The 115,343-nt window shown below is 35.5% G+C and carries 107 protein-coding genes, 4 tRNA genes, 1 pseudogene and 1 riboswitch (1 of these 113 running past the window's edge); of the genes and pseudogenes, 77 read left to right on the top strand and 35 right to left on the bottom strand.

Annotated features, from left to right (window positions below; all coding sequences use genetic code 11):
* The 16 genes from rplI to DM800_RS10850 all read left to right on the top strand — a co-directional run.
* Positions 1-227, top strand: the 3' portion of a protein-coding gene (rplI, locus tag DM800_RS10925; protein ID WP_000864225.1) for a 50S ribosomal protein L9. 220 nt of this gene lie to the left of the window's left edge; only the last 227 of its 447 coding nucleotides appear in the window; its start codon lies off the left edge, out of view; its stop codon occupies positions 225-227.
* 27 nt (positions 228-254) lie between these two features.
* Positions 255-1,616 (top strand): replicative DNA helicase, encoded by a 1,362-nt coding sequence (dnaB, locus tag DM800_RS10920; protein ID WP_001286242.1) that lies wholly within the window; start codon positions 255-257, stop codon positions 1,614-1,616.
* Positions 1,617-1,831: 215 nt separating this feature from the next.
* Positions 1,832-3,121, top strand: coding sequence for an adenylosuccinate synthase (locus DM800_RS10915; RefSeq protein ID WP_044740892.1), 1,290 nt, complete (start codon positions 1,832-1,834; stop codon positions 3,119-3,121).
* 140 nt (positions 3,122-3,261) lie between these two features.
* Positions 3,262-3,337: transfer RNA gene (locus DM800_RS10910), tRNA-Lys, on the top strand.
* Positions 3,338-3,350: 13 nt separating this feature from the next.
* Positions 3,351-3,422, top strand: a tRNA-Glu gene (locus tag DM800_RS10905).
* 22 nt (positions 3,423-3,444) lie between these two features.
* Positions 3,445-3,520, top strand: a tRNA-Asp gene (locus DM800_RS10900).
* Positions 3,521-3,561: 41 nt separating this feature from the next.
* Positions 3,562-3,634 (top strand) — tRNA-Phe (locus DM800_RS10895).
* 386 nt (positions 3,635-4,020) lie between these two features.
* Positions 4,021-4,728, top strand: a complete 708-nt coding sequence (gene walR / locus DM800_RS10890; protein WP_000971866.1) for a cell wall metabolism DNA-binding response regulator WalR — start codon at positions 4,021-4,023, stop codon at positions 4,726-4,728.
* 3 nt (positions 4,729-4,731) lie between these two features.
* Positions 4,732-6,573 (top strand): cell wall metabolism sensor histidine kinase WalK, encoded by a 1,842-nt coding sequence (walK, locus tag DM800_RS10885; protein WP_048542845.1) that lies wholly within the window; start codon positions 4,732-4,734, stop codon positions 6,571-6,573.
* Positions 6,570-7,886, top strand: a complete 1,317-nt coding sequence (locus DM800_RS10880) for a YycH family regulatory protein (protein WP_147786854.1) — start codon at positions 6,570-6,572, stop codon at positions 7,884-7,886. Before walK ends, DM800_RS10880 begins: the two co-directional genes overlap by 4 nt.
* Complete coding sequence (locus DM800_RS10875) at positions 7,867-8,709, top strand: two-component system regulatory protein YycI (RefSeq protein ID WP_088065084.1); 843 nt, start codon at positions 7,867-7,869, stop codon at positions 8,707-8,709. The genes DM800_RS10880 and DM800_RS10875 overlap by 20 nt, the downstream gene beginning before the upstream one ends.
* On the top strand, positions 8,693-9,487 hold the full coding sequence (locus tag DM800_RS10870) for an MBL fold metallo-hydrolase (RefSeq protein WP_000522836.1): 795 nt from the start codon (positions 8,693-8,695) through the stop codon (positions 9,485-9,487). The genes DM800_RS10875 and DM800_RS10870 overlap by 17 nt, the downstream gene beginning before the upstream one ends.
* 63 nt (positions 9,488-9,550) lie before the next feature.
* Entirely contained in the window at positions 9,551-10,726 is a 1,176-nt protein-coding gene (locus DM800_RS10865; protein ID WP_048542840.1) for a S1C family serine protease, read from the top strand.
* Between the two features lie 53 nt (positions 10,727-10,779).
* Positions 10,780-10,965 (top strand): CxxH/CxxC protein, encoded by a 186-nt coding sequence (locus DM800_RS10860; protein WP_001052827.1) that lies wholly within the window; start codon positions 10,780-10,782, stop codon positions 10,963-10,965.
* 59 nt (positions 10,966-11,024) lie between these two features.
* Positions 11,025-11,504, top strand: a complete 480-nt coding sequence (gene rlmH, locus DM800_RS10855; RefSeq protein WP_001027003.1) for a 23S rRNA (pseudouridine(1915)-N(3))-methyltransferase RlmH — start codon at positions 11,025-11,027, stop codon at positions 11,502-11,504.
* A gap of 181 nt (positions 11,505-11,685) precedes the next feature.
* On the top strand, positions 11,686-12,564 hold the full coding sequence (locus DM800_RS10850; protein ID WP_000713629.1) for a radical SAM/SPASM domain-containing protein: 879 nt from the start codon (positions 11,686-11,688) through the stop codon (positions 12,562-12,564).
* Between the two features lie 35 nt (positions 12,565-12,599).
* Here DM800_RS10850 and pepF read toward each other — a convergent pair whose 3' ends face one another.
* Positions 12,600-14,417 (bottom strand): oligoendopeptidase F, encoded by a 1,818-nt coding sequence (pepF, locus tag DM800_RS10845; protein WP_147786853.1) that lies wholly within the window; start codon positions 14,415-14,417, stop codon positions 12,600-12,602.
* Positions 14,418-14,553: 136 nt separating this feature from the next.
* Positions 14,554-15,537 (bottom strand): GMP reductase, encoded by a 984-nt coding sequence (guaC, locus tag DM800_RS10840; RefSeq protein WP_000432444.1) that lies wholly within the window; start codon positions 15,535-15,537, stop codon positions 14,554-14,556.
* Between the two features lie 240 nt (positions 15,538-15,777).
* Here guaC and DM800_RS10835 point away from each other — a divergent pair, with 240 nt between their 5' ends.
* A complete protein-coding gene (locus DM800_RS10835; protein ID WP_087981859.1) occupies positions 15,778-16,809 on the top strand; it encodes an acyltransferase in 1,032 nt (343 codons plus the stop codon).
* A 187-nt stretch (positions 16,810-16,996) separates the two neighbouring features.
* Positions 16,997-18,442, top strand: a complete 1,446-nt coding sequence (dbpA, locus tag DM800_RS10830) for an ATP-dependent RNA helicase DbpA (RefSeq protein ID WP_147786852.1) — start codon at positions 16,997-16,999, stop codon at positions 18,440-18,442.
* Between the two features lie 42 nt (positions 18,443-18,484).
* On the opposite strand, the gene DM800_RS10825 is transcribed toward dbpA, so the two are convergent.
* Entirely contained in the window at positions 18,485-19,045 is a 561-nt protein-coding gene (locus DM800_RS10825) for a DUF1836 domain-containing protein (RefSeq protein WP_147786851.1), read from the bottom strand.
* A 164-nt stretch (positions 19,046-19,209) separates the two neighbouring features.
* Between DM800_RS10825 and trhA the strand changes: the two genes are divergently transcribed.
* The 4 genes from trhA (at position 19,210) to DM800_RS10805 (ending at position 23,144) form a co-directional block, all read left to right on the top strand.
* The gene (gene trhA, locus DM800_RS10820; protein ID WP_001099732.1) at positions 19,210-19,857 is read left to right on the top strand and encodes a PAQR family membrane homeostasis protein TrhA; all 648 of its coding nucleotides are present in this window, start codon (positions 19,210-19,212) and stop codon (positions 19,855-19,857) included.
* A gap of 223 nt (positions 19,858-20,080) precedes the next feature.
* Entirely contained in the window at positions 20,081-21,097 is a 1,017-nt protein-coding gene (galE, locus tag DM800_RS10815) for a UDP-glucose 4-epimerase GalE (RefSeq protein ID WP_098089664.1), read from the top strand.
* A gap of 469 nt (positions 21,098-21,566) precedes the next feature.
* Complete coding sequence (locus DM800_RS10810) at positions 21,567-22,157, top strand: AmiS/UreI family transporter (RefSeq protein WP_000542569.1); 591 nt, start codon at positions 21,567-21,569, stop codon at positions 22,155-22,157.
* A gap of 99 nt (positions 22,158-22,256) precedes the next feature.
* Entirely contained in the window at positions 22,257-23,144 is an 888-nt protein-coding gene (locus DM800_RS10805) for an NAD-dependent epimerase/dehydratase family protein (RefSeq protein ID WP_147786850.1), read from the top strand.
* An 88-nt stretch (positions 23,145-23,232) separates the two neighbouring features.
* Here the strand turns inward: DM800_RS10805 and sodA are convergent, their stop codons facing one another.
* The gene (gene sodA, locus DM800_RS10800; protein ID WP_147786849.1) at positions 23,233-23,859 is read right to left on the bottom strand and encodes a superoxide dismutase [Mn]; all 627 of its coding nucleotides are present in this window, start codon (positions 23,857-23,859) and stop codon (positions 23,233-23,235) included.
* A 217-nt stretch (positions 23,860-24,076) separates the two neighbouring features.
* Between sodA and DM800_RS10790 the strand changes: the two genes are divergently transcribed.
* Positions 24,077-25,147, top strand: a complete 1,071-nt coding sequence (locus tag DM800_RS10790) for a nitric oxide synthase oxygenase (protein ID WP_147786848.1) — start codon at positions 24,077-24,079, stop codon at positions 25,145-25,147.
* Between the two features lie 362 nt (positions 25,148-25,509).
* Positions 25,510-27,078, top strand: a complete 1,569-nt coding sequence (locus tag DM800_RS10785) for a BCCT family transporter (RefSeq protein WP_147786847.1) — start codon at positions 25,510-25,512, stop codon at positions 27,076-27,078.
* Positions 27,079-27,174: 96 nt separating this feature from the next.
* Here DM800_RS10785 and DM800_RS10780 read toward each other — a convergent pair whose 3' ends face one another.
* Positions 27,175-28,473: an MFS transporter gene (locus DM800_RS10780; RefSeq protein ID WP_147786846.1), complete on the bottom strand. Its 1,299-nt coding sequence runs from the start codon at positions 28,471-28,473 to the stop codon at positions 27,175-27,177.
* 328 nt (positions 28,474-28,801) lie between these two features.
* On the opposite strand from DM800_RS10780, the gene lytS reads away from it, so the two are divergent.
* From lytS to msrB, 6 genes are all read left to right on the top strand, one after another.
* The gene (gene lytS, locus DM800_RS10775) at positions 28,802-30,571 is read left to right on the top strand and encodes a two-component system sensor histidine kinase LytS (protein ID WP_147786845.1); all 1,770 of its coding nucleotides are present in this window, start codon (positions 28,802-28,804) and stop codon (positions 30,569-30,571) included.
* Positions 30,549-31,289 carry a LytR/AlgR family response regulator transcription factor gene (locus tag DM800_RS10770; RefSeq protein WP_048542820.1) on the top strand — a complete coding sequence of 247 codons (741 nt, stop codon included), beginning with the start codon at positions 30,549-30,551 and terminating at the stop codon, positions 31,287-31,289. Before lytS ends, DM800_RS10770 begins: the two co-directional genes overlap by 23 nt.
* A 133-nt stretch (positions 31,290-31,422) precedes the next feature.
* On the top strand, positions 31,423-31,854 hold the full coding sequence (gene lrgA, locus DM800_RS10765) for an antiholin-like murein hydrolase modulator LrgA (RefSeq protein WP_000104908.1): 432 nt from the start codon (positions 31,423-31,425) through the stop codon (positions 31,852-31,854).
* 34 nt (positions 31,855-31,888) lie between these two features.
* On the top strand, positions 31,889-32,581 hold the full coding sequence (lrgB, locus tag DM800_RS10760; protein WP_000168869.1) for an antiholin-like protein LrgB: 693 nt from the start codon (positions 31,889-31,891) through the stop codon (positions 32,579-32,581).
* Between the two features lie 328 nt (positions 32,582-32,909).
* Positions 32,910-33,953: an AI-2E family transporter gene (locus DM800_RS10755; protein WP_088065075.1), complete on the top strand. Its 1,044-nt coding sequence runs from the start codon at positions 32,910-32,912 to the stop codon at positions 33,951-33,953.
* Between the two features lie 91 nt (positions 33,954-34,044).
* Positions 34,045-35,010 (top strand): peptide-methionine (R)-S-oxide reductase MsrB, encoded by a 966-nt coding sequence (gene msrB / locus DM800_RS10750; RefSeq protein WP_147786844.1) that lies wholly within the window; start codon positions 34,045-34,047, stop codon positions 35,008-35,010.
* A gap of 24 nt (positions 35,011-35,034) precedes the next feature.
* Here the strand turns inward: msrB and DM800_RS10745 are convergent, their stop codons facing one another.
* The gene (locus tag DM800_RS10745; RefSeq protein WP_147786843.1) at positions 35,035-38,151 is read right to left on the bottom strand and encodes an efflux RND transporter permease subunit; all 3,117 of its coding nucleotides are present in this window, start codon (positions 38,149-38,151) and stop codon (positions 35,035-35,037) included.
* Positions 38,152-38,293: 142 nt separating this feature from the next.
* Between DM800_RS10745 and DM800_RS10740 the strand changes: the two genes are divergently transcribed.
* Entirely contained in the window at positions 38,294-39,166 is an 873-nt protein-coding gene (locus DM800_RS10740; protein WP_147786842.1) for a TetR/AcrR family transcriptional regulator, read from the top strand.
* A 30-nt stretch (positions 39,167-39,196) separates the two neighbouring features.
* On the opposite strand, the gene DM800_RS10735 is transcribed toward DM800_RS10740, so the two are convergent.
* Both DM800_RS10735 and DM800_RS10730 read right to left on the bottom strand, forming a co-directional pair.
* On the bottom strand, positions 39,197-40,168 hold the full coding sequence (locus DM800_RS10735; RefSeq protein WP_001170707.1) for a glycosyltransferase family 2 protein: 972 nt from the start codon (positions 40,166-40,168) through the stop codon (positions 39,197-39,199).
* A 36-nt stretch (positions 40,169-40,204) separates the two neighbouring features.
* On the bottom strand, positions 40,205-40,588 hold the full coding sequence (locus DM800_RS10730; RefSeq protein WP_000413281.1) for a GtrA family protein: 384 nt from the start codon (positions 40,586-40,588) through the stop codon (positions 40,205-40,207).
* Positions 40,589-40,890: 302 nt separating this feature from the next.
* On the opposite strand from DM800_RS10730, the gene DM800_RS10725 reads away from it, so the two are divergent.
* Positions 40,891-42,330 (top strand): glycosyltransferase family 39 protein, encoded by a 1,440-nt coding sequence (locus tag DM800_RS10725; RefSeq protein ID WP_088065071.1) that lies wholly within the window; start codon positions 40,891-40,893, stop codon positions 42,328-42,330.
* 59 nt (positions 42,331-42,389) lie between these two features.
* Here the strand turns inward: DM800_RS10725 and DM800_RS10720 are convergent, their stop codons facing one another.
* The 5 genes from DM800_RS10720 to DM800_RS10700 all read right to left on the bottom strand — a co-directional run bounded on the left by DM800_RS10720 (position 42,390) and on the right by DM800_RS10700 (position 49,011).
* Positions 42,390-43,847: an ArnT family glycosyltransferase gene (locus DM800_RS10720; protein WP_088608199.1), complete on the bottom strand. Its 1,458-nt coding sequence runs from the start codon at positions 43,845-43,847 to the stop codon at positions 42,390-42,392.
* A 92-nt stretch (positions 43,848-43,939) separates the two neighbouring features.
* Positions 43,940-45,493 carry an ABC-F family ATP-binding cassette domain-containing protein gene (locus DM800_RS10715; protein ID WP_087981892.1) on the bottom strand — a complete coding sequence of 518 codons (1,554 nt, stop codon included), beginning with the start codon at positions 45,491-45,493 and terminating at the stop codon, positions 43,940-43,942.
* A 210-nt stretch (positions 45,494-45,703) separates the two neighbouring features.
* Positions 45,704-46,525, bottom strand: coding sequence for a glycosyltransferase family 2 protein (locus DM800_RS10710; RefSeq protein WP_147786841.1), 822 nt, complete (start codon positions 46,523-46,525; stop codon positions 45,704-45,706).
* Between the two features lie 28 nt (positions 46,526-46,553).
* Positions 46,554-48,008 carry an oligosaccharide flippase family protein gene (locus tag DM800_RS10705; RefSeq protein ID WP_147786840.1) on the bottom strand — a complete coding sequence of 485 codons (1,455 nt, stop codon included), beginning with the start codon at positions 48,006-48,008 and terminating at the stop codon, positions 46,554-46,556.
* A gap of 490 nt (positions 48,009-48,498) precedes the next feature.
* A complete protein-coding gene (locus DM800_RS10700) occupies positions 48,499-49,011 on the bottom strand; it encodes an acyl-CoA thioesterase (protein WP_000412135.1) in 513 nt (170 codons plus the stop codon).
* A gap of 312 nt (positions 49,012-49,323) precedes the next feature.
* Between DM800_RS10700 and DM800_RS10695 the strand changes: the two genes are divergently transcribed.
* Positions 49,324-50,637, top strand: a complete 1,314-nt coding sequence (locus DM800_RS10695; RefSeq protein WP_088608201.1) for an ArnT family glycosyltransferase — start codon at positions 49,324-49,326, stop codon at positions 50,635-50,637.
* Between the two features lie 92 nt (positions 50,638-50,729).
* Here the strand turns inward: DM800_RS10695 and DM800_RS29895 are convergent, their stop codons facing one another.
* The 3 genes and pseudogenes from DM800_RS29895 to DM800_RS10685 form a co-directional block, all read right to left on the bottom strand.
* Positions 50,730-51,536, bottom strand: coding sequence for a methyl-accepting chemotaxis protein (locus DM800_RS29895; RefSeq protein WP_370512865.1), 807 nt, complete (start codon positions 51,534-51,536; stop codon positions 50,730-50,732).
* Positions 51,534-51,911: pseudogene (locus DM800_RS29890) on the bottom strand (protoglobin family protein); the annotation flags it as partial. The gene DM800_RS29895 and the pseudogene DM800_RS29890, both read right to left, overlap by 3 nt.
* A gap of 249 nt (positions 51,912-52,160) precedes the next feature.
* Entirely contained in the window at positions 52,161-52,793 is a 633-nt protein-coding gene (locus DM800_RS10685; RefSeq protein WP_000924376.1) for a trimeric intracellular cation channel family protein, read from the bottom strand.
* Between the two features lie 270 nt (positions 52,794-53,063).
* Here DM800_RS10685 and DM800_RS10680 point away from each other — a divergent pair, with 270 nt between their 5' ends.
* From DM800_RS10680 to DM800_RS10640, 8 genes are all read left to right on the top strand, one after another.
* Complete coding sequence (locus DM800_RS10680) at positions 53,064-54,470, top strand: O-antigen ligase family protein (RefSeq protein WP_147786839.1); 1,407 nt, start codon at positions 53,064-53,066, stop codon at positions 54,468-54,470.
* Positions 54,471-54,547: 77 nt separating this feature from the next.
* Positions 54,548-55,648, top strand: coding sequence for a glycosyltransferase family 4 protein (locus tag DM800_RS10675; RefSeq protein WP_088065067.1), 1,101 nt, complete (start codon positions 54,548-54,550; stop codon positions 55,646-55,648).
* Positions 55,649-55,663: 15 nt separating this feature from the next.
* Entirely contained in the window at positions 55,664-56,404 is a 741-nt protein-coding gene (locus tag DM800_RS10670) for a WecB/TagA/CpsF family glycosyltransferase (RefSeq protein WP_046955475.1), read from the top strand.
* 291 nt (positions 56,405-56,695) lie between these two features.
* A complete protein-coding gene (locus DM800_RS10660) occupies positions 56,696-57,895 on the top strand; it encodes an MFS transporter (protein ID WP_147786838.1) in 1,200 nt (399 codons plus the stop codon).
* 268 nt (positions 57,896-58,163) lie between these two features.
* Entirely contained in the window at positions 58,164-58,880 is a 717-nt protein-coding gene (locus DM800_RS10655) for a LytR/AlgR family response regulator transcription factor (RefSeq protein ID WP_048542790.1), read from the top strand.
* A gap of 121 nt (positions 58,881-59,001) precedes the next feature.
* Positions 59,002-61,080, top strand: a complete 2,079-nt coding sequence (cstA, locus tag DM800_RS10650; protein ID WP_000854302.1) for a carbon starvation protein CstA — start codon at positions 59,002-59,004, stop codon at positions 61,078-61,080.
* Positions 61,073-61,276 carry a YbdD/YjiX family protein gene (locus DM800_RS10645; protein ID WP_000919820.1) on the top strand — a complete coding sequence of 68 codons (204 nt, stop codon included), beginning with the start codon at positions 61,073-61,075 and terminating at the stop codon, positions 61,274-61,276. Before cstA ends, DM800_RS10645 begins: the two co-directional genes overlap by 8 nt.
* Before the next feature lie 146 nt (positions 61,277-61,422).
* Positions 61,423-62,478, top strand: coding sequence for a GGDEF domain-containing protein (locus DM800_RS10640; RefSeq protein ID WP_147786837.1), 1,056 nt, complete (start codon positions 61,423-61,425; stop codon positions 62,476-62,478).
* 82 nt (positions 62,479-62,560) lie between these two features.
* Here DM800_RS10640 and pdxK read toward each other — a convergent pair whose 3' ends face one another.
* Entirely contained in the window at positions 62,561-63,385 is an 825-nt protein-coding gene (pdxK, locus tag DM800_RS10635) for a pyridoxine/pyridoxal/pyridoxamine kinase (protein ID WP_087981903.1), read from the bottom strand.
* A gap of 134 nt (positions 63,386-63,519) precedes the next feature.
* Here pdxK and DM800_RS10630 point away from each other — a divergent pair, with 134 nt between their 5' ends.
* The 3 genes from DM800_RS10630 (at position 63,520) to DM800_RS10615 (ending at position 66,576) form a co-directional block, all read left to right on the top strand.
* A complete protein-coding gene (locus DM800_RS10630; RefSeq protein ID WP_147786836.1) occupies positions 63,520-65,091 on the top strand; it encodes a GAF domain-containing sensor histidine kinase in 1,572 nt (523 codons plus the stop codon).
* A 20-nt stretch (positions 65,092-65,111) separates the two neighbouring features.
* Complete coding sequence (locus DM800_RS10625) at positions 65,112-65,759, top strand: response regulator (protein ID WP_088065061.1); 648 nt, start codon at positions 65,112-65,114, stop codon at positions 65,757-65,759.
* A gap of 190 nt (positions 65,760-65,949) precedes the next feature.
* Positions 65,950-66,576, top strand: a complete 627-nt coding sequence (locus tag DM800_RS10615) for an FMN-dependent NADH-azoreductase (RefSeq protein WP_147786835.1) — start codon at positions 65,950-65,952, stop codon at positions 66,574-66,576.
* 63 nt (positions 66,577-66,639) lie between these two features.
* On the opposite strand, the gene DM800_RS10610 is transcribed toward DM800_RS10615, so the two are convergent.
* Complete coding sequence (locus DM800_RS10610) at positions 66,640-67,311, bottom strand: transcriptional regulator YeiL (protein ID WP_087981907.1); 672 nt, start codon at positions 67,309-67,311, stop codon at positions 66,640-66,642.
* Between the two features lie 106 nt (positions 67,312-67,417).
* On the opposite strand from DM800_RS10610, the gene DM800_RS10605 reads away from it, so the two are divergent.
* Positions 67,418-68,113 carry a YjjG family noncanonical pyrimidine nucleotidase gene (locus tag DM800_RS10605; RefSeq protein WP_098857956.1) on the top strand — a complete coding sequence of 232 codons (696 nt, stop codon included), beginning with the start codon at positions 67,418-67,420 and terminating at the stop codon, positions 68,111-68,113.
* A 40-nt stretch (positions 68,114-68,153) separates the two neighbouring features.
* On the opposite strand, the gene DM800_RS10600 is transcribed toward DM800_RS10605, so the two are convergent.
* The gene (locus tag DM800_RS10600; protein WP_147786834.1) at positions 68,154-69,386 is read right to left on the bottom strand and encodes a chloride channel protein; all 1,233 of its coding nucleotides are present in this window, start codon (positions 69,384-69,386) and stop codon (positions 68,154-68,156) included.
* Between the two features lie 314 nt (positions 69,387-69,700).
* A riboswitch (SAM riboswitch) is annotated at positions 69,701-69,805 on the top strand.
* Between the two features lie 92 nt (positions 69,806-69,897).
* Between DM800_RS10600 and DM800_RS10595 the strand changes: the two genes are divergently transcribed.
* From DM800_RS10595 to DM800_RS10585, 3 genes are all read left to right on the top strand, one after another.
* Complete coding sequence (locus tag DM800_RS10595; protein ID WP_000504750.1) at positions 69,898-71,196, top strand: bifunctional O-acetylhomoserine aminocarboxypropyltransferase/cysteine synthase; 1,299 nt, start codon at positions 69,898-69,900, stop codon at positions 71,194-71,196.
* Positions 71,180-72,085 carry a homoserine O-acetyltransferase MetA gene (gene metA / locus DM800_RS10590; RefSeq protein ID WP_147786833.1) on the top strand — a complete coding sequence of 302 codons (906 nt, stop codon included), beginning with the start codon at positions 71,180-71,182 and terminating at the stop codon, positions 72,083-72,085. The genes DM800_RS10595 and metA overlap by 17 nt, the downstream gene beginning before the upstream one ends.
* Positions 72,086-72,226: 141 nt before the next feature.
* Positions 72,227-73,522, top strand: coding sequence for a homoserine dehydrogenase (locus tag DM800_RS10585; RefSeq protein WP_000659102.1), 1,296 nt, complete (start codon positions 72,227-72,229; stop codon positions 73,520-73,522).
* Between the two features lie 30 nt (positions 73,523-73,552).
* On the opposite strand, the gene DM800_RS10580 is transcribed toward DM800_RS10585, so the two are convergent.
* Positions 73,553-74,179, bottom strand: coding sequence for a YczE/YyaS/YitT family protein (locus DM800_RS10580; RefSeq protein ID WP_088065058.1), 627 nt, complete (start codon positions 74,177-74,179; stop codon positions 73,553-73,555).
* Between the two features lie 98 nt (positions 74,180-74,277).
* Between DM800_RS10580 and DM800_RS10575 the strand changes: the two genes are divergently transcribed.
* The 5 genes from DM800_RS10575 to DM800_RS10555 are packed head-to-tail and all read left to right on the top strand — an operon-like array spanning position 74,278 to position 78,743.
* Positions 74,278-75,255: a LacI family DNA-binding transcriptional regulator gene (locus DM800_RS10575; protein WP_147786832.1), complete on the top strand. Its 978-nt coding sequence runs from the start codon at positions 74,278-74,280 to the stop codon at positions 75,253-75,255.
* A 10-nt stretch (positions 75,256-75,265) separates the two neighbouring features.
* A complete protein-coding gene (locus DM800_RS10570) occupies positions 75,266-76,147 on the top strand; it encodes an SGNH/GDSL hydrolase family protein (RefSeq protein WP_179955668.1) in 882 nt (293 codons plus the stop codon).
* Complete coding sequence (locus DM800_RS10565) at positions 76,144-77,061, top strand: ABC transporter ATP-binding protein (protein ID WP_088608211.1); 918 nt, start codon at positions 76,144-76,146, stop codon at positions 77,059-77,061. The genes DM800_RS10570 and DM800_RS10565 overlap by 4 nt, the downstream gene beginning before the upstream one ends.
* On the top strand, positions 77,054-78,046 hold the full coding sequence (locus DM800_RS10560; RefSeq protein WP_097906811.1) for an ABC transporter permease subunit: 993 nt from the start codon (positions 77,054-77,056) through the stop codon (positions 78,044-78,046). The genes DM800_RS10565 and DM800_RS10560 overlap by 8 nt, the downstream gene beginning before the upstream one ends.
* A 19-nt stretch (positions 78,047-78,065) precedes the next feature.
* Complete coding sequence (locus tag DM800_RS10555) at positions 78,066-78,743, top strand: uracil-DNA glycosylase (RefSeq protein ID WP_147786830.1); 678 nt, start codon at positions 78,066-78,068, stop codon at positions 78,741-78,743.
* Between the two features lie 41 nt (positions 78,744-78,784).
* Here the strand turns inward: DM800_RS10555 and DM800_RS10550 are convergent, their stop codons facing one another.
* From DM800_RS10550 to DM800_RS10540, 3 genes are all read right to left on the bottom strand, one after another.
* A complete protein-coding gene (locus DM800_RS10550) occupies positions 78,785-79,078 on the bottom strand; it encodes a DUF3817 domain-containing protein (protein ID WP_000953389.1) in 294 nt (97 codons plus the stop codon).
* Positions 79,079-79,287: 209 nt separating this feature from the next.
* Positions 79,288-80,109: a Cof-type HAD-IIB family hydrolase gene (locus DM800_RS10545; protein WP_087981923.1), complete on the bottom strand. Its 822-nt coding sequence runs from the start codon at positions 80,107-80,109 to the stop codon at positions 79,288-79,290.
* A 281-nt stretch (positions 80,110-80,390) separates the two neighbouring features.
* Positions 80,391-81,674, bottom strand: coding sequence for a purine/pyrimidine permease (locus DM800_RS10540; RefSeq protein WP_046955487.1), 1,284 nt, complete (start codon positions 81,672-81,674; stop codon positions 80,391-80,393).
* 95 nt (positions 81,675-81,769) lie between these two features.
* On the opposite strand from DM800_RS10540, the gene DM800_RS10535 reads away from it, so the two are divergent.
* The 3 genes from DM800_RS10535 (at position 81,770) to DM800_RS10525 (ending at position 83,490) form a co-directional block, all read left to right on the top strand.
* A complete protein-coding gene (locus DM800_RS10535; protein ID WP_137034927.1) occupies positions 81,770-82,762 on the top strand; it encodes a potassium channel family protein in 993 nt (330 codons plus the stop codon).
* Positions 82,763-82,768: 6 nt separating this feature from the next.
* Positions 82,769-83,056, top strand: coding sequence for a YwdI family protein (locus DM800_RS10530; protein ID WP_001167358.1), 288 nt, complete (start codon positions 82,769-82,771; stop codon positions 83,054-83,056).
* Between the two features lie 65 nt (positions 83,057-83,121).
* On the top strand, positions 83,122-83,490 hold the full coding sequence (locus DM800_RS10525; RefSeq protein ID WP_000688322.1) for a DUF423 domain-containing protein: 369 nt from the start codon (positions 83,122-83,124) through the stop codon (positions 83,488-83,490).
* A 31-nt stretch (positions 83,491-83,521) separates the two neighbouring features.
* On the opposite strand, the gene gerQ is transcribed toward DM800_RS10525, so the two are convergent.
* The 4 genes from gerQ to hemQ all read right to left on the bottom strand — a co-directional run bounded on the left by gerQ (position 83,522) and on the right by hemQ (position 86,947).
* Complete coding sequence (gene gerQ, locus DM800_RS10520; RefSeq protein WP_000068635.1) at positions 83,522-83,950, bottom strand: spore coat protein GerQ; 429 nt, start codon at positions 83,948-83,950, stop codon at positions 83,522-83,524.
* A gap of 27 nt (positions 83,951-83,977) precedes the next feature.
* A complete protein-coding gene (gene cwlJ, locus DM800_RS10515; RefSeq protein ID WP_000538157.1) occupies positions 83,978-84,400 on the bottom strand; it encodes a cell wall hydrolase CwlJ in 423 nt (140 codons plus the stop codon).
* Positions 84,401-84,575: 175 nt separating this feature from the next.
* Positions 84,576-85,847, bottom strand: a complete 1,272-nt coding sequence (locus DM800_RS10510; protein ID WP_088065052.1) for a serine hydrolase — start codon at positions 85,845-85,847, stop codon at positions 84,576-84,578.
* 356 nt (positions 85,848-86,203) lie between these two features.
* The gene (gene hemQ / locus DM800_RS10505) at positions 86,204-86,947 is read right to left on the bottom strand and encodes a hydrogen peroxide-dependent heme synthase (RefSeq protein ID WP_001287602.1); all 744 of its coding nucleotides are present in this window, start codon (positions 86,945-86,947) and stop codon (positions 86,204-86,206) included.
* A gap of 279 nt (positions 86,948-87,226) precedes the next feature.
* On the opposite strand from hemQ, the gene pta reads away from it, so the two are divergent.
* Positions 87,227-88,198, top strand: a complete 972-nt coding sequence (pta, locus tag DM800_RS10500; RefSeq protein ID WP_000067226.1) for a phosphate acetyltransferase — start codon at positions 87,227-87,229, stop codon at positions 88,196-88,198.
* A 48-nt stretch (positions 88,199-88,246) separates the two neighbouring features.
* Here the strand turns inward: pta and lipL are convergent, their stop codons facing one another.
* Together lipL and DM800_RS10490 are read right to left on the bottom strand one after the other, a co-directional pair.
* Complete coding sequence (gene lipL, locus DM800_RS10495; protein ID WP_046955490.1) at positions 88,247-89,092, bottom strand: octanoyl-[GcvH]:protein N-octanoyltransferase; 846 nt, start codon at positions 89,090-89,092, stop codon at positions 88,247-88,249.
* A gap of 129 nt (positions 89,093-89,221) precedes the next feature.
* The gene (locus tag DM800_RS10490) at positions 89,222-89,914 is read right to left on the bottom strand and encodes an RsfA family transcriptional regulator (protein WP_087981931.1); all 693 of its coding nucleotides are present in this window, start codon (positions 89,912-89,914) and stop codon (positions 89,222-89,224) included.
* Between the two features lie 284 nt (positions 89,915-90,198).
* On the opposite strand from DM800_RS10490, the gene DM800_RS10485 reads away from it, so the two are divergent.
* The 6 genes from DM800_RS10485 to DM800_RS10460 all read left to right on the top strand — a co-directional run bounded on the left by DM800_RS10485 (position 90,199) and on the right by DM800_RS10460 (position 96,206).
* A complete protein-coding gene (locus DM800_RS10485) occupies positions 90,199-90,423 on the top strand; it encodes a YuzB family protein (protein WP_000526075.1) in 225 nt (74 codons plus the stop codon).
* A gap of 302 nt (positions 90,424-90,725) precedes the next feature.
* Positions 90,726-91,781, top strand: a complete 1,056-nt coding sequence (locus tag DM800_RS10480) for a FecCD family ABC transporter permease (RefSeq protein ID WP_000388283.1) — start codon at positions 90,726-90,728, stop codon at positions 91,779-91,781.
* Complete coding sequence (locus tag DM800_RS10475) at positions 91,778-92,794, top strand: FecCD family ABC transporter permease (RefSeq protein WP_147786829.1); 1,017 nt, start codon at positions 91,778-91,780, stop codon at positions 92,792-92,794. The genes DM800_RS10480 and DM800_RS10475 overlap by 4 nt, the downstream gene beginning before the upstream one ends.
* Before the next feature lie 15 nt (positions 92,795-92,809).
* Positions 92,810-93,622: an ABC transporter ATP-binding protein gene (locus DM800_RS10470; RefSeq protein WP_000212064.1), complete on the top strand. Its 813-nt coding sequence runs from the start codon at positions 92,810-92,812 to the stop codon at positions 93,620-93,622.
* A gap of 188 nt (positions 93,623-93,810) precedes the next feature.
* The gene (locus DM800_RS10465; RefSeq protein ID WP_087983731.1) at positions 93,811-94,755 is read left to right on the top strand and encodes an ABC transporter substrate-binding protein; all 945 of its coding nucleotides are present in this window, start codon (positions 93,811-93,813) and stop codon (positions 94,753-94,755) included.
* Positions 94,756-94,901: 146 nt separating this feature from the next.
* Entirely contained in the window at positions 94,902-96,206 is a 1,305-nt protein-coding gene (locus DM800_RS10460; protein WP_000262747.1) for an HD domain-containing protein, read from the top strand.
* Between the two features lie 39 nt (positions 96,207-96,245).
* Here the strand turns inward: DM800_RS10460 and DM800_RS10455 are convergent, their stop codons facing one another.
* Entirely contained in the window at positions 96,246-96,431 is a 186-nt protein-coding gene (locus DM800_RS10455) for a 2-hydroxymuconate tautomerase (RefSeq protein WP_001147171.1), read from the bottom strand.
* A gap of 112 nt (positions 96,432-96,543) precedes the next feature.
* Here DM800_RS10455 and DM800_RS10450 point away from each other — a divergent pair, with 112 nt between their 5' ends.
* Together DM800_RS10450 and DM800_RS10445 are read left to right on the top strand one after the other, a co-directional pair.
* On the top strand, positions 96,544-97,218 hold the full coding sequence (locus tag DM800_RS10450; protein WP_000372469.1) for a site-2 protease family protein: 675 nt from the start codon (positions 96,544-96,546) through the stop codon (positions 97,216-97,218).
* A gap of 25 nt (positions 97,219-97,243) precedes the next feature.
* Positions 97,244-97,753 (top strand): YwhD family protein, encoded by a 510-nt coding sequence (locus DM800_RS10445; RefSeq protein WP_087983730.1) that lies wholly within the window; start codon positions 97,244-97,246, stop codon positions 97,751-97,753.
* A 34-nt stretch (positions 97,754-97,787) separates the two neighbouring features.
* On the opposite strand, the gene DM800_RS10440 is transcribed toward DM800_RS10445, so the two are convergent.
* Together DM800_RS10440 and DM800_RS10435 are read right to left on the bottom strand one after the other, a co-directional pair.
* Complete coding sequence (locus tag DM800_RS10440) at positions 97,788-99,839, bottom strand: transglycosylase domain-containing protein (protein WP_088065049.1); 2,052 nt, start codon at positions 99,837-99,839, stop codon at positions 97,788-97,790.
* Positions 99,840-99,941: 102 nt separating this feature from the next.
* Positions 99,942-100,667 (bottom strand): glycerophosphodiester phosphodiesterase, encoded by a 726-nt coding sequence (locus DM800_RS10435; RefSeq protein WP_147786828.1) that lies wholly within the window; start codon positions 100,665-100,667, stop codon positions 99,942-99,944.
* Between the two features lie 152 nt (positions 100,668-100,819).
* Between DM800_RS10435 and DM800_RS10430 the strand changes: the two genes are divergently transcribed.
* The 4 genes from DM800_RS10430 to speB all read left to right on the top strand — a co-directional run bounded on the left by DM800_RS10430 (position 100,820) and on the right by speB (position 104,501).
* A complete protein-coding gene (locus DM800_RS10430; protein WP_088065047.1) occupies positions 100,820-101,227 on the top strand; it encodes a MerR family transcriptional regulator in 408 nt (135 codons plus the stop codon).
* 5 nt (positions 101,228-101,232) lie between these two features.
* Complete coding sequence (locus DM800_RS10425) at positions 101,233-102,396, top strand: MFS transporter (protein WP_060487953.1); 1,164 nt, start codon at positions 101,233-101,235, stop codon at positions 102,394-102,396.
* Between the two features lie 186 nt (positions 102,397-102,582).
* Entirely contained in the window at positions 102,583-103,410 is an 828-nt protein-coding gene (speE, locus tag DM800_RS10420; RefSeq protein ID WP_000424696.1) for a polyamine aminopropyltransferase, read from the top strand.
* Positions 103,411-103,628: 218 nt separating this feature from the next.
* A complete protein-coding gene (gene speB / locus DM800_RS10415; RefSeq protein WP_001209823.1) occupies positions 103,629-104,501 on the top strand; it encodes an agmatinase in 873 nt (290 codons plus the stop codon).
* Positions 104,502-104,765: 264 nt separating this feature from the next.
* On the opposite strand, the gene DM800_RS10410 is transcribed toward speB, so the two are convergent.
* The gene (locus tag DM800_RS10410; RefSeq protein ID WP_063223914.1) at positions 104,766-105,803 is read right to left on the bottom strand and encodes a PTS sugar transporter subunit IIC; all 1,038 of its coding nucleotides are present in this window, start codon (positions 105,801-105,803) and stop codon (positions 104,766-104,768) included.
* A gap of 234 nt (positions 105,804-106,037) precedes the next feature.
* On the opposite strand from DM800_RS10410, the gene DM800_RS10405 reads away from it, so the two are divergent.
* Positions 106,038-106,400, top strand: a complete 363-nt coding sequence (locus DM800_RS10405) for a YxeA family protein (RefSeq protein ID WP_063223913.1) — start codon at positions 106,038-106,040, stop codon at positions 106,398-106,400.
* A gap of 25 nt (positions 106,401-106,425) precedes the next feature.
* On the opposite strand, the gene DM800_RS10400 is transcribed toward DM800_RS10405, so the two are convergent.
* Positions 106,426-107,412, bottom strand: coding sequence for a S66 family peptidase (locus DM800_RS10400; RefSeq protein ID WP_147786827.1), 987 nt, complete (start codon positions 107,410-107,412; stop codon positions 106,426-106,428).
* A 202-nt stretch (positions 107,413-107,614) separates the two neighbouring features.
* On the opposite strand from DM800_RS10400, the gene DM800_RS10395 reads away from it, so the two are divergent.
* From DM800_RS10395 to DM800_RS10370, 5 genes are all read left to right on the top strand, one after another.
* A complete protein-coding gene (locus DM800_RS10395; RefSeq protein WP_000414868.1) occupies positions 107,615-108,052 on the top strand; it encodes a YwiB family protein in 438 nt (145 codons plus the stop codon).
* Complete coding sequence (argS, locus tag DM800_RS10390) at positions 108,052-109,722, top strand: arginine--tRNA ligase (RefSeq protein WP_147786826.1); 1,671 nt, start codon at positions 108,052-108,054, stop codon at positions 109,720-109,722. Before DM800_RS10395 ends, argS begins: the two co-directional genes overlap by 1 nt.
* 396 nt (positions 109,723-110,118) lie before the next feature.
* Entirely contained in the window at positions 110,119-110,646 is a 528-nt protein-coding gene (locus DM800_RS10380; protein ID WP_147786824.1) for an RNA polymerase sigma factor, read from the top strand.
* On the top strand, positions 110,633-110,947 hold the full coding sequence (locus DM800_RS10375) for a hypothetical protein (protein WP_063223909.1): 315 nt from the start codon (positions 110,633-110,635) through the stop codon (positions 110,945-110,947). The genes DM800_RS10380 and DM800_RS10375 overlap by 14 nt, the downstream gene beginning before the upstream one ends.
* A complete protein-coding gene (locus DM800_RS10370) occupies positions 110,931-111,602 on the top strand; it encodes an anti-sigma factor (protein WP_147786823.1) in 672 nt (223 codons plus the stop codon). Before DM800_RS10375 ends, DM800_RS10370 begins: the two co-directional genes overlap by 17 nt.
* A 26-nt stretch (positions 111,603-111,628) precedes the next feature.
* On the opposite strand, the gene DM800_RS10365 is transcribed toward DM800_RS10370, so the two are convergent.
* Positions 111,629-112,003, bottom strand: a complete 375-nt coding sequence (locus DM800_RS10365; protein WP_063223907.1) for a hypothetical protein — start codon at positions 112,001-112,003, stop codon at positions 111,629-111,631.
* 1,685 nt (positions 112,004-113,688) lie between these two features.
* Here DM800_RS10365 and DM800_RS10355 point away from each other — a divergent pair.
* Together DM800_RS10355 and DM800_RS29590 are read left to right on the top strand one after the other, a co-directional pair.
* Positions 113,689-115,179 (top strand): collagen binding domain-containing protein, encoded by a 1,491-nt coding sequence (locus tag DM800_RS10355; RefSeq protein WP_255446965.1) that lies wholly within the window; start codon positions 113,689-113,691, stop codon positions 115,177-115,179.
* Positions 115,163-115,343: Cna B-type domain-containing protein (locus DM800_RS29590; protein ID WP_255446964.1), on the top strand; the 181-nt coding region annotated here is incomplete at its 3' end. The genes DM800_RS10355 and DM800_RS29590, both read left to right, overlap by 17 nt.

The following is a 115,343-nucleotide window of genomic DNA, read 5'->3' as shown; positions in this document are numbered from 1 at the left end:
AACTAACTGTAGAAGTAAAGGCGAAATCTGGAGAAGGTGGCCGTCTATTCGGTTCAATCACAAGTAAACAAATCGTAGATGCAATGCAAAAATCACATAAAATTAAACTTGATAAACGTAAATTTGAAATGGATGATGCAATTCGTGCATTAGGCTATACAAACGTTACTGTGAAGTTGCATCCGCAAGTAACAGCAACAGTAAAAGTTCATGTTAGTGAACAATAAAAATAAGTTAAGCAAGGAGGATTGCGTATGAGTGATGTAATGGCTGATCGTACCCCTCCGCATAATATAGAGGCTGAGCAGGCGGTTTTAGGGGCCATATTAATTGATCAAGATGCGTTAACGTCAGCATCGGAATTATTGGTACCTGACTCATTTTATCGAACGAAACATCAAAAGATTTTTGAAGTCATGCTTGGGTTATCTGATAAAGGAGAGCCGATTGACTTAGTAATAATGACGTCAGCAATGGCTGATCAAGGATTATTAGAAGAAGTTGGTGGGGTTTCTTACTTAGCAGAATTAGCAGAAGTTGTTCCAACCGCTGCTAACGTAGAATATTATGCACGAATCATCGCTGAAAAGGCGCTATTACGTCGTTTGATTCGAACAGCGACTCATATCGTGTCTGATGGGTATGAGAGAGAAGATGACGTGGATGGTCTTTTAAATGAGGCTGAGAAAAAAATATTAGAAGTATCTCACCAAACGAATGCAAAAGCATTCCAAAACATTAAAGATGTTCTTGTAGATGCTTACGATAAAATTGAACTTTTGCATAATCAAAAAGGTGAAGTTACTGGGATACCAACTGGATTTACAGAATTAGATAAGATGACCGCAGGTTTCCAGCGAAATGATTTAATCATCGTAGCGGCACGTCCATCAGTAGGGAAAACCGCATTTTCATTAAATATCGCACAAAACGTAGCGACGAAAACTGATGAAAATGTAGCGATTTTTAGTTTAGAGATGGGCTCTGATCAGCTTGTTATGCGTATGCTTTGTGCAGAAGGAAATATTGATGCGCAAAGACTGCGTACCGGTTCATTAACTTCTGATGATTGGGCAAAATTAACAATGGCGATGGGGAGCCTTTCTAATGCTGGTATCTATATTGATGATACACCAGGGATTAAAGTAAATGAGATTCGAGCGAAATGCCGTAGATTAAAGCAAGAACAAGGTCTAGGGATGGTTTTAATTGACTATTTACAGCTTATTCAAGGAAGCGGGAAATCAGGAGAAAACCGTCAGCAGGAAGTATCTGAGATTTCTCGTACATTAAAAGGGATTGCGCGTGAATTACAAGTGCCTGTTATTGCCTTGTCACAGTTATCTCGTGGTGTAGAATCTCGTCAAGATAAACGTCCGATGATGTCTGACATTCGTGAATCAGGAAGTATCGAGCAGGATGCTGATATTGTAGCCTTCTTATATCGTGAAGATTACTATGACCGAGAAACGGAAAATAAAAATACGATTGAAATTATTATTGCAAAGCAGCGTAACGGTCCCGTAGGCTCAGTAGAGCTCGCATTCGTTAAAGAGTTCAATAAGTTCGTTAACTTAGAACGTCGCTTCGAGGATGGACATGCGCCGCCTGCATAAAGATAGTATAAAAAAGAAATGCATTTCTTATAATAAGATGTGTTTCTTTTTTTTTATAGGAAAGATAAGGCTTTCATAGTGTGAAAATATAATTCTTACGAACGAAAATGTTTTTTAATAAAAAAATGTTCGCTTTTTGGTTGACTTCTTTTTCGGTTTTGGTACAATTATATTGTTTGAATAGATCGTTTGAAAATCGCGGAGGTGCTTTAATAATGTCTTCAGTAGTAGTTGTAGGAACACAATGGGGCGACGAAGGAAAAGGTAAAATCACTGATTTTCTTTCTGAGCATGCGGAAGTAGTTGCAAGATATCAAGGTGGAAATAACGCGGGACATACAATTGTTTTCGGCGGAGTTAAATATAAATTACACTTAATTCCATCTGGTATTTTCTATAAAGAGAAAATTTGTGTAATCGGAAATGGCTTAGTAGTAGATCCGAAAGCATTACTTGAAGAGTTAAAATACTTACACGATCGTGGTGTAAGTACTGATAATTTACGTGTGAGTAACCGTGCGCACGTTATTTTACCTTATCACTTAAAACAAGATGAATTAGAAGAAGCAAGTAAAGGTGATAACAAAATCGGTACAACGAAAAAAGGTATCGGTCCTGCATATATGGATAAAGCTGCTCGTATTGGTATTCGTATGGCTGATCTTTTAGACCGTGAAGCATTTAAAGAAAAGCTTGAGCGCAATTTAGTAGAAAAAAATCGTTTATTTGAAAAAATGTACGATACAGAAGGTTTCAGTGTAGAAGAAATCTTCGAAGAGTACTTCGAGTACGGACAACAAATCGCGCAATATGTATGTGATACGTCTGTTGTATTAAATGATGCACTAGATAACAATCACCGTGTATTATTTGAAGGTGCACAAGGTGTTATGCTTGATATCGACCACGGTACGTACCCGTTCGTTACATCTTCTAACCCGATTGCTGGTGGTGTAACAGTTGGAACTGGAGTTGGTCCTGCGAAAGTTACTCGCGTTGTAGGTGTGTGTAAAGCATATACAAGCCGCGTAGGTGATGGTCCGTTCCCTACGGAGCTTCATGATGAAATTGGTCATCAAATTCGTGAAGTTGGTCGTGAGTACGGAACGACAACTGGTCGTCCACGCCGCGTAGGTTGGTTCGATAGCGTTGTTGTAAGACATGCGCGTCGTGTTAGTGGTTTAACAGATTTATCATTAAATTCTATCGACGTTCTAACAGGTATTCCGACTCTTAAAATTTGCGTTGCTTACAAATACAATGGCGAAGTTATCGATGAAGTTCCAGCAAACTTAAACATTTTAGCGAAATGTGAGCCTGTATACGAAGAACTTTCAGGTTGGACAGAAGATATTACTGGTGTAAAATCATTAGACGAGCTTCCTGAAAATGCACGAAAATACGTAGAACGTGTTTCTGAGTTAACAGGAATTCAATTATCTATGTTCTCAGTTGGACCAGATCGTAACCAAACAAATATCGTTCGTAACGTATACGAAGCTTAATTGATATTTTTGAGAAAAAACTCATGTCCGCATGAGTTTTTTCTTATCTTTTATAAAAAAATAAAAAAAGTATTGCAAAAAACAAAGGAAACATGTTATGATACATCTTGTCGTCACGAAAATATGACGTTGGTGAGTATGAGCCATTAGCTCAGTTGGTAGAGCATCTGACTTTTAATCAGAGGGTCGAAGGTTCGAATCCTTCATGGCTCACCATTTTATTTTTCGTGGCCCGTTGGTCAAGTGGTTAAGACACCGCCCTTTCACGGCGGTAACACGGGTTCGAATCCCGTACGGGTCATGTTTTTTTTATGTTCATTTTTGGTCCCGTGGTGTAGTGGTTAACATGCCTGCCTGTCACGCAGGAGATCGCCGGTTCGACCCCGGTCGGGACCGCCACTTTTGTTTATACCACCATTAGTGGTTTTATATATAGTTTTGGCTCGGTAGCTCAGTCGGTAGAGCAGAGGACTGAAAATCCTCGTGTCGGCGGTTCGATTCCGTCCCGAGCCACTCTCAGGATATTAAGTGGGCCCACTTAATATCCTTTTTATTTGTGTAATTTTACAAAATTGAGTAGTTATTTTAAAATAGAATGAGAAGCCTCTAGCAGTTGAAGCTAGAGGTTTTTCTATAGATCGTATAGGATTCCGTGTAAAAGTGGATCATACATGAGTCTGTGAGAATAGAGGAGAAAGTACTTAAGCAAAAGATGTGGCCATATAGGGACATACTATGTAGACATCAATGTGTTTAGGGATATTGAACATATTTTTACCCCGCATTAACGGGCAGTAAGACCCCACCCAAAAATTCAACGAAGGTAAAGAAGTTAGGTGCGGGATCAACTGCACGTAAATGCCCGATTAAAGTTTCACTTTATAAGGAGGAAATAGACGATGATGGGAAAGAAAATTTTAGTAGTTGATGATGAAAAGCCGATTGCGGATATTTTGAAGTTCAACCTAGAAAAAGAAGGTTTTGAAATTGTAATGGCGCATGATGGTGATGAAGCGATTGAAAAAGCGAATGAAGAGCAGCCAGATATGGTTTTATTAGATATTATGCTACCAGGTAAGGATGGCTTAGAGGTTTGCCGTGAAATACGTAAAAGCTCAGAAATGCCGATTATTATGCTTACAGCAAAGGACTCTGAAATTGATAAAGTATTAGGGCTTGAGCTTGGAGCAGATGATTATGTAACGAAGCCATTTAGTACGAGGGAACTACTTGCTCGTGTGAAGGCGAATTTACGTCGCCATCAACAAGGTGGTGCTGCAGAAAAAGAAGAAAATACGGAAATGGTTATTGGACCAATCGTTATCAATTCAAATGCGTATAGTGTAACGAAACGTGAGGAAAATATTGAACTTACACATCGTGAATTTGAGCTACTACATTATTTAGCCAAACATTTAGGACAAGTTATGACTCGTGAGCATTTATTGCAAACAGTTTGGGGTTATGACTACTTTGGAGATGTACGTACAGTGGATGTAACAGTGCGTCGTTTACGTGAAAAAATTGAAGATAATCCAAGTCATCCTACTTTAATTGTAACTAGACGTGGAGTAGGATATTACTTGCGTGACCCAGAGCAGGAATAGTATATGAAGAAAGTTGGTTTTTTTCAATCTATTCATTTAAAATTTGTACTCATATATATGCTATTAATATTGATAGCTATGCAAGTTATTGGGGTATATTTTGTAAGAGAGTTAGAAAAGAGTCTTGTACAAGGCTTTAGAGATTCTTTAACGCAGCAAACGAACTTATTATCATATAACTTGAAACAAGAGTTTAAAAAAAGTTATACAAAGGCAGAAACAGAATCAACAGATGAAACGATTAAAACTTCAATTCGAAAATTTGCTTCTGATCGAAAGAAAGATATCCAAGAGGTAAGTGTATTTGATTCGCATAGAAAGTTACTCGCTATTTCAGATGAGTCAAAGCAAAACAAGGTAAATAGAACATCAACTGATATAGCTGTTCAACGGGTATTAGTACAAAAAAAGCCAGAAGTGAAAATTGAGAAGGATGGTCGTACAGGCCATCGTGTACAAGTTATGCTTACTCCTATTCTAGATGATAACGGCAAGGATGCACTTGGTGTTATTTACATTGTTGCATCTATGGAAGATGTTTATAAACAGATGAAGGATATTAATCAAATTTTTGCGACTGGAACCGTTATTGCATTACTCGTAACAGCTGTACTTGGAATTTTGTTAGCTCAAACGATTACGAGACCAATCTCAGATATGCGAAGACAAGCGATTGAAATGGCAAAAGGAAACTATTCAAGAAAAGTAAAAGTGCATAGCCATGATGAAATAGGACAATTAGCATTATCTTTCAATAATTTATCAAAAAAATTACAACAAGCTCGTTCTTCAACGGAAAGTGAAAGACGTAAATTATCATCTGTTTTATCACATATGACAGATGGAGTAATTGCTACTGACCGAAAAGGAGACATTATTTTATTAAATGATCCTGCGGAGAAGATGCTAAATGTTTCGCGTGAAACGGCGCTCGACCAATCTGTTTTAGAAGTATTAGGGATACAAGAAGAATTTACGCTCGATCATTTATACGAAGAGCCTGATTCCGTTTTATTAGATTTTAGTACGAGAAATGAGCCATATATTTTACGTGCTAGTTTCTCTGTTATTCAAAAAGAGACAGGGAAAGCAAATGGTTTAATTGCCGTATTATATGATGTAACTGAGCAGGAGCGTATAGAAAGGGAACGCCGTGAGTTTGTGGCAAACGTTTCCCATGAATTAAGAACGCCATTAACAACGATGCGCAGTTACTTAGAGGCACTTACGGACGGCGCGTGGCAAGATCCGAATATTGCACCGCAATTTTTAACAGTTACACAAGAAGAAACAGAAAGAATGATTAGACTTGTAAATGCGTTATTGCAACTTTCTAAACTCGATAGTACAGAACATCGTTTAATGAAAGAATGGGTCGACTTTACTGACTTCTTTAATAACATTATTGATCGTTTTGAAATGTCTAAAGAGCAAAACGTAAGTTTCAAACGATCTTTCTCTAAGAAATCCCGATTTATTGATATGGATACGGATAAAATTACGCAAGTTTTGTATAACATTATTTCGAATGCATTAAAGTATTCACCAGAAGGTGGAACAGTAACATATCGCTTACGTGATCGTGGGGAATTATTAGAGGTTAGTGTAAGTGACCAAGGAATGGGTATTCCCAAAGAAAACGTCGATAAAATCTTTGAACGTTTTTACCGCGTAGATAAAGCACGTTCAAGACAAATGGGTGGTACAGGACTTGGATTAGCAATTGCAAAAGAAATGATTGAGGCACATGGTGGCTCGATTTGGGCGAAGAGTGAGGAAGGAAAAGGGACAACTATTTACTTCACATTGCCAATGGCAGCAGATGAAGAGGACGATTGGGAATGAGTATGGAAAATGTTAAAACGATAGTTTTAATTAATTTAGTTGTAATTAGCCTATTTCTTACTTTTAACTTATGGACGTATGTGCCAGATTCCACGTCTATGCAAAATGCAAAATTTGTGCAGGGGAATGAAGGAATTACTCAAACTAAAATCGCTGATGTTGTCCGCCCTACTTCTATCATCGTGCATAAAGATAAAAATCATTATGGGAGCAAAAGAGAGGGAGATATAGAATCAATCTATAAACCTTTGGAAGCAGGGGAATTACATGATTTCAAAGAGATATCGATTGCTAAGGCTGATTTCCTTTCTTATGTGCATGGTGAAGGGAAAATTGAACTTGTTTTTCCTACCAACATCCCGTTTGATGCAGTTAAATCTATGTTTAATATGAAAGAAAAAAGTATAAATAAGCCTAAATATTTTAATCGAATTATTCTTGATCCTTCTAGAAGTAGGGATCAAGAAATTAAAATTAATTTTGTTTCTGATAGTGATAACTCTAGAATATATGAAGCAAAATTAAGTGGTGTGTATTTAAAAGATATTGTAAATGCACAAAATCAATTTATAGTATCGGCAAAACCTTATTTTGACTATCAAATTAATGATATGAAAAAGCTATTTTTACCAGATGGAACGACAGAATTAAGTAATATAACATATATTTCATCTAATTTAGCGGTTGATACATTTAAGAATGCTCTTTTTAGTGACCCACGTTATTTAAGCCCTATTACCGAGAAATCGAAAGAAACATTTACGGATGGTATTAGGTCCATGGAGATTGAAAACGATCATCATATGCTAAAGTATAAAAATTCTTCTGTTTCAAGTGAGAAAACGACAGATAATTTAATGCTTTTACAAAAAAGCTTTGATTTTGTAAATGGTCACAGTGGGAGTTTGGATTCATATCGTTTGGATTATATGAATAAAGGACAGACGGTATTCCGTTTACATGAAGATGGATATTCCGTATTCAATACAGATGGATTAGCTGAATTGAGACAAGTATGGGGATCAGAAGAAGTAATGGAATATGAAAGACCGTTGTTGTCTTTAAATACGAAAGGTATAGAACAGAAGGTTACTCTTCCATCAGGTCATGTTGTAATAGCATCTTTAGAAAATAATGCCGCGGTAGATAAAAGATTCATTAAAGACATTGGTATTGGATACAAATTATCACTAGATGGGCAAGTAGCTCGACTACAGCCAATTTGGTATGTAAAGTTTGTTGAAGATGAAGCGGGTAAACAAAAAATATATGAGTGGAGTGAGGGAGGACTAAATGGATTGGGATCGGATTAAAACCATATTTATTGTGACCTTTTTTGTTTTGGACCTCTTTCTCATTTTTCAATTCATTCAAAAGCAAGATAGTAATCAATTGGAGCTTATTGCAGAAACAAAGATAGATCAAGAATTAAAAGCAAATAAAATTACTATGGGTAATTTCCCTAAAGAACCGAAAAAAGAATCATTTATTAGGGCGGAAAACAAGGCGTTTAAAGAAGAAGATGTACAGTCTTTAAAGAATCAAACGGCGCATATACAAAATATGTACAGGATAGAAAGTAAGCTAAAAGAGCCCTTTTTAAATACAAAATCATTATCCAAAGATAAGTATAGTGATTTTTTGAAGAACTATGTATTGGATGGACAAAAGTATGAGTTTGGGGCGATGAAAGACTCTAAAATTTACTTCTTCCAAAAATATAAAGATAAGCCTATTTTCTATAACGATCAGGCAATGATTGTTGTGGAATTAAATGAAAAAAATGAACTCGTGTCGTACACGCAGACGATGCTAACTGATTTAAAAGAAATGGGCGAAAGTGAAAAAACGAAACAGCAAGAAATTATTACTGCTCAAACAGCTTTAGAAAATCTGTATTTAAAAAATAAAGTTCATGGGAATACACATGTAAAAGAAGCACAAATTGGTTATGCCACCCTTACCGCATCTACTTCTAATAACCAAGTACTCGCTCCAACATGGAATTTAAAAACGGAGCAGAAGCAGGACTTCTTTGTAAATGCAATCGAAGGACAAGTTATGGAATTAGGGGAAAGGGAAAATCAAGTGGTTGATGAACATACTGGAGTGAGAAAGAATGGGGTTGCATTTTAGCGTACTTGCAAGTGGAAGTACAGGGAATATGCTATATGTAGGAACAGATGAAAAAAAATTACTCGTCGATGCAGGTTTAAGTGGTAAAGCAACAGAGGCTTTATTTAAACAGGCAGAACTAAATATAAATGATGTATCAGGTATTCTTGTAACACATGAACATAGTGACCATATTAAAGGGTTAGGTGTATTGGCACGTAAATATGATTTACCTGTTTATGCAAATGAGAAAACATGGAATGCAATGGAACATTTAATAGGAAATATCCCAACTGAGCAAAAGTTTATTTTCTCAGTTGGGGATGTGAAAACATTCGGTGATATTGAGGTCGAGTCATTTGGGGTTTCTCATGATGCGGCAGAGCCGATGTTCTATGCTTTTCATAACAATAATAGAAAGTTAGCCCTTATTACAGATACGGGATACGTGAGTGACCGTATGAAAGGTGTTATTAAGGGTGCTAATGCTTTCGTGTTTGAAAGTAATCATGACGTGGAAATGCTTCGTATGGGACGTTATCCATGGAGTATTAAGCGACGTATTTTAAGTGATGTGGGTCACGTTTGTAATGAGGACGCTGCATTAGCGATGGCGGATGTAATTACAGATGAGACAAAACATATTTATTTAGCTCATTTAAGTTTAGATAATAACATGAAAGAACTAGCACGTATGTCAGTATCACAAGTATTAGAGGAAAAAGGATTTGGAGTGGGAGAAGCCTTTGAAATTCACGATACAGATCCGAAAATGCCTACAAAAATTCAATACGTATAATTCTTCATTTTAGTAAACAATAAAGGTGAATATAGTTGTTTTCAGGAAGATGGGTGAACAAATATGTCCTTTATTGATGAAGAAAATTATCGTATGAAACGTGCAAGAAAAAAGAAGCATAAAGGTATTGTTATTTCTAGTATAGCAGGAACAATTGTAGGAGCTTCGTTATTTGCATTTGGAGCTCCTTTATTTGCGAATGATGCGGGCGCGCTTCCGCAAGCTGAAGCAAGTGGAAGTAATATGGCCGAAGCTCAAGGAATTAAACAGATTAGCTTTGTTGATGCTGTTGATCGTGCGTCTGAAGCTGTTGTTGGCGTTATTAATATTCAACGAGATAATTTTTCAGAGGCAGATTCAGAAGCTGGTACAGGATCGGGTGTAATTTATAAAAAAGCAGATGGCCAAGCTTATATTGTAACGAATAATCATGTTGTTGCTGGAGCAAATCGTATTGAAGTAAGCTTAAGTGATGGTAAGAAGGTTCCGGGAAAAGTATTAGGAACGGATGTAGTCACAGATTTGGCTGTACTAGAAATAGATGCAAAGCATGTGAAAAAAATAATTGAGATTGGCGATTCTAATACTGTTCGTAGAGGAGAACCGGTCATTGCGATTGGAAACCCACTCGGGCTGCAATTTTCAGGAACCGTTACACAAGGCATTATTTCAGCTAAGGAACGTATTGTTCCTGTAGATTTGGATCAAGATGGACATTACGATTGGCAAGTAGAAGTATTGCAAACAGACGCAGCAATTAATCCAGGTAATAGTGGTGGTGCGCTTGTAAATGCGGCAGGTCAATTAATTGGCATTAACTCAATGAAAATTGCAGCAAAAGAAGTAGAAGGAATTGGACTAGCTATTCCAGTTACTAGAGCTGTTCCAATTATGAACGAATTAGAGAAGTACGGAAAAGTAAGGAGACCGTATGTTGGAATTGAACTTAGATCGTTAAATGAGATTCCAAATTACCATTGGTCAAAAACATTGCATTTACCAAGCAATGTAACAGAGGGAGTTTGCATTTTAGATGTGAAAAGTCCTTCGCCAGGTGTAGATGCTGGTTTACGAGAACACGATGTGATTGTAGCAGTAGATGGAAAACCGGTTCGCGATATTATTGGATTCCGTACGGCCTTATATGATAAAAAAATTAATGATAAAATGACTCTTACGTTTTATCGTGGTACAAAACGAGCAACAACAACGGTTAAACTAGGCATTCAAAAGTATTAAAAACAGGAGGGCCTACCTCCTGTTTTCTATTGTAGAAAAGTGAGGTGAAGAATATGAATTTACCTTGTTGTTTAGAACATGTTGAATTAGCTTTAGATATTATTGTGGATGAGTGTGAAGTTGCACCGGTTATCAACAATGTGGATAACTCAGAAAAAGAGAAAAAAACATGTGAATTTTGTCAAAACGAGGCGACATATGTTGTATCGAACACAGATTCTCACACAATATGTGGGTAACAATTGTGGATATGTGGATAAGTTATGTGGATAACATGTTTGTAAGGTGGGGAATGAGTGTGAATATCTCGATTATTTCAATTGGGAAATTAAAAGAAAAATATTTAAAACAAGGTATAGCAGAATACTTAAAACGATTATCTGCATACGCAAAAGTAGAAGTAATTGAATTGCCAGATGAAAAGGCGCCAGAAAATTTAAGTGAAGCAGAAATGTTAATTGTAAAAGAAAAAGAAGGTATACGTATACTGGATAAAATTTCTGACGATACGCATGTCATTGCGTTAGCGATAGAAGGAAAACAAAAATCATCAGAAGAATTTGCAGTAAGCTTAGATCGTCTTGCTACATATGGAAAGAGTAAAGTTGCATTTGTAATAGGTGGATCACTTGGACTAAGTTCAGAAGTAATGAAGCGTTCAAACGAATCTCTTTCTTTTTCAAAGATGACATTACCACACCAATTAATGCGATTAGTATTGCTTGAGCAAGTGTATAGAGCGTTTCGTATTAATCGTGGGGAACCGTATCATAAATAAAATTACTTTTTGTATATAAAAAGAGTAAAAAAGACCATTGGGCAAAAACCACCGATGGTCTTTTAAATATTAATAGGTAGTACGAAGGTTTCCTAAAATAAGTATGTTTCTATTTATAAAAAAGTGTGTTGTAATATGAAGAGGAAAAAGTATAAGTAGTCATAGAAGTGAGGAATTAAAGGTGAAGAAGTTTAAAAAGTTTTACTTGGAGATTACGAGTGTATGTAATCTTGCGTGCAGCTTTTGTCCGCCGACGGAAAGGCAGAAGCAATTCATTTCTGTGGAGGATTTTGCTAAAAGGTTAGACCAAATTAAACCTCACACAGACTACATTTATTTGCACGTGAAGGGTGAGCCATTGCTCCATCCAAAAATAGATCAACTATTAGATTTGAGCCATGAAAAAGGGTTTAAAGTTAATATTACAACGAACGGAACGTTAATTAATAAGAGAAGGCATAGACTGTTAAATAAGCCTGCTTTAAGACAAATGAATTTTTCACTGCACAGTTTTGATGGGCATCCAGGTTCGCAAGATAAAGAAGGTTATGTAAGGAGTATACTTTCCTTCATTAGAGAGGCGACAAGTCAATCGGATTTAATTGTTTCACTACGGTTATGGAATTTAACTCAGGATAATAAAACAAATGCTGAAATCCAGAAAAATAGAGATTTATTATCCATCATTGAAAATGAGTTTGGTCTATCTTATCAAATCGAAGAGAAGCTTACACCAGGAAAAGGTATAAAAATTGCAGAACGCGTCTTTATTAATCAAGACTATGAATTCCAGTGGCCAGCATTACATGAAGAAGAGGATGATGGAAAAGGATTCTGTCATGGTCTTCGAAATCAAGCGGGTATTTTAGCGAACGGAACGGTTATTCCTTGCTGTTTAGATGGTGAAGGGATTATTAACCTTGGGAATATTAATAATGACTCATTTTCTAATATTATAGAAGGTGAAAGAGCAACAAACATTGTCGATGGATTTTCGAAAAGAGTTGCAGTCGAAGAGCTATGCAGGAAATGTGGATACCGTAAAAGATTTGGAAAATAAATATGAAAAAAGCCCTCATAAAGTGAGGGCTTTTTTTATTCTTGATAAGAGCGTTCCAATTCATCAATTAAGGAACCGACGTAAGAAACAGCCCTGCGGATTGCATCTGGTTTTGACATATCTACTCCGGCATGCTTCATTAATTCAAGTGGTTTCATCGTACCACCAGCGCGAAGTACATCTAACCAGCGATCAACGGCAGGTTGCCCTTCCTCTTTAATCATTTGGGCTACCGCAGTAGATGCAGTGAGGCCTGCGGAATAGGTGTAAGAATATAAGCCCATATAATAATGAGGTTGGCGCATCCAAGTTAAGCCAGCACCTTCGTCAATTTTTACAGAATTTCCCCAGAATGTCGAAAGTACATTTGTTTTTATTTCAGTTAAAGTTGTAGCTGTAAGTGCTTCTCCTTCTTCTGCTAGGGTATATACTCTTCTTTGATATTCTCCCTCAAGTAAGTGAGTAACAAAGTTATGATAATATGTGCCAAGTAGTTGCAGAATCACCCATCTGCGCATTCTCTTGTCGTCAGTAGTCGCTAATAAATGCTGGGCTAATAGTAATTCATTCATTGTAGATGGTGCTTCAACAAAGTACATAGATGGACGTACATTCATAATACGCTGGTTTTTATTTGCTAAATAAAAATGACCAGCATGGCCAAATTCATGTGCTAATGTGAAGCATCCACGCATCGTATTTTGCCATGTAATTAAAATGTATGGATGAGAACCATATGGGCTTGAACAAAATGCTCCGGTGGATTTGCCTACGTTATCTGCAAGATCAACCCATCTTTCTTTGAATCCTTTTTCGATAATGGAACTATATTCATCGCCTAATACCTTTAAAGAATCTTGAATTAATTTACCAGCCTCCTTGTATGTGATGGTTGGATTAAATTCGGGATCTAAAGGTGCATGTAAGTCGCAGAACAGCATTTGATCGAGTCCTAATACTTTCTTTTTTAAATCTGCAAAACGGCGCATATGAGGCGCTAATTCTTTATAAATAATATCAAGTTGATTGTTATACATTTCAAGTGGAACTTTTTGAGGTTCTAAAAGCATATGAGTAACAGATTCAAATTTGCGTAAACGAGAGAGTGTTACTTGTTTTTTTACTTCAGTAGCATATGTTGTTGCCACTGTATTCTTATATCGTTTTAAGGTGGAAACAAATGATGAGTATGCTTTTCTACGTATGTCTACGCTTGGAGAGAACTCATATTTGCTTTCAAATAATGAAAATGATACAGGGAGTTCGTTTCCTTTTTCGTCTTGTATGGAGGTAAAATCCATATCGGCTAATTTAGTCATACCGTAAATTTTGTATGGAGAACTATGTACTTCGCCAAGTGCAGCAAGAGCTTCTTCTGTTTCAGGAGAGAGCGTGTGCGGCCTTTTTTGTAGGATGTCTAGTAATGATTTACGGAAAGGTTCGAGTTTTGTTTCTTCAGCTAAATATTTTTCAATTGTTCCTTCGTCGAATGAGAGGATTTCATTATGGATAAAGGACAGTGCAGTATGTACTTTCGTCCATAAAGCAGCAATTTTGGAAGAGTTCGCTTGAATAATTGGATTTGTACGATCAGTGGATTCTTTTAAATTTGCATATGAGTATAGTTTTGTTAACTCCATTAAAAGATCTTCTTCTAAAAGTAGGCAATGTAATAAGGTAGTGGGGCTAGTGTGTAATTGTCCTTTAAACGCATCAAGTTTTTTTATATCGTTTGTTAATACACGTAATGCAGTTTCCCACTCTTTATCAGATTCGTATAAATCAGAGAGGTCCCATGTTAGTTCAGTAGGGACTTCTGTGCGAATATGGCGTTTCTCAATTACATTTTTCATTTGTTATATCCCCCTTATTATAAGTATCTAAAAACATGATACTAGAAAATTCAGTAAAATGAAAATAATTTACATTTCTATGTATGAAAAAGAAGGACAAGCATAAAAATCCTTGTCCTTCGAGTTAAATTTAAAATTAATATACTTTATCACCGTTGAAAATAGAGTTTTTCACGACTACATAATCTACAGTACGAATTGAGTCTAATTTTGTTCCGCCAGCGTAAGAGATAGAAGATTGAAGATCTTGTTCCATTTCGATTAAAGTATCTTCTAAAGAACCTTTATGCTCAACGAACATTTTCTTACCTTCAACGTTTTTCTTCTCACCTTTTTGGAATTCAGAAGCTGAACCGAAGTACTCTTTATAAAGTTTGCCATCTTTTTCGATTGTTTCCCCTGGAGACTCTTCATGACCAGCGAATAGAGAACCGATCATAACCATAGTCGCCCCAAATCGAATAGATTTAGCTACGTCGCCGTGTGTACGAATACCACCGTCAGCGATAATTGGCTTACTTGCAGCTTTTGCACACCAGCGAAGTGCAGCTAGTTGCCAACCGCCAGTTCCAAAACCTGTTTTAATTTTAGTAATACAAACTTTACCAGGTCCAATACCAACTTTTGTTGCGTCAGCACCAGCGTTTTCTAATTCTCTTACCGCTTCTGGAGTCCCAACGTTTCCAGCGATAACGAAGCTTTCTGGTAAATGCTTCTTAATATGTTGAATCATGTTGATTACAGCATTAGAATGTCCGTGTGCAATATCAATCGTGATGTATTCAGGTGTAAGTTGCTCAGCAGCTAATTGTTGTACGAATTCATACTCGTCCTCTTTTACACCAACGCTAATAGAAGCGATTAATCCACGTGATTGCATATCTCTAATGAATGAGATACGTTTCTCTGGTTGGAAGCGATGCATGATATAGAAGTAATTGTTTTCAGCTAAATAAGTTGCGATTCTTTCATCAATAATCGTTTGCATATTTGCAGGTACGACAGGTAATTTAAATTTATGTTTACCTAAAGTGACAGTTGTATCACATTCAGAGCGGCTGTTTACAATACATTTTGCAGGAATTAATTGAATATCTTCATAGTCGAATACGTTTTCCATCATTTACACCCCTAAAATACGAATATTTTATTCATTTTGTTTAAAAATGTTCGTCCAAAAGATAATTTACATTATTTTCACTCATAAGTCAAAGGTTTTCATGTTTATATTTAAAAATTAAGGTTTAGCTACGTATGTTGTAAGTTCATGTAATTAAAATGTGTTTAAACATAGTATTATTTGATGTAAAATTATGTTTGGGAAATAAAAGTTAAAGAGGTAAATTTAGGAGGGGTGCTAATGAAGCGCTTAGTATATATGGATTGGTTGCGTGTATTAGCAACGATCGCAGTGGTTACAATTCACGTTTCTGCTGGTTATGTTTCTATGTTAGATGCAAATAACGTATCACGCTGGATGGCTGGTAACTTGTTTGAATCGATTTCACGTGCGAGTGTTCCGATTTTTGTAATGATTAGTGGAGCGTTATTGTTAAAGGGTACAAAAGATATTTCAGTCGGGGAATTTTTACAGAAGCGTGCAAGTAAAGTAATTATACCTTTTGTAGCTTGGAGCGCTATATTTTATGCATATGGAGCATATGCAGGATATTTCCCGGCATCTTTAAAGCAAGGGATAAAGCACTTTTTAACGGATACTATTGGGGGACATTTATGGTTCTTATACATGATTGTAGGGATATATTTAATTACACCTCTACTGAAAATATTTGTGAAGAACGCTAAAAAAAGAGAGATAGAATACTTTTTAATTTTATGGCTATATGCGTCTGTTGTAGTCAATTTAGTGAAATATTATTATCCTATCAACTTTAACATTGAATTATTTTACGTTACAAATTATGTAGGGTATTTCTTACTTGGTTATTATTTATCCAATTACGATATTTCGAAAAAATGGAGGAATATTTCTTACATTGGAGGACTTGTAGGATTTATTAGTACATTCTTTATTACATATTACTATACAGTAAAAGCAAATGGACAGTTAGAGCAGTTTTGGTATGGATATTTTGCGCCAGGTGTTGTACTGATGGCGATCGGATTATTTATATTTTTCAAATATGCATTCCAAAAGTCAGAAAGAGAATTACCATTGTTATTCCGTTTTATAAATCAAGCAAGCCTTGGAATCTATATTCTTCACTTCTTCTTATTAAATAACTTGTTGTACATGGTTTTCCCTAAGGTAAATGAGCGTGTACATGCAATATTGGCAATACCTATTAATGTAACGATTACAATTGTTCTTAGTCTGGTAATTACGTTAGTATTGCAAAGAATACCAGTTGTGAAAAAATTAGTTCCGTAAAAATGAATACAGTATAGATAGGGCAGACTTATTATTAAGGCTGCCTTTTCCTATTTTAAAATTATACTTAGATAAATTTAGGTTGAAACGAATTGAAAACAGTGGATTAATATAGTATCTTACTATAGTCTAAAGTGAGGTATGAAGAACATAATAGGTTAAATATAAAATCAAATGAGGTTAATATATGAGTAAAAAAAGCTTTAGTAATTATGCATTAAGTAAAGAAGTAAGACGAGCACTTACTGGTTTAGGATATGAGCATCCGACAGAAGTGCAAGGAGAGGTTATTCCAGTTGCATTGCAAAAGAAGGATCTTGTTGTAAAGTCGCAAACGGGAAGTGGAAAAACGGCTTCGTTCGGAATACCACTTTGTGAAATGGTAGAGTGGGAAGAGAATAAACCACAAGCATTAGTTTTAACACCAACGAGGGAACTTGCTGTTCAAGTGAAAGAAGATATTACGAATATAGGGCGATTCAAAAGAATTAAAGCTGCTGCAATTTATGGTAAATCTCCATTTGCACGTCAAAAATTAGAGTTAAAGCAAAAGACGCATATTGTAGTGGGGACCCCAGGACGTGTGTTGGATCATATTGAAAAAGGGACCCTTTCTTTAGATCGATTGAAATATTTAGTGATTGATGAAGCAGATGAAATGCTAAATATGGGCTTTATCGATCAAGTAGAGGCAATTATTGATGAATTACCTACAAAAAGAATGACAATGCTATTTTCAGCAACCCTACCGGAAGATATTGAAAAGTTATCCCGTACATATATGAATGCACCAACTCATATTGAAATTAAAGCAGCTGGGATTACAACAGATAAAATTGAACATACCCTTTTTGAAGTAAGGGAAGAAGAGAAGCTTTCACTTCTTAAGGATGTAACTATGATTGAAAATCCAGACAGTTGCATTATTTTTTGTCGTACACAAGAAAACGTAGACCATGTATATAGACAGCTAAAACAAGTTAATTATCCTTGTGACAAAATACACGGTGGTATGGTGCAGGAAGATCGTTTTGAAGTTATGGATGATTTTAGAAAAGGAAAGTTCCGTTATTTAGTAGCAACTGATGTAGCTGCGAGAGGAATTGATATTGATAATATTACACATGTTATTAATTACGATATTCCATTAGAAAAAGAAAGCTATGTACACCGTACTGGAAGGACGGGACGAGCTGGTAATAATGGAAAAGCTATTACATTTATAACGCCTTATGAAAATAGATTTTTAGAAGAGATTGAGGAATATATCGGATTTGAAATTCCAAAGGAACTGGCACCTTCAAAAGAAGAAGTTATAAAAGAGAAAGCAGTATTTGAAGAAAAAATATATGCTAAACCAATTATAAAGAAAGATAAAAATGCAGACCTAAACAAAGGAATTATGAAATTGTACTTTAATGGCGGAAAGAAAAAGAAAATTAGGGCGGTAGATTTCGTTGGTACAATTGCTAAAATTCAAGGTGTTTCTGCTGATGATATAGGTATTATTACAATACAAGATAATGTTTCGTATGTTGAAATATTAAACGGAAAAGGACCACTTGTTTTAAAGGTTATGAGAAATACAACGATAAAAGGTAAACAATTAAAAGTTCATGAGGCAATTAAGTAAACAAAAAAACTATCCACTATAACAGGTGGATAGTTTTTTTATTTAAGATTCTTTTAAATCATCAATCAACTTCTCAGCTAAGCGCCTATACATATTACTCATCGACACAAATGATGTTAGTAATAAAAATTTCTCTAGATTCGGATCTTCTAAGGAAGAAATTTCACTTACTTCTGAAAAAAGATTATTTACGTCTTGTGTAAAGCTTTCGACGTTTTTTTCGGTAAGAGAAAGATAATCTTTATATAATGTATTTAATTCGAATGAATCATCGTTTAATAAGGATTCATTTATATTTTCTAAGGAGCTTTTTATGTCATTAATGGAAAGGGCTCCTTTTAATTGATAAATTAAGCTGATTAAAATCATATGCTCTTTTGAGTATTTTTTATTTTTGATTGGAATAAACAGTTTCCCTTTTGCGTAATTGTTAATCATTGTTTTTGTTAATACTTTTTCATCATCGGTTCTTGTTGTATCCGAATAAGTATTTTCAAATAATTGGACAACCTGGTCTACATACAAGTCGACATTTGGAATATCCTCAAGCGTAATGTTTTTTTCTAAATGTAATGTTTCAAGCAGTTTATTTATATTTTCCACGTAGAACCCCTCACTTTTATAACTTAGTGGAGCATAATGTTTAGTTTATCTCTAAATATGGTATTACGAAACAAATGAATTGTAAATGTTGACCTCTAATAATAATGCGTATATAATTACATGTAGTTATTGAAACTACATGTAATTATATGAGGGGTGTATATATGAATACTTATGTAAGAGAACCAGTTAATGCTTTTACCCACTTGGGAGGAGCTGTATTATCATTTATTGCATTATTAGCTATGCTTGTAAAAGTTTCTATTAAGATGCCATCTTTTGCGGCAATTACAGCTGTTATTTTGTTTGGTATCGGAATGATGGTTCTGTATACAGCATCAGCTGTATATCATAGTGTTGTAGCCAGTGAACGTGTTATTTATTTCTTTCGGAAGCTTGATCACTCTATGATTTTTATATTGATTGCAGGTACATATGCACCATTTTGTTTAATTACATTACATTCCGCAAACGGTTTATTATTATTTTGTTTAGTTTATGCAACTGCCATTTGTGGTATTGTTTTTAAAATGTTTTGGTTTAGTTGCCCGAGATGGTTATCAACAGCAATTTATATTACAATGGGCTGGTTAATTGTTCTGTTCTTTGCACCGTTAGCTGCTAACTTAAGTGCAGGAGGTATCGTGCTTCTAGTGCTTGGAGGCATTCTTTATACAATCGGTGGATTTATTTATGGAACAAAGCCAAAATGGTTAGAGTTTAAACATATGGGGCATCATGAAATTTTTCACGTGTTCGTGTTATTGGGAAGCCTTGCCCACTTTTTAAGTGTATATTGCTACGTAATTTAACAATATCAAATTTTCGAGTGATTTTTATTTTTCTTGATTAATAAAAAAAGATATAAACACATACGTATGTTGAAGAGCTGTATAACTTAAAGGTTATGTGGCTCTTTTTTATATAAATAATAATTCGAAATAAATATTCTAAATTATCAGTCTTTTGTGGTAGGATAGATTTGTATTGAGGTTATAAAATTTTATAATTAATAATAAGTGGGGGACTCTATATATGGCGATACTTATAACGGGTGGAGCAGGATATATTGGTAGTCATACGTGTATAGAATTATTAAATAATAATTATAAAATTATAGTCGTAGATAATCTTTCAAATAGTTCAATCGAGTCTTTAAACCGAGTAAAAGAAATAACAGGAAAACAATTTGAATTTTATAAAGAAAGTGTTTTAAATCGTGAAAAAATGAATGAGATTTTTTTGGAAAATAGCATTGAAGCGGTTATACATTTTGCTGGATTTAAAGCAGTGGGGGAATCGACTACAATTCCTCTAACATATTATTATAATAATATAATAAGTACAATCGTACTATGTGATGTGATGCAGAAACATCATGTTAAAAAGTTTATTTTTAGTTCATCTGCAACTGTATATGGAATTCCAAAAACGTCACCAATTACAGAAGAATTTCCGCTGAGTGTGACAAATCCATATGGGCAAACAAAATTAATGATTGAGCAAATTATGCGTGATGTGGCAAAAGCTGATGATGAATGGAGTATTGCGTTACTTCGTTATTTCAATCCCTTCGGAGCACATAAAAGTGGTCGTATTGGAGAAGATCCAAATGGGATTCCGAATAATTTAATGCCATATGTAACGCAGGTGGCGGTAGGTAAATTAAAGGAACTAAATATATTCGGAAACGACTATCCAACAAAAGACGGGACAGGTGTCCGTGATTATATTCACGTTGTTGACCTTGCAAAAGGACATGTAAAGGCACTTGAGAAAGTACTTGAGACGAAAGGAATAGAGGCATATAATCTTGGCACAGGTAAAGGGTATAGTGTGTTAGAGATGATAAAGGCTTTTGAGGAGGTTTCAGGTAAAAAAATACCTTATAAAGTGATAGGGCGTCGTCCTGGTGATGTAGCAGTATGTTTTGCTGATGTATCTAAAGCGAAACGAGAATTAGGATGGGAAGCAGAATATGGGTTAGAAGAGATGTGTGTAGATTCTTGGAGATGGCAGGTAAATAATAAAAACGGCTATCAAATGATTTAAGGTAGTTAGTAAAGCATTCTCTTATTAATTTGTAGGATATTTTATGTATATAATAAATTGTTTTCTTTATTATGTTGCTTGAGGTCAGTAATATGTTCAATTTAGGAAAGAGAATGTAATAAAATATTACTGACCATAGCATTTGAATGGCAACCGGTTCTATTGAAAAGTATTCCAATACTTGTATCATTGTTAAAGTGCGTTTATAATCAAATAATCTTGTTAGCTTTTTGCTTGAATTACGTATTATTGAAAGCGTTTTTATTGCGTGATATATTTTGATTGACATCATTACTGTATGAAATGTATGAAAAGGGTTTTTCTATTGTTTTTTAAGGTAGGAAGTCTGACTTATTTTCGAAAAAACTTCGTATGTAGTTGTAAGTAAGAAGGAGAATAAGGAATAATATAATTTTTACAAGACGGGGAGGGTACAGTGTGAAAATGTAAGGTTTTCACATGAGGATATATGGGGTACGTAGGATTATTACTTTCGGGTGCAGCTTTATTTTTAAATAGTCTTGTTATATTAGGGAAAGCAGAGATGAAAAGTGCGGGTGTTTTTAATTTATTTGTGGGTGCACTACAAATTATTATTCCGTTCTATTTGATCATGATTTCTGACCAAAGCAATTGGACAGTGTATTCATATGCAGCTACTTTCTTATTTGGATTAACCTATTTATATGTAGGTGTTACCTTTATAAAAGGAATGGATAGTAGCGGTTTAGGTTGGTTTTGTATTTGGGTAGCAATTATTGCTTTATTCTATATGGTTGTTTCATTTGTTCAATTTCACGATGTTGTTAATGCATTAACGTGGTTTATGTGGGCATTACTTTGGTATTTATTCTTTGTATTAAATACACAAAAGAAGAATATCAATCAATATCTTGGAAGAATTGCCTTCGTACAATCATGGGTAACATTGACGTTGCCTTCACTCTTTTATTTTATGGGAGTATGGGGAGAGGGATTCGTATATGAACTATGGGTTTATGTATCCGTAATTTCTATTTTATACTTCTGTTATTGTATTTATAAATATCGAGTACGTTAATATATTTTCTGTAGAAAAGCATGGAATCGTTAAACGAATTCCATGCTTTTTCTATATTAGCATTTATAATAGAGAGGTAGTATTTTACAATTTATCAAAATGGGGATGATGAATTTGAAAAAAGTATTGGTGCTAGGGGGAACAAGATTTTTTGGTAAACATTTAGTAGAAGCACTTTTGCAAGCTGGACACGATGTAACAATTGCGACGAGAGGCATTACTGAAGATTCTTTTGGAAGTGTAGTAAACAGATTGATTGTAGATAGAGAAGACGAAAAACAACTAGCTGAGCGTCTAAAAGATAAAAGTTATGATATCGTATACGATAATTTATGCTATAGCTCGAATGCGGCGAAGATAGTATGTGGAGTGTTACGAGGAAAAACGAAGAAATACATTATGACATCTTCAATGGCTGTTTACGAGCCAGCACTAGGCTTATTAGAAGAGAACTTTAATCCGTACGAGTATGCCGTTACGTATGGTGGTAGGAAGGATTTTACTTATAGTGAAGGAAAGAGATTAGCCGAAGCGGTTTCATTTCAACAAGCAACATTCCCAGTTGTTGCAGTACGTTTTCCAGTTGTTATTGGAGAAAACGATTATACGAAAAGGTTACAATTTTACGTTGAACATATTGTGAAGCAAGAACCTGTCGCCGTGAATGATCTAGATGGAGAGTTATCATTTATACATGAAAAAGAAGCAGGAGAATTTTTAGCTTGGTGCGGGATGAAGGACATAGAAGGGCCAATTAATGCTTGTAGCAACGGGGTAGTTTCTACTCGAGAAGTTATTCATTTCATAGAAGAAAATACGGGAATAAAAGCACTTGTTCAAGAAGTAGGAGATAATGTAGCACCTTATAATGAAGTGATTAATTGTACATTACATAATGGAAAAGCTAGTGAATTAGGATTCCCGTTCCGAGAATTGAAAATAGAAATAGAACAAGTATTACGTTATTACATACATGCAATGAAATAATCATAAATCCCCCGGTGGCAATCCGGGGGATTCTGGAGGATTTCGACAATACTAATTTTACATTACCAAACTTACCTTATACGCACGACTAATGTTTTTGTGATCGCATTGCTTGTAAATACTTTTCATTTACCTGGTCCCAGTTCACTGTATGCCACCAGTTGGTAACAAATTCTGGACGCCGATTTTGATACTTTAAATAATAGGCATGTTCCCATACATCGATGACGAGTAATGGAATTTTACCTTCTTGCAAAGGTGTATCTTGATTGGGTGTACTCATAACGGAAAGTTCCTCACCGTCCAGAACAAGCCATCCATAGCCACTTCCAAAACGACTAATAGCTGCTTTGGAAAGTTGATCTTTTAAGTTGTCAAAGGTATTGAAATAATAATCAATTACTTTTGCAACGTCTCCATTAGGCTCACCGCCACCTCGCGGGCTCATTACTTCCCAAAAAAGACTATGACAATAGTGACCACCACCGTTATTTCTGACAGCTGTAACAATTTCCTTTGGTAAAACGTCTAAATTACATAGTAATTCTTCTAAAGACTTATTATGTAATTCCGTATAGTTTTCTAAAGCGTCATTTAAATTGTTTACGTATGTTGCATGGTGCTTTCCGTGATGAATGGAAAGCGTGTTGCTATCGATATATGGCTCTAGTTCATCATAGTCATATGAAAGCTTTGGCAATTGAAATGAAGACATAACATTCCCTCCTTTCTTATTAAAAAGTTGCTCTAGGTAAAAATAATTTACCTGAGTCAAAAATACACCTATTTTTTATACAAGTCAATAGTAATCTCTTTAATTTTCTGAAAAATATTACAATAAAAGTAACACTTCGACTTTCATTTGTGACTCTTATTCTTTTTGCTTATACTGTAAAGTAGTAACGTTTTGTTGAAATAGAAGGAGATCGTTTATGAGTAAAACGAAACAATTAATAGAGGAAGCGAGTCATTTTATTACGGTTTGCTATAAAGAGCTTAATAAAGAACAATTCATAGAAGAGAGAATAAAAGAAATTCAAGTTGAGATAGAGAAGACGGGGACGTATGAGCATACATTTGAAGAACTTGTTCATGGATCACGAATGGCATGGCGCAATAGTAATCGATGTATCGGAAGACTATTTTGGAGTAAGATGCACATATTAGATGCACGTGAAGTAAATGATGAGGAAGGTGTATACAACGCATTAATTCATCATATTAAATATGCAACGAACGATGGGAAAGTTAAACCGACAATTACAATTTTTAAGCAATATAAAGGTGAAGAAAATAATATACGAATTTATAATCACCAATTGATTCGGTATGCAGGGTATAAAACAGAAATGGGAGTGATTGGTGACTCCCATTCCACTGCGTTTACGGATTTTTGCCAGGAACTTGGCTGGCAAGGAGAAGGTACGAATTTCGATGTATTGCCACTTGTTTTTTCTGTCGATGGAAAAGAACCTGTATATAAAGAAATTCCTAAAAAAGAAGTGAAAGAGGTACCAATTGAACATCCAGAGTACCCAATCTCATCTTTAGGAGCAAAATGGTATGGGGTTCCAATGATTTCAGATATGCGCTTAGAAATTGGCGGTATTTCCTATACAGCTGCTCCATTCAATGGATGGTATATGGGGACGGAGATTGGAGCGCGTAACTTAGCGGATTATGATCGTTATAATTTACTGCCAGCTGTTGCGGAGATGATGGAGTTAGATACATCGAGAAACGGTACGTTATGGAAAGATAAGGCGTTAATTGAATTAAACGTAGCTGTGTTACATTCCTTTAAAAAACAAGGAGTTAGTATTGTTGACCATCATACTGCTGCACAACAATTTCAACAATTTGAGAAGCAAGAAGTAGCTTGTGGTCGTGTTGTAACGGGCAATTGGGTGTGGCTCATTCCACCATTATCCCCAGCTACCACTCATATTTATCATAAACCGTATCCGAATGAAATTTTGAAGCCAAATTTCTTTCATAAATAATATTTAGTATAGTTTTTTTTATGCAAATTATAATTTTTTTTAATTACTGTTACGTAGCAAATGGAAGCCTTTACTCTCGGTTATTTTTGGAAGGAGCTTTTTGAACCAAGGAGTTCCTTATGTTATAATCAAATTTCTGTTTCGAAGACCTTATAGAAATATAAGGTCTTTTGTTTTGCTTTTTTATGTAATAGGAATAGAAATTTTCTTTTAAATAAGGGATTTAGCATATTTTTAGGGACAACATAAGTGTGTAGAAAATTGATGAATTATTATGCTTATATAATCATTGTGTTTTGGATGTAAACAATAAAACATAATAAAGTTGTTTTTTTAGATTGCTGAGGAAGGAGGAAGTGTAAATGAGAATGAAGAGTCGAAAAACGGATTGGCCTGTATTTCTTATTAGTGGTGGCTCACTTTTATTATTTGTAATTGCAGTTATTTTAAATAAAAGTTACGTAGAGGGAGTCATTAATAGCAGTTTTGCAGCTTCAATTAAATATTTTGGTGCCTTTTGGCAAGTTTTATTAATTGGTACATTTGTTGTTGCAATGTGTATGGCATTTTCGAAATATGGGAGAGTTAAACTTGGGGGGCTAGAAAAACCTGAGATTAGTACGACAAAATGGCTCGCTATTATTATGTCTACATTACTTGCTGGAGGTGGCGTTTTTTGGGCAGCCGCAGAGCCGATGTACCATTTGATGACGGTGCCACCAATACATGAAGGTATAACTGCTGGGACGCAAGAAGCGGTAATGCCTGCTTTAGCACAAAGTTATATGCACTGGGGTTTCCTGGCTTGGACGATTTTAGGTACAATTAGTGCGGTAGTTATGATGTACGGGCATTATCATAAAGATATGCCGTTAAAACCTCGAACGCTTTTATATCCTATCTTTGGGGAGAAATTGCGAAAGAGTTGGCTTGGAACAATGATCGATGTATTTGCCATTATTGCGGTAGCTGCAGGGACGATTGGTCCAATCGGATTTTTAGGACTACAAGCAAGTTATGGGTTACAAGCATTGTTTAACATTCCTGATGTGTTTACTACTCAATTAGCTATTATTGTTTGTGTAGTAGCTGTTTCTACTATATCTGCGGTAACGGGAATTGATAAAGGGATTCAAATTATAAGTAATTTAAATGTTAGGTTAGCAGTTTTATTAATGGTATTCGTATTACTGTTTGGACCAGGTGGATTTATTATCGATTCATTTGTTTCTTCGTTTGGATTTTATATAAATGAATTTATTCCAATGAGCACATATCGTGGTGATACAGCTTGGTTAGGGTCGTGGACAATCTTTTTCTGGGGATGGTTTATTGGATATGGACCGATGATGGCAATTTTAGTGAGCCGAATTTCAAGAGGAAGAACAATCCGAGAAATCATCGTTGCAATTGGAATTATTGCACCTATTATTACAACGTTTTGGTTTACTATACTAGGGGGATCAGGTGTGTTTTATGAGTTAATGAGTCCTGGTTCTATCTCGGTGGCATTAAGTAAATCTGGTATGCCAGCGGCTATGATTGCAATTACAGAGCAACTGCCACTATCTAATATTATTGGACCTGCATTTCTTTTATTAACAATTTTATTTGTAGTAACAACAGGAGATTCAATGGCTTATTCGATTTCAATGGCAGTGACTGGAGATGGAGATCCTAGAATTAGTTTGCGAGTTTTTTGGTCGCTTATTATGGGCGCAGTTGCGGCGATTCTTTTATATATGGGTGAGGGAAGTATTAACGCCTTACAATCCTTCATTGTAGTGACGGCTGTTCCGGTATCTATTCTGTTATTCCCGATGCTATGGCTAGCGCCTAAAGTCGCAGGGGAATTAGCGTTAAAACAAGGTATTGTAAAAGAAGAAGATAAAACTAGCTTCTTGTTCCAAAAAGCTAGTAAATCAAAATAAATAATTGTATTTATATAAAAAGAGGAAGCATTTCATTTGAGATGCTTCCTCTTTGCTATTTATTTAACTACTGTTCATACTCTGTACATTTTCAATCTATTCTAATACTTTATCTTTCGTCTCTGGAACACATAATAACATCGTAACTAAACCGATTGGATAGATAATGAAGATGAGAGATAATGCTCCCATTAAATTACCACCTGCAGCAAGTAAGCCGATAATAACAGGCCCAAATCCAGCTAAACCACGTCCTGTACCGAAAATAAAGTTTTCTGCTGTAGAGCGAGCTTCAGCAGGATAGTTTTCGGCTAAAACTGCCCCGAATCCTCCCATCATGCCATTGGCAAAGAATCCAAGCAGTGCACTTCCCCATAACAATGATGTTGAGTCTGTGAATAAGAAGAAGTAAATGAGACAGTATATAGTACCACCGACATAATAGATTGTAAAAGTTTTACGGCGGCCAATTTTATCGGCTAGAATACCAAAAGTTGCAATTCCAATTAGCATGCCAATTGTAGAGATGAACATCCAACCGCTCGCTTTTGCTAATGTGTAGTTATATTTATTCGCTAAAATAGTTGGCATCCATGTGAAAATTCCATAATATCCGAAGTTCTGGATGAATGACATAATAATAAGACCAATTGTTGTTATCGTTACTTTTTTATTGGCAAATAACTTTCGAAGTGGGAACTTTTTCATTTGCTTTAGTTGTTCTGCCTCGGTAGTTGTTAAATTACCTTCAGCTTCTTTTTGTAACAATTCTTTTTTGTATCGTTGTTTTTGTTCCCATATTTTCGGTTCACTTAAACTTTTGCGGACGTAAACAGCTAATAAAGCGGGAATGAGTCCAAATAAGAAAACAGCTCTCCATCCGAAATGCGGGACGATAAATGCTGGAAGGAGTGAAGCGACTAGTACGCCAAATTGCCATCCAAGTGCAACAACGGATGTCGCCTTAGCGCGCATTTCTTTAGACCATGTTTCAGTTACGATGGCCATTCCAATCCCGAATTCACCACCAACTCCCATTCCAACTAAAAAGCGAAGAATTAATAATTGCCAATAATCTGTTGCGAAATAAATAAGTGCTGTTGCGAGTGAAAATAGTAAGATTGTGAAGGCCATCGTACGGATACGCCCAAATAAATCAGCAATAAATCCAAATAAATAAGACCCGATTAGCATTCCTATTGTGGTAGCTAATGTCAAGTTTCCACCTTCAACAGGGCTCAAATGAAATTCTTTTAAAATGTAGACCAGTACGAAAGATAAGAGCAACATATCTAAACCTTCTGCTGCATATCCTAGCGCAGAACCAAACAATGTTTTATATCTTTTCTCCTTCGTTTCCTCTGTTTTTGATTGTACATCAGTAGTAACGTTCATCATTACTCCTCCTTATTTTCTTCTACAGTCGCTATGGAAGAATAACAAAAGGCCTTCTCACCTGATATGATGAGAAGGCCAAAAAAGCATACGTATCTCTAAAAAAGACCATACGTATAGTATATTCCGACTTCCTTCTCAACCTCACGGGGTTGGGTTAAAGGACTGTATTATATTACTTTATTTTTAGCACTCTTCTATTAGGTTGTCAAATAAAGAGGGGATAGTTATGTGTAAAATATTTCAAAAGATATTGCATTCTTCTTGACGCCCACTTCATTATTTTCCCATAATAAAACTAACTCATATAAAAAGGAATGAATCACAGATGCTAAATTTAGTACTTATGATGATTGAACGTGTCGGACTTATTGTTATTTTAGGATTTTTACTTTCTCATATTAGAACGTTCAGGCGCCTTCTTCATAGACAAGATGGGTATGTAGATAAGCTTAAGCTTATTTGTATTTTTTCAGTGTTTACAATTGTCAGCAATTACACGGGAATTGAAATTGCGGGGAATACAATTATGAATGAAAATTGGCTACAAGGTGTTTCGTCATCTAGTACAATTGCGAATACACGTATTATGGGTGTTGGAATTAGTGGATTGCTTGGTGGTCCTATCGTCGGAATTGGAGTAGGATCGATTGCTGGTATTCACCGTTATATGCTTGGCGGGACGACAGCGCTAAGTTGTGCAATCTCTTCAATTTTAGCAGGTGTTATAACTGGGTATATTGGACACATTTTCAAAAAATATAATCGTGCAATTACGCCTAAATTTTCAGCGGTTTTAAGCGTGTTTATCGTTTCTTTAGAAATGATTATGATCTTATTAATCGTAGAGGATGGAATTAGTATCGTGAAAACAATTGCGATACCTATGATCCTTGTAAATAGTTTCGGAAGTTTTATTTTACTTTCTATGATACAAGCTATTTTGCGCCAGGAAGAAAATGCGAAAGCTCTGCAAACGCATAAAGTATTACGAATTGCTGACAAAACATTGCCATATTTTCGCAGAGGATTAACAGAAGATTCTTGTAAACATGTGGCACAAATTATTCACCGCTTTACGGGAACAGATGCGGTATCCTTAACAGATACAGAAAAAATATTAGCTCACGTTGGATTAGCGTCAGATCATCATATTCCTTCACACAGTTTAATAACAGGTTTATCAAGATCAGTATTAAAAACAGGGAAAATAATGAAAGCGAAATCACGTGAAAGTATTAATTGTCAGCATGAAGGGTGTCCATTACAAGCGGCAGTTGTTATTCCACTAACTTCACATGGGAATACGATAGGAACATTAAAGCTTTATTTTAAAAACTCTAATCAATTAAGTCGTGTGGAAGAAGAGCTAGCGGAAGGGCTAGCAAAAATATTCTCTACACAGCTTGAGTTAGGTGAAGCAGAGTTACAAAGTAAGTTATTGCAAGATGCCGAAATAAAAGCGTTACAAGCACAAATCAATCCGCATTTTTTATTTAATGCGATTAATACCGTATCAGCTTTATGCCGAACAGATGTAGAAAAGGCAAGGAAGTTATTATTGCAGCTTAGCGTGTATTTCCGTTGTAATTTGCAAGGGGCACGTCAGTTGTTGATTCCACTAGAACAAGAATTAAACCATGTACAGGCATACCTATCACTAGAACAAGCAAGATTCCCAAATAAGTATGAAGTAAAGATGTATATTGAGGAAGAGTTAAAGACAACATTAGTACCACCATTTGTTCTTCAACTGTTGGTTGAAAATGCGTTGCGACATGCTTTTCCGAAGAAACAGCCAGTATGCGAAGTAGAAGTGCATGTTTTTGAAAAAGGGGGCATGGTTCACTTCGAAGTAAAAGATAATGGACAAGGAATTGAGGAAGAACGCTTAGAACAATTAGGAAAAATGGTAGTGTCGTCAAAGAAAGGGACTGGAACAGCTTTATATAATATTAATGAACGACTTATCGGGTTATTTGGGAAAGAGACAATGCTTCAAATTGAAAGTGAATTAAATGAGGGGACAGAGATTACTTTTGTTATTCCTAAAAAAATAGGGGAGGAAGAACGGAGTGTTAAAAGTATTAGTAGTTGACGATGAAATGTTAGCACGTGATGAATTGAAGTATTTATTAGAGCAAACGAAAGAAGTAGAGATAATTGGTGAGGCGGATTGTGTAGAGGATGCATTAGAGGAATTAATGAAAAACAAACCAGATATTGTTTTCCTAGACATTCAGCTATCTGATGATAACGGATTTGAAATCGCAAATATATTAAAGAAGATGAAAAATCCCCCTGCAATTGTGTTTGCTACTGCCTATGATCAATATGCGCTGCAAGCATTTGAAGTAGACGCGTTAGACTACATTTTAAAACCATTTGATGAAGAACGTATCGTACAGACATTAAAGAAATATAAAAAGCAAAAACAAATAAAATTAGAAACAAATCAAGAGGTAAAGAGTGTAGACGTAACGACCGAGATGCATAAATTAGCATTACCAATTGAAGAATCGATTGTACTCGTGAATATTGAAGATATTATATATGTAGGACTTGTGGACGGAAAAGTGACAGTAAAAACAATGAGAGAAACGTATGTAACACACGATACACTTGTAATTTTGGAAAAGAAGTTGCCACAAGCAAGTTTTATGCGTGTCCATCGCAGTTTTATTGCAAATATTAATCATATTACGGAAATACAACCATGGTTCAATTCTACATATAATTTAATTATGAAAGAAGGATCAAAAGTACCTGTTAGCCGTACATATGCAAAAGAACTCAAAAAGCTACTTCGTATTTAAGAAGTAGCTTTTTGCATTTCATCTGCCTATTTTTGTAACTAATTTTGTATATTTGACGTTCCGCTATGCAAACGCTTACAGTTTTGTTTTTATCTTATACAATAAAGGTACCAAATCGAAAGAGGTGGCCAAAATGAGTACGAAAAAAGTATATAGTTTCTTATCACAAGCATTCATATTTTCAGCTATTATGTTAGTTTCTAATATTATTGCAACGCATTTACCAATTCCGATGCCTTCATCGGTGATCGGATTAGTTATTTTATTTAGCCTATTATGTTTAAAAGTTATTAAATTGGAACAAGTTGAATCACTCGGAACGGCTTTAACAGGTATTATCGGATTCCTTTTCGTTCCATCAGGTATTTCGGTTATTAATTCTCTCGGTGTAATGGGACAATATTTTGTACAAATTTTAACTGTAATTGTTGTCGCAACAATTATTTTACTCGCTGTAACAGGATTATTTGCACAATTTATTTTAGGAAAAGACGATAAAGAAATAGAAGATACGAAAGAATTGAAAGTAGTAAATAAAGGACGCAAGCACGGAAAAGTTGCGTAACCAATTTAGTATATATTGCTAGGAGGGAATGAACATGGCAAGCACAATGACTCCATATTTCGGAATCGTCGTTTCATTAATCGCATACGGAATCGGAACATTATTATTTAAGCATTCAAAAGGATTCTTCTTATTCACACCATTATTCGTAGCGATGGTATTAGGGATTGTCTTTCTAAAAGTAGGTAACTTTACTTTTGAAGAATATAATACTGGCGGAAAAATGATTAGCTTCTTCTTAGAACCAGCAACAATCGCGTTTGCAATTCCATTATATAAACAAGTGGATAAGTTAAAAAAATATTGGTGGCAAATTTTATCGGCTATCGTGGTTGGATCTATTTGCTCAGTAATTGTCGTGTTTATTGTTGCAAAAGCAATTGGTTTAGATACAGCAGTAATGAATTCAATGTTACCACAAGCAGCAACAACAGCAATTGCATTACCAATCTCTGAAAGTATTGGTGGTATACCAGCAATTACATCGTTTGCAGTTATTTTTAACGCAGTTATTGTATACGCATTAGGAGCATTATTCTTAAAAACATTTAGAGTAAAACATCCAATTGCAAAAGGTTTAGCACTTGGAACAGCAGGTCACGCATTAGGAGTGGCAGTAGGAATTGAAATGGGTGAAGTAGAGGCAGCTATGGCAAGTATTGCTGTAACAGTAGTTGGGGTTGTAACTGTAGTTGTCATACCGATGTTTATGCCATTCATTGGATAGTAAAACTTACTTAAAAAAACGAGAAAAGCAAGCTATTTGTAGGACAGATTTCTACTGATAGCTTGCTTTTTATGTTACAGTAGTGGTAAGACCTATGTTAATAAAATGTAAGTTTCCTTAAATCTTCATTAATACTGTGTAGAATACGTTTTGAATTAGGTCATTGTATTGTAAAATAAGAAGTAAGCTACTATAGGATCTGCTAAGAGAGATCTATAATAAGCTTATAAAAATCTTTATATGAATGAATAATTAAAGGTAGAGAAGAGAGAAAAAATCTACTTATTAACGTTTTACTTTATAGGACAGGAGAGAGTACTCGTCGATTATGCAAATAAAAAACCTGTTTCAAAGCAAAGGATTTCAGAGGTTTCTCGTATTAGTAATACTTGCTCTCGTGTTATACGGGCTGCAAAGTATGTTGAATTTAATTTTAATTACGTTTATTCTCACATATTTAATGGATCGATTCCAAAAGTTTATTTCTCGCAAATTAGATCATTTCATGCCCATTAACCGAAAAATTATTATAGCGTTTCTATATGTAATGTTAATTGGTGGAATTGCTATTACGCTATTTAAATATTTACCAGTATTAACGATACAAATTTCACAATTGATTTATCAATTTAACGTATTTTTAAGAAACCCACCGGATAGTGAATTAATTAAGTATGCAGTTAATGCTGTCAATCATATGGAACTTTCGAAATATGTAGGACAAGGCGTTGACATTTTGTATAAATCGATTACGAATGTTGGGAAATTTGGCCTTCAAGTGTTACTTTCTTTAATTTTAAGTTTATTTTTCTTATTGGAGAAAGCTCGGATCGTTGCTTTTACTGCAAAATTTAAAGAAAGCCGACTTGCAATTTTCTATACTGAAATTGAGTACTTCGGTAAGAAATTTGCACGTTCATTCGGAAAAGTAATCGAAGCACAATTTTTAATTGCAGTTGTTAACTGTGTTTTATCCGTTATTGCACTATGGATATTAGGATTCCCGCAATTATTAGGTTTAGCGTTAATGATCTTCTTACTCGGTTTAATTCCAGTAGCTGGGGTTATCATTTCGTTATTCCCGCTTTGTATGATTGCTTACAATATTGGCGGTATTATGTACGTTGTTTATATTTTAATTATCGTAACAGTAATTCATGCGCTTGAAAGTTACGTGTTAAATCCGAAGTTCATGTCGCAAAAAACAAACTTACCGATCTTCTATACATTTATGGTATTAATCTTCTCAGAACACTTCTTAGGTGTATGGGGATTAATTATCGGTATTCCAATCTTCATTTTCTTATTAGATGTCTTAGATGTGACAAGTGATGAAATAGAGAATGAAGCCAGAAAAAATAAGGTGAAGTAAAGAAAAAGCATCGATGTTCGATGCTTTTTCTTTTATAACATGATGTTTTTTATGCCATACTGTAAGCAGAAGATAGAATAGGGGTGAAATAATGGCTGTAAATGAAAAGGTAGAGTTAGCTACATTTGCTGGAGGGTGCTTCTGGTGTATGGTTTCGCCATTTGAAGAGATGGAAGGAATTATAAAGGTTGTTTCTGGTTATACAGGTGGTCATAAAGAGAGTCCAACATATAAAGAAGTATGTTCAGAAACGACGGGACATTATGAGGCAGTACAAATTACATTTGATGCAAATAAAATGCCGTATGAAGAGTTATTAAATATATATTGGAGACAAATTGATCCGACTGATATAGGAGGACAATTTCACGATCGTGGACAGTCTTACGAAACAGTAATTTTTTATCACAATGAAGAACAACATAAAAAAGCAGAGGCTTCAAAAGAAGAGCTTGCAAGGAGTGGACGCTTTTCAAAACCAATTGCTACAAAAATATTACCAGCAGCTACGTTTTATCCAGCTGAAGACTATCACCAAGGATATCATAAGAAAAATACATTCCGCTATGAGTTATACCGTAAAGGATCGGGACGAGATGCTTTTATTAAACAACATTGGCCAAAAGATAATACTCATTTAAAAGAAAAACTCAATGAGATGCAGTTTTATGTAACACAGGAAAATGGAACTGAGCCACCCTTTCAAAATGAATATTGGAATCATAAAGAAGAAGGACTTTATGTAGATATCGTCTCAGGTGAACCGCTATTTACTTCTTTAGATAAATTTGATAGCGGGTGTGGATGGCCTAGCTTTACGAAGCCAGTTATGTCAGCAAGTGTGAAAGAAAAAATGGATGTCAGTCATAATATGACGCGTACGGAAGTGAGAAGCAAAGAGGGAGATTCACATCTAGGCCATGTATTCCCGGATGGCCCAGGACCAAATGGTCTTCGTTACTGTATTAATTCCGCAGCCCTTCGATTTATCCGAAAAGAGGAATTAGAGAAAGAAGGATATGGTGATTTTTTAGTCGTATTTGGGAATAAAAAATAACCTCGCAATTAGCGAGGTTATTTTTTATTTTACTTTTTTCTTTTTGAACTTGCTTAATACTTCATAAACGATTGGAACAATAAGAAGTGTTAATAACGTTGAACTTGTTAATCCACCAATTACTGTTACACCAAGTCCTTTAGAAATTAAGCCGCTACCTTCAAATCCTAATGCAAGTGGGATAAGAGCACCGATTGTTGCAATTGCAGTCATTAAAATAGGGCGAAGGCGTGTAGCACCAGCCTCTAATAAAGCTTCACGTGTTGATAGACCTTCATTTTCTTTATGAATAACACGGTCGATAAGCACGATTGCGTTTGTTACAACGATACCGATTAACATAAGTGCACCAATCATTGCAGAGACACTTAACGTTTCACCAGAGATTAATAAGGCAACAAGAGCTCCGATAATTGTGAATGGTAGCGAGAATAAAATTGCGAATGGTGCAAGGGCACCGCCAAATGTAACGACAAGAACGAAGTATACAATGGCAATCGCAGCTAACATCGCTAAGCCAAGTTGCTTGAATGATTCTTCAATATCTTTTGTAACACCGCCCATAGAAACATCTACACCGGAAGGAAGATCCATTTTATCTACTTCTTTTTGAACAGCGGCAGATGCTTTTGAAACGTCATCAGATGTTAGTTTTGCACTTACTTCTGCATAAAAACGGCCATCGCGGTGTTTCACTGTATTCGAAGTTTCTCCTTCTTTTACAGTCATAACATCTTTCACAGCCACTTCAGTACCAAGTGGCGTTGTAATTTTACGATTTGTTAAGTCATCGATTGTTGCATAATTTTGTTTTTCAGCTTCGACATATACGTTGACATCTTTACCGTCTTTTTTTATTGTTGTCAGAACAGGTCGATCATGTTGATTAGAAAGTCCCATTCCGATTTGTGCAGCTGTTAGACCCATTTTACTTAGTTTTTCCTGATCTGCGACTAAAGTGTACTCTGCATACGTTTTTGCAATACTAGAGTCAATATCCTTTAAGTCTTTATTTTTCTTCATGATATTTTGAATATCTTTGACAATAGGTTTAATGTCTTCCGAGCTATCTCCGTAAACGTATAGTTTAATTTCATTACTACCGCCACTCGCTCCGAAGTCTTGGTTTTTCCATTCGCCTTTTCCAGACATCTTCTGTAAATCTTTAACGACTTGCTCTTTTTCTTTTTCGAAGTTTTTCGTGTCGTTATCATATTGCACGAAGAACATTGCTTGATTTGATTGACCAGGACTCATTGGGTTTTCGCCACCTAATGAGAATTGAATTGTTTTGACGTCTTTATTATCTTGGAAGTGCTTCTCAGCTTTCGTTGCAATTTTTTCAACATCTTCTAACGTTTGACCTGGTTCAGGGTTGTACGTTGTAATGATCATTTTTTCTTCTTCAGATGGTAAGAAACTTACACCGATAATTGGCACAAGTGCAAGACTACCAACTAATAGAAGGACAGCAATGCTTGATGTGATGATTTTATGATTTAAAGCCCATGCAAGTATGCGTTTATACCCGTTTGCTAATTTACTTGGTTTTTCTTCATGATGTACTTCTTTTTCCCTCATGCTCTCTTTTTTAAATAAAGAGTGAGCTAACATCGGCACGATTGTAACTGCTACTAGTAACGATGCTAATAAAGCGAAGACGATAGTTAAGGCAAATGGTAAGAACATTTCACCAATCATACCTTTTACTAGTCCAAGCGGTAAGAATACAGCAATTGTTACAATGGTAGAAGACATAATTGGGATAAACATTTCCTTCGTAGCTTCACGAATTAAATCTTTTCCGCGCAGTTTCTCTTCTGATAACGACATTCGTCGGTAAATATTTTCAATAACAACAATGGAGTCATCAACAACGCGTCCAATAGCGACTGTCATTGCTCCAAGTGTCATAATATTAAGCGTAATATCCATTTGTTTTATGACTAATACAGCAATTAATAAAGAAAGTGGTATGGAAACGACAGAGATTAATGTTGTTCGGATATTTCGTAGGAACAGCATAATAATAACAATCGCAAATATAGCACCAAAAATAGCTTTGCTCAGCATTGTTTCTACTGATTTCTCAATCGGTGCACCTTGGTCGAATGTTGAAATAATCTCTAAGTCTTTATATTTTTTCTCAAGGTCTTTTACTTTATCTTTCACTGCATTTACAACATCAACAGTATTCGCGTCAGCAGCTTTCACAATTTGAATTCCAATTGCTTCTTTTCCATTTGTTCGAGAAATAGATTCTGCTTTTCCGACTTCTTTAATGTCAGCAATTTCATCTAATGTAACTGTCGGAATCCCGTTCATAGCCGCTGGATTCATTTGCGGTGTTTGTGTACCAGCTCCAGCGTTTTGACTACCTTGACCGCTCGGTGATGAAGGTATAGCTGGGATCTTTAATTCTTTTAATGCTTTCATTGTTGTAATATTTCCATCTACAACAACTGATTTTTCTGTGTCTTTAAATGTATATAAGCCAAGTGGTAAAGATACGTCCGATCCTTTAATTACATTTTTTACAGTATCTTCACTTAAACCTAATTCTTTCATCTTATCTTTCTTGAAGACAAGTTGTACTTGATCTACTTGTTGACCTGAAATTTGAACAGATGCGACCCCATCAAGTCCTTTTAATCCGGGAACAACATTTTTTTCTACATTTTCAGTTAAGGCAGCTAAAGATTCATTTTTACTTGCTACGCTTAACGAAATAACTGGAAAGGCATTGAAGTTTACACGTGAAACTTTCGGGTCTTTTACACCTTCTGGGAGTTTCACATTTGTGAGAGCTTCTTTAATTTCTGTTTCAGCTTTTTCCATATTTTTATCAAAATCATATTCTACCTGAATAGAAGATGCGTTTTGAAAAGATGATGAACTAACAACGTTTACACCACTTAAGTTTTGTAGTTGCTCTTCCATCGGTTTTGAAACTTTGTCAGCTACTTCTTCTGGTGTAGCACCAGGATAAACCGTAGTTACTGTTACAACAGGTGTTGTAATGTCAGGAATTGTTTCCAGCTTCATGTTCAGCCCAGAATAAATACCTGCAATGGTAACAATAATGGTTAGTAGCCAAACTGCGAACTTATTTTTTAACGAGAAATTAATGATTTTGTTCATGTTTGCGCTCCCTTTGTATTGTATTGACCAACTGGTCAGTCTAATACATAATATAACTGACTGATTGGTCAGTCGTCAATGAAAAGGGATGGTATAATAAATTCATAATAAGATGCGAGATTAAATTTAGGAGAGACATGATATGAAAGAAAAAGAGCGCTTAATTATAGAGATGGCTATGAAGTTATTTGCGACTAAGGGTGTAAATGCGACATCAGTACAGGAAATTGTGACAGCTTGTGGCATATCTAAGGGAGCTTTCTATTTATACTTTAAATCGAAAGATGAGCTTTTATTAGCAACACTTCGATATTACTATGACAAGATTCAAAATAAAATGCTGGATATTGAAAATGAATCGTTATTGCCGCGTGAAAAATTTGCAAAGCAATTGCGTTGTCAGTTTAACGATATACAAAAGCATAAAGAATTTATTATTATGCATGCGAGGGAAAATGCTATACCTTTTAATAAAGAAGTAGAAGAGTTTATGATGAGGATGAAGTTAGAGTCTCACGCATTTTATCGGAATAGTTTATTGTCTATTTATGGTGAAAAGGTTATGCCTTATTTATTAGATTTAGTCATTATGGTAGAAGGTATATGCCGTGGATATTTAGAACTAATCATTTTACAAGCACCAGAAATTGACTTATCTTACGTTTCTGCATTTATTTTGAAAAGAGTAGATGATTTAGTAGATGGATTGGTAAAATCTTCGGAAGAACCTGTGTTACATGAAGAAAAGCTTGGGGAATTTCTTTGCAAATCAGAGCTTATTAAGGAGCAGGTTAAGGAACACTTTTTAAAAGAAATTATTGTTTTTAAACGCACATTAGCTGATCAACTAGAAGATGAGGAATTGCTTGTTACATTAGATGTTTTGGAGGCAGAAATGAGATTGCAAAATCCAAGGATACCGGTCATTCAAGGAATGTTATCTAATTTAGAGATATATCCAAATTTAAAAGAATTTCGTTTGAGGATTATGGGGTATTACAATATAAAAAGGTAACAATGATGGTTTTCATTGTTACCTTTTTTATTATGCATTCACTTTTTCTTTTGTTTGTGTAGTCTCTTCTTGCTCAATATTGATTGTTTCTTTTACGATATAAATCGGACGGTTTTTACTCTCGTCATAAATACGAGCAATATATTGGCCAACGATTCCTAGACCAAGTAACTGAATACCGCTAAAGAATGTAATAGCAACCATAATAGATGCCCAACCTGTTTGCGTACCAGTGCCAATAATTTTTACAGTAATTGTATATAGTAAGACGATTATTGAAATAAGAACTGATAATAAGCCTAAAGTCATAACGATACGTAATGGTTTTGTTGAAAATGCAATAATGCCATCTGATGCAAATTTAATCATTTTCTTTAATGGATATTTTGTTTCACCAGCAAAGCGCTCATCGCGTTCATATTCAACATACGTTTGACGGAAGCCAACCCAAGACATCATACCGCGGATGAAGCGATTTCGTTCAGTCATTTGATTGAAAACATCAGCTACTTTGCGATCGATGATTCGGAAATCACCAGTATCTTTTGGGATATCGATATCAGACATGTAGTTTAAGAATTTATAGAAATATTTAGCTGTTAAAAGTTTAAACCAAGTTTCACCTTTACGTTGTTTACGTTTCGCATAAACAACTTCATATCCTTCTTCCCATTTTGCAATAAGTTCAGGAATAACTTCAGGTGGATCTTGTAAGTCTGCATCGATAATTACAATAGCGTCACCTTTTGCAGCAGCAATACCAGCTGTAACGGCTATTTGGTGTCCAAAATTACGTGCAAAATTAACGATTTTTGTACGGTAATCATTTGCTGCAATCTCAGATAAGATTTCCATTGTACGGTCTGTGCTACCGTCGTTTACAAAGACAAACTCGTAATTAATATCATTTTGAAGCATAACGGACTTTAAACGGTTATAACATTCTTGTGCTACTTCTTCCTCGAAGTACATAGGAACTACAACCGAAATTAATTTTTGCATGTTGTATCCTCCGTATTTTTAATAAGTTGTTCAAGTTTAATTAGTAGCCTTTTCGGTTTGGTTGAATGTCCAAATTTTATTAAGGACAAAGTTTATAACCATTCCGACACCAATTGCGAAGATCTGTGCAATTAATGCATTAAAAGTAAGTTTATCTACTAATATAAATAAACATAATGTATTAAAAGCCAATACAATTAAATTTACAGTTAGAAATTTAAAGAACATTGACGTGCTTTTATTATTAGGTTTAAACACCCAATTTTTATTCCAATAGTAGCTATTGGCAACACCAATTAAATAGGCAATGGTATTCGCAATAAGGTAGTTCATCCCGAATTTTAATAATATCCAAAAGCTAATAATTGTAATGAGTGTATTAAAGATCCCTACTAAACCAAACTTTAAGAGTTTCTCCATAATAGTATCCTCAACTTTATAAAATATATAAATAAAACAGGAATGTAAAAAGGTTGTTCGTACATAACAACTATCAATTATATCATAGTTTATGCTAATATGTTATATGTTTTGGGTAGATATCATTTTAGGATATAAAATAAATCTGTTCATAATAAAAATGATTATTTTAAATTGGTATACTAGGAAATATAAAAGCAAACATGGAAATCATGATAATATTAATGTATAGTAGCTGGTAGTGTAATTTTTTTAGGAAATATAATGTTTTCCCATATAAATATGTTAAGGAGTGAGTTTTTTTGGAACGTTTTTCTGGATTGTTTTCAACCTTTTCTACACGTGCCATATACGGCATTTATAGCTTTTTCGTTGCAATATTAATTTTTGATTATTTTTCAGATACTCAAAAATATAATTATGTAATGATATTAGTTGGAGTTTTATTATTATGTACAATTGGAAACTTTATACTTAGCAGTGGATCGCTATACCTTGAAAGAGTAAATGAAAAAATATGTTTTTTTGTACTGCTAATTATTTGTGTAGCAGTGAAAACAGCGTGGATTCTTACATATAAGATTGATCCGATTGGTGATTATGAAGCCTTTTTTAATACGGCAAAAGCATTAGGTGACAACTTTGTTATTCATGATAGATATGTTGCATTATTTCCACATATTTTTGGATATGCTTCATTCTTAAGTATCTTCCTGAAAATATTTGGGGCAAACTTTATGATTCCGCCAATTATTAATGTTGTTTTAACTACAATATCGATGGGATTAATATATTTTATAGCTAGAAGAATTGGTGGAGTGAGAACAGCGATAACAGCAAGTGTTTTATGGATTCTCTTGCCATCACAAACGATGTATAACATGTTTGCACTTTCAGAACCGTTGTATTGTACAATATTGTTATTGGCCTGGGCAATTATGATAATTGTTTATGATAAAATTGAAAATATAACGATTGCAAAGGTTCTTATGTATTCAATTCTAGTAGCTGCATTACTTGTATTAATAAATATGGCAAGACCAATTGCAGCAGTGCCAATTATAGCCCTAGCAATATGGATGTTTATTATAGATACAAAGCATATTGGGAATAAAAAGCTACTTATTAACAAGGTGGCATATGTAGGGGTTATCATTATTGGATACTTAATGATGTCTTCGGCGGTAAATCATTATGTAACATTACGTTTAGGTGAAGAGATAGCAACAGTGCCGGGATACAATATTCATGTAGGATTTAATAAGGGAGCTTCAGGAACATGGAATCCAGGAGATTCAGCATTACTATATCATTATAGTGGTCAACCAGGATGGAGTGCTCAGGACGTTCAAAAGCAAATGCTTGAAGAAGCGAAAAAGAGAATAAAAAATGATGATATAGATTTCGGGAAACTAATGTATGATAAATTTATTATCTTTTTAGGGAACGATGATCAAGCTGTTAAATATGCAGATCCAATTATGGATCATAAAGTACGATATACTATAATTTCTAATGTTTTCTATTACTTTTTACTAGCTACTTCACTGTTCGGGGCATTAGTAGCTATAAAAAATAAAAATAAATCTTCACTTCTCATTATTTGTTTATACACGATTGGGCTAACAATGGCACAAATGATAGTAGAAGTAGCACCGAGATATCATTATTCGGCTACAATACCTATGATCTTTTTAGCTGCTTTTGGCATTAATCATATTTACAATAAAAAAAGGATATAAATAAAAAGGCATGAGCTCGGTATTGCATCGAGCTCATGCCTTTTTTATTTGGCCTTATCTTATATTTTTGTAGTCTTTCTTTTAGACATGAGACGATAAACTACATATAGTCCATAACTTTGAATGATTGTAAAGCTAGGGATGATAAAGTATCGGTATCTTGTTTGATATTCGATTAAGAAGTGAATCGTTATATAGCCAATTATTAATAATAAAAATAGTGTGTAATGTGTGTTGTTTTGCTTAGTTAGTATGAGATAAAAAGTTGCTAACGTGCCAAATAACATAGTTGTAATATATATATATTTATCGTATGTCTTAAGGTCGTCTTGCAAGGTAACCATATCATTCTCTGTGTTACTTAGTGTTGCCAGACTCCATACTGGGGCGGAATCATAATCTGCCCACATAATCGTGAATTTATCACTAAATAAAGATAAAACCTTTTGTGGATCAGCTAGTCGCTCTTGAATCAATTTCTTCTCAACGGCTTCTCGTTCTTTTCCAAGCTCAAAGGACATAACATATTCTACATCTGCTGAAGAATATCCACCTCTTGTTTCGTGATTAAGTCCTACGGTGAATTTCCAGAGAGGATCCCTGTTAGATAGCGGATATTGGGTAATTCCGGCAGATATAAATGAAGAACTTATAATGTAATGAACAAGGTAAAAAATGATGAAAATCCCAGACAATTTTTTTATAGAAGTTAAAATATCCTGTTTTGATTTTCCTAATATACCTTGTAAAAAGACATAAAGAGCTACTGCAATCAAAACTAAAGCGCCAAGTGGACGCATAATATCTCCTAAAGCTAGGGAGATCCCTATAAAAATCCACATATATTTATGGGTTAGGCCTTTTGTAATTAATAAATAAAACCCAAGATAAAATAGGAATGTGGCAATATGTTGATTCGTTAGTAATGAGCTCATTACAATGCTTGGGATATATAATGCATATAGTAATCCAGCCATTCTTCCAGACCATTCATTAAAAACATATGAAGTTATTTTGTAAATTAGCAAGGTTGTTCCTGTGCAATACATTATATTTAAAAGTTTTAGAAGGAAAGGCCCTTCACCGAATAAATTAATAATGAGGGCTTGGTACATTGTAAATCCAAGTTGATAAACCCATGAAGTATAATAGTCATCTTGTGCAAAACTAAAATCGCCTTTAGTAGCTTGAATAGCACTATTGTACATCACTGAAAAATCTGATTCGATAGGAGTTGGAACGTAGAGAACCCAAATTAATCGAACAGAAAAAGCTAAAACAATAAGTGAAACGGTAAATATAAATGTAGACATATACTTATTAGAAATATAGCCAATAAGCAAAAATAGAAGGCCTATTAGAATAATAATCGGGATGATAATAAAGGAATGTGTGTCAGTTTTTTCTTGAATTACGACTATTGATTGCCACGTTATAGCAGCAGAAATAATTAGACATAGTACTAATAAGCACTTTACAAAAAATATATTAAGCTTTAGGGGGAATGTACGTTGCATTACTAAAAACTCCTTATCATACTGTATGTTTATTTTAAAACGAAATCCCTTTACACGCTAAATAGCAGTGTAAAGGGATGTTTTTTAGGGGATTAAGAATTTTCTTGGGCCCATTTCTCTACATCCCAAGTTTTTGTTATCCACTCTTCATAAAAGTCTGGTTCGTGGCATACAAGAAGAATTGTTCCTTTGTATGCTTTCATCGCTTTTTTCAACTCTTCTTTTGCTGTAACATCAAGGTGGTTTGTTGGCTCATCAAAGAGTAGCCAGTTACTTTCTTCACCCATTAGTTTACATAAACGAACTTTTGCTTGTTCGCCACCGCTTAATTGATTCAGTGGACGAGAGATATGTTCGTTTTTTAAACCGCATTTCGCTAACATTGCACGTACTTGATGCTGGTCTAAGCTAGGGAATGTATTCCAAACATCATCAATGGGTGTTATATTATCAGCTTTTACTTCTTGCTCGAAGTATGATGGGTTTAAGAAGTCACCAAGACTTGTTTTTCCGCTTAATGGTTTAATCTTACCTAAAATCGTTTTTAACAGTGTTGACTTACCGACACCGTTACATCCAACAATTGCAATTTTTTCACCACGTTCAATTGTCATTGTTAATTTCGGTAATAACGGATGTGTATATCCAATCTCTACATTTTCCCCTTCGAAGACAAATCGACTACTTGCACGACTTTCTTTAAAGGAGAACTCAGGCTTAATAGCTGTTTCAGGACGATCGATACGTTCCATGCGATCAAGTTGTTTTTGGCGGCTCTTTGCACGGCCTGTTGTTGAGTAACGGGCTTTATTTTTTGCAATAAAATCTTCTTGTTTTTTGATAAACTCTCGCTGCTTTTCATAAGCATTGATATGTTGATTTTTATTGATTTCTGCCAGCTCTAAGAATTTTTCATATGTTGCTGTATAACGCGTCATTTTTGTGAATTCTAGATGGAAAATAACATCGACACATTTATTCATAAATTCCGTATCATGGGAAATTAATAGGAATGCATGTGGATATTCTTTTAAATAACTTGTTAACCAATGGATATGTTCAACGTCTAAATAGTTGGTAGGCTCATCTAATAGTAATACTTCTGGTTGCTCAAGTAGTAACTTTGCAAGTAATACTTTTGTACGTTGTCCACCACTTAATGCCGCAACATCACGATCTAGACCAATTGCATCAATTCCAAGGCCGCGCGCTGCTTCTTCAATTTTAATATCTAATAAATAGAAGCCACCTGCTTCAAGGGCATCTTGAATTTCTGCCATTTGTTCAAGAAGTTCCTCTAATTCTTCTGGTGTAGCAGTTCCCATTTTTTCTGCAACTTCATTTAAAGCTTTTTCTTTTTCAAATAAAGGTAAAAATGCATCTGCTAATACGTCACGGATCGTGCGACCAGGTGTTAAAATCGTATGTTGGTCTAAGTAACCGTAATTTGTACCAGGTGTCCATTCTACACGACCTTCGTCATGGATAAGCTGACCAGTAATTATATTCATAAATGTTGATTTACCAACACCGTTTGCTCCGACTAATCCAACGTGTTCTCCTGCAAGTAAGCGCATGGATACATCTCTAAATAATGTACGATCACCAAATGTATGGCCTAATTTTTCAACAGTTAATAAGCTCATAATGTCCTCCGTTCATTTCTAAATAGTGTCTTGAATCATGATACTAAATTCTTGGATATAATGCTATCATTTCAAAAATATATAAGGTAACTGACAAGCAAGGTATGCGATTACAAAAGAATGACGGGTTGCTTTGCAAGAAATAAGCGATGCAAGAGAAATAAAAAAACAAGGTGTAACCATTTAATAAAAGTGGTTACACCTTGTTTTTTATTTTAAATATCCACGAACAATACCGCGTAAGCGATTTGCGTGGAATTTACGCTTATCATTAGAAATGTTTTGTGTCATACGGAATGTTGCGGCAGCGACAGCACGTATGAAATAAGGGAATCCATAGTGTAAGCGAATAACCCTACCAAAACCACCAGCATAAGAAATAGCACGTTTTAATGATTGTTCATTAATAATTTCCTCTTTTACAGGATGGTATACGAACAGATCTTTTCTAAATAAACCAGTGTAATTTTGTTTCATCCCACGTAGTACAAAGTCAGTTTCTTCACCAGCTCCATAAATCGTGCCAGAACCAACACCTAAATCTTCATCAAATGTACCTACAGCTTGTACAAATTGTTTTGTGAAGAATAGTGTGAAAGAAGGCCCCATGAATCCATACTTATTATTTAAAATAATGTCTGTATTCGGTGCGTGTATTAAAGAACCTGTACCTTCAACATTTGTAGTGTTTGTCGAGATGAAATGAACATCTTTATTAGAGTTGAAAGTTTCTAATATACTCTCTAAAACATTTGTTTCATAAATACAATCATCATCTGGAAAAGCGATGAAATCACCATCTGCTACTTTTAATCCTGCATTTCGAGCTCTCGATAGCCCTTTAATAGGTGTATAAATGTAGTTAATAGAAAATTTATCTTTATATTCATCAAATAAATCAGAGATTGGCGTATCATTTTGATCTACTACGATAAGTTGAAAGTTTTTGTAAGTTTGTTGTTCAAGTGATTTTAGTAAGTCAAGAATATCATCACGTCTGCCACAAGTAGCCATGATTAAAGAAAATTTCAAGTTTAACAGCTCCTTTTAGAGATTGCGTTTAAGCTTTTTTGAATCGTGCTAATATCTTTTCAAGTAGTGAAAAGAGAATTTCATCCTTTGTTATAAAGAGGATAAGGGCATACGTTAATCCACACGTTATTATGACTAGGATAACTTGTAGTATTTGTCCAGATACGATTATATCAATAACGAATGCTATGGGGACAAATGTTAGGGAATAAAATAGATATTTAAGTTTTTGTATATCAAATAACGTATAATTCACTTTTAATTTCTTTTTCACATAAATATATTCAAATGTGATTAAGAAACAATTCGCAATTGTTGTTGTGAAAATTGCGGTTGTTGGTGTAAGTATATGGAAGAATATTAATGCAATATTGGATGCCAAGTTGATAAATCCACAAATGAATAAAAATCGCACTAAAATGCTTTCTTTCTTTTTCACATAAATAATTTGATTCGATAAAATGGACTCAATACCGACTGTAATCATATAGAAGGCGAAAACAATTAATGTATTACCAGCCTCAGCAAATTGTTGTCCACCGTAAATAACAACAGCTCCATGAGCAATGAGCATTAAACCAATTGCGGCAGGGAATAGGGTAATGAAATATACTTTTGAAATTTTATTTAGTAAAGACTCATATTCCATTTCAGACGCGTTTCCTGATAAATAAGACAGTCTTGGAACGGTTACTTGTACAACACTTAACATAAGTGTATTAATAATCATCATAATTTGAAAAGCCATTACGTAATATGCAACTTCTTCTTTTCCAACATATACCCCTAAAACAAGACGATCTAATTGAGTATATAAAATATTAGCATTTGAAAAAATCAAGACTAATAGTAACGGTTTTAAATGAGGAATAATTGTTAAGTCGGAAAAATCAAATTTCACTTGGCGTTTCACATATATAAAGCTAATAGAGTGGTTTAAAAATGTCGATAATACTAATAAACCAGCATATGTTTTGTAATCGTCAACCCCATGAATGAAAGAGAAAAGAAGTACGACATAGATTAATCGAACGATAACTGTTTTTTTAGTGATGAAGTCATAATTTTCATATGCCTCATTGAACCATTCCACATAAAACATGTTAGATATAAAATTAAAACCGAAAATAAGAAGAACAGGAAATAAACTTTCATGTCCGTATCCAATATAACTAAAGAGCACAAAGCCTGATAAAGCTAAAATACTAGTTGTGAAGTTAATTACATAGAGACTTGTAAATAACTTAGAAACTTTCTTTTTATCGTTTTTAATTAAGCTAATTTCACGTAAACCATATTGATATACACCAAATACGGCGAACACGAAGAAGTAATTGAAAAAAGTTTCAGCAATGTTAACGGTTCCGATTGAATTGGCCCCTAATGTTCGATATGCGTAAGGACCAACTAAAATTGGAAGTATAATATTAAACGTGTTGAGCAGTATTTTATAAAAAATATTTGAAGCAATTGATTTCTGCATAATTTCACCTTTCCATTAAAATAATCCAGTTTTTTCACTAGAGTTAATTCTCTCAATATAATGAAGTGTAAGGTGTTTTCTACACTGTTTACAAATCCTTAAATTGTTTGTTGACCACCCGTATAAGTGTACCCTACATAAACTTTGTAAAGCAACTGTTGATGGGATCGAACTGTATTATAAAGTGAAACTTTAATCAGTGGGGGGGTGTACATTTCCTATTGATTATCAGCACTCATCAATTGGGCGTTTACGGGCAACAGGGCTCCCGCCTAAAGTCTTTGCTACACGGTAGTTTTACAGCCCGAAAATAGCGGGATAAATGAGATTTTATCAATTAGAAAAAGTTAATAGCGAACGGGTATGTATAAAAATATTACATAATATGTGTGAAAAGGAGTAATGGTTGTATGAAGGTGTGAAATTGTTTATAAAAAATGAGCGAATATGTGATAGCTATTCGCTCAAAAGATGTTTTAATGGTGAAGGCCTATATACTCCAAGGTTTACTTAAAGTTAAAACTTCAGCCATTTCTTTGCTTTTTACACGCCCTTTTTTTCTACTTTCTGCACGCTCAGAACCAGTTGTGTGTAGCCAATGTTCTTCTTCCGTTTCAGGTAGTACTTGTGGGACAGATGAAGGTTTTCCATCTTTTAATGCAACGAATGTAATGAAACATGTTGCAGCTATTCTACGTTCGCCTGCTAATAAATTCTCTGCAATTACTTTTACGAACACTTCCATCGAAGATTTTCCTGTATAACATACGAATGCTTCGTAACAAACAGAATCTGCTTGGTGAATTGGAGTTAAAAAATCAACAGAATCGATAGATGCCGTTACGCAATGTTTACGGCTATGTCTTGCAGCTGCAATTGAAGCGATACTATCAATTTCCGCTAATAATTTTCCTCCGAAAAGTGTTTGATGATTATTTAAATCATTCGGAAAAACACGTGTTGTTTTAATTGCTTTGGATTCTCGCATGAATTTCTTTTCCATATGGTCAGCCCCTATTTTCTGTTTTCAATCAGAATGACATGTATTGTAAGTGGAGTACAAAAAATTAAAAATCAATAGATATTTAATGAAGTAAAGAATTCCAGAAGAGGGTTAGTAAAACTTCTGTATTTGTATTCATGTAACTGAAAGAAAATTTATTACTATATAAAGTGTAGTGTAAAAGAGGATTCGCTTACATTGCAAGTGAAAAAATTAGGACCCTGTATTTGTCATAGAAATTCCCTATCAGCTGTGTACCTATTCATGATAGAATCGTTTTGTTATGAATGGAAATAGAGGTGCAATGGACATATGAATCATATACAAACAAATTTTTCGTCTTTTTTTAGTAAAATAATGATTGGTGCGATGCTCGCATTTTTTGTTTATAGTTGTTGGTCAGCGTTTGAAACAAGTAAACAATTTTTTGGTGACAGTACAACAAGTGTAACAATTGTATTGGTTATTTTTGTTATTCTTATGCTGTTAGTGGCATCGATTTTACAGTATCGTTTTACAGAAAAACAATTTCTTGTTTTTCTTATGAGTACATCTATAATTGTGAGACTTAGTATGGTTCTATTTGTAGACGTTCCGATAATTGGTGATATGAAAGCTATGTTTGAGTCTGCAAAGCAGATTGCAATTGGTAATAACGTAGAGAGCATAGCGCAGTTACCTTTTATTATTTATGAATCAATAATTATTCGTGTATTTGGCGATACAGTATTCGCATTGCAGTTATTTAATATTTTATTTTGCACAGGGACTGCATTTTTCATTTATCGTATTGCAGCAATGGTTTTCGGAGAAGAATGCGGCCGTATTGCGTCTGTATTTTACGCTTTATATATTCCGAATATATTTATGAGTTCCTTATTAACATCAGAATCGCTCGCAATATTTTTATTTTATTTGGCTTGCTACATACTTTTATATAAAGGTTTAGATCATCCTTATATGTGGGTGCTTTCAGCAATTTTATTTGCATGCAGTAATATGATTTTCCCAATAGGATTATTTCTTCCTATTTTTATTGCTGTATATGTGTTGTTAATTGAACTCTTTCAATCAGCAATGAAGCAAAAAGTACTATTAAAGATGATAGGGATACTTATTCTATTTTATAGTGCTCATTTTGGTGTGAGTTATGGAATTCAGACAATGGGAATGTCACAATATACAATTTCAAATGAGACGTATGTTCAATCTGTTTTAATTGGAAAAAGTAAAAATGAGGAAAAAATAACAAAGAATCAAAACGTAACAGAGCATATTGATCAAAAGCTAAAAGAGATTGAAGAAGAAAGATTTAAACTTTTAAAGCCAGTAATTAATCAATTCTCAGGTGAGGGAATACATTCTATTCTATTTAAATGTGAAAAACTTATATATATAGCGGTAACATTATTTATGTCGATAGCTTTATTACACTTTCTTATTAAGAAACAACAAAATGAAGGATATATGTTGTTCGTTTTGTTAATTGGCGGATACGTATTGTTAAGGCTCTTCCAAGTAGATATGGCATATTACAATCTTATTGTGCCAGCCTTGTTTATTTTGCAAAGCTTTGGTGTTTATATGAGTTATGTTTATTGTCAAAAAATATTCTTCAGAAAATAAAAAGAATCCAGTTTGGATTCTTTTTTTATGGATGGAAGATGAGGACTAAGAGTCAGCAGAGATGAAGAATCTCTACTGACATAAGCTTCACCCTATCTATTCAGTTCTAGTTGTAAACTATCAGCTGTTAGAGCCATTTTTGAGGAATCGTCTTGAATTCCTTTCATTACTTGTGAAATGGTTTCTAACTCATTTTCAATTTTTTTATTCTGTTCTTTCGAGTTAGACATGTCTTTTACAATTTCTTGGAAGTATTGATCTGTTGCAGACATACTATCCGTTCCTTCAGATACGAGGGAGCTAATTTGTTTCACTGAAGAAGAGACACGAACAATTTGTTCATTTGTTTTTTCAACGAGCTTTGTAACATTGAATATAGATTCTTTCGTTTGCTCTGATAACTTGCGAATTTCTCCAGCTACAACAGAAAAGCCTTTGCCAAATTCCCCAGCACGTGCAGATTCAATAGCAGCATTTAGTGCGAGCAAATTTGTTTGCTCTGCAATTGATTTTACAATGTCTATAATCTCGTTAATTTTGTTAGAAATATCGAGAAGTTCATGAGTATCTGTAATAATCGTTTCCATGTTTGTTTGAATGTATTCCATTCGTTTATTCTGTTGATTTAATTGTTCTTTCCCTTTATTCGCTTTTTCTTCTGATGTTGTAGCTAATGATGTACCTGTTTTGGCAATTTCTACAATAGTTTCAGATTTAGCGGTTAACTGTTGAATAGAAGCACTCGTTTTTTCAGATACAGATGCTAGTTCTGTTGCAATATGCGTAATGGTCATAGCTGTTATTTCTTTTTCTTTTTCATGTTCTTTTTGCATTCTTTCATATTCAGATTCATAAGCCGCAATAACGAGCTCTTGTTCAAGGGTGAATAATTTGTTTATTACGTTTATAGAATAAGAAAAATCGTCAATTGTTGTAATTTTTGTTTGCAAAATCTTCATGATAGAGCGGAATAATTCTTGATAAGCGGCAGTATACCATTTTCTATGTAAACCAATTTGTACATGTCTTTTGGCAATTCTAACACGTTGTTCAATAAAATCTTCGTGCATATCTCCGCTGAATAATTCCTTTATATGTGTTTTTAAAGTTTGCTTTAGTTTTGGAATAGAGCTATAACGTTCAATAATAGTAGTTAAATTAGGCTGCTTTGTAATATTGGCATAGAATTTTTCCGTAATCCAATCAATTTCTTCATAAATAAAGGGCTGTAGTACCTTTACGATTTGTAAATCTTCTTTTGAAATATGTAGCATATCCATTTGAATTTTCAGTTCAGAATTAGTAGGCACGTTAAAAGTGATTTTTTGATCCTTACTTAATTCAAGTATACTGGCGTTTGTTTTATTTGTATGTTTTTTAAAAAACCGAAGCATCGTTCTTCCCCCTGTGTATAAAGCGTTTTCATTTTTGGTTCTAATATAATTATATATTTTTATATACAATTACTCTATATTAGTGTGTAGAATAGTATATAAATTAAGAGAATTCTGTATAGAATTCTCTTAATGGCCTTTATTAATTTTAGCATGTGTTTTAAAGAAAACAGGGAAATGTACATTATATATTACAGTGACAACACGAATAATAAATGTTACTAATAAACAAACATAGAAAGCTAGTACGTGTGCCCCCATTGCATATGTGATTAGGAAACTAATTGCTCCTAAGATAGAAGCGATTGCGTAAATCTCTTTTCGGAATACGTAGGGGATATCTTGAGCGCAAATGTCACGCAAAATACCGCCTCCAATACCTGTAATGACTCCCATTGAAACAACTAAAAATGAGGCGTCAACATGATGTGACATTGCTGCATTTGCACCAATAGCTGTAAAAACACCTAAGCCAACAGCATCAGAAAGCATAATAACGACTTGCAGTTTATTGATACGCTCAAAAAACATACAAGTAAATAATGCTGATAATACGCTTACGAAAAAGTAAATGGGTTTAACAAATGCGACAGGAGGCAGGTTACCGATCATAATATCACGAATAATACCGCCGCCGAGCGCTGTAGCTACAGCTAAACAAAGGACACCGAATAAATCTAAATCTTTTTTTAAACCAACTAATGTACCGGAAATAGCAGCGGCGATAATGCCAAGAAACGTAAATATGTCGATTAATAACATTGCTGTAATCCCTTCCTCCTAAAGATGTTCCAGAGAAAAAATATACACTAAAGTTATGTAAATAACAATGCATTTTCTTTACATGTAGAAAAAAAGAAAAAATGAGGAAAGAAAGCGCTTGAAAATGCAAATATGCTTTTTTCTATAAGGTAAGGCTGGGGAGAAATGTGAGGCGTTTAATTAAAAAATATATGTTATAATAAATATTTGAGATAAGAAAAAATATTAACAGTATAGATTGAAATTAGGTAATAGTTATGGAGGTTCTAGATGTTAAGCGAAAATAGTAAAAGTAATAAATTTGAAAATTTTCTATTAATCTTTATTTTGTTGCAACCAATTTTAGATTTGCTCACGGCATTCTGTATAATGGTTTTAAAAATTGATACGACCATTGGAGTTATTACACGCTTATTCGTTATGTTCCTAAGCGGGATATATATTTTAATTCAAACGAAGAAACAAGGAAATATAAAATATATATTGTATATAATCTTAGTAGGAATAGTCTTCACCATCGGATTGGTAAATAACAAGCTTACAAAAGATCCTATGGTACTTACAGAGGAAATTAAGTTTATAGCAAAAGCATTATATCCGTTTGTTATGCTTACTTGTTATGTATTTGTATTTAAGTCTTTAAAAGAGAAAAGCCATTCAAATTCAAAAATGCGTGACTATGTTACGTATGCATCGCTAATTATAGGAGTAGTCATGGTAGCTTCGATTACTACTGGAACAGATTATAATAGTTATGAATGGGTAAAGTTAGGATCACGCGGTTGGTTTTATGCAGGTAACGAGCTAGGATCTATTTTAGCCATCATGTGTCCAATTGTTATTTTGTATTCAATTGAAAGAACAAAAAGTATAGGTAAAGCGTACTATTGGATTCCTTCAATTTTAGTTGTTTATTCACTATTTGCAATTGGGACAAAGGTTGGCGTAGGAGCAATCTTTGGATCAATGGCTATCGCAGTTGTTATGTGCTTTATTCAGGCATTTATACAGCGTAAAGATGGAAAGAAACATGCCTATTTATTAAATGGTTTTCTTGCAATAACTGTATTTGTAGGCATATTGGCATATACACCTTTTTCACCGTTTATGAAAAATATGGGATTCCATTTCCAATTAATTGAACAAGAACAGAGTGCGAAAAAGGAAGAGAAAAAGAAGGAGGAAGCTAAAGAGCACAAACCTCCTGTGACAGAGCAAGAAAAAGAGAAAGAAAAAGCAAAAGAAAAAGTAGCGGAGAAGAAAGAAGAAACGCAAGCTCTTATTTTTAGTGGGCGTCAATTATTTGAACAGATGTATAAAGATTTCTATAATGAAGCCCCAATGTCTCAAAAATTATTAGGAATGGGTTATGCTGGTAACTATAAAGAACAGCCGAAATTAATTGAACGTGACTTCCACGATTGGTTCTATTCTTTCGGAATCATAGGGTTCATTTTACTTGTAATTCCATTCTTATACTTTGGTATTAAATTTATTGCATGTATATTTACTAAATTTAAACAAATATTCACAGTGAAATATGCAATGATGATTGCAGCAATACTTCTCGGATTAGGTATCTCATTCATGGCTGGTCATATTTTAATTGCACCTGGAGTGAGTTTCTACTTAGTAATAATCATGGCATATTTAATAGTTGACTTGGAAATTGAATGATAGAAAAATAAAAGCTAGCATATGTTAGCTTTTATTTTGTTATAGTAAATAAAAAGAAAAAATGGGGGATGTAAGAAATGAAAGTGTTGCATATGAATGCTGGTGCAGAAGAAGGTGGGGGGAAAACACATATTATTTCACTTTTATCTCAATTTTCAAAGGAAGAAGTGGAATTAATGGTATTTGAAGAAGGTGCGATTGCTAGAGAGGCGAGAAACCTTGGTATTCAAGTGCATGTTTTTACCCAATCATCTCGGTACGACCTATCAATTCTTTCAAAAATAAAAGCATTTATTAATGAAAATCAATTTGACATTGTGCATACACATGGCGCACGAGCAAATTTCTATCTCTCCCTCTTGAAAAAAGGTATAAAAGCGAAATGGATAATGACTGTCCACAGTGATCCAACTTTGGATTTTATGAAGAGGGGATTAAAAGGATGGGTATTTACGAAGTTAAATTTACGTTCTTTCAGGAAGGTAGATTTATTCTTTGCAATTACGGAAAACTTTAAGAGAAACATAATAAAACTAGGTGTACCAGAAGAGAAGATTTGTACGGTTTATAATGGAATCGAGTATGATAATACTCCAGCAAAACCTTATGATAAAAGTGAATTTGGCATTGATGAAGGAGTATTTACAGCTGTTCAAGTAGCGCGTCTTCATCCTGTTAAAGGTCATGATATTTTATTTGAAGCGTTACAAAAAATTAAAATTCCAAATATAAAGGTGCTCTTGCTTGGTGATGGACCTATAGAAGCAGAATTAAAAGAGATGGTGAAACAAAAGGGCTTAGAGGATAAGGTGATTTTTCTAGGTTTTCGTACAGATTCAAAAGAATTGTATGCATCTGCACACATTAATTTGTTAACCTCTTATAGCGAAAGCTTCCCTCTTGTTTTATTAGAGGCGGCTAATCAACGCTTAACATCTATTGCAACAAATGTAGGTGATATGAAAAAGTTAATAGTTGATGATACGTATGGATGGATTGTACCGATTGGTGATGCAGATTCGTTAGCAAACGCGTTAGAAAATGCTTATGAAAAATGGTTGAATGGTGAATTAGAAGCGATGGGAAATCGTTTATATAATCATGCATCTACTCATTTCTCGCTAAAGAATTTGTATGAAGATACTTATAATGCATATAAAAAACTTTTACTGAAATAGAGAGGATAGTTAATCATGGAAGTAAAAACGGTTGATATTCTAGGTGTTCCTTTTTCTACAATGACAATGGATGAAACGATCCAATATTTGAAGGGACAACTAGAATTGGAGCGAACTCATACTTTTCAGGTAGTAACAGCAAATCCTGAAATTGTTATGTGTGCAAAAAAGGATGAAACATTCCATAAAACATTATTAAATACAGATTTAATTACACCTGACGGTATTGGAGTTGTAAAAGCAAGTGGTATGTTAGGTACACCTGTAAAGGAACGTGTAGCAGGTTTTGATTTAATGTGTAATCTATTTGCAAAGTTATCAGAGGAGAATAAACCGGTATCTGTTTTCTTACTTGGTGCAAAACCGCATGTTGTACAAGCTGCAGCAGATCATTTAACGAAGACATATTCAGCTGTATCTATTGTGGGTACACAAGATGGGTACTTTAAACAAGAAGAAGAAGAGAGTATCGTTTCTCGCATTCAAGAAGCAAAACCAGATTTATTACTTGTCGCGCTTGGTTTCCCAAGACAAGAGAATTTTATCCAAACTAATAAGCATCGTTTAGAAACGAAGATGGCTGTTGGAGTGGGCGGAAGTTTAGATGTATGGGCTGGAGAGGTAAAACGTGCACCAAAATGGATTCAAGCGATTAACTTAGAGTGGTTTTATAGATTGTGTAGTAATCCAACGCGCTGGCGTCGTCAGTTAGTATTAGCGGAATTTTTAAAAGAAGTCATGCGTTCGAAAAAGTAGCGGAATATCGCTACTTTTTTATTTGGTCATTTTTAATAAAGTGAGGTTTTGCTCATCCACCACTGATGGTTAACCCTCACCAATTGGACGTTTAATGGCAGTTGGTCTTCAATTTAACCTTTTTGTTTCAGCTGAATTTTGAGGTAGGAGTCTTACTGCCCTCAAATAGTGTGATAAGTATTTTACTTTTGGGGAATGATGAAGGAGAATTTTTTGAACGAAAGTATTTTACTTATACAATTCACACATGTAAAATGATGTGTAAAGACAGCTGTGTAAGGAGGACTTCTTGTGGGCAAGGTGAAAGAAATTTCGAAGCGAAAGCTACTTGGTATAGCAGGGCTTGGATGGTTATTTGATGCAATGGATGTTGGAATGCTTTCATTTGTAATGGTAGCACTGCAAAAAGATTGGGGATTAAGTACGCAAGAAATGGGCTGGATAGGCAGCGTTAATTCGATTGGTATGGCAGTCGGAGCGCTCGTTTTTGGAATACTATCAGATAAAATAGGGCGGAAATCAGTCTTTATTATTACATTATTACTATTTTCTATCGGTAGTGGTTTAACTGCTTTAACGACGACACTTGCGATGTTCCTTGTTTTACGATTTTTAATTGGTATGGGGCTTGGCGGAGAGCTTCCAGTCGCATCTACATTAGTATCAGAGAGCGTTGAAGCGCATGAACGTGGCAAAATAGTTGTGCTATTAGAAAGCTTTTGGGCAGGTGGATGGCTAATTGCAGCCCTTATCTCGTATTTTGTTATTCCGAAATATGGTTGGGAAGTTGCAATGGTATTGAGCGCGGTTCCGGCACTATATGCTTTATATTTAAGATGGAATTTACCGGATTCTCCCAAATTTCAAAGGGCTGAAAAAAGACCATCTGTTATCGAAAATGTAAAGTTAGTTTGGTCTGGTGAATATCGTAAGGCAACAATTATGTTATGGATTCTATGGTTTTCTGTTGTCTTTTCTTACTATGGGATGTTCCTTTGGTTACCTAGTGTAATGGTATTAAAAGGATTTAGTTTAATAAAAAGTTTTCAGTACGTACTTATTATGACGTTAGCTCAATTGCCAGGATATTTCACGGCTGCTTGGTTTATTGAACGACTTGGTCGTAAGTTCGTTTTAGTTACGTATTTAATCGGTACAGCATGTAGTGCTTACTTGTTTGGAGTGGCAGAGTCATTAACGATATTAATCGTAGCAGGCATGTTACTATCCTTCTTTAATTTAGGTGCTTGGGGTGCATTATACGCTTATACACCGGAACAGTATCCAACGGTTATTCGTGGTACAGGTGCAGGGATGGCAGCAGCATTCGGTCGTATTGGTGGTATTCTTGGGCCGCTATTAGTAGGATATTTAGTTGCTTCACAGGCTTCACTATCACTAATATTTACGATTTTCTGTGGATCAATTTTAATTGGCGTAGTTGCTGTAATTGTACTTGGGCAAGAAACGAAGCAACGAGAATTAGTATAAGGTGAAAGTTTAATCGGTGAGGGATTTATCCCCACTGATTATTAGCCAGCACCAATTGTGTTTTTGGGGAAGTAACACTCATTTCTTCGCATTCAGTGGGTGTTACTTCCTACAAATAATGGAATGAAAGGGTAGGGGGAACCGTTGTGGTTTCCTTTTTTCTGTTTTTTTAGATAAATAATGGTATAGTAAGAAAAAGGGAATGTTTCTTATAAAAGCGAATGTATACAACAAGACATATGGACAAAAGAATTAGGTGGTTGAAGAAATGAAAATTTTACTGATCATGGAAGAAGCAGAAGAGCGAAGAAGTTTAGCTGAAAAATTTACTGAAAATATAAGGAATGTAGAATGTTTTGAAGCGAATACGGGAACAGAATCATTATTGATCATGAAAAAGCATACACCAGATTTTGTTTTCTTGAATTCAAAATTACTAGATGGAACTGGTTTTGAATATGCGAGTTTATTACGGGAAGTAAATTGTTATACGAAATTGATTTTTATGGGTGAAGATATAGAAGAGTCGATTACGGCATTTCGGTTTCAAGCATTTTATTATTTACTACGCCCATTTCGTGAGGAAGATTTGCAATTCCTTTTATATAGAATGTGTAAAGAGCAAGGCGAGAAAGCAAAGAGTTATTTGCGAAAACTACCGATAGAAGGTCAAGAGGGAATTCGGTATATTTTCCCTGAAGATATTGTATATGTAAGCAAAAATAAGGAAAACAAAACGGTTTCAATTTATACAACAAATAATCAGTATATTTCAACATATACACTTCAAGAGCTAGAAAATAAGCTAAATGTATATGATTTTTTACGTGTGCATAAAAGTTATTTAATTAATATGTCATATGTACAAGAACTAAAACCTTATTATAATGGCACATATAATCTGTATTTAGATAAATATGATGAGCAACCGATTCCAGTTAGTCGTAATTATGTGAAACGACTTCGAAATAAGATTGAATTATAGTAGGTAATGCGAATTTTTTAACATGATAAACTAAAAATCCTTCATGATAAGGAGGATTCAAATTAAATATTCAGAAAATTTAGTACAATCCCACTAAGCGATAGTATTAGGGGGATTGTATGTGAAAACATTGAAGTCGATTTTACTATGGGGAGTTATTGCAGCAGTAGGCGCAGGTGCTTTTGGTGTAATAGCTTTATCACAAGGTGAAACTATTAATGCCGTGTGGCTCTTAGTAGCCGCGGTATGTGTGTATGCAGTTGCTTACCGCTTTTATAGTAGATTTATAGCGAGAAAGGTATTTGGTTTAGATAATAATCGGCAAACGCCAGCCCATACATTAAACGATGGAAAAGATTATGTTCCGACAAATAAGTGGGTATTATTTGGGCACCATTTTGCAGCAATTGCTGGAGCAGGCCCTTTAGTAGGACCGATTTTGGCAGCGCAAATGGGATATTTACCAGGGACAATATGGATTATTGTTGGGGTAGTTGTCGCTGGAGCTGTACAAGATTTTGTAATTTTATTTGCTTCGATGAGACGGAATGGTAAATCTTTAGGAGAAATGATTAAAGATGAGATCGGTCCTGTTACAGGGCTTATTGCAATGATAGGCATTTTAGGCATTATGATTATTTTATTAGCGGTATTAGCATTAGTGGTAGTAAAGGCGCTTGTCGGAAGTCCTTGGGGAATGTTTACAATAGCAGCAACGATTCCTATTGCTATTTTAATGGGAGTGTACATGCGCTACATTAGGCCTGGCCGGGTTGGTGAAGGGTCAGTAATCGGAATTATTCTACTTATACTGTCTCTTATTGGGGGACAGTATGTAGCAGAGCATCCAACGCTTGCAAGCATGTTCACGTTTAGCGGTGAAACGATTGCTATTATGCTTATTGTATATGGATTTATCGCATCGGCCTTACCAGTTTGGATGCTTTTAGCACCACGTGATTATTTAAGCACATTTTTAAAAGTCGGAACAATTGTTGGATTAGCAATTGGTATTTTAATTGTAGCACCAGATTTACAAATGCCAGCAGTTTCGAAATTTATCGATGGAACAGGTCCTGTTTTCTCTGGAAACTTATTCCCGTTCTTATTTATTACAATTGCTTGTGGTGCGGTGTCTGGATTCCATGCTCTCGTTTCATCAGGTACGACACCAAAGATGATTGAACAAGAGGGACACGCACAGCCAATCGGTTATGGGGCAATGTTAATGGAATCATTTGTAGCTGCGATGGCGATGATTGCAGCTTGTGTATTAACACCAGGAACTTATTTTGCGATTAATAGTCCCGCAGCGCTTATCGGTACGGATGTCTCGCAGGCAGCTCAAGTTATTTCCTCATGGGGATTTGCTATTACACCAAATGAACTAAAAGATCTCGCTGTAAACGTTGGAGAGCAAACGATTTTATCACGCACAGGTGGTGCACCAACGTTAGCGATAGGTATGGCGTATATTTTCTCACAAGTAATAGGTGGAACAGCCATGATGGCCTTTTGGTATCATTTTGCAATCCTCTTTGAAGCTCTATTCATTTTAACAACAATTGATGCTGGAACGCGTGTAGGCCGATTTATGATTCAAGATATTTTAGGACATGTATATAAGCCATTTGGGAAAACGGATTCTACATTAGCGAATGTGATAGCTACAACGTTATGCGTATTAGGATGGGGTTATTTCTTATACCAAGGGGTAGTTGATCCGCTTGGTGGAATTAATACATTATGGCCACTTTTCGGTATTGCAAATCAAATGTTAGCAGGTATTGCATTATTACTTGGAACGACAATTTTGTTCAAAATGGGGAAAAAGGCATATGTTTGGGTGACACTTATTCCAACTGTCGGATTGCTTATTGTAACGATGACAGCGGGTTATCAAAAGCTATTTCATGAAAATCCTAAAATAGGATTTCTATCTCATGCAAAGGTGTTTCAGGGAGCATTAGATGAGGGGAAAGTGTTAGCACCAGCTAAAAATGTCGCTCAAATGAAACAAATTATTTTCAATGATTATATTGATGCAGCGCTTTGTGGAATTTTTATGATAGTTGTAATCGCTGTATTAATTTCTGCGATTCGAATTTGGATTCAAGTATTAAGAAATAAGCCGATGCCGCTAAAAGAGGCACCATATATTTCTAGAGATGAAAGTGAGTCGAGGAACTATTATGCTTAAACGACTACGGAAAGTATGGGGAAAAAGGAAACACTTTATTAGTTTACTCGTTGGGGTACCAAGCTATGAAACATATGTAGAGCATATGAAAAAGCATCATCCAGAAGAAGAAGTGGTATGTCAAAAACAGTTTTTTGCAGAAGCGCAAGAAGCTAGATTTAATGCAAAGGGTGGAAAGATATCAAGGTGTTGTTGAGGAAAAGGGCGAATTTTCGTCCTTTTTTATTTTTTGCTGTTTCACGTGGAACAGCAAAAAATAAATAAAAATCTTTGGGAATTATAGGTATTTCGTATACAATAAAATAAGGAAAGGGATAGATAGAAAAGTAGGGAGATTATTTTATGTTAAGGGACTTATTTGTAAACACAACAATTATTCTTTCCTTTATTTTTGTTAGAGGTCAGCTTTTAAGAGATAAACCGTTAAAAGAAGGGTTCTCTTTTTGGCAGAAATGTGTAGTAGGTATTCTTACTGGAATATTAAGTGTACTGTTGATGCATTTTGGTGTACATATTGAAGATATTATGTTGGATCTACGTTATTTAGCTGTTATTTTGGCAATTATAATTGGAGGTCCGATAGCTAGCAGTATAACAGTTACTATTATATTAATTACCCGATTATTTTTTACTGAGTACTCTTTAGCCTCTGAATTGGCTTGTTATACAATTGTATTGATAGGTTTTGGAATTATTTTCATTTGGCGGATGAAAGCTTCTATATTTAAAAGATGGATCTGGTTTAATGTATATAGTTTATCTATTTTAACGGTTCCACTTTCTATTTTATTTAAGGATATGTCTATAGTAGCATTCTATTTAGTTTGTAGTGGCGTTGCAGCATATATCACATTTATAAGCGCAAATTATGTATTGCAATCCAATGAGTTATTTCAAACGATGAAGCAATACGCAACGATAGATGCACTGACAGGTTTAGGAAACGTAAGACAGTTTGATTTAGAGATGAATCGTCATATTGGTAATAAGCGTATGAAAAATGATTCACTTTGTTTACTACTTATAGATATTGATCACTTTAAGTGTGTAAATGATACGTATGGGCATCCTGCGGGAGATGAAGTATTAAAACAAATGGGGCATATTTTACGAGAAGTTTCAATGTTTCCAGATTTGGCTTTTCGAAAGGGTGGGGAAGAGTTCGCGCTTTTGATACCGCAGAAAGGATTAGCTTATGGAATGCGTATGGGGGAAAAAGTTCGCACGGCTGTTGAAAACCATCCATTTCAATTGCTAAATGGAACTAAAATAAAAATTACAGTTTCAGTAGGAATTTCAGTGTATGAAGAATCACCAGAGCGATTTATTCAAGCTGCTGATGATGCATTATATTACTCCAAAAGAAATGGTAGAAATCAGGTTAGTTCTGCATCTTAAAGATAAGATGACCAGAAGAGCTTATAAAAAAACACCCACAGAGAGGAAATATATAAACTCTGTGGGTGTTTTCATTTATATGTTAGACAAGTTCTTTTGATGCAACGAATTTACGATATGCACCGTGATGTGTTGGGCCTACGTATTCGTTGATCTTGAATGAATAACGGATAGCAGCTGTGATAAATTCTTTAGCAGTTTTTACTGCTTCTTTCACAGTTTTTCCTTTTGCAAGTTCTGCTGTAATTGCAGCAGAATATGTGCAACCTGCGCCGTGTGTATTTGTCGTATCAATTTTTTCTGATTCTAGAAGGTCGAATGTTTCTCCATCATATAGGACGTCGATTGCAGTTTCCGTACCAAGCTTGCTACCGCCTTTAATTAGGACGTATTTCGCACCTAAAGCGTGGATTTTTTTTGCTGCTTCTTTCATGTCTTCAAGAGAACTAATCTTTACGCCACTTAATTGGTAAGCTTCAAACAAGTTTGGTGTTACAACTAATGCCTTTGGAACAAGAACGTCACGTAAGCAATCGTTCGTTTCAGGATGTAATGCTTCATCAGCACCTTTACATACCATAACAGGGTCCACTACTACATTTTTGAAATTATGTTTTTCGATTGTTTCAGCAACCATTTCAATAATTTCTACTGATCCAAGCATACCTGTTTTTAAAGCATCTACTCCAACACCGTCAATTGTCGTTTCTAATTGTGGTTTTAATGTAGAAGCTGGGATTGGGAATACGTTATGCGCCCAACCGTTATGTGGATCCATCGTTACGATTGTCGTAAGAGATGTCATTCCGTATACACCAAGTTCTTGGAATGTCTTTAAATCTGCTTGTATACCAGCACCGCCACTTGTGTCAGAACCAGCGATAGTAAGTGCTTTATTTAATGTCATTATGAAATCCCCCTCAAGTGATATAATGAAAACTATGTTTTCACCATTATATCAATGTTACGAATAAGTACAAAGTGAAAAGTAGATGATTTACTTTAGGGGCGATTTAAAATCTTGTATGTAGGAGACGAATTATGTTTCAAGAGAATCGTACAAATGAATTAGTTATATTAAAAGAGATTGCAGAGACGTTGAACACCTCAAATGATACATATCATGTGCTGCAAGCTGTGTTGGAAAAACTGTTGAATGTAACAGGTTTAACGACAGGATGGATATTTCTTGCGGATGAAAATGGCAGATATACAAAATTAATTGATTATCAATTACCAGAAGGATTAAGATTTGAAAATAAACGACCGATGTGTGAGGGGAATTGTTGGTGTTTACACCGATTTGTAGAAGGGAAACTAGAGAAAGCCGTTAATATTATTGAATGTAAGAGAATTAATAATGCGATTGAATATAACTGGGGAGATACAGAAGGGATTGTGCATCATGCGACAGTGCCGCTAAAAGCGGGGGGAGATGAATTTGGCGTATTAAATGTGGCTAGTCCAGGTAAAACGCATTTTTCTGAAGAAGAGTTAGTGCTATTACAATCAGTTGCTTTCCAAATTGGAACAGCATTAAAACGTACAAAATTGTATGAAAATGAAAAGAGAAGGGCTCATTATTATGTAAAGTTAGACCGCTTTATTCAAGCTTTAAGGACGATTCATAAATTTAATGCATTGCCAGAGGAGATTGTAAAGCAAATAGGGAAGTTATTTTTATGGGAGCAAGTTGTATTCTTTATTAGAGAAGAAAATGAACTTGCTGTAAGGGCCTCATGTAAGATAGATGAGATACAAGAGGATTTGAAGTCAGCGGCACAGGAAGCTCTGAAAAAAGAAGAGCCTGTTTTGTTAAAGAGTCAGGTTGGGAATATCGTACATCCTAATCGTGCGGTTATTGCCATTCCCATACATATTCAAGATCATATATTTGGCGTACTAAGTGTAAGTTCGAATAATGGAGAATTTGATATAAATACGATAGATGTAGTACAGGCGTTAGCCAATCATATATCGTTAATGATAGAGAACTTAAGGTTAAATGAAAAGCGCCGAGAACTTGTACGACTGGAAGAACGTAATCGTTTAGCTAGGGATTTACATGATTCTGTTTCACAAAAATTATTTTCATTAACCTTTATGACAAAAGGTGCCGAGGCGGTTTTAAAAGGTCAAAATGAAAAGGTAGACCAATCTTTGCATGAGATACGTGAGTTATCGCAAGGTGCTTTAAAAGAAATGAGGACGTTAATTTGGCAACTACGTCCAGCGGGATTAGAGAAAGGACTATTACCAGCTTTAAAACAATATGGTGAAAGTTTGGGATTGAAAATTCGGGAACAAGTTACAGGTGTTCGTGATTTGCCACGCGTAGTAGAGGAAGCGCTATGGCGAATTGGACAAGAAGCTTTAAATAACGTAAGTAAACATGCGAATGTCAGAGAAGCGGCGATTTATTTCAAAGTGACGGAGAAGAATGTATCATTAGAAATAGTCGATCAAGGAAACGGCTTTGTAGAGAAGGATATAAAAGAGAAGAAATCACTCGGTATGACTACGATGCGCGAAAGAGTAGAATTAGTCGGTGGAACAATTAAAATTGTAAGTGATAAGAAAAGAACAATTGTAAAAGTAAATGTACCATTATGATGTGAAAATGAGGGAAGTTTGTGAAAATAAAAGTATTGTTAGTTGATGATCATACAGTTGTTTTAAAAGGATTAGCATTTTTCTTAAGTACACAGGAAGATTTAGCGTTAGTTGGAGAAGCAAATAATGGGAAAGAAGCGTTAGTGAAAGTAGGGGAGACGAATCCTGATGTTGTATTAATGGATTTATATATGCCCGAAATGGATGGTGTCGAGGCGACGGCGTGCATCAAAAAAGAATATCCAAATGTGAAAGTAATTGTATTAACTAGCTTTTCTGATCAGGCGCATGTTTTACCAGCGTTAAGGGCGGGGGCAAGTGGGTATATTTTAAAAGATGTAGAACCGGATCAGCTTGTTGAAGCTATTCGAAGCGCATATAAAGGTAATATTCAATTACATCCAGATATAGCAAATACTCTTCTCTCTCAAACATTACCTGTGGAAGAAAAGGAAGAAGAACCTTCTATTCAAGTGGATGTGCTAACGGCGAGAGAAAATGAAGTGTTGCAGCTATTAGCGAAAGGAATGAGTAATAAAGAGGTCGCTTCTGTTTTAGTTATTACAGAAAAAACGGTAAAAGCTCATGTAAGTAGTATTTTGAGTAAGTTGAATTTATCTGATCGCACGCAAGCAGCATTATATGCAGTGAAAAATGGAATTGTATAAGACAAAAGTCGTAAGACCTAGTTCGCCTTTAGAAGGTGGACTTTTTTTATGGAAAAATACGTCTATGTGAGGACGAAATTGTCTTGATATAAAGATAAAATATGTTTGTAAGCAACAAAACAACAATTACAAGGGATACCTTTTTTGAAAGCATATAACAACAGAAGAGTGAGTACCAGGAGGAAAAACAATGGCAACAGTTTTATTTGTAAAAGCAAACAACCGCCCAGCGGAACAAGCAGTTAGTGTGAAATTATACGAGGCATTTTTAGCAAACTATAAAGAAGCACATCCAAATGATGCAGTAGTAGAACTTGATTTATATAAAGAAGAATTACCATATGTAGGCGTAGATATGATTAATGGTACATTCAAAGCAGGTAAAGGATTTGATTTAACTGAAGAGGAAGCAAAAGCAGTAGCAGTTGCTGATAAGTATTTAAATCAATTTTTAGAAGCTGATAAAGTCGTTTTCGGTTTCCCATTATGGAACTTAACGATTCCAGCAGTACTACACACATATATTGATTATTTAAACCGAGCTGGCAAAACGTTTAAATATACGCCAGAAGGTCCAGTTGGTCTAATTGGAGATAAGAAGATTGCATTATTAAACGCGCGCGGCGGCGTATATTCTGAAGGTCCAGCAGCTGAAATAGAAATGGCTGTTAAATATGTAGCAAGCATGATGGGCTTCTTCGGTGCAACAAATATGGAAACAGTAGTTATTGAAGGACATAACCAATTCCCAGATAAAGCAGAAGAAATCATTACAGCTGGTCTTGAAGAAGCAGCTAAAGTAGCAAGTAAATTTTAATTGAAAATAGAATCGTCACTCGAAAAAAGTAGCATTAACAGGTAAACGTTAATGCTACTTTTTTTATATTTTAAGTTCATCAGCCAGTTTTTCTAATTGAATTCGATCTTGTATGTAATAGGTTCTTCCGTCTTTTTTTAAGTAATTTTGCTGGCAAAACTGGTTTAATACGTATAAAAGATGGCGGTAGCTGACATTTAAGTATTCCGAAGCCTCGGTATGTTTTTCTGTATAACTGTTATTTTGTTCTGTTAATAGAATAAAAGCCGCTAATCGATTTTCGAACGGATAACTATTGTTTTTGGCGTAACTTTCTGTTCGGCTAATTGTTTTTTCGCCGATAAATTTACATAGTTTCTGTAGAAAGGTAGCATCTTGCAATAAAAGATGCTGACAATCTTTAAGAGGGAGCGCTAAGCACATACAATCTTCAATCACTTCCACCGTTTTCGTAACGGATTCAACGCCAATTAACCCTAATTCTCCAATGAACGAAGGTGCTTGAATAAAGTTAATTAAGGAGACCTTCCCGTTTTTGTGACTCATATATATTTTCGCTTTTCCGGAAATTAAGTAATAAAGATAAGGAACATCAACGCCTTCATTACATATTCTTTCTCTCTTTTGAAAGGAATGTAGTTCAGCATACGGTAAGACATTAAAAGAAAAAAGAGTATGGACGTTGTAAGTTTGCATGTAATGAGAGATTTCTTCGCTATTTTTGCTGACTTTCATATTTTCACCTCATGTTTAGTATGAGATATCTCCTATTATGTTTACAAGAAGGAATGATACGATTTACGTAAATTTGTTTTTGTAGAAAAGAGAGTGTGAAGGGCTTATGAAAAAATATAAAACATTGCTATTTGATGTAGATGATACATTGTTAGATTTTCAGAAGGCGGAGAAAATGGCGTTACGTATGCTGTTTGAAGAGAAAGGGATTCCTCTAACTAGCGAGGTTGAAGGGCACTATAAAAAAATTAATAAAAGTCTTTGGGATGCTTTTGAGGAAGGTGAAATGAACCGTGATGAAGTTGTAAATACGCGGTTTTCAATTTTGTTTAAAGAGTACGGGGAAGAAGTAGATGGAGTATTATTCGAAAATAATTATCGTAGCTACTTAGAAGAAGGAAACCAACTTATGCAAGGTGCGTTTGAATTTATAAGTCAAATTCAAAGTGAGTACGATTTATATATAGTGACAAACGGTATTTCTAAGACGCAAGATAAACGTTTACGTAATGCAGGATTACATGCCTTGTTTAAAGATATTTTCGTTTCTGAAGATACGGGATTCCAAAAGCCGATGAAAGAGTATTTTGATTATGTTTTTGAACGAATTCCTAATTTTTCCCCTGAAGAAGGGCTCATTATTGGGGATTCGTTAAGTGCTGATATGAAAGGTGGATATGTAGCGGGAATTGATACTTGTTGGTTTAATCCAGAAAAGAAATCAAATAATAGCGAGATTGTGCCAACATATGAAGTACAAAATTTTGAAGAGTTATACGCGTTATTGAAGCAACGTGTGTAATAAAAATAGGCAGTGGAACTTTTGTCCCTACTGCCTATTTTTATTCGTTTGTAGCTTCGTTATTTTTAGGAAGTGGAAATGCATTACCAATCGCTGCCGCTCCAAGCATCGGTAATAGTAAATTGAGCGGGAAAAACATGAGTAATAGTAATGTTATAGCAATTGGTTTTCTTAATGCATAGCTTGAAATTGCTGTCGTGACGATGGCTACCGAAGCGATTGGATCTATCGGGATAATGGAAGCTATAGCATATCCGATACTAGATCCAGCAAATATAATTGGGAAAATATGTCCACCGCGCCAACCTGTATTTAAACAAACGGCAGTAATACATAATTTTAAAACACCTGAAAGAAGTAGTACCCAGAAAGATAAATGACTCCATTCAACGACTAAATCTTTTAATTGGTGTTCTCCTGAGAATAACGTGTACGGGAGAAAAATTCCTGTAATTCCTAATAAAATACCACCGATAATTCCAAGTGATAGTTTGTATTCCCTGAAGGGATGGATTAATTTCTCTAATGTGAATTCAAATTTGAAATAAAAGAAACCAACTATAGCACCAATACTAGCAAGTGGTAGAAAGGCGATCCATTCATTAAGAGAAAGGGAACCTTCCCCAAAATCAACGATAAAGGATCCGCGATTATCGAATTTACTAAGTAATAAATAAACGGAAAAGCCAGCGAAAGTGGTAGCTAAATATACAATTGCTTTTTTTCCTTTAGAAAATTCGTTAATTTGCTCACCCTCATTTTCATTTGGAGCTAAATAACCGAATAATGGCGCGTTAAAAATTACACTTAAAGTAGCGCCAATTCCAACCTCTGTTAGTTCATTCATTCCTTTTAAGGCAAATGTAAAGCGATCCCCTACCCATGTACAAAGTCCACCGATAATTCCAACAAGTGCTGCTTCGGGACCTAAGCTAGCTCCAAATATTAAAACGATAATCGCAGTTAAAGTAGCTTTATGTACAAAACGGTATTCAATTCTACCAGTTTTTTTATATTCACCCATCACTTCCGGCATAAGACGTGGATATATGCCGAAGTATTTTTGGGTTAAACCAACGAGAATACCACCGATAGTTGTTACACAAATAGTGTAATACGGGGGAGAAGAGAAAATAGTAGGTAAGTATCCCCAAATAAAGTGAATGCCGATATTTATTGTAACTAAAAATAGCCAGACTGTAGCTCCTACTATAGAGCCTAAAAGAATGCCGTATAGGACGAGTATATAGTGCATGTCCTTTGTGTTTGTCATGTTATACCTCCGTTATGTAAGTTTTAATGTCGAAAGGATTAAATATGCTACTGTGAAAGGAATATGTATAGTATCTTTTTGAGAGGTGGGCTTATTCAATATATTGAGGTCTCGTGAGAATTTGAAATGTATACAGTTAAACTACTTACTTAATTTTATATAGTAATCGTGGGTTTTAAAAGGTCTTTTTCAAATGGATATGGAATATATTTCTTTTGTTATGCATGTCAAATTCTTTGTATTTAATTTAGAACATTCAGAAAAACTGATTGACATTGGGAAATTATTGCTATAAAATCAACGGTAATTGCATAGTCTTATCAAGAAAAGGTGGAGGGACAGGCCCGATGAAACCTTGGCAACAGCCGTATAACGGAATTGTGCCAAATCCTGCAGGTAATAATCCTGAAAGATAAGAAAGAGCCTTTAGAGCGTGTTTTCAAACTGCTCCTTTCTTGTTTTCAGGAAAGGAGCGGTTTTTTATTTTGTATAAAAGAAAGGAGAATGAGAGATGGGAGAATCATGGGGAAAAGGAACAATTTGTGTGCAAGGTGGCTATACACCAAAGAATGGTGAACCGCGTGTTTTGCCACTTTATCAAAGTACAACGTATAAATACGATACTTCAGATGATTTAGCAGCGCTATTTAATTTAGAGGCAGAAGGATATATATATACGCGTATTGGAAATCCTACTTTAGCTGCATTTGAGCAAAAGTTAGCGGATTTAGAGGGTGGTGTAGGAGCTGTTGCAACGGCTTCTGGGCAGGCTGCTATTATGCTTGCTGTTTTAAATATTTGTAGTAGCGGAGACCACTTGCTTTGTTCTTCCACAGTTTATGGCGGAACGTTTAATTTATTTGGAGTAAGTTTGCGTAAGCTTGGTATTGACGTTACGTTCTTTAATCCGAATTTAAGTGCTGATGAAATTGTGGCCCTTGCTAATGATAAGACGAAACTTGTTTATGCAGAGTCGTTAGGAAATCCAGCGATGAATGTTTTAAATTTCAAAGAATTTTCAGATGCAGCGAAAGAGTTAGAAGTACCTTTTATCGTGGATAATACATTAGCAACTCCTTATTTATGCCAAGCATTTGAGCACGGAGCAAATATTATCGTTCATTCTACGACGAAATATATTGATGGTCATGCAAGCTCTTTAGGCGGCATTGTCATTGACGGAGGGAACTTTGATTGGACAAATGGGAAATATCCTGAACTTGTTGAACCGGATCCAAGTTATCACGGCGTAAGTTACGTTCAAAATTTTGGTGCAGCAGCGTATATTGTGAAGGCACGTGTTCAATTATTAAGAGACTATGGAAACTGTATGAGCCCATTCAATGCGTATATTAGCAATATCGGCTTAGAAACGCTACATTTAAGAATGGAGCGTCATAGTGAAAATGCTCTCGCAGTTGCTAAGTGGCTTGCTAACCATGAACGTATTGAATGGGTGAATTATCCGGGATTAGATAGCAATGAAAATTACTCGTTAGCACAAACGTATTTGAAAAAAGGTGCTAGTGGTGTTTTAACATTCGGCATTAAGGGCGGATTAGAAGCAGCGAAAGAATTTATCGCAAATGTAAAACTAGCAACTCTCGTAACGCATGTAGCGGATGCACGAACTTGTGTTATACATCCTGCTAGCACAACGCATAGACAATTAAGTGCTGAAGATCAGCGTCTAGCTGGCGTTACATCAGATTTAATTCGTTTATCGGTTGGTATAGAAGATGTTTCTGATATTATTGCAGATTTAGAAGCAGCGCTAGTCGGAGGCAAAGAACATGCCGATCATAATTGATAGAGATTTACCAGCTCGCAAAGTGTTGCAGAAGGAAAATATTTTTGTAATGACGAAGGAGCGAGCAGAAACACAAGATATCCGGGCATTGAAAATTGCTATCTTAAATTTAATGCCTACAAAGCAAGAAACAGAAGCGCAATTACTTCGTTTAATTGGCAACACACCGTTGCAATTAGATGTTCACTTACTTCATATGGAATCACATTTGTCTCGCAATGTAGCGCAGGACCATTTAACGAGTTTCTATAAAACATTTCGTGATATTGAGAATGAGAAATTTGATGGACTTATTATTACAGGAGCACCAGTTGAAACTCTTTCTTTTGAAGAGGTAGATTATTGGGAAGAGCTTAAACATATTATGGAGTATTCAAAAAAGAATGTAACATCTACGCTTCATATTTGTTGGGGGGCACAGGCTGGCTTGTATCATCATTATGGTGTTCCAAAGTATCCTCTTAAGGAAAAAATGTTCGGTGTATTTGAACATGAAGTTCGTGAGCAACATGTGAAATTGTTACAAGGGTTTGATGAATTGTTTTTTGCCCCGCATTCTCGTCATACAGAAGTACGAGAGAGTGATATTAGAGAGGTGACAGACTTAACATTATTAGCAAATTCTGAGGAAGCGGGTGTTCACCTTGTCATTGGGCAAGAAGGAAGGCAAGTGTTTGCGCTCGGGCATAGTGAATATAGTTGTGATACGTTAAAGCAAGAATACGAACGGGACCGCCAAAAAGGGTTAAATATTGATGTGCCGAAAAATTATTTTAAGCATAATAATCCAGATGAGAAACCAATTGTAAGGTGGAGAAGCCATGGGAATCTATTATTCTCTAATTGGCTGAATTATTACGTGTATCAAGAAACCCCTTATGTATTATAAAAAAAGATTGTGTAACACGTGGCAACGTTTTCTTTGTAAAGATTAACTTTTATTTTTCCGAATGTTCAAAAAACATTGTTTTTCAGATTTTTTACTCATATAATTTCATCTAAACACAATTTTTGAGGGGTGGACAGTATTATGAAAGAAATTCAAGTTGGTTTATTAGGTCTTGGGACAGTTGGTAGCGGTGTAGTTCGTATCATTACAGATCATCAAGAGCGACTTATCCACCAAGTAGGTTGTCCTGTAAAAGTAACGAAAGTACTAGTACAAAATATTGAAAAAGAGAGAGAGGTAGAGGTACCTTCTACTCTATTAACACAAGATGCAAATGAAATTTTAGATAATCCAAATATTGACGTTGTCATCGAAGTGATGGGTGGCATTGATGATGCAAAAGCATATATTTTGCAAGCCTTACAGAGCGGGAAGCATGTTGTGACTGCCAATAAAGATTTAATGGCGTTACATGGGGCGGAACTCTTAGCGGTAGCAAAAGATAATAAAGCAGATTTGTTTTATGAAGCAAGTGTAGCCGGAGGGATTCCGATTTTACGAAGTATCGTAGAAGGACTTTCTTCAGATCTTATTACGAAAGTAATGGGAATTGTAAATGGAACGACAAATTTTATTTTGACGAAAATGTCAGATGAAGGGAGAGCATATAACGACGTGTTAAAAGAAGCCCAACAACTTGGATTTGCAGAAGCAGATCCAACATCAGATGTGGAAGGTTTAGATGCAGCGAGAAAAATGACGATTTTGGCTACCCTTGGTTTTTCTACAAATGTAGAGCTTGGAGATGTGAAGGTAAAAGGGATTACTTCTATTACAGAAGAAGATATTGAATACAGTAAGAGTTTAGGATACACGATTAAATTAATCGGTCTTGCGAAGCGAGATGGTGAAAAATTAGAGGTGACAGTTGAACCGACACTACTTCCAAATACACATCCTCTGGCGGCCGTACAAAACGAATATAACGCTGTATATGTGTATGGTGAAGCGGTCGGAGAAACGATGTTTTATGGGCCAGGTGCAGGAAGTTTACCGACAGCAACAGCTGTTGTTTCAGATTTAGTAGCTGTAATGCAAAATATTCGATTAGGTGTAAACGGAAATAGTGCGGTATCCCCGCAGTATAAAAAAGTATTAAAAGAGCCAGACGAAATTGTTGTGAAGAAATTTTTAAGACTTCATGTAAAAGATGAAATTGGTGTATTTGCAAAAATTACTTCATTATTCTCTGAGCGTGGCGTTAGCTTTGAAAAGATTATTCAAATGCCGCTTGAAGAGAAAGGGAAGGCTGAAATTGTAATTGTGACGCATCGTGCGTCTCTTGCTGATTATGATTATATTCTACATACGTTGCAAGGGTATGAAGAAATAGATTGTTTGAAAGCAAACTATCGAATTGAAGGGGATGCTAAGTAGTATCTCTTCTCATAAAACAGAAAGAGCCTGTTAAGCAGCTTGCTTAATAGGCTCTTTTCTATTTAAAATCTTCGTACCAATTTGAATAAATGCTTGGATAATCCAGCCTGTTGTAAAGGATAAGATGATTGTTCCAAAATAGATAGGTCCATCTAATAGGAAGCTTAATGTTAAAAATAAAAACGCTAACGAAATTTCTGTTCTTCTAAATGTCCATTTCTTTTTCTCAGCAACGGTTAAAACGAAAGCTTCTTGAGGTGCTGCGCAAAGGTTTGTAGAGACGTAAAGACCAATCCCAGCTCCAACGAATAGATTTCCGCAAATAAGTGTTATATATTTTGGAAGAGAACGGATAGCGTCCATAATAGTTGGAATGGAACCAATCCAATCAACAAAAAGAGAAATAAGAACCATCGTTACAATTGTACCAATTGTTATTTGTTTTTTATTCCAAAAGAGTACGATAAGAGTAAATGCAAAGTTAATCATGAAAATCCAAAAACCGATACTTATCCCGAAATTTTGATATAGTGCAATAAAGAAGGAATCATAAGGGCTAAGTCCAAAGGAAGTAATTGTCGTCATCATATTAATACCGATGGCGAGAGTGAGTAGACCGCCAATGAAAAATATATATTCTAATTTGAATCGAAGCATAGTTGTATATCCTTTCAAAATGTATTTGCTAGGAAAGGATATATTGTGGAAAGCTTACCAGGTCAAGGGAGAATTTTTGCAGGGAAGGGGAAAATGAGATGACGAATATAAGGAAGATTGCTGAGCTTGCTGGGGTATCTGTTTCAACTGTTTCACGTGTACTAAATAATCATCCATATGTGAATGAACAGAAACGAAAAGAAATTTTAGCAATTATAGAAGAATTAAATTATACGCAAAATGTAAATGCAATTCATTTAGTGAAAGGAAAAACGAATGTAATTGGCGTTTTATTACCGCACGTAAATGATCAATATTATAGCGCTATTATCGAGGGAATATCAAAGGAAACAGCAAAGAATAATTATAATATGATGCTTTGTCAGACGAATTATAGTGAGGAAAGGGAATTAGAAATTTTAAATATGTTAAAAATGAAAAAACTTGATGGGGTTATTATATGTTCGCGGGCGAATAGTAAGGAAAAGCTTGAAGAATATACGAAATTCGGCCCTATTGTTATGTGCGAAGAAATCGACTCGAATTTCATTTCGAGTGTGCATATTGATTACTATAAAGTGTTTTCGCGCGGAATGAAAAGCTTAATAGATGCGGGCCATACAAGTATTGGGTATTGCATTGGAAGAAGTAATAGCATTAATAGTCAGAGAAGAAAACAAGCATATGAAGATTCGCTTCAACAGATTGCTGTAACACCGATAGAGGCTTGGAAGTTTAAAGGCTGTTTTACAGTGGAAGATGGGCGTAATGTGATTAGGGAATGGACATGTATGTCAGTAAAACCAACAGCGTTTCTTGTATCTTGCAACCATATTGCCGCGGGGATGGTAACGGAAGCGAAAAAACAAGGCATTCGTATTCCGGAAGATATTACGATTATCGGTTGTGATGATCAAGATGTGGCAGATATTTTAGGCATTACGACGATTTCGTATTGTAGTAAAAATGTTGGTGTGAAGGCATTTGAATTATTATATGAAAAGATTAATGATGAGCAAATCGATATAAGGCACGTAGAGTTATTGCCAGAATTAGTACATAGGGAAACAACATAATAGATAAGCTTTGAAAATCGCTTTTCAAAATTGCGTTTGGTATAATTATGGACAATCTATGAGGGCTAAAAGGGGTTTTGATATGAGATCAAAAGTAGTAAAAGTAATTCTACTCATTACAATTGCATCTTTCTGTTTATTTGCATATGGCTTTGTTTCAGGTGTAAATGATGTATTAAATCCGAAAGCTTCAAATTTAATTAAAAAGACCGATGTAGTGGCAAAAGAGAAAAAGAAAACGGGAACGTTACAAATCGTTAGTTTAGGTGATTCATTAACACGCGGTGTTGGTGATAAAGAAGGAATTGGCTATGTTGGACGGATGAAAGAAGATTTACAAAAAGATTATAAGCAAAAGGTTGCATTAACAAACTTAGCTGTTAGTGGTGCAAAAATGCCCGACCTATTAAAACAAATTGAGAGTAGTGGCGCTCAATATTCAATTAAGCAAGCAGATGTAATCGTTTTAACAATTGGAGGAAATGATTTATTTCCAGGGTGGGAATCGCTTGAAAAGATAGATTTAGAAACATACCGTCCTGATACAGCGACGTTCCAAAATGAAGCGAAGAAAATAATAGAAGAAATTCGTAAGTTAAATACAGATAGCCCTATTTTTTGGCTTGGTTTATACAATCCTTTTGAAGATGTAGAAGATTTAAAAGGTTCTTCAAACATCGTTGTAGACTGGAATGCATCTTTAGAAAAATTAGCGATAAATAATAAAAATGTGTATATTACACCGACATTTGATTTATTCCAAAACCGTGGGAAAGATTTATTATACTCCGACCATTTCCATCCGAATGAAATAGGATATACATATATGGCGGACCGATTAGTTCGAAATGTTGCGAGTAAATTAAAACTAGAACAAGGAGGGGTAAAATGACGACGATACTTTCCGTACGTGACGTGAAGAAGGTAATTGGAAAGAAGACAATTGTAGAGAATATTTCCTTCGATGTAAAACAAGGGGAAGTGTTCGGCTTCCTAGGGCCGAATGGTGCCGGAAAAACAACTACAATTCGAATGTTAGTTGGATTGATTAAAGAAACAGAAGGCACGATTTCTATCGGCGGTTATTCTATTAAGGAAAATTTCAGAGAAGCGATGCGTCAAATTGGGAGTATCGTTGAAAACCCAGAACTGTATACCTATTTAACGGGATGGGAAAATTTAAAACAATTTGCCCGTATGTTAGGTGGTATATCAGATGAACGTATTATTGAAATTGCTCAAATGGTTCATTTAGATGAAAGAATTCACGATAAGGTAAAAACATACTCACTCGGTATGAAACAGCGTCTTGGTATTGCGCAAGCGCTTCTTGGAAATCCAAAATTGCTCATATTAGATGAGCCAACAAATGGTTTAGACCCAGCTGGGATTAGAGAACTTAGGGAATTTATACATAAGCTTGTGAAAGAAGAAAATATGAGTGTGTTTATTTCAAGTCATTTGCTAAGTGAAGTGCAAATGATATGTGATCGCGTTGCTATTATTCATAAAGGAAAGATGATAACAGTTGCCAAGGTTGAAGAGTTAATTAAAACAGCAAGTGATCGTGTAGAATGGATTGTTACACCGATTTCTAAGGCGAAAAATATGCTAGAAGATGCTGAGGAAGTAAGAGAAGTGAGTATAGAAGGTGATCGATTACTATGCCGCATGAATATCGCATCTATAAGTAATTGGAATAAACATTTTGTAGAAAACGGGATAGATGTACATAGCGTTAAGGAGCTTGTATTTACGCTAGAAGATTTATTTATTGAACTCACAAGGGGTGAGCAGCATGCGTGAATTTGCGAATCTAGTCTTAAATGAATCGGAAAAAATTTATCGTAAGAAACGTATTTTTGTTGTCATGCTTATTTTAGCAATCTTGATCCCACTTTTCGTGTATGCGCAGTATCGTGAAGTAGAAACGACACAAAAAAGGCTCGGTACGACGGATTGGAAAGTTTCATTACAACAACAAATTGTTGATTCTCAAAACCGCTTGAACAATTCTAGACTACCAGAAGAATGGCGTGATTGGCTAAAGGTAAGAGTGGAGCAGCAACAATATTATTTAGATCATGATATTAACCCGATGGCACCGGGCGCACCCACTTTTGTAAGGGCGTTTATTGAGCAAGGAATTACGTTGTTTATTCCGCTTCTCGTAATGATTGTCGCTATCGATATTGTTTCAGGAGAGCGAAGTGATGGAACGATGAAGATGCTACTTACACGGCCGATTCGGCGCTGGAAAATACTTCTTAGTAAGTACGTGACGATGTTATTTTTCATTTCACTCATACTGCTTCTTGTCGGCTTGTTTGCTTACATATTATCTGGGCTTGTATTTGGATACTCGGGATGGAATTTGCCTGTTTTAACTGGGTTTGTTATTGATAAGGAAACGTTAAATACGAATTTTGTACACCTTATTCCGCAGTGGCAATACGTCTTGATGGCGTATGGGTTAGCTTGGTTTGTTGCTATCGTTGTCGGAACTATATCATTTATGGTTTCTGTTTTAATTCGAAATACACCAGCCGGTATGGGCGTTATGTTAGCCGCATTAATCGCAGGTGGCATTTTAAGCTCGTTTGCAACATCTTGGGAGGGTGCGAAATATATTTTTAGTGTGAATTTATCATTAACAGACTATCTATCAGGAAAATTACCTGCATTACAAGGCTTATCGATGGGGTTCTCTTTAATGAATTTAACGGTTTGGGCAGTTATATCCCTTATTATTTCGTTTGTAGTATTTACAAAACAGGATATGGTGAATTAATTGGACGGGAAGTGAAAGCATGAAAAATGTTTTAAAAAATGATTGGGAGCCATTATTGGCACCAGAATTTGAGAAAGAATATTATCGTAAGCTGGCTGATTTTTTGAAAGAAGAGTACAGTACACATGTTGTTTATCCAAGGATAGAAGATATTTTTAGCGCTCTACAGTATACAAGTTATGAAAATACAAAGGTCGTTATTTTAGGGCAAGATCCATATCATGGACCGGATCAAGCACATGGTTTAAGCTTTTCAGTACAGCCCGGCATTAAAACGCCACCGTCATTGCTAAATATGTATAAAGAACTTCGAGATGAATATGGTTATGAAATCCCGAATAACGGTTATTTAGTAAAGTGGGCAGAGCAAGGGGTTTTATTATTAAATACGGTATTAACAGTTCGACAAGGTGAAGCCAATTCTCATAAGGGAAAAGGTTGGGAGCATTTCACAGATCGTGTAATTGAGCTATTAAATGAACGTGAAAAACCGGTTATTTTCATATTGTGGGGACGTCATGCACAGGCGAAGAAAAAGTTAATTACGAATACGAAGCATCATATTATCGAGTCTGTACATCCGAGCCCATTATCGGCAAGACGTGGTTTCTTTGGTAGTAAGCCATACTCTAAAGTAAATACGATTTTAGCTAATATGGGCGAGAGAGAAATTGATTGGGAAATTCCAAATTTGTAAATAAAAAAGGTAGTTAACAGTCGTTAACTACCTTTTTGTTATTATTGTTGTTCGTTCTTTAATTTTGCATCTAGTACAAACGTACCGAATGGGATAACTGATGAAACAAATGCCCCAAGTGCCCATGCAATTGATTTGCGGTGTACGATTGTTACTTGAATTACCGCAAAGATGAATAGAATAAATAAAACACCATGAGCCATACCTGTAATTTTAACGGCTGTTGCAAATCCTGCAAAATATTTTAATGGCATTGCTACAAATAATAGTAATAGGAAAGAAATCCCCTCAATTAAGCCGATTGCTCTTAATCGTCCGATTGGTGTAGATAACATGAAGTAGCCTCCTTTAATGTATGCTTGTATATAGTAAATTTGTATTCTTTTTCAAAATAAAATAGTCTATTTTGTTCCATTATATACAAAAAGAAAGTTTACACTACGAGAATAGTGCAAAGTTCAAAATATAGTCACAAAAGCATGAGAATTTAAATAAAAACCTATTTGAAGTGTTTGACTTCAAATAGGTTTTATGAGTGAAAATATTAAACAAGTGCTTCTCTTTTTAGTACGAACTTCTCTACAACTTTTGCAACGCCATCGTTCATATTTGTATCTGTTACGTAGTTTGCAATTTCTTTAATATCATCTGGTGCATTGCCCATTGCAACACCAAGACCGGCGAATTCGATCATTGCCTGATCGTTATAGCTATCGCCCATTGCGATAACTTCTTCGCGCTTAATGCCAAGTTTTTGAATCAGTTGGTTTAAGCTTGTTCCTTTTGTAACACCGGCTTCAGTAAATTCTAAGAAGAATGGTTTAGAACGCATAACACTTAATTGGCCTTCTAGTTGTTTTTGTAGTTTCTTTTCTACTACAACAAGTCGTTCAGCTTCTTTATTCATTAATACTTTTACTACAGGCTCTTTAACAGCAGCTTTAAAGTCATCTACTACAACAATTGGCATACCAGTAATATCGCCCTCAATTTCAGTATAAGGATTATTTTCTTCTGTTACGATATCATCGCCAATATAAGTATGAATCCATACATCTTCAGTTTTACTAATTTCAAATAGGTTGTGAACGATTTCAGGAGATAGCGTACTACTAAAGATTTCTTCGCTTGTTTTACAGTTAATAATTTTTGCACCATTAAAAGATAGAATGAAACTACCGTATTCTTCTAAACGAAGTTCTTTCGCTACATTGCGCATACCAAATGTTGGACGTCCAGAAGCAAGTACAACTTTTACACCTTGCTCTTGTGCAGTCATTAGAGCCTCTTTCGTACGAGGTGAAATGGTATGGTCGTCACGTAATAAAGTATCATCTAAATCTAAAACAATCATTTTATAAGTCATATTGAAAATTCCTCTCTTTGTTGAAATAGAAATAAAGTTTTATGAAGATATTGGGGAATATATAGTAAGACATCGAACTTCTTTTTGTGAAGCTAGAAGAAGTTCTGTATTTTTAGTATAAATTACCACGAGCACGTTGCCCATGATAATTTATACTGCTAATGCCCGATCGGTGAGAGCTAATCATTAGTAAAGATGAATAGCTCTCATTGATTAAAGTTTAACTTTATCATTATCGTAACAACTCTAAAGATAGAGTGCAATAATGGAAGTTTTCCAATTTACGATGGTTGTTTTTCTGTAGAACGAGAAAATAGTATTTCGAGCAAAATTGCCATTACAGATCCAAGAACAAGACCGTTACTTAAAAACGATGCTAGAAACGGCGGGAGTGTAGAAAATGCTCCTGCTGGAACAAACATAACTCCGACTCCTGTAAAGATTGAAAGACCTGCTACTTTAAATAACCGTTCTTTATCTTGTACTGTTTCGTATTCGCGAAAGGCAAGGCCAATCATGCTTGCAAATACAGGGTAAATGGCAGCATATCCGACTGCGACAGGTATCGCCGCAAAGAATGAAGTAATCTTTGGGAATATACTAACGAAAATAATAAAGCTTGACCCTAACATAAATGGGAGTCGTTTATAAATATTAGTCGTTGCAATAAATCCTGCTGATCCAGAAATCGCGACAGGTCCAATAGCTGAAAAAAGGCCTCCTAGCAATTGATTTATTCCTGTTATAATACCGGCTTGTTTGAAACGATCTGGTGCTGCATTCTTTTCATACTTAGAGACAATCCTTTGCACAACGCGAATACTTGCTAACATATTTGTTAGAAGTAATAGTGTAACGAAAACTACCGTAATTGCCATGTTCCATTCAATACGAGGCATTCCGAAAACAAATAGAGACGGAAAACGGATTATATCTGTCACAGGCGTTACTGGATTTGATAATCCGAAGCATGCGAATAATATCCAGCCGCAGACGATACTGAAAAGAACGGAATATTGTCCAATAATAGGTAGCTTCATGATGAAAAAGGATAGTAAAATAACAATGAGTGAAAGAATAAATACGTCAGCTTGTACCTCTGTATGTTGTCCGTCAAGACCGAACATTCCCTTTAAGAAGGACCCGCTAAGTTGCGCGACGAGAAGAAATAAATATGTTCCAATTACTGTCGGTGTAAAATAGCGCACTAGTTTATCGATGAGTCCAAAAACACTAAGAATAATACAAATGATACCACTTAATAGGAAGGCGTACTGAAGTACTTTAAGCGTTTCGTTGCTGGATCCAAATAATACGACACCTAAACTTGCATAAAGAGAGAAAATGCCCCACCAAAGGCCTGCAGGACCTTCTTGAATAGGAAGTTTATGCCCAAATATAGCTTGCAGTAGGCCGGCAAAGCCAAGAACAAATAATGTTCTTTGTACGAATGCAATAGCTTCAGCGCCATCGAGACCATAATTAGTTGCGACGCTAATTGGTACAATAAGGCTCCCAGCTAAAATAAATAGCGCCCATTGTAAGGCGGAAAGAAATGTTTTCATTATATCAACCTCTTTCATAGATTCCGTATCTAGTATATATGTATTTCATTTCCACTGGCAAAGATTGTAGATAGAGAAAAGAGTTGAAACACGATATGAATGCACGGAAGCAATTATGGATAGCAGTTATATGTATGACCTTTGTTGTAATTCTAGGAACGTTAGGATTTATGGCGATTGAAGAGATTAGTTTGTTTCAAGCATTTTGGATGACGATGATTACTGTATTAACTGTTGGGTACGGAGATGCCGTTCCTGTAACACAGGCAGGAAAAGTTTTTGCGCTTCTTATCATACCGGTTGGAGTCGGTATTGTTACGTATGCAATTGGTGTAGTGGCAGCTATGATTATTGAAGGGAATTTATTTCATGCAGTACGGAGGAAGAAGATGGATAAACAAATAGCACAGTTACAAAATCATATTATCGTATGTGGTTGTGGTAGAGTGGGGCTTCAAGTTGTACATGAATTGCAAGAAAAGAAAATTCCATTTGTCGTCGTGGATAAAGATGAAAGTATATTAGAGAAGGAAAAACTTTTGTATGTACACGGAGATGCAACGGAAGATCAAGTGTTACATCATGCGGGAATTTCAAAGGCAGCCGGTTTAGTTGCTATCGTAGCAAATGATGCTGAAAATGTATTTATTACATTAACAGCAAGAGGGCTAAACGATGCAATTAAAATTGTGGCAAGGGCGGAAAAACCGGAAACTGAAGACAAATTAAAGCGTGCTGGGGCAAATAAGGTGATTAATCCATCTAGCATGGCAGGAATTCATATTGCAAAAGGTATTGCGAATCCGCTAACAGTTCATTATATTGATACAGTACTATATGGCGTGGAACAGTCATTTGTAATTGAAGAAATTGCAGTCGGCAAAGGTTCTATTTTAGCTAGTAAATCGTTACTAGAGAGTGATGTGAGAAATCAATTTGATGTAACAATTTTAGCGATTTTGAGAAATGGGGATGTTATACATAATCCAACGGGGCAGGAAAAACTACGAGAACATGATATGATAATAGTGTTTGGTTCAGTAGAGAAGCTAGGACAATTTGAGAAAGAACTACAAAGTAAGAGGTGACAAGGAATGCAAATATCGAGCGATAAGATTTTAAATAAAATGGCGAATGAAATTGCAAAGGCAAAAAGCAGTGAAGGGCAACAATCAAAAGCGCATTTATTAGTTGTGCGAGCGTTATGTGATTTATTATTAGATGAACAAGCTGAGCCTTCTATGTATAGAGAACCTGAGATTCCATCACAAGTAATTGGATCTCAGCCTATGACGACAGTTCAACCAGTTATGCCGGTTTCTGGAGAACCTGTTTATATAAAAGAAGAAGGCGCAAACGGTAATTCTTTATTTGATTTTTAGAAGATAAATCGTTTGGCTTATATGAAAAAATTGCTTATGATAAAGGTAAAAAAAGGGGAATTAAGATGAAAATTTTCTTTTTACTAGGTTGTATTGCGGCAGGGCTATCTGTTGCGTTAGGGGCTTTTGGAGCACACGGTTTAGAAAATAAAGTTTCTGCAAAAATGTTAGAAGTTTGGAAAACAGGCGTTACATATCAAATGTTTCATGCCGGTGGACTATTCGTAGTTGCTTTATTGATGGATAAAATTCAATCATCACTTTTAACTACTGCTGGCTGGCTTATGGTAGCTGGGATTATTATGTTTTCAGGTAGTTTATATGCATTAAGTACGACAGGTATTAAGTTCTTTGGCCCAATTACACCTCTTGGTGGTGTAGCGTTTATCGTGGCATGGATCTTAGTCGGAACTGCAGTTGTAAAAGGCTTATAAAAAAACAAAAGCTGGCATATGCCAGCTTTTTTTATGGTCTTGGAGCATAAGTTGCTTGTTGACTAGGTAAATACATAATTTCTTCTGGGAATTCTACATAATCTAAGTAAATCATTAGTAGTAAAAAACGTTTCCCCGATTGCGGTTCACTAATAACGATGTGATCACGTCCAGCTGCCTCAATAATACCTGTATAAGATTGTGTACCGAGTGAACTACCACGCTCATAAGTCATTACTACGGTGGCTTGCTTGCCTTTGTTCAAGCGAAGAATATTTTCAATATACGACTGTTCTAATGGTAACATGCCTTGAGAGACGGCATATTGAGCTTGCGCAGCTTGTTGTTGCATCGCTTGCTGTTGTTGCTGTTGCTGTGGGGTCATTTGTTGCTGTTGTGCATAAGTTCCAGATGGTTGATAAAAACCTGTTCCATAATACGGGTTTTGTTGCTGTGCCATTCAAAAATCCCTCCTCGTTTTCATTCCTTAATATACGCTAGGGCAATCCCCGGCAGATGGTTGGAAGAAGCAGTGCTTTTTAAAACGTCCAGAGTTTTGTTGGTCATACCAAGTTGGTGGGCAAGGACCTTCAGGTCTAAAAAACCATAAGGCGAAATTTGCAGGCCAAAAACGTTGTCCTTGAATCGTTCGCCTTGCTAATGCGATATCTTGTTCTCTTGCACGCTGATAAAAATACCCTTTTTGCGTTGCCTCAAAACCGCCAGGATTTTGATAAACCATTTGACGTAAATTACGTATTTTTTTAAAATCTAAACAATTTCCGCGGACACGATTTACCCCTACGTTTCCGACCATTAACATTCCTTGTTGTCCTTCTCCTTCGGCTTCAGCACGCATCAGTCTAGCTAATAACTTTACATCTTCTTCGTTATAAGCAATAACACCCATTATGTGTCACCTCTCTTTTTGGAATACCTTGTGGAAAGAGGTTTATTTCTAGATGAAGTGTGTAACGATTACTAGTTCATACGTATGAGAAAAAGGACTCAGATATGACAACCAAACGAAGTTTTACATGGAGAGAGGAAAATAAAAAAAGCTAGCGTGAGCTAGCTTTCCATCATTAAAATACTTTAGACCATAAGTTTGAAAAGAAATCGCCGATAGAGCGCATTGTTAATACGAACCAATTTGCCTTTTCAACTTCTTCTGTCGTTTTTGCAGTAACTTTCATACTTTTACTACCGTCTAAGAAACCATATTTATCAGTTGATTCTAAAGTAATTGAGCCTACTTTGGCATCTTTCTTAATAGGAGCAACTAAATGTCCATCTTCAGCAAGAGATTTATCTACTTCAGTCCCAATTTTATAAGGATCTTTGCTACCTTTTTTCGCAATTACTGTTATTTCTTTTTCCGGTGTAACAGTCACTTGATCTTCTTTCCCTTTTACTACAGAGATTGTATTATTTTTATCAACTTTTAACTTTTGTTTTTCGAAGTTATTAAACCCGTATTCGATTAATTCACGAGATTCTGTGAAGCGCTCGTCCATTGATTTTGTTTTAATAATAACTGAAATAAGACGTACATCACCACGTTTAGCAGTAATAGTGAATCCATATCCAGCGGTATCAGAACTACCAGTTTTTAAACCATCTGTTCCTTCATAAGAGAAAGCAGCACCTGGTAACATCCAGTTCCAGTTTTCCATACGAATTGGTTTCGGATGATTATCTGGGAAGTTTCTAAATCTTTGTTTTGTATCCTCTAACATTTCTGGATACTTTGTAATCATTGCTTTTGAAAGCATACCCATATCGCGAGCTGACATGGAATTTTCTCCATTCGGATCCGTTCCCTCAGGGTGTTTTCCTTTTAAGTCAGCGTTATTTAACCCAGTAGCGTTTACAAATTTATATTTCTTTAACCCTAGTTTTTTTGCATGTTCATTTGCAAGATTCAAGAAATTCTTCTCACTTCCTGCAAGAAGTTCTGCTAAGGCAATACTAGATCCGTTTGCAGAGAAGATAACGATAGAATGATATAATTCTCTTACAGTATATTGACGTCCCTTTTCAAACGGAACGTTAGAGAATTCATTATTACGTGAAACTTCATAAGCATAATCAGAAATGTTTACCTTTGTATCCCAAGTAATTTTTCCTTCTTTAATTGCTTCTAATACGGCATAAACAACAATTAATTTTGACATACTAGCAATAGCTAGTAATTCATCTGGATTTTGTTCATGCAGTATTTTTCCTGTATCTGCATCAAATAAAAGTGCAGCTGCCGCCTCAATGTGTATTTTTTCTTCGGCATGGGATGTTGTTACTCCTAAGGAAGAAATTGACAATAAAAGCGCTAGTAAAATAGACAAGATTTTCTTCATATAGATTATCACCTTCGCATCGTTATTAGCATGTAGCTCGTACCATTTTAGCATAAATTTGGATATAGAAAGGTTACAATTTTGTAAGGAAATTGAAAAGAATTTGTAGATTTTTGTTCGAATTTGCAGAGAAAGGAAGTATTTTGAGGAGAAATATAGAGGGTAATAAAAAAAGGAACGAAATTCGTCCCTTTTTTACGATTTGCCCCGCTATTTGCCGGGCAGTAAGATCCTCACCTAAAAATTAAGCGAAAGCAAAGAAGTTAGATGGGCGATCAACTGCTTGTAAAAGCCCGATTGGTGAAGGCTAATAATTAGTGGGGATGAACAAAACCCCCACTGATTAAAGTTTCACTCTATATGTGTAAAAACTTCTCTACCTTTTCGTCTGGTAAAATGTTTCCAACGAAAAATGTTCCGAATTCACCATAACGAGCACTTACTTCATCGAAGCGCATTTCATATATAAGTTTTTTAAATTGAAGAACATCGTCAGCGAATAATGTTACGCCCCACTCAAAATCGTCGAATCCAACTGATCCTGAAATAACTTGGCGTACTTTACCTGCGTACTGGCGACCGATTTTACTATGACTGTACATCATTTTTTTACGTTCTTCCATAGGAAGCATGTACCAGTTGTCATCACCTTGGCGACGCTTATCCATTGGGTAGAAGCAAATGTGATTTGCTTTTGGTAGTTCTGGATATAAGCGAGCTAAGATTTGTGGGTTTTGATATGGATCTTCATCAGCTGGAAGGTAGTTGCTTAGTTCAACAACAGATACGTAAGAGTATGCAGGAACCATATATTCAGCTAATGTTGTTTTATTCAATTCTGTCTCAATTTCATTTAACTCTTCCATTGTTGGACGTAAAATCATAAGCATAATATCAGCTTTTTGGCCAACAACAGTATACATTGCATGACTACCTTTTTTCGCGGTAGATACTTCGTTCCATTTTTCAACGACATTTAAAAATTCAGACACAGCTTGTCCGCGTTCGTCGCTAGATAATGTTTTCCATGCAGCCCAATCAATAGAACGTAAATCATGTAAACAATACCAGCCATCTAACGTTGTTGTTGCTTCACTCATTCTATTCACCTCAGTTAATGATAGTTTTACACGTTAACTATAGCATATATAGTTTTAAAATCATCTATATAAAGCCTTAGCGCATAAAATTGTCACATTTAAATTTACTTGAAAATAGGAGAAGATAAGGCTTAAAGGGGATTTATTTCTAGGCTGAATTTTATGAAAATATAATCATTTTAATTTTATCTATTTTTTGGGAGCTATAAGTTTAAAATATAGAGGAAAAGCAGTATTCTTAAAGATAGAGTTTTTTAACATATGTAGGAGGGTTTATTCGTGAGCAACTTATTTACAACAGTAAAAGAAAAAGTTCAAGGAAAAGGCATTTCTATCGTACTTCCTGAAGGAACTGATGAAAGAATTTTAGGCGCTGCAGAGCGTTTAGCAAAAGAAGAGTTAGTACAACCAATTTTAGTTGGTAATAAAGAAGAAATTAGCGCAAAAGCTGCTAGCATGAATTTAACATTAGCAGGCGTTGATATTTATGACCCAGCTACATACGAAGAAATGGATGCAATGGTAGCATCTTTCGTTGAACGCCGTAAAGGTAAAGCAACTGAAGAAGACGCTCGCAAAATCCTTAAAGACGAAAACTACTTCGGTACAATGCTTGTATACATGGGTAAAGCACACGGTTTAGTAAGTGGTGCAGCTCACTCTACAGCTGATACAGTTCGTCCAGCACTTCAAATCATTAAAACAAAACCAGGCGTTACAAAAACTTCTGGCGTATTTATCATGGTACGTGAAGAAGAGAAATATGTATTCGCTGATTGTGCAATTAACATTGCACCAAACAGCCAAGATTTAGCTGAAATTGGTATCGAGAGTGCGAAAACTGCTGAACTATTCGGTATTGATCCACGCGTTGCTATGTTAAGCTTCTCTACAAAAGGTTCTGCGAAATCTCCAGAAACAGAAAAAGTTGTAGAAGCAACTCGTATTGCAAAAGAAATGGCTCCTGAATTAACTTTAGATGGAGAATTCCAATTCGATGCTGCATTCGTACCGTCTGTAGCTGAGAAAAAAGCTCCAGGTTCTACAATTAAAGGTGATGCTAACGTATTCGTATTCCCAAGCTTAGAAGCTGGTAATATTGGCTACAAAATCGCTCAACGTTTAGGTAATTTCGAAGCAGTAGGACCAATCTTACAAGGTTTAAATATGCCTGTAAATGATCTATCTCGCGGATGTAACGAAGAAGAAGTGTACAAGTTAGCTTTAATTACAGCAGCTCAAGCACTTTAATTCTATAATGAATCGAAATAAAGACCGTCGCTATTATAGCGACGGTCTTTATTTTTCTAAGCCAAGTGCTTTATTGTTACGATCAATAATACGTTGTAAATTCGTCTCATATAAAGGTATTTCATCTATTGTTAATTGAGATGGTGTTAACTTTGGAGCGAATTGCTGCAGTGTTTTTAAAAGGCGCATCATTAAATCTTGTACTGTAATAGTTTCGCCAAGTAATTCTGAAAGTGAAGCCATCGTACTCGGTACAATTTCAGGATACGTAAAGCGTGTTTCTTCTCCTTGAATGGCTAGGTTGTAGAAATCACGAACGAGTGCGGCACGCTCAGAGCCACTTCCTGTAGCGCAGAGATAAATTTGGACAGCGACACCACCGCGAATACGGCGCTGTGAAATGCCAGCAAATTTTTGATTGCGAATACTTAAGTCATAGCTACCAGGACAGTAAGAACCAACAATTTCTTTTGCCTCGATTGTAACATCGTAATCGTTTAACATTTCCTTAATTAAATGCCACATTGTATCGTATCCAAGATCAATATCGATACCTTTTTCTGTCTCTTGGAATAAAAGTGATACGTTTAAAACACCTTCATCAAGTACGACTGCAAGTCCACCGGAATTACGAACGATAACATTGAAGTTGTTTTCTTGTAAAAAGGAAATACCTTCTTCCAAGTGTGGTAGGCGTGAATCTTGAATGCCAAGAACAATTGTATTGTGATGAACCCAAGAACGCATTGTTGCAGCTGATTGACCATTTCCAATGCTTGTGCACAGTGTGTCATCCATTGCGAATGACTGCAATGCATGGAATGTTGGTCCCAAACTAGACTGATCTACAATACGCCACTCTGGCTGAGATAAAATGGAACGGGAATTGCTCATATAACTAACCCCTTATCTTTAAAATGACAATCTCTATTATAGCAAAAAATGAAGAAGGGGGTTTTCTCGCATATAAAGGGAAAGTTTAAAGATGAAAGACTAAAAAAGGATGCATTACATGCATCCTTTCTATTCTGCAATTTTTTCTAAATTACCGTTTCGATCCATTCGGAAAGATGTTTGAGAACGTTCTTCGTCATCCATGACTGCCAACTTACGAGCTCGGTTCATAATATTCATAAGTGTTTCGTAATCTTCTTGTACAGTATGAGATTGTTTTTCTAATTTTTCTAGTTTCTTTTCTAGTTCTTCATTTCGAAGGATTTGTGCTCTAATCTCTTGTTTCAATCTCGTATTCTCGTTTTCAAGAGCTGTCACTTTTATATTTGAAGATCCGACTGTTTGTAAAAAATAAATAACATCTTGCATTGTCATAGAGCTTTTTGTAGCAGGAACGGTAGTTTCTTTATATGGAATAGCTTCTTTATATTGTACAATTGATTCCTCTTGTACGAATTCTTCATAATCAGTTATCGAATCTGAAGCTGGTGGTGTATAAAGTAAACGTTTTTTCGCTTGTTCACCGCTTGCAGCGCGCATTTTATCTTTACGATGTTTTTTTGCTAGTTGAAGAGCTTGTTCATAACTATAGCGAACAACAGCATTCCAACGGAAACCACAGGCAGCCGATGTACGATTTAATTGATCACCCACTTCTTCAAATGCATTTAATTGAGTACTTCCTTCTCGAACGTGACGAAGTACAGTTTCAGCAAGTAATAAATCATCCTCATCCGTCCAAGCATCTTGTCTTACTTTCATAGATTCAACTCCCTTTCTTTTTATGAACTTCCTATTTTTATAATGGGCAAAAAAATGAGCTTTTATACAAAGCTTTTAAAAATATGGTAGATTTCGATGAAAGGTATAAATTTTGCCAAGAATGACGTAAGCTTCTGTAGGAGAACATATAAATATGTAGCATTATATGAAGAAAGAGCTTTAAAGGGAAACTTGCAACGAGCTTCAAAGAGCGGTAAAATACCATTTAGTGTTTATTTTTAAATGTACTTGAGAAAAGTTTAAAATAGAGGAAGTGTTATATAATGGGGAACGAATTTCGTGTGTGTGATGATTGTCAGGCAACGAACGTTAAAACGTTGATTCCAAAGTTAAAAAAAGTAGATTCATGTGCAACGATTGAAGTTGCATGTCAGTCTTACTGTGGTCCTGGTCGTAAAAAATCATTCGCATTTGTAAATAATCGTCCAGTCGCGGCTCCAACAGAAGATGAATTAATTGTAAAAATTGAAGCAAAGTTAAATAAGTAAGAAAAAGAAGAGTGAACAGATTACTCTTCTTTTTTTATGCCCATACGAGGAATGAGTTATTCTACGAAAATACAATTGAGTAGATTAACATTCAATGAAGGAGGGGTATCATCTATTCATTCAAATATAAATTTATATTTCAAAATAATGGTTGACAGTCTTTTGAAGCGATAGGTAGAATAGAAAGTGTGTGATTCTGATAATCATTATCAAGAAAAGGTCAATTAACCTAATTTTTTATTACTATTTGAGAATAAATTTCATTTCATTAAATATATGTTGTTGGTTAGGATGGTTGAGGTATGGAAGCGAGCGCAAGGAGTATAGAACAGCAAGATGTGAATGTTAAAGAGATTAAGAGCAGGCCGCTCGTTGCTTCTATTATTTTAGTAGCAGGTACAGTTTTGTTAGCTTTAAGCATGGCAGTTTCTATTTCGTTTGGTGCTGCAGATATTAGTTTAAAGACTGTATGGCAAGCTGTGTTTCAGTTTGACGGTTCTATTACGCATCATAACGTAATTCAAGAACTTCGCATGCCTAGAGCAATAGGGGGCGTAGTTGCAGGTGCCTTTTTAGCAGTATCAGGGGCAATTATGCAAGGTATGACGCGAAATCCACTTGCTTCACCATCGTTAATGGGAATTACAGATGGAGCTGTATTTGGAATTGCAATTATGTATGCATTCTTCCCTAATTCACCTTATTTAATGTTCGTTATCGCATCTTTTATTGGGGCTGCGTTTGGAGCGAGCATTGTATATGGAATTGGGTCTTCTTCACCAGGTGGATTAACACCTGTGAAGTTAGCTTTAGCGGGTGCAGCAATTAGTGCTTTATTAGGGGCCATTTCATCTGGAATTGCGCTATATTTCAACCTTGCCCAAGAGGTGAGTATGTGGAATGCAGGCGGAGTTGCGGGAGTGAAATGGGAAAGTATTAATATGTTAGTACCAATTGGCCTTGTTTGTCTCTTTATTGCAATTATGATGTCGAGGTATATTACAATTTTAAGCTTCGGTGAAGAAATTGCGATTGGACTTGGTCAAAATACGACATTAATTAAATTTATCGGAACAGTACTTGTTCTTGTGTTAACAGGTTCTGCGGTTTCTATGGCAGGATCGGTTGGATTTGTTGGTCTTGTAATCCCGCACATGACTCGTTTCCTTGTAGGCTCAGACTATAGATGGGTTATTCCATGTTCTGCGGTCTTAGGTGGGCTGTTAATTGAATGTGCAGATATGTTATCTCGCGTTATTAATCCGCCGTTTGAAACGCCAATTGGAGCAATTACAGCGCTAATTGGGGTTCCATTCTTCCTCTACTTAGCACGTAACGAAGGGAGAGGGAAAATGTGAGGACAAGTGTCTTAACAAAAAAGAACGTTTCTGTTTTAACAATCTTAGTAGGATTAATCGTTACTGTATTTTTAGTAAGTTTAAATACAGGGACATTTAAAATACCGCCAATGGACGTATTAAGGTCATTGGTTGGACTTGGGGCTGAAGATCAGTCTGTTATTTTATTTGAATTCCGTATGCCGCGTATGGTCATTGCTATATTAGTTGGATCTGCTTTAGCGATGTCAGGTGCGATTTTGCAAGGGTTATCACGTAATCCACTTGCTGATCCCGGTATTATTGGTATTAACGCTGGAGCGGGGTTAACAGTCGTTATATTCGTCTACTTTTTCTTCGGAAAAGTTGGGACTGGTACATTTTTATCTGTATTTATCCTTCCATTCTTCGCTTTAGTTGGTGCAATATTAGCGGCGGTTATTATTTATTTACTAGCATGGAAAGACGGCGTTTCATCAACGAGATTAATACTTGTCGGTATCGCTGTTGCAGCCGGGTTTGGTGCTGTTAGTTTAATTTTTTCTATGAAGATGACATCTAACGATTTCCGTTTTGCTACGATTTGGTTAGCAGGAAGTCTATGGGGCACAGATTGGAAATTCGTACTAAGTGTCCTTCCATGGATGGTTATTTTCTTGCCACTTGCTATTAGTAAGGCTCACATATTAAACGTAATGAACCTAGGCGACTCCACAGCAGTTGGCCTTGGTGTAAATGTAGAAAAAGAAAGACGTAAATTATTATTTATTGCAGTTTGTTTAGCTGGTGCATCTGTCGCTGTTGCCGGAGGAATTGGTTTTATCGGTTTAATGGCTCCGCATTTAGCTAGGCGCCTTGTTGGTGGTAAACATCAAATTATGCTGCCTACCGCTGCACTAATAGGGACGTTTTTACTCTTATTCGCAGACGTAATTTCAAGAAGTGTGTTAACAACTTCAGAAATACCGGTCGGTCTTGTTATTTCTGTAATTGGTGCACCATATTTCATATACTTACTTATGAGGACAAAATAAAGGGAGGCTTTTTGTATGGCAACTTTAGCAGTTGATGCGGTATCTGTTGGCTATAATGAAGGGTTAATTATTGATGGATTAACAGTTGAAATTCCGGAAGGGAAAATTACAACAATTATTGGACCAAATGGTTGTGGGAAGTCCACATTATTAAAAACAGCTTCTCGTATTTTGAAGGCGAAAAAAGGTACTGTTTATCTTGACGGAAAAGCAATCGAGAAACAGCCAACGAAAGAAATCGCAAAGAAAATGGCGATTTTACCACAGACTGCAGAAGTGCCAACTGGCCTTACTGTGTTTGAACTTGTTTCATATGGACGTTTTCCTCATCAAAAAGGATTTGGAACGTTGAAAGAAGAGGATTATCGTTACATTCATTGGGCACTTGAAGTGACGGGAATGACAGAATTCGCAAATCGTCCAGCAGAGGCGTTATCAGGCGGGCAACGTCAACGCGTATGGATTGCGATGGCTCTTGCACAAGGGACAGAATTACTCGTATTAGATGAACCGACAACGTACTTAGATATGGCTCATCAATTAGAAGTATTAAACTTATTGAAAAAGTTAAACGAAGAAGAAGGTAGAACGATTGTTATGGTTATCCATGACTTAAACCATGCTTCTCGTTTCTCAGATCATATGATTGCATTAAAAGCAGGTAAGTTAATGAAGCAAGGAACGCCAGACGAAGTGATGACGAGTGAAACACTTCGCAGTGTATTTGAGATTGAAGCTCAAATCGTTCCGTGTCCAGTAAACTGTAAACCAATTTGTTTAACATATGATTTAGCGATGATTAGTAATCAATTGCGTAAAAAAGCATAAGTAGATCCCCCTCGTAAAGAGGGGGCTTCTAATGGACGTTGAGCTTCTTATTAGTAAATAGGAAGTTGAACACCCGTTAGAACGGGGCATAAGCAACAATTAATCAATATATATTTATTAATTGTTAATCTTGTTTCTTATAGTTCACTGTAACTTATAAGAGAAATACAGCTAGAAGGAGTGGGAACATGAAGAATTTTAAAATGGCGTTATTAGCAATGGTATTAGTCGTTACTTCTGTACTATTTGCAGCTTGTTCTAACAAAGAAGAGAAGAAAGCAGATGCGAAGGATGCGAAGACTGAAGAGCGCACTGTACAACACGCAAAAGGGGAAATTAAAATTCCTGCAAATCCAAAGAAAATTGCTGACCTTAGTGGTTCAACAGAAGAATTATTAATCTTTGGTATGAAACCAATTATTACTGCTAATACATCTCAAGAAAAGATTGATGCACATATTGAAAAGAAATTAAAAGACGTAAAACCAGTTGGTTCTGCTTGGGGCGATAAAATTAACATCGAAGCAGTAGCTGCTGCAAAACCAGACTTAATTCTTGTAAACAATCGTCAAGAAAAGATTTATGATCAATTATCTAAAATTGCACCAACAGTTATGTTAAAAACTCCATTAGACCAATGGCGTCCGAAATTCGAAGAAGTAGGTCAAATCTTCGGTAAAGAGAAAGAAACGAAAGAATGGTTCAAACAGTATGATGAAAAAGCAAGCAAATTACATGACAAAATCGTTGCGAAAACTGGCGATGCTAAATTTATGAAAATGGCTGCATATCCAAATGCTTTCCGCGTATACGGTGACTACGGTTACGGTAGCGTAATCTTTAATGATTTAAAATTACCAGCAGTTAAAGGTACACCAACGGATAAACCACTAGTACAAGTACAAAAAGAAGCTTTAATCGATTACAACCCGGATTACTTATTCGTATTTACAACTGGTGACGGTTCTCAACGTCTAAAAGAATTCCAAGAAGAATCAATTTGGAAAAACATGAACGCTGTTAAAAACAACCACGTATTTACAATTAAAAACGAAGACGTAAACAAAGGTTACTTCCCACTAGGTAAAGAAATGATCTTAGATGAAGTTGCTGAATTCGTTTTAGGGAAATAATGTATAAACAGAAATCACTTTTACTTTGGTAAAAGTGATTTTTTCTTTATATAAGGGCAATTAATATAGTCTTTCATTTCTTTCTGTTTCCTATTTCGTTTATAATATATAGTAAGAATGCAGTAAAGAAAGGGGGATGTCGGAAGGTGGTATATTTAAACGACAAACTCAGCGAAACAAAAGTGTTTAAAGACCCGGTACATAAATATGTGCACGTGCGCGATCGTGTTATTTGGGATTTAATCGGAACGAAAGAATTTCAACGCTTGCGCCGTATTAAGCAGCTTGGAACGACATTTTTTACATTTCACGGTGCAGAGCATAGTCGCTTTACTCATTCGTTAGGTGTATATGAAATTATTCGTCGTATGATTGATGATGTGTTTGATGGCAGACCAAACTGGAATGCTGAAGATAGATTGTTATGTTTATGTGCGTCATTACTTCATGATGTCGGTCACGGCCCGTTTTCTCACTCGTTTGAAAAAGTATTTTCATTAGATCATGAGAAATTTACGCAAAAGATTATCGTTGGAGATACGGAAATTAATCGCATATTAAGTCGTGTGGATAAAGACTTTCCGCAAAAGGTAGCCGATGTAATCGCCAAAACATCTACGAATAAATTAGCGATTAGCATGATTTCCAGTCAAATTGATGCAGATCGTATGGACTATTTATTAAGAGATGCGTATTTCACTGGCGTAAAGTATGGAAACTTTGATATGGAACGTATACTACGTGTCATGCGTCCATATGGGAATCAAGTAGTCATTAAAAATAGTGGTATGCATGCTGTTGAGCATTATATTATGAGTCGTTATCAAATGTATTGGCAAGTATATTTCCATCCGGTAACGCGCAGTGCCGAAGTTATTTTAACGAAGATTTTACACCGTGCAAAATCATTGCATGAGAAGTATTATACATTTAAAAATCATCCGGTTCATTTCTATTCTTTATTTGAAGAAGAAGTTACAGTAGAGGATTATTTAAAGTTAGACGAGAACGTTATGTATTATTACTTCCAAGTATGGCAAGACGAAGAAGATCCAATTTTAAGTGATTTATGCCGTCGTTTTATGAATCGAAACCTATTTAAATATGTAGAGTTTACAGATAAGCACGGTTTAGATAATTGGATGGAATTAAGTAGCTTATTTAAAAAAATTGGACTTGATCCAGAATACTATTTAGTAGTTGATTCAACGTCAGACTTACCGTATGACTTTTACCGTGCTGGTGAAGAAGAAGAACGTCTGCCAATCTTACTTCTTATGCCAAATGGAGAGCTTAGAGAGCTTTCGCGTGAATCGGATATTGTTGAGGCAATTACTGGTAAGAAGAGAAGGGATCAAAAACTATTCTATCCGCATGATTTAATCTATGAAGATGGAAGAAAAGGAAAATATAAAGAGAGAATCATCGAATTACTAGAAGGAAAAAAATAAGAAGCAGCTAAGAGCTGCTTCTTATGAAAGAACTTGAAATTATTTGTCGCTTAAGCGTTTTCCGCCAACTGCATAATGGTTTTTAGACATTTCTTCGATGAAAACAACGATGTTTTCTTCAGGAGCACCAGTTGTTTCGCTTACTGCTGCTGTTACTTTCTCAGCAAGAGCTTTCTTTTGTTCCTCTGTGCGTCCTTCTAGCATTTTCACTGTTACGTATGGCATATATAATCGCTCCTTTTATGTAAGTTACACTCTTATTATAGCGGATTATGGGGAAGAACAATCGAAAAAACAAATAATTTCTTTTTTTGACATATTGAAGAGGAGATGAATCATGGACCAGTTATTTAGATACCCATTGCAACAAATTCCGTTGGTAGCAATGGCCATTATTATTGCGTTATCAGTGCATGAATTTGCGCATGCATATGTTGCATATAAATTTGGAGACGATACAGCAAAGAAGCAAGGCCGTTTAACATTATCACCGATGGCGCACTTAGATCCTATTGGGATGATCGCTGTATTAATTCTTGGTTTTGGTTGGGCAAGACCTGTTCCTGTTAACCCATATAACTTTAAAAGGCCGCGTCTTGCAGGGATATTAGTTTCAATTGCAGGCCCAATTAGTAACTTAATTTTAAGTGCAATTGGTTTAATTATTTGGTATAGCCTATTAACATTTGGTGTATTAGATTCAATTCCATTTGCAGTAGCAGATACATTGGCTCAATTCTTCCGAATTTTTATTATGCTTAATATCGTATTACTTGTATTTAACTTATTGCCAATTCCGCCACTTGATGGGTATCGAGTTGTGGAAGATCTAGCACCAACAAATATTCGTGCGAAAATGACACAGTATGAAAAGTATGGAGCAATAGCGTTATTAATTCTTGTTATTACACCGCTTAGCAATTATACAATTCAACCTATTTTTAATGTTGTCATTCCATATGTATTTGTATTTTTAGACAGTATCATTGCGCCTATTTTTGGCCTTTTATAATCATTAAGTGAGGAGGAGTTTACATATGACAGAGAAAAAGAAAAAAATCGGTTTTAATATCGTGAAAAATGATTCAACAGATGGACATGGTGGTTTTGGTGTTGGAGCATTAAGTCTAGAAAACATTTCACCTGTATTTGTCGATGTACTAGAGAAAACAGCATTTGTTGATATCGGTGCAATGCATGCACGTAGTACAGTCGAAAAAGGTATTAAGTTTTTAACAAATAAAGATGAAGTTCCAAACGGAAAACCATTTTGGCTTGTGTGGGTAACGATTGAAAGAACGGCGACAGGTGCTTATTATGCAGGTGTAACAGCTTGTGAAATGACAGTTGACCGTGAAATTCGCCGCGGATATAAATCACTTCCAGAGCACGTAAACAAAATGGATAAATCAATGAAGCGTTACATTATGGTTGACCATATGGATGAATCATCTAAAAAAGTACTTGGTACATTCTTGAAAGAACATAATGAAGCGATTTGGAACGAATCTAGTGAAGAATTGCGCCGTGCATTATTAAGTGAATAAAAAATAGCTGACGGATGCCCGTCAGCTATTTTTTTTACCAAGGAAGATATTTTTTCCACCAACTTGTTTTCTTCTTTTCTTCAGTTGTCTTTTCAAATTCCTCTTTGTCATCGACATGATCCATACAATATTCAGTTGGTTCTGTACCTTTTGCGAAATACATTTTAACTGAAATGGGACAATTTTTTGTAGCGATTTTTCCGTTTTCAGGGTTAATATCGACTGCAACGACGTCACTTGGTTGTTTAAACTCTTTTTGAGGTTGTCCATCTAAGCCTTTTTCCATCGTATCGGTCCATATTTTTTTCGCATATCCTTGTTCTGCTACGTTTGAAATCGATTTAGGTTGATCGTATCCAACCCATACACCCGTTACGATTTGCGGGGTAAATCCAATCATCCAACTATCTGTTTCAGTAGAACCGGATTTTCCGGCATATGTTCTTGATAGTTTAGATAACATCGATTGACCAGTTACAGCAGCATAGCTGCTCAGTTTTTTATTAAACATGCCCGTCATCATTTCTTCCATTACAAACGCTTTGCTTTTATCGAGAACTTGTTTACTCTCCAAATGAGCATCGTATAGCATGTTTCCTTCCTGGTCCATAATGCGGCGAATAAACATCGGTTTTACTTCTTTTCCGCCGTTTGCGAACATGCTATAAGCGTTAACCATTTCAATTGGTTTTACAGGAGATGTACCGAGAGCGAGAGACGGAACATCTTTTAATGCGGTAGTAATACCGAATTGCTTCGCTGTTTTTGTAAGAATGTCTTCGCCTAAAAATAAATTGGTCTTCACGGCATATACGTTATCAGAGACCGCAAGAGCTTGCGCCATTGTTACAAAATCGTCTGCATAATAGTCTTTATAGTTTTTCGGTTTATACTTTGAAACACCGTCACCTAAAGTGAACACAGTGTATTCGCTTTTTAAGCGCGTAGCAGGGGTGAATCCTCGTTCTAATGCCGCGTAATACAGGAATGGCTTAAACGTAGATCCAGGCTGTCGAGCGGCCTGTGTAGCCCTGTTAAATTGACTCGTATTATAATCAGTTCCACCAACAAGGGCAGCTACTTCACCTGTTTTTGGATTCATAGAGACGAGCGCAGTTTGTATGTTTGTTGTGTCAGGTATGTGATCTTTTACAGCTTGCTCTGCAACAGATTGTAATTTAGGGTCTAGTGTTGTATAAATACGCAGGCCACCCTTTTGTAAGGCTTGTTCATCTAATCCGATATCACGAAGAAGAGAAGCTTGTACAGCATCTTGGAAATAAGGTGCAATCTCTGCCACTTTTTTTGTATCTAATGAGGCAAAAGTTAGTGGCTCTTTTTTTGCTGACGTTGCTTGTTTCTTCGTAATGTAACCTTGTTCTACCATTTCGTCTAATATGAGAGATTGTCGTCCTTTCGCACGATCCTCTTTTAAAAAGGGAGAGTAGACACTAGGTCCTTTCGGGATACCTGCGAGCATACTAGCTTCCGCTAATGTTAATTCTTTTGCTGTTTTATCGAAATATAGACGAGACGCAGCTTCGATTCCGTAAGCACCATGCCCGTAATAAATTGTATTTAAATATCCTTCTAAAATATGATTTTTATTATAGTTCACTTCAAGGCGAATTGTGTACATCGCTTCTAATAGTTTACGTTTCCACGTTTTATCATGATCTAAGTATAGGTTACGAGCATACTGTTGTGTAATCGTACTAGCACCTTGGACCTTTGCCATCGCTTTTAAATCGGCAACAATAGCACCAGCAATACGTTTCATATCAAAGCCATGATGTTTGTAAAATCGTTGATCTTCGATAGAAAGTGTCGCCTCTTTTACATAAGGAGAAATTTCATTGAGAGATACATTGTAACGTTTTTGCATTTCATTACTTTGTCCGATAACAGTGTCATCATTAGCGTAAAAGACACTTGTTTGTGGGACAGCAACAGGAGGAGGTCCCATAATTTTTGCAACTATAATAATAACAAAAAAGGAAAAAACAAAAAAAAGAACAGAAGAAAACATTACGGTGAAGAAAAGACGTTTATATTTTTTAAGTTTCGGATTCATAGTTTGATCCATCTTTTTCAGCCCCTCAATACTAATACAAACATTATTGTATTAGTATTGAGGGTTTTCGGTTATTTTAAACAATGAAATTTCGAAAACAAAAAGCTCCTTCAATTAAGAAAGGAGCTCAAAGGCACGTGCTGGCCAATCGGTAATAATGACATCTACGCCATAGTCAATCATAGTTTGTAAATCTTTGTATTCGTTAATCGTATAAGGGCGGAAAACGTACCCTTGATCTTGTGCAAATTGAATAAATTCCTTTGTTAGTAATTGAAAGTTTGGATGTAAACCAGTTGCTTCTCTATTTTTTGCTTCAGCGATAGGATCAGCAAGTGGTGTATCATATAAAATTGCTCTTGGGATTTCAGGAGCTATTTCTGCTAATAATGAAACAGAGTCGTGGTTAAATGATGAGAATATAATTTGATTAGATAGATGGTATTCACGAACGAGAGCAACAGCTTTTTCTTCAATAGTTGGATAGTGGATAACATCTGTTTTTAACTCAATATTGAGCTGTAAATTTGTCGTAGATAACCAAATGAATACTTCACGTAACGTTGGGATTTTTGCTTCATGGAAAGAAGGGTCTTTATGGCTACCAACATCTAAAGTTTGTAATTCCGCTACCGTTTTTTCAGAAACAAGACCTATGCCATTTGTTGTGCGATCTACTGTTTCATCGTGAATCACGACAAGTTCACCATCTTTTGATAGGTGGACATCAAGCTCAATGCCGTGGGCACCAATGCGTTCTGCTTCTTGGAAGGCAATCATCGTATTTTCTGGATGTGTTCCTTTTACCCCGCGGTGGGCGAAAATAAGTGGTTTATTCATACGGAAATCTCCTTATCGTTTCTTTTCTTTCATTATGAAACTGCTTTTGGAAAAATACAATTGAATGGGATAAACATTTACAAAAGTCTAACAGTTGCACAAAAGTTAACGTTAACGTAAAATGTAATAATCGAGTGAAGGGAGGAATAAACATGTATAAAATTGATGAAGTCACAAAGCAAGTTGGTTTAACAAAACGTACACTTCGTTATTATGAGGAAATTGGTTTAATTCATCCCCCTGAACGTAGTGAGGGGAACATTCGCCTGTATACGGACGAGGACATCGCCAGAATTAAAAGGATTGTAGAAGCGAAAGAAGTATTAGGGATTACACTTCAAGAAATGCAACATTTTTTATCGTTAAAAGAAAGAATGGAGCAAAGAAGAAATAGTGAGAATCCTCGTGACCGCGAAGTGATTCAAGAAATCAAAGAGATGCTTGAAAAACAAGTGCAAACGCTAGACGAGAAAATGGATCAAATGCAGCGTGTAAAGGCGGAACTCGAAGATAGCCTACATCGTGCAGCGACATTTTTAGAGAGTACAAAAGGAGAATGATCAAAATGGAGAGCAAACAAAAATTAGGGAGATTGATTACAGTGGTGGCTACCTTCCTTGCTTTTTCGGGTATAGGGGTAGTCGACCCAATCTTACCAAGTATTGCTGAGCAAATTGGTGCATCGCATTGGCAAGTAGAGATGTTATTTACAGCATATATTTTAACGATGGCAATTATGATGTTACCAGCTGGAATATTCGCATCAAGATTTGGTGATAAACGAATGATGACGATCGGTCTTGCGATTGTAACTGTATTTGCGTTTATATGCGGTATATCGCAAACGATTGCCCAATTATCTATTTTCCGCGCGGGGTGGGGATTAGGAAATGCGATGTTCTTCGCAACGGCGATGACATTATTGATTGCATTAAGTAAAGAAGTTCATGAAGCAGTAGGACTATATGAAGCAGCTATCGGTTTAGGGATGGCAGGAGGACCGTTATTAGGCGGGATATTAGGTGGACATTCTTGGCGTTACCCATTTTTTGCGACGAGTATTTTAATTTTCTTAGCATTTATTTTAGTTTTCTTTTTTGTAAAAGAACCGGAGCGAAAAGTGAAACGTAAAGCGGCAGGCGTAGGGGAATTACTTAACCTAGTGAAATATAAACCGTTTATGCAAGGTGCGATTTCAGGAATGTTATACTACTACGGATTTTTCGTTGTGCTAGCATATTCACCACTTATTATGCATTTATCTGCTATTCAATTAGGGTTTGTATTTTGCGGATGGGGATTAGCGTTAGCTTATGGTTCTGCAATTTTGGCTCATAAGCTAGAAGGGAAATATGAACCGAAAGCATTGTTGAAAGGTAGTTTACTCGTATTTGCCCTTTTCTTAATCGCACTATTTTTCGTGAAAGTTATGTGGTTACAAATTGTATTAATTGTTCTATCGGGATTAGCATCTGGGTTAAATAATGCATTATTTACAAGTTATGTAATGGATATTTCACCTTATGAAAGATCTGTTACATCAGGTGTTTATAACTTCGTTCGTTGGTTAGGTGGCGCAATTGCTCCAATCTTATCAGGAATCATCGGCCACACTGTTTCACCGCAAAGTCCGTTTTTAGTCGGTGGAATTGTTGTGTTAGTCGGTTGTGTAATGATTTTAATTCCGGTTCGAAAGCCGGTAGAAGTAGAGACAAAAGCCCTTTCTTAAGAAAGGGTTTTCTTTCCTATTACAAGGCAATCCCTTTTCGTACATATGTTAGAACCCTCTGACTAAAATATATTTTCGGTATTTTTGTACTTTTAACTATACTTTTTGGATGTTTTGTTTTATTTTTGTTAGGGGACATTAATGATGTCCCTATTATAAATTTGCATTGAAAGGCGTGATTGTACGATGGAACTATGGTTCACTGAAAAACAAACAAAACATTTTGGGATTACGGCGCGTATTAACCGCACATTACATACGGAGCAAACAGAATTCCAAAAACTTGATATGGTTGAAACGGAAGAGTTCGGAAACATGCTTATTTTAGATGGCATGGTTATGACAACAGAAAAAGATGAGTTCGTTTATCATGAAATGGTAGCGCACGTACCTTTATTTACACATCCAAACCCTGAAAACGTATTAGTTGTAGGTGGTGGCGATGGCGGTGTTATTCGTGAAGTGTTAAAACACCCAAGCGTAAAGAAAGCAACTCTTGTTGAAATCGATGGAAAAGTAATTGAGTACTCTAAACAATACTTACCATCAATTGCAGGCGCATTAGATAATGAGCGTGTAGAAGTAAAAGTAGGAGACGGTTTCCTACACATTGCAGAAAGCGAAAATGAATATGACGTAATTATGGTAGATTCTACTGAGCCAGTAGGACCAGCAGTAAATCTATTTACAAAAGGCTTCTACGCTGGAATCTCTAAAGCGTTAAAAGAAGATGGTATTTTCGTTGCACAAACGGACAACCCTTGGTTCACACCAGAACTAATTACAACTGTGTTTAAAGACGTAAAGGAGATTTTCCCAATTACTCGTTTATACACAGCGAACATTCCAACTTACCCAAGTGGTCTTTGGACGTTCACAATTGGATCTAAAAAACATGATCCATTAGAAGTGAGTGAAGAGCGTTTCCACGAAATCGAAACGAAATACTACACAAAAGAATTACACAATGCAGCATTCGCATTACCGAAATTTGTTGGCGATTTAATTAAGTAAGAGCGTTAAATTGAAATAAATAAAGTGTAAGTGACTCATTTAAGGTGTTTGTCTAGAAGGCTTGAACATGCTAGTTACTTACACTGCTACAAATGAAGTAGTCTTCTTGTAAGAAAAAGAAGGCACAGGTAAATCGAGAAAGAGGAGTTATAGGCTCCAAATTTGAGAAATAATGAAAGGTTGGGATACCTTAAGTTCCACACAAGGAGGAAAAGAGTATGCGTTTTGATGAAGCTTATTCAGGTAAAGTATTTATTAAAAGTCATCCAAGTTTTGAAGAGTCAGAGGCAGTTATTTACGGGATGCCAATGGATTGGACAGTAAGCTACCGTCCAGGTTCTCGTTTTGGCCCTGCACGTATTCGTGAAGTGTCAATCGGTCTTGAAGAATATAGCCCATATTTAGATCGTGAACTAGAAGAGGTAAAATATTTTGATGCGGGTGATATTCCATTACCATTTGGAAATCCACAGCGTAGCATAGACATGATTGAAGAGTATGTATCAAAACTTTTAGATGCCGATAAGTTTCCACTAGGTCTCGGCGGTGAGCACTTAGTGTCTTGGCCAATTTTTAAGGCAATGGCAAAAAAATATCCGGATTTAGCAATCATCCATATGGATGCTCATACTGATTTACGTGAATCGTATGAAGGGGAGCCTTTATCCCACTCTACACCTATTCGTAAAGTGTGCGATTTAATTGGTCCGGAAAACGTATATTCTTTCGGTATTCGTTCTGGAATGAAGGAAGAATTCGAATGGGCAAAAGAAGTAGGTATGAACTTATATAAATTTGACGTATTAGAACCGTTAAAAGAAGTATTACCGAAACTTGCAGGACGCCCAGTTTATGTCACAATCGACATTGACGTATTAGACCCAGCTCACGCTCCAGGAACAGGAACGTTAGAAGCTGGAGGTATCACATCTAAAGAATTATTAGATTCCATCGTGGCAATTGCAAATTCAAATATAAATGTAGTTGGAGCAGACTTAGTAGAAGTAGCTCCTGTCTACGACCATAGTGATCAAACACCAGTCGCAGCAAGCAAATTCGTGCGGGAAATGCTGCTCGGTTGGGTGAAATAAAAGTGAAGCCGACTGTTTAGACCCGGTGACTAAGGTTCTTTCCTGCAAAAGGTGCTTTTTACCTCGAGGGAAGAAGTGAAGCCACTGATCATTCTAGCCGCTGTAGCTGGATAAAATAAGAGCCTCCTATATGATTAGGGGGCTCTTATTTTGTCGTTATGTGTCGGTAAGTCGATATATTAAAAAAATCGCTGATATAATTTCACTGGCTATCACACAACACAAAAAAGAGTTATCCTCAAACGATGAGAATAACTCTTTTTCTTATGCTACTTTTTCTTCCGAAGTAATGCCACGAATTTCATCAGCAGAACGAATTGGATATTTACGGAACAAGATTGATCCGATGTATCCAACAATCGTGGTAACGATTCCACATAATACAGCAGCAATCGTTACTTTTACAACGTCATTAAATCCGAATAAGACAAGAAGTCCTGGGATTGGTGATGCTGTTCCTGGTGCATTATTAACGAGTTGGAACAGAGATGTAATAATACCAGCAAGTGCACCGCCAACAAAGTTTGTAGCATAGATTGGGATTGGATTTGCTGAAACAACATCGGCTTGTGTTAAAGGCTCGATTGCTACAGCGATTGTGTCTTTCTTTGAACAAATTTTTAATCGTTTAAAGAAAATAAAGTTCATTGGGGCTGAGGCTGCTACGGCAAGACTACCAATTGCCATTGGTAAACCTGTTAATCCAAGCATGGCAGTTAGTGCCATAGAACTCAGTGGAGAAGTAGAAATAACTGTGATTAATCCACCAAGCATAATGCCCATAATGATAGGACTTTCTGTAGTTGCAACTGAAATCATAGAGCCGATTTTACCGAGCGTTGCGTTCACGAGCGGATCCATAAGCATTGCCATTCCGCGTGAGATTGGTGCAGCAATAAATAAAATTGCTAAAAACTCTACACCAGCTGGTAATTTTTTTTCGAGAAATTTCACGACGAAAGCACAAACGTATCCAGCGAAAAATCCTGGTAAAATACCGAATCCACTAGTAGCGATACCGATTAAAACAGCATATACAGGTGAAACACCGATTGCTAGTGCGACTAAAATTGCCGCTGCGACACCACTCATACTACCAGAAGCTTCTCCTACTGATTGTAGAAAGTCATTATGAAACATTTCTCCACCGATATAACGGTGAAATGCTTCAATAAGAAAACTTGCGATTGCTGCATTAGCTAAAGCACCCATTGCTTTCATTCCGTAAGGAGCACGGTAACTAAAAAGTGTAAATAGACAAAGTACAACAAGTAATAGTGCTAAACCTTGCAAGATAGCCATTTGAAAACTGTCTCCTTTGATTTTTGTAATAAAAATTTGTATCATTCAATAATAATATAAAAGTTCATGAAACGGAAAAATTTTTTATTGGGAAATTGCTATAAGGTGAAAATGCCTTACAATAATGTAAGGAAAGTGTAAGGTGTTTAGATAGAGTATAGTATGTCATTTTTCGTATAATACAAGTATGGATATATGACTAGGGAAAAAGAAGTGCAAACAGGAGGCGCATGTATGAAATTGGTAATTAAAGTTTTGGTTGTATTCGCCATCATTCTAGGTGGAACAGCGTACTATTTGAACACAAAAACAGAAGGTGTACATGCTTTTGTAGACAACTTCTTTTCAAATAAAGAAATACAAGATTATTATGCGGTTATAGATAAAGGTGAGAAAAAAGACGGAGATTACTTGTATACATTTAAAGGGTATACAGAAGACGGAAAGTTACAAGTTGTTAAAAGAATGATGAACCGTGAATTGCATACAGGGGCGTTTATAAAAATTTATGCAAAAGGTATGCAAGGAAAAGGGTGGGCTGAAATCCCAAAAGAGTCAATCCCACAAAAAGCGTTGCAAAAAATAGAAAAACCATAAAAGGAGCGACTTATTCGCTCCTTTTTTAGTGCGTTAAAATAGTGATAGATGTTTTTTCTTTGTTAGACATGATTTTTGCACGTCCACCAATTGGGAAAGTGAAAATTGGGGTTGTATGCCCGAAACTTGCGTTTGCAATGATAGGAATATGTGCAAGTTCAGGTTTTGAAGTAATCATTTCTTGAATGTCTTCTATCTTACATTCTGCATCTTTTTGCATCTTTCCTATAACGATGCCTTTTACGTACTCAAAATTTTGTTGCTGCATAAGGGAATGTAAATAACGATCAAAGGTTTTAAGAGTAGCTTTTCCAGTTAAGCTATCCTCCTCAAGAAATAAAATTTTATCCTGTAAATTTGGCATATATGGTGTACCTTGCAGTAAATTCAATGTGCTCATATTACCACCGATAATCTCTCCAGTTGCTTCGCCTTCGTGAATTGAAAAGTATCCTTCATTTTTAATGAAATCTCGGTTTTCCTGATCTACATACCAAGAATCATCGCTCCATGTTTCAGAGGGCAGGACTTCAATAGGCTCATTAGAAGTTAAGCATTTTAAAAAGTAATCGGTCGTATACTCGAGTCCTTTCTTCATTCCAAATGAAGAGAAATGGGGTCCTGAATATGTAACAAGTCCTGTTTTTGTGTAAATTGCATTATTTAAAGCGGTAATATCAGAATAGCCACAGAAAAACTTCGGATTTTCTCGAATTAGATCATAATTGAGATGCTTTAATAAACCATTAGAGTTGTATCCGCCAAGTGTCGTCAAAATGGCTTTTACATTAGGGTCTCCAAATGCCTCGTGGAAGTCTTGAACGCGTGAAGAAATAGAAGAGGAAGCAAATCGATCTATCTCATCAGCATATGTTGAGAATGTAACTTGAAAGCCCATGTCGGCTAATCTTTTTATAGCAAGCTTTCTGTTTTCAGTTGAGACAATACTTAAACTACAAGATGGTGAAATAACTCTAATTTCATCACCTTTTTTCAATCTTGTTGGTAGCACATAACTCACCTCTTTAAATGAAAGAATATTTAGATTTAAAAAATATTTTATCATATGAAATAAAGTGAAAGTGAATTATTTTTTGAAATGGAGTTTTCCTGATTTTTCAGCAGACAGACAGAGGTTTTTTTTGATATGATAGGAAAAGTGATTTATTATATACATTATTTAATATCTATAACATTTGAAAGGTGTGCAAGACGTGGAGAAACAACTTGCAGGCTTGCCGGTACACGTTCATTTCGTAACAGAAATCCGTGAAGGGGCGAGGAAGGAAACCGTTGCTTTTGAAGCAAATGGTCAATACTATGTAAAAGGTCAAGGTACATATGTAACATTCCAAGAGCCGAACGAACAGGGCGAAGTGAAAACAATTATTAAAATTCAAGATGAACAAGTTCTCATTATGCGTTCAGGTGCTGTTTCAATGCGTCAAACGCATGTGAAAGGTGAATGGACAACTGGTACGTACACGAGTGAACTTGGTACGTTTGCATTGCAAACAAAGACTGATAACGTTCTTTTTAAATGGTCGGATGAAAAGAAAAAAGGACAACTCTTCTTAACGTACGCATTGCTTCTAAGTGAACAAGAAGCTGGCAGATATACAATTACACTTAATTTGAAGGAGGCAAAATAATGAATTCTTTAGAACAAGTAAAAGGATTGATTAAAGAAGAAATTCAAGCTGCTGTATTAAAGGCAGAATTAGCAACAGAAGAACAGATTCCAAACGTTGTATTAGAATCTCCAAAAGATAAAACAAATGGTGACTTCTCTACAAACATGGCAATGCAACTTGCACGCGTTACGAAAAAAGCACCTCGTATGATTGCAGAAGAATTAGTTGCAAACTTCGATAAAGCAAAAGCTTCTATTGAAAAAATTGAAATCGCAGGTCCTGGTTTCATTAACTTCTACATGGATAATAGCTACTTAACAGACTTAATTCCAACAATCGTTAACGCTGGCGAAGCTTACGGTGAAACGAATACTGGTAAAGGTGAAAAAGTACAAATTGAGTTCGTATCTGCGAACCCAACAGGTGACCTTCACTTAGGACATGCACGTGGCGCAGCAGTAGGTGACACTCTATGTAACCTATTAGCAAAAGCAGGGTACGATGTATCTCGTGAGTACTATATTAATGACGCTGGTAACCAAATTCATAACTTAGCTCTTTCTGTTGAAGCTCGTTACATGCAAGCTTTAGGCCTAGAGAAAGAAATGCCAGAAGACGGATACCATGGTGCGGATATCATTGGAATCGGTAAGCGTTTAGCTGAAGAATTTGGCGATCGTTATGCAAAAGCTGATGCTGAAGAAAGCTATGAGTTCTATCGTTCATACGGTTTAAAATATGAATTAGCAAAACTTCAAAAAGACTTAGAAAGCTTCCGTGTTAAATTTGATGTATGGTTCTCAGAAACATCATTATACAAAAACGGAAAAATCGATCAGGCTCTTGCTGTATTAAAAGAGCGTGAAGAAATCTTTGAAGAAGACGGCGCAACTTGGTTCCGTTCAATGACTTACGGGGATGACAAAAACCGTGTATTAATTAAAAACGACGGTTCTTACACATACTTAACGCCAGATATCGCGTATCACCGTGATAAATTAGAGCGTGGTTTCGATAAATTAATCAACATTTGGGGCGCTGACCACCATGGTTACATTCCTCGTATGAAAGCTGCTATTCAAGCGTTAGGTTACGATAAAGAAACACTTGAAGTAGAAATCATCCAAATGGTACAACTATACCAAAACGGTGAAAAAATGAAGATGAGTAAACGTACAGGTAAAGCAGTTACACTTCGTGAGCTTATGGAAGAAGTAGGCGTGGACGCAATGCGTTACTTCTTCGCAATGCGTAGCGGTGATTCTCATTTAGACTTCGATATGGACTTAGCTGTATCAAAATCTAATGAAAACCCAGTATACTATGCACAATATGCTCATGCTCGTGTATGCAGTATTCTTCGTCAAGGTGAAGAGTTAGGATTAGCTACAGGCGGAGACGTGAACTACAAACTTGTTGCTTCTGAGAAAGAAGTAGAGTTACTGAAAAAACTTGGTGAATTCCCAGCTGTAGTTGCGGATGCAGCACAAAAACGTCTGCCACACCGCATTACAAACTATGCATTTGAATTAGCTGCAGCACTACACAGCTTCTACAATGCAGAAAAAGTATTAAACCAAGATAACTTAGAATTAAGTAAAGCTCGTTACGAATTAATGAAAGCAGTACGCACTACACTTCAAAACGCATTAGCAATCGTAGGAGTATCTGCACCAGAAAAAATGTAATAAAGAAAAGCGGAGCCGACTGTTTAGTCCCGAAGGCTAAGGTTCTTTCCCACAGAAGATGCATTTTATCTTCTCGTGGGGAAGGTTCTTAGACAGAAGGGGCTAGGAGGCAGAGCTGGACATAAAGAAAAGCGGAAGCGCTCGTTTAGAATAGGAGGGGGATGGAGCTCCTGACAGAGAGGCGTACTTTGCCTCGGAGGAAGGCGCGAAGCCACCGAGTATTCTAGCCGCTGGAGCTGGACAATTAAGAAAAGCAGAAGCGGACTTTCGTTTTTCAGTAAAAGGCAATCACACGATGTTGTGATTGCCTTTTTGTGTGGAGATAATAAAAAAATAAAATTTTATCAAACAAAAGGAGAATTTGCGTCGTCTTATATAAATGACAGGAGGTTTATGATGGCAGAAAAGGTAGAAGAATTAATTGATATATATAAGCAGCAAATATATTCCTTATGCTATAAGTTAGCGAAGACGAAAGAAGACGCGGAAGATATTTTTCAAGAGACGTGGATAAAAGTTTTTTCATCGCGGTACCAACTCTCTTACGTGGAGAATTATAAAAAGTGGATTACTACAATTTGTGTTCGTACGTTTTATGATTTTTATCGGAAAAAGAAAAGGTGGAAAGATCGTGTATTGGATTTATTTCATAAAGAAGATGGTGGAGAAATAGAGCATGCAGATGATGTGAATATATCAGAAGAATTTATTCAAAAAGTCGAAGCAGAAATGATACGAGAAGTTATACAGTTATTAAATGAAAAATATAAAACTGTGCTCGTACTCTACTACTATGAACAATATTCTTACAAAGAAATGAGTGAAATATTAAATATACCAATTGGTACGGTGAAATACTGCCTTAATTATGCGAAGAGGCAAATGCGAGAACATTTGGAGGGGTTCGTTTATGAAGGAAGATAAATTTGATCAAAAGATAAAAAGTAGTTTAGCGGGAGAGATGATTCCTAGCGAAGAGCTGATAAATAATACGAAGCAGGGCGTGCGAAAGGCTCAGAAGTTAGAGAAGAGATGGATGATTTGTATTCACGCCATTTGGATTGTTTTGTTAACAGTTGTTATAGAACAATTTGTTACTCATTTAGATAACAAAATTCCAATTATTATAGCAGTCGTTATTATGATGCACGTATACATTCAGATATATGTTGTAATACAGTCATTTTTAAAGAAGGAGTATAAATTACATGAAAGAGTTCGCTAATCCGTTTGTAATATTTGAAGTAGCTGGAGTGACAATGTTTTTAGCTTTTATAGCACTTTTAATATGTGTTGCATCATGGGTATATACAGATGCTAAAGCACATCAAATGAGTAAAGGATGGAGTGTTTTAGCGGTTATATTGCCATTCTTTATTGGGTTTTTATTATATATGGTGAGAAGAAGTAAAAAGAAAGTTGAAGGAGAATATAAGATGAATTTTGTTAAAAAACAGAAGGTAATATTAGTTGCGATATTGGCAAGTACAATGTTTGTATTACTTAGTGGTTTTACTTTTGCGCAAACGTTAGATGATGCGTGGAGAGCAGGAGATATATATTTAGAAAATGAGAAGCAAGGGGAGACAAGTTACGAGGCAAAATTCTCATCATGGGATATTGCCGGTAAAGATATTGAACTTCAGTATGAAAAGGATACAGAAGTGACATTTTCTTATGAGACAGATGCAAAACGAGGGAACTTATGCTTTAGCGTATATGAAAGACAAGGAGGAGGTATAAACGAATTAAAGGAAATTTGTGAATCGAAAAAAGGTACTTTTACAGTTACATTGAAAGCAAATGAAAAATATGTGTTTAATATAAGTGGTGTAATGGTGAAAGATGGATTTGTAAAAGTGAATTGGGAAGAGAAATAAAAGGGGCCCTGTAAAGGACCTCTTTTCTATTGAATAGTATAAGTAACAGAAAAGCTCACAGGACTGTAGTAAACGAAGGGTGCATGAAATTGAACATACATATTTCCATCCGTTTTTGCAGTGAAAATACGGCCGTAACCATCAGAATAACGTCCAATAAGATTATGATTTGAGTCATAAACACTGTAACTAGGAGTTTTACTGTTAGGTTGAATTGTTAGCTCTTGTCCCTTTTGAAGGAAAATAGGTTCTTGTTCAGAACTACCTCCAGTTTGCAAAGAATAAAATTTTGTGAAACTTTGTTCTTGAGCGGCAGCCGCAGCTTTTGTTTCAGGAATAAATGCGGTAGCACCAGTAATTCCTGCTAAAGTTAACGCACCAGCTAAAATCATTTTTTTCATAGTAGAAAAGCCTCCTTATTAGTTGTAATCGTTTTTGTTACAGTAAATATTGTATACGATAATGAGTAGGAAAAAATATGCTTTTATGCATATATATTTTTTCTCAATAAAATATCACCACTTTAAAGTAGGTGATTTTTGCTATAACTAATTGTTTTTCTTTTGGATTGACAAAAGAAGACGGATAAAGACTTTATTATATATTTTCTTTATTTTAATTAATTTATATTGAGAAATAGAAAAGTGCAACCTGAATTATTTGTATATTTTTAATGAGGATATAGATGCTATTACTTTTAGAAGAAAGGTGGCTTTTTCTGAAAAACCTAAACATATAATGTTGTGTAAATTAAGGAGAATTATATGAGGGTGGTCAACCTTAGCCAGAATATGATATGTAAAATAGGATAATCGGTTAACCTAAAGATGCCTTATAATAATGAAGTAAAAATGGGGAGCAACAATTAACTATTGATTTTTGGTAACAATTCTAGAATAATAGACTATGGAAAAAATTTGTTGTTTTTTGGGGGAATTACGAAAAAAGGCATGTCTGTATTATTTATTGATGAAATGCTAATAGGGAATGTTGTAATTGCTTTAAATCATGTTATTACAATCAAGGTAAGTGTACTTAAAATTATAATCTATCTAACAACTGAGTAGGTAATCCTCAAAACTTCTTATTTAAGGAGTCAAGGATTGGGTGCTAATCAACTTGATTTTTTAGATTCGATAAAAATAATGAGGAGATATACAACTCTTATTTTTGATTTAACATCATTTATATATATATTAATACATAAATGTATATAAGTATATATAAATATTTTATTATTCGTAAAGAAATTAAAAATTTTTAGCGGATAGATGATATGTAGGTTTATTTTAATTTTTTGACATAGCTCTAGAATCAGATCCATCAGGAGAAACCCTTTTTCTCGACACCCATTTATATACTCCAAAAATGAAAAGACTGATTCCCGTATTTCTGCAAAATTCACATGAAATCAGTTGAAAATCACAATCGTTTTTAGTTACCCCCAAACTTGTTTCACTTTATTCAGATTTGGAGAATATTTCTTTTATCTTCATAGACAAACAATACTTCGTCCGTAATATTTTAACTCGCTCCACATTTACAAGTTTTTTTGTTGGTATGCTTATTTCGACTATAACCCTTAATTTTCGTTATTTTTCAGAACGATAAGTATGGAAGTTGATAGGATGCATATTTGCTGTGAAGTAGTTAGTCTATATTTGCCCGCACTAAAATCTTTTACACATAGAATAATCATTTTATAATCCCTAAGGCACAAAAAGAAGAATGGTTGTCATGAGTTTCGTCTGGAATGCATTTTAAATCATTTTTTCCTGATTTTAAATGTATTCCAGTATCTGTCGTCTATATGTATTTATTATTTAAACTTTTTTGTCAAAGTTTATCTATGTTCCTATTAAAAAATATAGGTCAAAAGTACATAATTGTAGGCGTGTCGAAAATGTTAGATACACTTATAAAAAATCAAGTTTCAAGTTGTTAAGTAGTAGTGAAGGGGGGAAGAGAAATCATAATAGCTATTAAAAATACGTAGGTGAAATAGTTGGATAATAGAATTTTCATCATAACATGTTTGTACCAGAAACTATTTATATTTTAAATTATGAGGAGGCTAACATAAAGTATGTATTTAAAGAGAATAACTTCTATTTTTTCGATTATAATGATTTTCATGTTTACTATAGGTCAGAGTCTTTTACCTATATTAGCAAACGCACAAGAATTAAATACATTAGGACTTGTGGATAGTTTTAAGATTGATAAAACAGATCTTTCTATCGGACAACGGACTAAAGTAACTATAAACTTCAGTGAAAAAGATAGTCTTAAGCTGAAGTCTGGAGACACACTAACATTAACACTGCCTCCAGAATTAAAAGGATTAAATACAGAGTTTCTATTAGATGATTATGGTACTTGTAAAGTCACTGCAGGTACTGTGGTATGTACATTTAATGATAAAGTGAGTACACATCAAAATATTAAAGGGTATTTAAACTTTTTTGTGGAAGCTGCTAATGTAGGAACGGATGAAAAGAAAGAGATTGAAACCAATTTCGGTACAAATGTAGATAAGCAATCTGTAACAATTACCGGCCCAAGCAGTGGTGGGGGTACAGATCCTGGAAAGCCACCATTTTTTTATAAAACTGGTGATATGAACTCAGGTAAGAGCGATGAAGTACGTTGGTTCTTGAATATAAACTTGGCTAAAGAAGAGTTAAGTCGTGATATTGTTGTGACTGATAATTTACAGGAAGGTCAAACACTTAATAAGGATAGTTTCTATATAATTGTAGATGATTATATAGGTCGTCGATCTTTAACGCTACAAGAGCTTGAAAAGCAAGGTTACGGAACGATTACCTTTACTGGAGACAAATCATTTAAAGTTGTGCTTAATAAGGATAAAGCGCGTCTTGCCTCCTTTTCGATTGGTTATACATCTACTATAACGGAAGCTGGGAAGAAGCAAGAGTTTTTTAAGAATGATTATACGATTGATTACCAAGTTCTAAACAAGGAACCAGTTAATGAATCGGGTACTCATCCAGTCGAAAATATGACAGCTGGCGGTGGTGCTGAAGGTAACGTGACTCCAAAAGGAACACTAAAAATTGTGAAGCATATTGAAGGGGATGAAGAAAAAGTAATCCCAAATGTTTCGTTTAAGTTGTATAAAGAGCCTGATGAACAAGTTGGAGATGTATATAAAACAGATGAAAAAGGGATAATTGAAATCCCTAATTTACAACCAGGTAAATATTATGTGAAAGAAGTTTCAGCTCCAGACTATGTTGATTTCGATCCTCAAGCAAAAGTAATTTTTGAAGTTAAATCAGATGCTGTAAATGGAGTTAAGTTGCCAATTCCGAATAAGGTGAAAACTACATCTATTGCAGGGACGAAGACGTGGAAAGGCGATAACGAGAAAGATCGTCCAAGTTCAATCAAAGTAGAATTACTACAAAATGAGAAAGTAGTAGACACGAAAGAAGTAACAGCGGCAGATGGTTGGAAATACAAATTCGACAACCTAGCAACGTATGATGCAAATGGAGTAGCGTACAAGTATGAAGTAAAAGAACAACAGAGAGTTGGGTACACAACATAAGTATGAAGTAAAAGAACAACCGATAGATGGATACACAACAGAAGTAAACGGTTATGATATTACAAATACAAAAGTGGTACAAAAAACCAAAGTAGAAGGAACGAAAACATGGAAGGACGGAAATGCGGAAGGTCGTCCAACGATGATTAAAGTAGACTTACTAC

Origin of the sequence: Bacillus sp. AY18-3 (genome assembly GCF_008042305.1) — a bacterium.
Lineage (GTDB): Bacteria > Bacillota > Bacilli > Bacillales > Bacillaceae_G > Bacillus_A > Bacillus_A wiedmannii.
This window is presented reverse-complemented; position numbering and strand designations above follow the sequence as displayed.

Bases quoted from the DNA above. Each gene is read 5' to 3' on its own strand.
- DM800_RS10810 (WP_000542569.1), top strand. From the start codon at position 21,567: ATGGGGTACGTAGGATTATTACTTTCGGGTGCAGCTTTATTTTTAAAT.
- sodA (WP_147786849.1), bottom strand. From the start codon at position 23,859: ATGTCTTCATTTCAATTGCCAAAGCTTTCATATGACTATGATGAACTA.
- DM800_RS10585 (WP_000659102.1), top strand. From the start codon at position 72,227: ATGAAAGAAATTCAAGTTGGTTTATTAGGTCTTGGGACAGTTGGTAGC.
- DM800_RS10705 (WP_147786840.1), bottom strand. From the start codon at position 48,008: ATGCAGAAATCAATTGCTTCAAATATTTTTTATAAAATACTGCTCAAC.
- DM800_RS10485 (WP_000526075.1), top strand. From the start codon at position 90,199: ATGGGGAACGAATTTCGTGTGTGTGATGATTGTCAGGCAACGAACGTT.
- metA (WP_147786833.1), top strand. From the start codon at position 71,180: ATGCCGATCATAATTGATAGAGATTTACCAGCTCGCAAAGTGTTGCAG.
- DM800_RS10605 (WP_098857956.1), top strand. From the start codon at position 67,418: ATGAAAAAATATAAAACATTGCTATTTGATGTAGATGATACATTGTTA.
- DM800_RS10740 (WP_147786842.1), top strand. From the start codon at position 38,294: ATGAAAGAAAAAGAGCGCTTAATTATAGAGATGGCTATGAAGTTATTT.
- DM800_RS10735 (WP_001170707.1), bottom strand. From the start codon at position 40,168: ATGCAAAAATTAATTTCGGTTGTAGTTCCTATGTACTTCGAGGAAGAA.
- DM800_RS10550 (WP_000953389.1), bottom strand. From the start codon at position 79,078: ATGTTATCTACACCAATCGGACGATTAAGAGCAATCGGCTTAATTGAG.
- DM800_RS10645 (WP_000919820.1), top strand. From the start codon at position 61,073: ATGCTTAAACGACTACGGAAAGTATGGGGAAAAAGGAAACACTTTATT.
- DM800_RS10745 (WP_147786843.1), bottom strand. From the start codon at position 38,151: ATGAACAAAATCATTAATTTCTCGTTAAAAAATAAGTTCGCAGTTTGG.
- DM800_RS10655 (WP_048542790.1), top strand. From the start codon at position 58,164: ATGAAAATTTTACTGATCATGGAAGAAGCAGAAGAGCGAAGAAGTTTA.
- DM800_RS10530 (WP_001167358.1), top strand. From the start codon at position 82,769: ATGCAAATATCGAGCGATAAGATTTTAAATAAAATGGCGAATGAAATT.
- DM800_RS10380 (WP_147786824.1), top strand. From the start codon at position 110,119: ATGGCAGAAAAGGTAGAAGAATTAATTGATATATATAAGCAGCAAATA.
- hemQ (WP_001287602.1), bottom strand. From the start codon at position 86,947: ATGAGTGAAGCAACAACAACGTTAGATGGCTGGTATTGTTTACATGAT.
- pdxK (WP_087981903.1), bottom strand. From the start codon at position 63,385: ATGACATTAAATAAAGCACTTACTATCGCTGGTTCTGACACAAGTGGC.
- DM800_RS10445 (WP_087983730.1), top strand. From the start codon at position 97,244: ATGACAGAGAAAAAGAAAAAAATCGGTTTTAATATCGTGAAAAATGAT.
- DM800_RS10730 (WP_000413281.1), bottom strand. From the start codon at position 40,588: ATGGAGAAACTCTTAAAGTTTGGTTTAGTAGGGATCTTTAATACACTC.
- galE (WP_098089664.1), top strand. From the start codon at position 20,081: ATGGCGATACTTATAACGGGTGGAGCAGGATATATTGGTAGTCATACG.
- DM800_RS10405 (WP_063223913.1), top strand. From the start codon at position 106,038: ATGAAATTGGTAATTAAAGTTTTGGTTGTATTCGCCATCATTCTAGGT.
- msrB (WP_147786844.1), top strand. From the start codon at position 34,045: ATGGCTGTAAATGAAAAGGTAGAGTTAGCTACATTTGCTGGAGGGTGC.
- DM800_RS10695 (WP_088608201.1), top strand. From the start codon at position 49,324: ATGAATCATATACAAACAAATTTTTCGTCTTTTTTTAGTAAAATAATG.
- DM800_RS10610 (WP_087981907.1), bottom strand. From the start codon at position 67,311: ATGAAAGTCAGCAAAAATAGCGAAGAAATCTCTCATTACATGCAAACT.
- DM800_RS10375 (WP_063223909.1), top strand. From the start codon at position 110,633: ATGAAGGAAGATAAATTTGATCAAAAGATAAAAAGTAGTTTAGCGGGA.
- DM800_RS10555 (WP_147786830.1), top strand. From the start codon at position 78,066: ATGAAAAATGTTTTAAAAAATGATTGGGAGCCATTATTGGCACCAGAA.
- DM800_RS10370 (WP_147786823.1), top strand. From the start codon at position 110,931: ATGAAAGAGTTCGCTAATCCGTTTGTAATATTTGAAGTAGCTGGAGTG.
- DM800_RS10685 (WP_000924376.1), bottom strand. From the start codon at position 52,793: ATGTTATTAATCGACATATTTACGTTTCTTGGCATTATCGCCGCTGCT.
- DM800_RS10565 (WP_088608211.1), top strand. From the start codon at position 76,144: ATGACGACGATACTTTCCGTACGTGACGTGAAGAAGGTAATTGGAAAG.
- DM800_RS10490 (WP_087981931.1), bottom strand. From the start codon at position 89,914: ATGAAAGTAAGACAAGATGCTTGGACGGATGAGGATGATTTATTACTT.
- DM800_RS10455 (WP_001147171.1), bottom strand. From the start codon at position 96,431: ATGCCATACGTAACAGTGAAAATGCTAGAAGGACGCACAGAGGAACAA.
- walK (WP_048542845.1), top strand. From the start codon at position 4,732: ATGAAGAAAGTTGGTTTTTTTCAATCTATTCATTTAAAATTTGTACTC.
- DM800_RS10880 (WP_147786854.1), top strand. From the start codon at position 6,570: ATGAGTATGGAAAATGTTAAAACGATAGTTTTAATTAATTTAGTTGTA.
- DM800_RS10435 (WP_147786828.1), bottom strand. From the start codon at position 100,667: ATGAATAAACCACTTATTTTCGCCCACCGCGGGGTAAAAGGAACACAT.
- speB (WP_001209823.1), top strand. From the start codon at position 103,629: ATGCGTTTTGATGAAGCTTATTCAGGTAAAGTATTTATTAAAAGTCAT.
- dnaB (WP_001286242.1), top strand. From the start codon at position 255: ATGAGTGATGTAATGGCTGATCGTACCCCTCCGCATAATATAGAGGCT.
- DM800_RS10575 (WP_147786832.1), top strand. From the start codon at position 74,278: ATGACGAATATAAGGAAGATTGCTGAGCTTGCTGGGGTATCTGTTTCA.
- DM800_RS10915 (WP_044740892.1), top strand. From the start codon at position 1,832: ATGTCTTCAGTAGTAGTTGTAGGAACACAATGGGGCGACGAAGGAAAA.
- lrgA (WP_000104908.1), top strand. From the start codon at position 31,423: ATGAGTACGAAAAAAGTATATAGTTTCTTATCACAAGCATTCATATTT.
- walR (WP_000971866.1), top strand. From the start codon at position 4,021: ATGATGGGAAAGAAAATTTTAGTAGTTGATGATGAAAAGCCGATTGCG.
- DM800_RS10430 (WP_088065047.1), top strand. From the start codon at position 100,820: ATGTATAAAATTGATGAAGTCACAAAGCAAGTTGGTTTAACAAAACGT.
- DM800_RS10860 (WP_001052827.1), top strand. From the start codon at position 10,780: ATGAATTTACCTTGTTGTTTAGAACATGTTGAATTAGCTTTAGATATT.
- gerQ (WP_000068635.1), bottom strand. From the start codon at position 83,950: ATGGCACAGCAACAAAACCCGTATTATGGAACAGGTTTTTATCAACCA.
- cwlJ (WP_000538157.1), bottom strand. From the start codon at position 84,400: ATGGGTGTTATTGCTTATAACGAAGAAGATGTAAAGTTATTAGCTAGA.
- DM800_RS10465 (WP_087983731.1), top strand. From the start codon at position 93,811: ATGAAGAATTTTAAAATGGCGTTATTAGCAATGGTATTAGTCGTTACT.
- lrgB (WP_000168869.1), top strand. From the start codon at position 31,889: ATGGCAAGCACAATGACTCCATATTTCGGAATCGTCGTTTCATTAATC.
- DM800_RS10600 (WP_147786834.1), bottom strand. From the start codon at position 69,386: ATGACAAACACAAAGGACATGCACTATATACTCGTCCTATACGGCATT.
- DM800_RS10560 (WP_097906811.1), top strand. From the start codon at position 77,054: ATGCGTGAATTTGCGAATCTAGTCTTAAATGAATCGGAAAAAATTTAT.
- dbpA (WP_147786852.1), top strand. From the start codon at position 16,997: ATGAGTAAAAAAAGCTTTAGTAATTATGCATTAAGTAAAGAAGTAAGA.
- DM800_RS10510 (WP_088065052.1), bottom strand. From the start codon at position 85,847: ATGAAGAAAATCTTGTCTATTTTACTAGCGCTTTTATTGTCAATTTCT.
- trhA (WP_001099732.1), top strand. From the start codon at position 19,210: ATGAATACTTATGTAAGAGAACCAGTTAATGCTTTTACCCACTTGGGA.
- DM800_RS10785 (WP_147786847.1), top strand. From the start codon at position 25,510: ATGAGAATGAAGAGTCGAAAAACGGATTGGCCTGTATTTCTTATTAGT.
- pepF (WP_147786853.1), bottom strand. From the start codon at position 14,417: ATGAAAAATGTAATTGAGAAACGCCATATTCGCACAGAAGTCCCTACT.
- speE (WP_000424696.1), top strand. From the start codon at position 102,583: ATGGAACTATGGTTCACTGAAAAACAAACAAAACATTTTGGGATTACG.
- DM800_RS10540 (WP_046955487.1), bottom strand. From the start codon at position 81,674: ATGAAAACATTTCTTTCCGCCTTACAATGGGCGCTATTTATTTTAGCT.
- DM800_RS10865 (WP_048542840.1), top strand. From the start codon at position 9,551: ATGTCCTTTATTGATGAAGAAAATTATCGTATGAAACGTGCAAGAAAA.
- DM800_RS10355 (WP_255446965.1), top strand. From the start codon at position 113,689: ATGTATTTAAAGAGAATAACTTCTATTTTTTCGATTATAATGATTTTC.
- DM800_RS10700 (WP_000412135.1), bottom strand. From the start codon at position 49,011: ATGGAAAAGAAATTCATGCGAGAATCCAAAGCAATTAAAACAACACGT.
- DM800_RS10790 (WP_147786848.1), top strand. From the start codon at position 24,077: ATGAGTAAAACGAAACAATTAATAGAGGAAGCGAGTCATTTTATTACG.
- DM800_RS10870 (WP_000522836.1), top strand. From the start codon at position 8,693: ATGGGGTTGCATTTTAGCGTACTTGCAAGTGGAAGTACAGGGAATATG.
- guaC (WP_000432444.1), bottom strand. From the start codon at position 15,537: ATGGAAAACGTATTCGACTATGAAGATATTCAATTAATTCCTGCAAAA.
- DM800_RS10875 (WP_088065084.1), top strand. From the start codon at position 7,867: ATGGATTGGGATCGGATTAAAACCATATTTATTGTGACCTTTTTTGTT.
- DM800_RS10630 (WP_147786836.1), top strand. From the start codon at position 63,520: ATGTTTCAAGAGAATCGTACAAATGAATTAGTTATATTAAAAGAGATT.
- DM800_RS10450 (WP_000372469.1), top strand. From the start codon at position 96,544: ATGGACCAGTTATTTAGATACCCATTGCAACAAATTCCGTTGGTAGCA.
- DM800_RS10805 (WP_147786850.1), top strand. From the start codon at position 22,257: ATGGGGATGATGAATTTGAAAAAAGTATTGGTGCTAGGGGGAACAAGA.
- DM800_RS10525 (WP_000688322.1), top strand. From the start codon at position 83,122: ATGAAAATTTTCTTTTTACTAGGTTGTATTGCGGCAGGGCTATCTGTT.
- DM800_RS10640 (WP_147786837.1), top strand. From the start codon at position 61,423: ATGTTAAGGGACTTATTTGTAAACACAACAATTATTCTTTCCTTTATT.
- DM800_RS10440 (WP_088065049.1), bottom strand. From the start codon at position 99,839: ATGGATCAAACTATGAATCCGAAACTTAAAAAATATAAACGTCTTTTC.
- argS (WP_147786826.1), top strand. From the start codon at position 108,052: ATGAATTCTTTAGAACAAGTAAAAGGATTGATTAAAGAAGAAATTCAA.
- DM800_RS10680 (WP_147786839.1), top strand. From the start codon at position 53,064: ATGTTAAGCGAAAATAGTAAAAGTAATAAATTTGAAAATTTTCTATTA.
- DM800_RS10425 (WP_060487953.1), top strand. From the start codon at position 101,233: ATGGAGAGCAAACAAAAATTAGGGAGATTGATTACAGTGGTGGCTACC.
- DM800_RS10580 (WP_088065058.1), bottom strand. From the start codon at position 74,179: ATGCTTCGATTCAAATTAGAATATATATTTTTCATTGGCGGTCTACTC.
- lytS (WP_147786845.1), top strand. From the start codon at position 28,802: ATGCTAAATTTAGTACTTATGATGATTGAACGTGTCGGACTTATTGTT.
- DM800_RS10410 (WP_063223914.1), bottom strand. From the start codon at position 105,803: ATGGCTATCTTGCAAGGTTTAGCACTATTACTTGTTGTACTTTGTCTA.
- DM800_RS10535 (WP_137034927.1), top strand. From the start codon at position 81,770: ATGAATGCACGGAAGCAATTATGGATAGCAGTTATATGTATGACCTTT.
- DM800_RS10545 (WP_087981923.1), bottom strand. From the start codon at position 80,109: ATGACTTATAAAATGATTGTTTTAGATTTAGATGATACTTTATTACGT.
- DM800_RS10755 (WP_088065075.1), top strand. From the start codon at position 32,910: ATGCAAATAAAAAACCTGTTTCAAAGCAAAGGATTTCAGAGGTTTCTC.
- DM800_RS10470 (WP_000212064.1), top strand. From the start codon at position 92,810: ATGGCAACTTTAGCAGTTGATGCGGTATCTGTTGGCTATAATGAAGGG.
- lipL (WP_046955490.1), bottom strand. From the start codon at position 89,092: ATGAGCAATTCCCGTTCCATTTTATCTCAGCCAGAGTGGCGTATTGTA.
- DM800_RS10615 (WP_147786835.1), top strand. From the start codon at position 65,950: ATGGCAACAGTTTTATTTGTAAAAGCAAACAACCGCCCAGCGGAACAA.
- DM800_RS10365 (WP_063223907.1), bottom strand. From the start codon at position 112,003: ATGAAAAAAATGATTTTAGCTGGTGCGTTAACTTTAGCAGGAATTACT.
- DM800_RS10670 (WP_046955475.1), top strand. From the start codon at position 55,664: ATGGAAGTAAAAACGGTTGATATTCTAGGTGTTCCTTTTTCTACAATG.
- DM800_RS10675 (WP_088065067.1), top strand. From the start codon at position 54,548: ATGAAAGTGTTGCATATGAATGCTGGTGCAGAAGAAGGTGGGGGGAAA.
- DM800_RS10720 (WP_088608199.1), bottom strand. From the start codon at position 43,847: ATGCAACGTACATTCCCCCTAAAGCTTAATATATTTTTTGTAAAGTGC.
- DM800_RS10715 (WP_087981892.1), bottom strand. From the start codon at position 45,493: ATGAGCTTATTAACTGTTGAAAAATTAGGCCATACATTTGGTGATCGT.
- DM800_RS10780 (WP_147786846.1), bottom strand. From the start codon at position 28,473: ATGAACGTTACTACTGATGTACAATCAAAAACAGAGGAAACGAAGGAG.
- DM800_RS10835 (WP_087981859.1), top strand. From the start codon at position 15,778: ATGAAGCGCTTAGTATATATGGATTGGTTGCGTGTATTAGCAACGATC.
- DM800_RS10480 (WP_000388283.1), top strand. From the start codon at position 90,726: ATGGAAGCGAGCGCAAGGAGTATAGAACAGCAAGATGTGAATGTTAAA.
- DM800_RS10595 (WP_000504750.1), top strand. From the start codon at position 69,898: ATGGGAGAATCATGGGGAAAAGGAACAATTTGTGTGCAAGGTGGCTAT.